This window comes from Flavobacterium zhairuonense, assembly GCF_004352915.1.
In the GTDB taxonomy this organism is placed as follows: Bacteria; Bacteroidota; Bacteroidia; order Flavobacteriales; family Flavobacteriaceae; genus Flavobacterium; species Flavobacterium zhairuonense.
Map to the genome: position 1 here is coordinate 1 of NZ_SJSY01000073.1, position 115,343 is coordinate 115,343.

Below are 115,343 nucleotides of genomic sequence, written 5' to 3' on the forward strand. Positions count from 1 at the left end.
GAGCGGCATCCTTTTGCGGGAACCCGAAACTTCTATTCTCCTTTGAAAGCTCTTCCGCAAAAGATACAGCGGACAGCACGGCCCGAAGGGAAACGCCATAATTATTCTTTGTACTCTATAATTCATTTATATATTATATTGTCATTGCTTTGTTTGATGACATAATTCTGTTAAATTAAAGTCAATTTAAGGTTTTAAATTTAGCTGTATTAGCCTTTTTAAATGTGAATCCCTATTTTTGTTTTAAATATTATAATTTAAGTATGAAAAAAACTATTGTATTGTTGACATTATTTGTTATCGCAAATATGAATGCTCAACAGCGCCCTAAGTTGGTTGTCGGTATTGTTGTTGATCAAATGAAAATGGAATATTTGTATCGGTTTTCAGATGATTTTACTCAAAATGGCTTTAAGAGGTTAATGAATGAAGGATTTACTTTCCAAAATATGCATTATAATTATATGCCAACTTATACTGCTCCAGGTCATGCTTCAATCTATACTGGTACTACGCCAGCTACACACGGAATTGTTGGTAATGAATGGTTTAGTAGGACTTTAGGTAAAGAGACATACTGTACAGATGATGCCAGTGTAAAAACTGTTGGTGATGGAACTGCGGAAGAAGGGGCAATGTCTCCAAAAAATCTTCAAAGCACTACTATTACTGACGAAGTAAGAATGGCTACTAATTTTCAAGGGAAAGTTATTGGAATGAGTCTTAAGGACCGTGGAGCAATTTTACCAGCCGGACATTTTGCAAACTGGGCTTTTTGGTACAGTAAAACAGGTTCTTTTATTTCAAGTACTTTTTATGGTGAAAAATTACCAGAATGGGTAACAGAATTTAATAATGAAAAGAATTATTTAAAATATATTAACAAAGGTTGGGATTTATACAAACCTGCTTCTGTTTATAATGAAAGTCTTCCTGATGATAATCCGTATGAAGGCAAATTATATGGAAGTGCCGCACCAGTTTTTCCGTATGATTTGAAAACAATGTATGAGAAAAATGATGCAGGAGTTTTAAGAGCTACTCCATTTGGGAATGATCTTTTAGCTGAATTTGCTAAAAAGGCTATCGAAAAAGAAAATCTTGGTAAAGATGATATTACTGACTTTCTAACTGTAAGTTTTTCTTCAACTGATTATGTTGGGCATTTATTAGGGCCACGTTCAATGGAACTTCAGGATACTTACTTAAGATTAGATCAAACTATTGCTGATTTTCTTGCTTATTTGGATAAAACAGTTGGAAAAGGAAATTATCTATTATTCTTGACAGCAGATCATGCTGGAGCTGAGAACGTAATTTATTTGAAAGATCGTAAATATAATGTAGATAATTATCCTTCTAAAGATGTTCGCAAAAGTCTTCAGGATTTTTCAGTTAAGACTTTTGGAGTTGATTTGCTTTTGAATTATTCTAACTTCAATATTTTCTTCAATAAGCAAATTATTAAAGATAAAGGTTTGGAATTGGTAAAAGTTAAACAAGCTTTTAAAGAGTTTTTAATTGGACAGCCACAAGTTAAAAAGGTATATACAGAAGAAGAGATTTTAGCAAACGGTGGAAATGATTATTACTTAAACTTTGTTGCTAAAGGTTACGATGTAACACAGGATGGCGATATGATTGTAATTGATAAGCCGGGTTATATTGAATATTCTACAACAGGTACATCTCATGGAACACCTTACAGTTATGATACTCATGTTCCTGCTATATTTTTTGGTTGGCACATTAAAAAAGGAGAGTCCTACGATAAAAAAGCTATCACAGAAATTGCTCCGACAATATCTCAAAAAATAAAAGTTACTTTCCCTAATGGAACTGAAGCAAAAGTTATGCAGGAAGTTTTAGATGAGAAAAAAGAAGCTTCGACTACAAAAAAGTAATTTGGGATAAATACAAAAATAAAAGCCAGTCATTTGACTGGCTTTTATTTTACTAAAAAAGGCTTTTCAATAAAGAAAAGCCTTTTCAGTAGTGTTTAGTAAGCACTTATTATAATGTTAGCCTATGCGTTTGCTAACACTAATTCTTCATTATAAGGAAGATTCCAAGCTTCAGCAACTCCTTTGTAAAGGATTTTTCCATTCGCTACGTTCAATCCTTTTCTTAACTCTTCGTTTTCAGCACATGCTTTTTCCCATCCTTTATTTGCTAATTGTACAGCATATGGTAAAGTTGCATTAGTTAAAGCTAAAGTTGAAGTGTAAGGAACAGCTCCTGGCATATTAGCTACACAATAGTGAACAATATCATCAATAATAAAAGTTGGGTTTTCGTGAGTTGTAGGAGTACAAGTTTCGATACATCCACCTTGGTCAACAGCAACGTCTACAACAACAGCCCCTGGACGCATTAATTTAAGCATGTCGCGAGTAATTAAGTGTGGCGCTTTTGCTCCTGGAATTAAAACAGCACCAACAACTAAATCAGCATCTTTAATGGCTCTTGTAATGTTATAGTGGTTAGACATTTCTGTATTTACGTTTGCAGGCATAATATCGTCTAATTGGCGTAAACGTGGCAAACTTAAGTCCATAATAGTAACTTGAGCCCCTAAACCAGCAGCCATTTTTGCAGCTTGAGTTCCTACGATTCCTCCACCTAAAACTAATACTTTTGCTGGTGGAACACCTGGAACACCACCTAAAAGAATTCCTCTTCCTTTTAATGGTTTTTCAAGATATTTTGCTCCTTGCTGAATAGCCATACGACCTGCAACTTCAGACATTGGAACTAATAATGGTAAACTTCTATCTGTTTTTTCTACAGTTTCGTAAGCTAAACAAACTGCACCTTTTTCAAGCATTGCATGAGTTAATTCTTCAGAAGATGCAAAGTGGAAATAAGTGAATAATAATTGATCTTTTTTGATCAATGGGTATTCAGAAGCAATTGGTTCTTTTACTTTAATGATCATTTCTGCAATAGCGTAAACTTCTTCAATAGTTCCTAAAACTACTGCGCCTGCATTCGTATATTCTTCATCAGCAAATCCACTTCCTAAACCTGCAGTTGATTGTACGTAAACAACATGTCCGTGTTTTTTCATTTCAGAAACACCAGCTGGAGTTAATGCTACACGATTCTCATTATTTTTGATTTCTTTTGGAACACCTATTATCATATTGTTATATTTTTTTGTTTTTCTTGAATTTGTTTTACAAAGTTACTAGTAGAGAATATATTATTGATAAATGCTTTATAAATAAGAAAATATTATTTTATTTTATATTTTTACAGAAATATTTTCTGTTTGAGAGGTTTTTAACTTCAAAAAAGAGAAAAAATGACTAAATTCTAATAATTAAAGAAAACGTTTTCGTTATGATTTTAGATGATATTGACAAAAAAATCTTACGTATTTTACAGGAAAATGCACACTATACACTAAAAGACATTGCAAATAAAATAAATCTGTCTCTTACGCCAGTTCATGATAGGGTTAAACGTCTTGAAAAAGAGGGGGTTATAGAGAAGTATGTTTCAATTTTAAATAAGAAAAAATTAGGAAACAATCTTACGGTTTATTGCCAAGTTACTTTAACAAAACAAACTTATGATACTTCTGAAGGTTTTAATCAAGCTATTTTAGAAATGCCTGAAGTTGTAGAATGCAATTATGTTTCTGGAAATTTTGATTATATGTTGAAGATCATCATTCCTGACATGGAAAGCTATCATCATTTTCATCAAAAAAAGTTATCTGTTTTGCCAGAAGTTTCGCTAATCAATACTGTTTTTGTAATTTCTGAAGTAAAAAGTACAACGGTTCTTCCTATTTGAAAAGAAACAAAAAAGCCACCAAGAAAACTTGATGGCTTTTAGAAATAGTTGGTTTTGGTTTTATTTAATGGTTGGTTTTTTATTAATAGTATGTAAAGCGTCTTACTTTTGCGATGTATTTTGCAAGACGAATTACTTGATGACTGTAGCCATATTCGTTATCGTACCAAATATAAAGTACAATGTTTTTTCCATCTTTTGAGACAATTGTAGCATTGCTGTCATAAATTGAAGGCGCAGAGGTACCTACAATGTCTGATGATACTAATTCATTATTCAGAGAGTATTTTATTTGCTCAACAAGTTCTCCTTCAAGAGCATATTTTTTCATGATTTTGTTAATTCCTGCAATTGATGTTGCTTTTTTAACTTCTAAATTTAAAACTACAAGAGATCCATTAGGAACAGGAACACGAATAGCATTGGAAGTTAATTTTCCTTCTAAAGATGGCAATGCTTTTGCTACAGCACTTCCTGCGCCAGTTTCAGTAATCACCATATTTAGAGCAGCGGCTCTTCCGCGACGGTATTTCCTGTGCATATTGTCAACCAAATTTTGGTCATTGGTATAAGCATGAATAGTCTCTAAATGCCCTTTTGCAACTCCCAGTGTATCCTCAATCGCTTTCAAAACTGGCGTGATTGCATTAGTAGTACAAGATGCCGCAGAAAAAATATCAATTTCGTCTGGATTAAAATCATTATGGTTTACACCATGAACAATATTTGGAATGCCCTTTCCGGGAGCAGTTAACAAAACTTTGCTTGTTCCTTTTGAGGTTAAATGTCTTTTTAAAGCTTCTTCTGTGGTGAAAACACCTGTATTGTCAATAACTAACGCGTCGTTGATTCCGTATTGGGTATAATCTATTTCTTCAGGAGAATTTGCTGTGATGACATGAACTGTAGTTCCGTTGATGATTAAAGCGTTATTTTTCGGATCGGCAGTTACAGATCCTTGAAAATCTCCGTGAATTGAATCATAACGTAATAGAGAAGCTCGTTTCTCTAGACTTGAGATATCATTCTTGTCACGTGTAACAATTGCTCTCAAACGTAATTGATTTCCTTTTCCGGTTTTAGACATTAATTCTCTAGCTAATAAACGTCCAATTCTGCCAAAACCATACAAAACAACATCTTTTGGCTGAATTTCTTCTGAAGATTTAGCTTTCTTTAATTTATCCATTACAAAATATCTTGCGTCTGGATATTTTTCATCTTCTAAACGATATTCGTAAGTTAGTTTTCCTAAATCTATTTTTGCAGGAGGCAAATCTAATGACAAAACAACTTTTGCAATTTCAACCGAATCAAAAATGGTTATTGGTTTTCCAACAAATTCACCAGCATATTGATGTAGGTTGATTATATCGCTGACATTTTTGTCCAATAATTGGTTTTTAAATAAAACCATTTCGATGGATTTGTCATACCATAAATCACTTATAACTTTGATTAATTCGACACCAGCTCTTCTTCGGTCGACTTGTAATGATACCTCTTTTTGGTACAAGGATTTTTTGCTCATAATTGACTAAATTGAAAAAATAAAATGCTCACTATTTTAAAATTTTGCGCAAAAGTATCTATTTCAATCGATTTCGTAAACTATTTTAGCATTTATTTTTGAAATAAAAAAAGCCATCTTAAATTTAAGATGGCTTTGAAATTTTGAAAGTTTAGCTTTTTTTAAATGATAATTCTAAAGATTTCTCCGTTTCTGTTTATCATTTCAATTCGAATACTTTGGCCTTCGTCTTTTTTGCTTAAAAGTTTAGAAACTGTCTCCACGTTTGTTGCTTTTACATTATCAATACTTAGAATAATATTTCCTTGCAACTCATTTTGATACTGCATTAAATTTTCATTTGTGATGTTTTTAATTTTAACGCCATAGTCTATTCTGAATTTTTTCTTATCAACAGCATCAATATTTTCTAATTCGATACCTTTAAATTCTGCGCTATAAAATTCATTTTTGCTTAAAGTTACAGGAACTGTTTTCGTTTTTCCGTCTTTAATATAAGTAACTTTTACAACGTCATTTGGTCTTTTTGTATTGATATATCCCGAAAGATCTGCATAAGTCGAAATATTTTGATCGTCAAGTTTTACGATAATATCGCCTTTAGTTAAGCCAGCTTTTTCGGCTCCAGAATTTTTAGAAACTCGGTTAATATAAAATCCTTGCGTTTCTGTTACTCCTAATTCTTTTGAAGCAGTTGCATTTAATTCGCCTCCTTCAACTCCAAGAATACCTCTTTGAACATTTCCATACTCCATTATATCTTCAATAATTTTTCTGGCAATGTTTGATGGAACTGCAAAAGAATATCCAACATAAGAACCAGTCATCGAAGAAATCATGGTGTTAATTCCGATCAATTCTCCTCTTGCATTTACTAACGCCCCACCACTATTACCAGGGTTTACAGCTGCATCAGTTTGAATGAAAGATTGGATGCCACTTTGGTCTAAATTTCTGGCTTTCGCCGAAACAATTCCTGCAGTTACAGTTGAAGTCAAGTTATAAGGATTTCCAACTGCCAAGACCCACTCGCCGACTTTTACATTGTCAGAATTTGCAAAAGCAGTGTAAGGAAGTTTTTCATCAGCATTGATTTTCAAAAGGGCAATATCCATTTTTGAATCTGTACCGATTAATTTTGCTTTATATGATTTTTTATTATTTAAAGTAATTTCAATTTCTGTAGCGTCTTTAATTACGTGATTGTTTGTAACAATATATCCGTCTTCAGAAATAATTACCCCAGAACCAGTTCCTACTTGTTCTTGTTGCTGTTGTCCGCCGTAACCATAGAAAAACTCAAGCATTGGATTGTTGACAGTTCTTCTAGAAACATTTTTTACGTGAACAACGGTATGAATAGTTTTGTCTGCGGCTTCGGTAAAATCTAGTGTTTCAGCACCTAGGCCAACATTTTTTCCATAAGTGTTAGGGGCAAGAGTTACAACAGAATTTCCTTTCCCAAAAAAAGAATTGTTGCTTTCAAATAATAACTTGTAAGCACCAAGGGTAGTAGCGCCGCTTAGCAGAGAAACTAAAAATAAGGTTGAAAATTTTTTCATATTACAATTTATTTTATAAGTTATTTAGATGTATGTTTTAACATTTGTAACGTAAAATTATACCAAAAAATTATTTGGTAAAATGGTTTAACGCTCTTTAACAATGATTAACATTTCATTAATTAATCTTCGCAGTTTCTTCGTACTTTTGTATTTCTAACAACTAAAAAATGCAAATAGAATTTTATAAATATCAAGGTACAGGGAACGATTTTGTAATGATTGACAATCGTTCGAATTTTTTTCCAAAAGAAGACATTCAATTAATTGAACGTTTGTGTGACAGACGTTTTGGTATTGGTGCAGACGGCCTTATTTTATTAGAAAATGATTCTGAAACTGATTTCAGAATGGTTTATTACAACTCAGACGGAAATGAAAGTTCAATGTGCGGAAATGGCGGGCGTTGTCTTGTAGCTTTTGCAAACCAGCTTGGAGTTATAGAAGACAAAACAACTTTTATCGCTACTGATGGATTGCATCATGCTTCTGTAAATAAGGATTCGATTGTTTCATTGCAAATGATTGATGTCGATGAAATTCAGAAACACGATTCGCATACTTTTTTAAATACGGGTTCTCCACATCATGTTCAAATTGTAGAAAATTTAGAGCAATACAATGTAAAAGAAAATGGAGCAGCGATTCGTTATGGTGCTTTGTACGGAGAAAAAGGAAGCAATATCAATTTCGTTAAAAAAATCGACGAAGATACTTTTTCGCTTCGTACCTATGAAAGAGGTGTTGAAGATGAAACTCTTGCATGTGGAACGGGCGCAACAGCAGTTGCAATCGCAATGAATGCAATTGGGCAAACGGATAAAACGTCAATTAATCTAAATGTTGAAGGAGGAAAGCTAGTTGTTTCATTTGATAAATTAGGAGAACATTTTTCAAATGTTTTCTTGACAGGACCAGCAAAATTTGTTTTTAAAGGAACTATCGAAATCTAAAATCTGCAATCTAAATTCTAAAATTATTTATGATAACACTCAAAGGCGAAAATATTTACTTGCGTGCATTAGAACCAAACGATTTGGAGTTTGTGCATGAAATGGAAAATGATCAAAGCATTTGGGAAGTTAGCAATACAAATACGCCTTATAGCCGTTATTTGATTAGGCAATATCTCGAAAACGCTCAACAAGATATTTATGAAGCAAAGCAATTGCGTTTGGCAATTTGTCAAGACGAGGATTTTCCGGCAATTGGATTGATCGATTTGTTTGAATTTGATCCAAAGAATAATAGAGCCGGAATTGGAATTGTGATTCAGAAAAAAGAAAATAGAGGACAAAATATTGGTTCTGAGGCATTAGAACTTTTAATTAAATATGCTTTTTTTAATTTAAATCTGCATCAGCTTTATGCAAATATTAATGTAGGAAATGTAGCTAGTATAGCTCTTTTTACTAAATTTGGTTTTGAGAAAATAGGAATTAAAAAAGATTGGATTTTGCTGAATAACCACTATCAAGACGAAGCAATTTTTCAATTAATTAACAAACAAATTTAAATTTTAAACTTTGAGCTTAAAAAAAATAATCACCATAACTGCCGTTGCAATAATCTCAGTATTATTAATTTACGGATTCATATTAATCAGCAGAATTTTTAGTTCTAATACTAAATTTGAAGAAAAAGAACTTTATGTTTATGTCCCAAGTGGAGCAAACTACACCGACGTTAAAAAAATACTAGAACCTTATATCAAGAATTTCGATAATTTTGAATTAGTTGCTAGCAAAAGAAGCTATCCAGAAAATGTGAAATCAGGTCGTTTCTTGCTAAAAAATGGTATGAATAATATTGATTTGGTTCGTGCGATGCGTTCGAATGTTCCAGTTAAATTAGCTTTTAATAATCAAGAGCGCTTAGAAAATTTTGCTGGAAGAGTGGGTTCAGAAATCGAAGCAGACAGTTTATCTTTATTAAAAGCGATTAAAGATTCTACTTTCATGGCGCAGAATGGTTTCAATGAAGACAATGTATTTGCCATGTTTATTCCGAATACTTATGAAATTTATTGGAATACTTCAGCGGAAAAATTCCGTGATAAAATGATCAAGGAATACCATAAATTTTGGACTGCGGAAAGAATCGCGAAAGCTAAAAAACAAGGCCTTACTCCAGTTCAAGCTACTATTTTGGCATCAATTGTACATAAAGAGTCTGTGAAGAAAGATGAGAGACCACGTATTGCAGGAGTTTATTTAAACCGTTTGCGTTTAGATATGCCACTTCAGGCAGACCCAACTGTAATTTATGCTTTGAAATTAAGAGATAATAATTTTGACCAAGTAATCAAGAGAGTTTTTTATAACGATTTGGTTATGAGGTCTCCATATAATACTTATGTAAATACAGGACTTCCTCCGGGGCCAATTGCAATGCCTGATATTACAGCTCTTGACGCAGTTTTAAATCCTGAGAAAAACGATTATATTTATTTCTGTGCAAGCGTTGATCGTTTTGGTTATCACGAATTTGCTTCTACTTTAGCAGAACATAATATAAATGCTAAAAAGTACTCTGACTGGATCGCAAGTCAAGGTGTAACAAGATAAAAAATCATTACACAAAAATCAATCAAGACCGATGCAAAAATGCATCGGTTTTTTTATGTTTATTTCTTAAAAGCGTAAAAAAAATGACCTTCAATAATGGTGTTTTTTCGTACAAATAAGCTTTTTTTTCAGAAGTTTTTTGATCTTTGAAAGTAGTTTTGCATTTAAAAAAAGCTTAAAAAACTCTTGTTTGTAGCTTTTATCTTGTAAATTTTATGTTGGTTTTAGAAAGCAAAATTAAATTTAAGCTACTAAATTGTAAAATATCATAAGTTTTATCTTATGAAATTAACGAATTTGATAAAAAATTGATAAAAATGAGGTTTTTTGGATTTTTATTTTGACTGTATTTTCGAGTTTTTTAGTTTTTGCAAAACCTTCCGAAAACTGCATTATCAAAGGGGTTTCGAAAGATTTTAAAATTTGCTAAAACTCGTAAAGTGTTGATTTACTGAGTTTTTTTGTATTGCTTATCTTTGCATCGTAGAAATTTCAAAAAGGTGACAGCGTTTTGAAGAAAAACATTTTATGATAAAGAAGTGGTATTTTTATGCGAGTTTAGTCGTTATTATTACATTTTTAAGTTTGGGTTTTAAACCCTTCAAAGTAAAAACCGAGCCTTGGTTTTTAACGGAAAAAACAGATGGAACTGAATACATGTTTCCATCACAAGAAAAGGATGATTATCCTAATACCAATGTCCCATACACAGGAAATCATTTAATAGGTTTTAAAGAAGCAGTTGCTTTCAAAGAATCTCAAGGAAAATACCGATTGGTAAATTCACTTGGTTATATGGGAAAATACCAATTTGGTTCTGAAGCCCTAAGAGCTATCGGTATAAAAAACAACAAAGCCTTTTTAAAGGATCCTGCACTACAAGAAAAAGCTTTCATTGCATTATTATCCAAAAACAAATGGATTTTGCGTTACGAAATTGCAAAGTACGAAGGAAAAGTAATTAATGGTATTGAAATTACCGAATCCGGAATTTTAGCAGCCGCGCATCTTGGGGGTGCTGGTTCAGTAAAAAACTTTTTTAAGAATAAAGGGAATAGGCATTTTAGAGATGCTTATGGAACTTCGTTAAAAAGTTATATGAAGGATTTCGGCGGTTATGATCTCTCTTATATTGTGGCAGACAGTAATGCAACAATACATAAGATCTAATAAAAGCATATAAAAAATCCCGAATTCAATTTCGGGATTTTTTTATGATTTTTAGTCAATTAAGATTTCTAAGATCTGAATTGCCGCTTCGCTAATTTTGGTTCCTGGACCAAAAATGGCAACAGCACCAGCATCAAACAAATACTGATAGTCCTGCACCGGAATCACGCCGCCTACAATTACCATTATATCTTCGCGTCCATGTTTTTTCAATTCTTCAATTACTTGTGGCACTAAAGTTTTATGTCCGGCTGCCAATGATGAAACTCCTAAAATATGTACATCATTTTCAACGGCTTGTTTCGCAGCTTCGGCAGGAGTTTGAAAAAGTGGACCTATATCAACATCAAAACCAACATCGGCATAGCCTGTTGCAACTACTTTTGCGCCTCGGTCATGTCCGTCTTGCCCCATTTTGGCAATCATTATTCTTGGGCGTCTTCCTTCTTGTTTGGCAAAAGCATCAGCTAATTGCTTTGCTTTTTCAAAATTCTCATCATTTTTTATTGCTGCACTATACACACCGCTAAAGGATTTAATTTGTGCTTTGAATCGGCCAAAAATACTTTCTAGAGCATCGCTAATTTCACCTAAAGTTGCTCTTTCACGAGCTGCTTCAACAGCAATTTCCAGTAAGTTTCCTTGTCCAGTTTTTGCACAATGAATTAATTTTTCCAGTGATTGATTTACTTTTTCAGTATTTCGTTTTGCTTTTATTTCAGTAAGACGCTCAATTTGCTGTTTACGTACCATTTGATTGTCAACATCCAAAATATGAAGCGGATCTTCTTTTTCTAATCTAAACTTGTTAACACCAACAATAATGTCTTGTCCGCTGTCTATTCGGGCTTGTTTTCTTGCTGCAGCTTCTTCAATTCGAAGTTTTGGAATTCCAGCTTCTATGGCTTTTGTCATTCCGCCTAATTCTTCAACTTCTTGAATAAGTTTCCAAGTGTTTTCCAAAATTTCATTCGTCAAACTTTCAACATAATAACTTCCTGCCCATGGATCGACGGTTTTGGTAATTTTAGTTTCTTCTTGTAGAAAGATTTGTGTATTACGAGCAATTCTAGCAGAAAAATCTGTTGGTAAGGCAATTGCTTCATCTAATGCATTTGTATGCAAAGATTGCGTTCCTCCAAAAGCAGCAGCAGTGGCTTCAATACAAGTTCTGGCAACATTATTAAACGGATCTTGTTCAGTCAGACTCCATCCGCTGGTTTGGCAATGAGTTCTAAGCGCCAATGATTTATCGCTTTTTGGATTGAATTGCTGTAATAATTTTGCCCAAATCATTCGGCCAGCTCTCATTTTGGCAATTTCCATAAAGTGATTCATTCCAATAGCCCAAAAGAAAGAAAGGCGAGGTGCAAAATCATCAATTGTCATTCCGGTTGATAATCCAGTTCTAATATATTCTAAACCGTCTGCAAGAGTATATGCTAATTCAATATCAGCAGTTGCGCCAGCTTCCTGCATATGATAACCTGAAATCGAAATCGAATTGAATTTTGGCATTTTTTTGCTCGTAAACTCAAAAATATCAGCAATAATTTTCATCGAAGGCGCTGGCGGATAAATGTAAGTATTACGAACCATAAATTCCTTCAAAATATCATTCTGAATCGTTCCTGATAATTTATTTAGAGAAACTCCTTGTTCTTCGGCTGCAACAATATAAAATGCCATGATAGGCAAAACGGCTCCGTTCATGGTCATCGAAACCGACATTTCATCTAACGGAATCTGATCGAATAATACTTTCATATCTTCAACAGAATCAATTGCAACACCAGCTTTTCCGACATCGCCAACTACACGTTCGTGATCAGAATCGTAACCGCGGTGTGTTGGTAAATCAAAAGCGATTGAAAGTCCTTTTTGACCTGCGGCAAGATTTCTTCGGTAAAAAGCATTACTTTCTTCTGCCGTTGAAAATCCTGCATATTGGCGAATGGTCCAAGGACGACGAACGTACATTGTAGCATATGGTCCGCGTAAATTTGGCGGAAAGCCAGCTCCGAAATCTAGAAACTCTAAATCTTCTATATCTTTTTCAGAATAGTTTTTTTTGAGTTCGATTCCTTCGGCAGTTATAAAATTATCAGTTAAGTTTTCTAGCTTTTGACTTTCGACTTTTGACTTTTGACTTTGAAGATTAATATGTTTAAGGTCTTTTCTTATCATAGACACTTTTTTCTTTTTAAATGTAATTACAATTGAAAATTATTCTAATTCCAATCTTTCTTGTTCTAGCTTTTCAGCTAATCTTTTTTCAATTATTGGTGTAATTAATGTTTTTCTCGGCTTGATTTTTACAAAAGGAAACAATTCTAAATCATGTTTCATCTTGTCTTCTTTGTTAGGATATTTATTTGTTCCAATCAAAACTTCTTTTTTTGAATCAAATAATTCTTGCTCTTTTGTTGCACTTTCCTGAATTTTCTTTTTGATCGTTCCGTCGTTCAAAAGTTTTAAGAAACCACCGTTTGCTTCGATATCTTTAAAAAGTGCCAAACTTTTTTCAGCCAATTGCATCGTTAAACTTTCAATGTAATAACTTCCATCTGTGGGATTGTCAACCTTGTCAAAATAACTTTCGTGTTTTAAAACTAAAAGCTGATTGCGTGCAATTCGATCACCAAATTCGTTGTCTTTATGATATATAGCATCATAAGGCAAATTTGCTACGGCATCCGCGCCACCTAAAATTGCCGACATACATTCGGTCGTTGTGCGAAGCATATTGACATTGTAATCGTAAATAGTTTTGTTGCGTTTGGTTGGTGTAACCAGAAAATGACAATCTAAATCAGGATTGTATTCTGATGCAATTAATTTGAAAAGCATTCGCAAAGCACGAAGTTTTGCAATTTCAAAAAAATAATTTGTGCCAACAGATAATTGAAAAACGATTGGTTTTGCTAAATCTGGAAAACGGTTTAGATATTCATTTGCGTGAGCAAGACTATAGGCAATTTGTTGTGTAATATTTGCTCCCGCATTTTGGTATAAACTAGAATCAATACTTAAAAGTGAAACAGTTGCTGTTTCTTTTGAAATTTTTTCTAGTGTTTCAAAATTATTTTTATCCGAAGTTGAAAACCAATTTCCTTCACGCGCTAATTGGCCAATCGGATCTAAATTACAGAAAAAAACTGCTTTTTTTTCGGTAGCAATTTTGTCTAATTTTTTAACGAAATCGATTGAGAGAAACGTTAAATTGAAGTAAATGATTTTGCTCTCTAAAGGAAGATTTTCCAATAAAGAAACAATATCGATATTTTCGTTTTGAATCGTAAAACGTAGACTTTCGGCACCTCTTTCTAGGGTGTTATTTGCTCGTTTGATTGATTTTTCAATGTCATGAACAAAAATATTTTGGCAGATTTTAAAATCAGAAGCATGAGTTTCAACAGTCGCCGATTTTGTAAATTCATCTATATGATAAAAAGGTTTCACCTGAATATCTTCGGGAGAATTCCAAATTACAGTTTGATTATAATCGGCGCCTTCTAATTCAAACTGAATTTTTTGTTTCCATTGTTTGGATGAAATCGGATTAAAATCTTCGAATAGGTTAGTGGCCATTAGGTATTTTTTCTGATTATTCTTTCTCTTGAATAGTGTCTCCTTCAAAGTGAATGATGTAAATATCTTCGCTGTCTTTTTTCATAAAGTATTTTTCGCGAGCATATTTTTCTATTTGTTCAGGATTTTTAAGCTGTTTGATCTGTTCTTGATCTTTTTTTATTTCGTCCTGATAGTATTTTTTATTATCCTGAAGCTCATTGATTTGCTCGTCAAGAAATCGATGGTCAAAATAAGAGTAATTATCTAAAAATAGCATCCAAACTATGAAAAACAACAAAACCCAAACATATTTGTTTCCAAGATATTTGAACCATTTTTTGTCCTTGTATGGATTCTTGAATTTCATATAAGATATTTTCTTTTGAATTGTATTGCTTTTTTAGAGCTGATTGAGAGCAATCCCGACTTTGGCCGGGATGCTTATAATTTTATGGTTTAAATTTACGATAAAAATTATGAAATTCGCTGATTAATTACTGCACGAACAACATCAATTGCTACCGTGTTGTATTTGTCATTTGGGATGATGATATCTGCAAAAGCTTTTGAAGGCTCTATAAATTGCTCATGCATAGGTTTTAAAGTCGTTTGATAACGGTTTAAAACTTCGTCAATATCGCGTCCTCGCTCTGAAATATCTCTTTTTAAACGACGAATTAATCTTTCGTCAGAATCTGCATGAACAAAGATTTTGATATCGAACATGTCACGAAGTTCAGGATTTGTTAAAATCAAAATTCCTTCAACAATCATTACTTTTCTCGGATGCGTTGAAACTGTATCGTCAGTTCTATTATGTTGAATAAAAGAATATACAGGTTGATCGATTGTTTCGCCAGCTTTTAAAGCTTTTAAATGTTTTACCAACAATTCGAAATCAATTGCACGTGGATGATCAAAATTGATTAATGCTCTTTCGTCAAATGATAAATTATCGGTTTGTTTGTAGTATGAATCCTGAGAAATTACGCCAACTTCTGTGTCTGGTAATTCGTTCATGATTTGGTGTACTACTGTTGTTTTTCCACTTCCTGTTCCTCCTGCAAGTCCAATAATGAGCATAAAATTTTTGTTTGATATTTGTTTGACAAAATTAATAATTTAACTGAATTGTTAAACATGTAATGTAATTTAACCATATAAGTAATGTAAGTAAATTTAAGTTGCAAAATATTTAAGCGGAACAATACTTAACTGAACTTATATCACTTATATGGTTAAATAACTACTAACTAATATGGTAAAAAAAATCCCGAAAGTAAACCTTCGGGATTTGTGCAATCAGTATAGTTTTAATAAAATATTCTGAATTTAGTAAGCACTTGTAATTATTTATTTTTTTTTGCTTTTATCATCATTTCAAGCTGATCCCAAAGTTCTTCGGGAATTGCTTCTAATAAATTGAATTGTCCAGCGCCTTTTAACCATTCGCCTCCGTCAATCGTAATAACGTCTCCGTTTACGTAAGCTGAAAAATCAGAAACTAAATAAGCGGCTAAATTTGCCAATTCTTGGTGATCTCCAACACGTTTCAAAGGCACTTTTTTTGCCATGTCAAACTTCTCTGAAAGATCGCCTGGCAATAATCTGTCCCAAGCTCCTTTTGTTGGGAACGGTCCCGGAGCAATTGCGTTAGAACGAATTCCGTATTTTGCCCATTCTACAGCAAGACTTCGTGTCATGGCCAAAACTCCAGCTTTTGCAGTTGCACTTGGTACCACATAAGCTGATCCTGTCCATGCATAAGTGGTCACGATATTTAGAATAGTTGCTGATGTTTGTTTGGTGTCAATCCAATGTTTCCCAAAAGCGAGTGTACAGTTTTTTGAGCCTTTTAATACGATATCTATAACAGTATCAAATGCATTTGCTGATAGTCTCTCTGTTGGAGAAATAAAATTTCCTGCTGCGTTGTTCAATAGAACATCCACTTTTCCGAAAACTTTTAAAGTTTCCTGAAGCATATTTTCTACTTCTTCATAATGGCGTACGTCACACTGTAGCGGTAAACATTTCCCGCCAGTTTCGCTTTCTAATTCTGAAGCAGTTGTTTTTAATTTTTCTAAATCTCTAGAAGTAATCGCTACCTGAGCGCCTAATTCTAAGAAATATTTTGTCATTGCCTTTCCTAAACCGCTTCCGCCCCCAGTAACTACAATGACTTTGCCTTTTAAGGCATCATCGCGCAACATTTTATCTGTATAGCTCATACTTTTCTTTTTTTACAATATTAATTAAAAAAATAGGATGCACGCATAATATTGTTATAAAATTTTGATAAACTTTATATTTCGCACAGTTTTTTTGCGGCAGATTCAAGGGTGAAATTATCTTTTGCGAAACAAAAACGAATCAATTTTTGGTCTTTATGATCGGAATAAAAAGTTGAAATTGGAATTGCCGCAACACCGTGATTAATGATTAAGTTTTTGCAGAAAGTCACGTCGTCTTCATCAGAAATATTTGCATAAGAAGCCACTTGAAAATAAGTTCCTTCGCATGGTTTCAATTCAAATCGGCTGTTTTGAAGCAGTTTTTGAAAATAATCTCTTTTTTCTTGATAGAATTTTCCGAGCAGATTTACATCAACAACATCTAAATATTCGCTGATAGCAAATTGAGAAATGCTGTTTACACTGAAAACCAAAAACTGATGTACTTTTTTGATTTCTTTCATTAAATATTCCGGTGCAATTGTGTAGCCAATTTTCCAGCCTGTAATATGAAATGATTTTCCGAAAGAAGAAACCATAATGCAACGATCTAAAAGAAAGTTTTTGGTATGTGCTGAAATATGCTTTTCTTCGAAAGTGATGTATTCATATACTTCATCAGATAAAACTAAAAGATCTGGATATTTGGCAAGTATTTTTTCTAGTTGAAGAAAATCATTTTCGTTTAATATTTTCCCAGTCGGATTGTGCGGATTATTGATGATAATCATTCGGCTTTTCTCCGAACAAGCTTTTTCGATAGTTTCCCAATTCGGCGTATAATCATCATTTAATGCAACCCGCACCGGTTTTGCTTTACAAAGTAAAACAGGAGATTCATAAGAATCATAACTCGGATCAAGAATAATTACTTCATCATTTTCTTTTACTAATGCTAAAATTGTGGTAAAAATTCCCTGTGTCGCGCCTGCTGTAACTAAAAGTTCTGTTTCAGGATTAATTGTTCTTTTATAAGAACTCTCAGTCAGTTTTGCAATTTTGTTCATCAATGGCGGATAACCAGCCATTGGTGTATATTGATGTACGTTTTCTTTTGATAACCTTGAAACAATATCCGTCAATCTTTCGTCAACAGGAAAATTTGGAAATCCTTGCGAAAGATTTATTGCATTGTATTCGGCTGCCATTTTAGACATTACCGTAAAAATGCTTGTCGTTATGTTTGGTAGTTTACTCATAATAAAGTTTGATAAATGGAAAACTTAATGACTTTAATCAATTATTTATATTGAAAACTGTCGTGTAAGATGATCGCAAAGGCTCACTATTCTGTCTGCCAGGAATCCATTTTGGAGCCAATTGTAAAACACGAATAATTTCTTCAGCTGTATTGTATCCCAAATCACGATAAATTTTGAAATTGGTTAAAGTTCCATCTTTTTCAACAACAAAATTTACAATAATATGTCCATTAATATTAGGGTTTTCATTAGGACATCTAAAATTTGCACTGATAAATTCATATAGTTTATTAAAACCTCCAGGGAAGTCTGGTTGAATACGTAAAGAATTTACACTGTAAATATGATCATCTTCATTAATAAGAGATTTGTTGTTTTCTGTTTGAGAAAATATGTTCTGTACAAAGCAAATTAAAAAAAATAAGGCATTTCTTGTGATTTTGAAATTCGATGCCATTTTTGACATTACCGTAAAAATGCTTGTGGTTATGTTTGGAAGTTTACTCATGATAAAGTTTGATTTGAGAAAAACTTGTGAGTGTAAAGTGAAAGAATCTAAATTAGATTATTTCATGGTTATTGGTAAAGAATATAAAACTCTTATTTTTTTACCATTGTTTTCTCCAGGATTCCATTTCGGGCAAGTTTTTAAAACACGAATTGCTTCAGTTCCTGTTTCATAACCAGCATCTCTAAGGACTTTTATATCACTTAATGATCCATCTTTTTCAACGATAAATGTTATGTAGATTTTTTTTCCTTTTATGTTTTTAGCTCCTTCAGGAGTTTTAAAATTGCTGTCTACAAATTGATAAAATTTGTCCATTCCCCCAGGGAAGTCTGGTTTAACATCTATGCCAGCCGCGTTATAAACGACATTATCCTCATTGTTTGTAGCTGCTGAATTACCTGCTGGTTGGTCTATTGTTATTACTGTTTCAGTACTTTTTGAGTTCTGTGCAGCGTTTTGTGAAAATGTACTTTGTGCAAAGCAAATCAAAACAAGGATAAGAAATTTTTTCATTATAGTGGTTTTATAGTTAGTTTACATTTTATGAATAATAAAAATAGTTGGTCGTTTATCAATATCGACTTTCAATTTTTTCCAATCTGAAACTTTCATAGTTTTAATGAATTCTGTTGGCAAAGTAATGTCAGTCGCAATACATAAATGTGTTGACGGATTTAAAATCTGCAAAAGATCTTCGATTAATTTATTGTTTCTGTACGGTGTTTCAATAAATAATTGTGATTGATTTTTGTCCTGAGATAATCTCTCAAAATGACGTATTGCTGATTTTTTTTCATCTTTATCAATTGGCAAATAACCATTAAAAGTAAAGCTTTGACCGTTCATTCCGGAAGCCATCATAGCCAATAGGATAGAAGAAGGTCCAACTAACGGAACAACCTGAATCCCTTTTTCATGTGCTAGTTTCACAATTACAGCACCTGGATCAGCAACACCTGGGCAACCCGCTTCACTCATTAAGCCCATATTTTTTCCTTCTAATAAAGGTTTGATGAAATCATTATGTTCGCTGGTTTCTGTTCTTTTGTTTAATGTGAAAAGAACCAGTTCAGATTGTTTTTTTTCTGGATAAACTGCTTTTATAGATTTTCTGGCGGTTTTGTCATTTTCAACAATATAGTGGTCGATAACTTCGATTGTTCTTCTAACGGTTTGTGGTAAAACATCCATCGGATCGCTTTCGCCCATTGTGGTTGGAATTAGATATAATTTTCCGAAAGATTTCATGTGTTTTTGTTTAAAATTAAAAAATTCAATTATCTCTTTTTTAGAAACAATTGAATTGGATTAGGAATGCTTTTTAAGTAGCTGATCTGCAATTAAGTCAGTCACTTCATCCAGCATTTGGTAAACGTTGTCAAAACCGTTTGCAGAACCGTAATAAGGATCTGGAACGTCGACATTTTCATCTGGGAATAATTCGTTTAGAATCAAACGAACTTTATTTTTATGTTCTGGAGTTTTGGCTAAATGGACTACATCGCGAAAATTCGAATTATCCATTACATATATATAGTCGAATTCATCAAAATCAGAAGCTTGAATTTGTCTGCCTTTTTGTGCGCTGATGTTGATTCCGTTTTTTCGGGCAACCTCTATAGAGCGTTTATCAGGACAATGTCCAATATGCCAAGATCCAGTTCCTGCTGAATCTACAATAAATTTGTCTGCGGGTAATTTTGATGCTAAAATTCCTTCAGCTAAAGGTGATCTGCAAATATTTCCCAAACAAACCATTAAAACTTTTACTGGCATGATGCGCGTTTATAGCGTTAATTTTTTGTTGATGTCTTCGACAAATTTTTTGAATTGTTTGTCTGTAGAAACTAAATTGTCAACAGTTTTGCAGGCGTGCAAAACGGTAGCGTGGTCGCGATCTCCAATTTGTGAACCAATGTTTGCCAAAGAAGCTTTTGTGAATTTCTTTGCAAAAAACATGGCCAATTGTCTTGCCTGAACAACATGCCTCTTTCTTGTTTTAGATTGAAGCGTTTCAATGTCAAGTTGGAAATAATCAGAAACAATTTTTTGAATATAATCGATCGAGATTTCTCTCTTTACATTTTTAACAAATTTCTCTACAACGCTTTTCGCTAACTCAATTGTAACTTCTTTTTTGTTGAAAGAAGATTGAGCGATCAACGAAATAATCGCGCCTTCAAGTTCACGAACATTCGTTTTGATATTTCGGGCAACATATTCAAGAATATCTTCCGGCATATCAACACCATCTCGGTATAAAATATTTTTTAATATCGAAATACGAGTTTCGTAATCTGGTTGGTGTAGCTCCGCAGATAATCCCCATTTAAAACGAGATAACAAACGTTGTTCGATATCCTGCATATCAACAGGAGCTTTATCCGAAGTTAGGATTACCTGTTTTCCGTTTTGGTGCAAGTAATTAAAAATGTGGAAAAATACGTCCTGAGTTCCTGATTTTCCAGATAAAAATTGTACATCATCAATAATCAAAACGTCGATTAATTGGTAAAAGTGAATAAAATCATTACGATTATTCTTTTTTACAGAGTCAATATATTGTTGTGTGAAAATTTCGGCAGAAATGTATAAAACCGTTTTTTCAGGATATTTGTCTTTTACTTCAACACCAATAGCGTGCGCCAAGTGTGTTTTTCCTAAACCAACTCCACCAAAAATCAATAACGGATTAAACGACGTTCCACCAGGTTTATTGGCAACAGCCATACCTGCAGAACGAGCCAAACGGTTTGAATCTCCTTCAAGGAAATTGTCAAAACTGTAATTTGGATTTAATTGCGATTCAATTTTTAAGTTTCGGATTCCTGGAATTACAAATGGATTTTTAAGCTCGGGATTTAAGTTTTTAAACGGAGCATCAACCTCTTGCGGTTTCATTGGCACTCTGTTGGAACTTGGCAGCTGTTCGGTAAACGGCTGTTTGTTTCCATAAGTGTTTTCCATTTTAATTTTATAGAGTAACTTTGCGTTTTTTCCCAGTTCTTTGGTAAGCGCAACTTTCAATAATTTAACGTAGTGTTCCTCTAGCCATTCGTAGAAGAATTTACTTGGTACCTGAATGTATAATGCGTTGTCGGTTAGCTCAACTGATTTGATTGGTTCGAACCAAGTTTTATATGCTTGATCTTGAATATTGTCTTTTATAAAGGACAAACAGTTTTCCCATACCGATTGAGCAGTTTTAGTCATAGATTCAGATAAGTTTTATGTTATTGATAAAGATTCTCCTAATAAAAAAGGAGCAATTTTATTCCGTATTTCGGGATAACAAATATGTGAACAAATTTCTGTAAAAAAAAATATTTTGGTGTCTAATTTTACAAAAAAATGTTGTAAGAGGGCTTTAGTAATTTAATATTTAAAGAATGAAAAATCATCAAACGCAAGTGCGTGTTCGTTACTCAGAAACTGACCAAATGGGAGTTGTTTATCACGGAAATTATGTGCCATATTTTGAGATTGGACGCGTGGAATGGCTTAGAAATAAAGGGATTTCGTATGCCAGCATGGAAGAAAGCGGTATTGGGCTCCCGATTGTTTCGATGCAAATAAATTATAAAAAGTCAGCGCGGTATGATGAACTTTTGACAATTCATACAACCTTCAAAAGTCAGTCATCAGTCAAGATTGAATTTGATTGCGCAATCTATAATGAGGCAAATGAGTTATTAACAACGGCAGTGTTTATTTTAGTATTTATTTCGTTAAAAACGGGTCGCCCAACAGCACCTCCAGATTACATTTTAGAATTATTTAAAACATTAGAATAATTGTTAAAATGAGGGGTGTTTTAATGTTAAATTACACAATTTTAATATCGATTTCAAACATTAAATCAAAAATGTCGAATATAGATTCGGCATTTTTTTTGCGCGTTTTTGTAATTATTTTGCCAATTGGTAGTCCGGAATTTTTATCAATTTCCATTTCCTGAGAGATTATTTCCAACTTTTTTTCTTTAATAACTCGCATTACTTTGTTCATGTTTTTATAGTCAAAAGAGATTAAAAAATGAACGTCAATTGTTTTTTCGATAATTTCACAAACTTCAAGCGTCATTTGAGCAGTGGTTCTGTAAGCTGTAATCAAACCGCCGACGCCTAATTTTATTCCGCCAAAAATACGAACAACGACTACAAGAACATTGGTCAAGCCGAAAGACTGAATTTGTCCATAAATTGGTGCGCCTGCTGTATTGCTGGGTTCGCCATCATCATTTGCTCGGTAGGATATTTTTGGAGCCGTCCCTAATTGATAGGCATAGCAATAATGAACAGCGTGCGGATGTTGTTTTTTTAAGTTTTCAATAATTGGTTTTACTTCATCTTCACTTTCAATAGGGAATCCGTAGCCAAAGAATTTGCTTCCTTTTTCTTTCAAAAGAATCTCTTCAGATTCAAATGCAATGGTTTGATAAGTATCGTTGTATTCCAAAATTAAAATTCTAAATTGTTTTGTTTTGCGCCAAAAAAATGATTCATTCGCTATCAATCGAATCGCGGATCTAAATGATGTTTTTAAAGGTTTCACTCAGATTCTGCAGATTTGAGCAGATTTAATTTTTTATAATCTGCGTAGATCGGCTTAAATCTTTTTAAATCTGCGTGAAAAAAAATTATTCGTCCAAAATATTTTTATAATATTCCTTTGCTAAATAAATCTACAACATCTTCTTTGCCTACTTGCAGATTCCATACTTTAATTCCTAAAGTTTCAGCACTGTCTGTATTTTCTGTTTTGTCGTCAACAAACAGCGTTTTTTCTGGAACTAAATTGTGTTTGTCAATTAAAACTTGATAGATTTTTGGATCTGGTTTTCTCAATCTCATTTCAAATGAAAAATAAACTTTTTCAAAACAGCTGTAAAAATCAGTATAAAAAGGAACTCCGACTGTTTTTTCAAAAGTAGCAATGTGAATCGAATCGGTGTTGCTTAAAAGAAACAAACGGTATTTTTTTGAAAGCTCTTTTAAAAACTCTAATCGATACAAAGGGAAATCAGCTAATACGGCATTCCAAGCTTCCAGAATTTCTTCTATTGAAGCATTTGGAAGTTCTTTTTGAAATCCGCCTACAAAATCATCATAGGAAACATCGCCAGTTTCAAATAATAAATTCAAACGATCCATTTCTGAATTCCATTCGGTCATTCCTAAATTTTTCAATCCCGAAATAGTTCCTTGTTTATTCAAATTGATAAAAATATCGCCAAAGTCAAAAATTATCGTATCAATCATGGTTTCTAGTATAAAGTAGTTCGTCGTTTTGAATAATTGTTTTTGAAATATTGCTTTTCTGAATTATTGGTGCTTTTACGCCTTTTTCAAAAGAATTTGTTCCAATAAAAATTCGGGCTTCATCCCAAATATTTAGATCGACAAAAGATTGTAAAGTCTGTCTTCCGCCTTCAATAATTACTGATTGAATTTGATGCTGATATAAAACATCCAAAATCTGAGCAATCAAATTTTCATTAAAATCAATCTTTTCAAAAATGGTATTTTCAGTTGAAGGTTTGTTTTCGTCTTTTGTAAATACAATCGTTTTTACACTTTCGTCAAAAACAAAACTATCTTTTGAAATTCGGTTATTTTGATCTAAAACCACTCTAACAGGATTGTTTCCTGACCAATCTCTCGTATTCAATTTCGGATTATCATCAATAACAGTCTGCGTTCCCACTAAAATAGCTTGTTCTTCGCTTCGCCATTTGTGAACCAATTGTCTTGAATATTGATTAGTAATCCAAACAGGTTTGCGTTCCTGATTAATTTCTTTTTCTGGCGCTAAAAATCCATCTTGACTTTCGGCCCATTTCAAAATAATATAAGGACGCTTTTTTTGGTGAAAAGTAAAAAAGCGTTTGTTGAGTTCGTAACATTCTTTTTCTAAAATGCCAACTGTAACATTTGCGCCAGCTTCGAGTAGTTTTTTAATTCCTCTTCCGGCCACTTTTTCATTTGGATCAACAGTTCCAACGACAACATTCGGGATTTCATTTGCGATAATTAAATCACAACAAGGAGGGGTTTTCCCAAAATGGGAGCAAGGTTCCAAACTAACGTAAATCGTTGCTTTTTTTAGCAAGGATTTATCTTTTACCGATTTTACCGCATTTACTTCGGCGTGTGGTTCGCCTGCTTTTTTATGCCAGCCTTCGCCAATAATTTTGCCATCGTAAACAATTACACTGCCCACCATCGGATTTGGATAAGTTGTTCCAAAACCGTTTTTTGCAAGTTCGATACAGCGTTTTATGTATTTCTCATGTATATTCACACTGCAAAAGTAGTTATTTTTGATTTTAGTCTCAATAGTTCTTGAGATTGTTGAGAAACTATCGAAAAAGTATTTTTACTTTTGTAGATATTACATGAATAAAAGAATTATGAAAAATTGCATAATACGAGCAATTAAAAAAGAAGATAATAAAGCCGTTGCTCAATTAATACGTTCTGTTTTTGATGAAATGGAAATTCCAAAAGTGGGTACAGCTTACGCCGATCCGTATCTTGATTTAATGTTTGAAGAATACAACAAACCAAAATCAATTTATTTTGTTGTTGAAAATGAAGGTGAGATTGTAGGGTGTTGCGGTATCGCGCCTTTGGAAAATGGTGCTCCAGAAATTTGCGAACTGCAAAAGATGTATTTTTTGCCAAAAACTCGCGGACTCGGAATTGGAGGCCAAATGATGGAGAAATGCCTGAATGAAGCAAGAAATTTTGGTTTTGAGAAATGTTATATCGAAACGATGCCTTTTATGCATGATGCTCAAAAATTATATAAAAAATCAGGTTTTGAATATTTAGATGCGCCTTTGGGGTGTACTGGGCATAATTCTTGTCCGGTTTGGATGTTGAAAGTTTTGTAAATCTTGTAACAAATTAGATTTTTCAATACTTATTTGAAAGAAAAGTCAGCTATTGCTGAAAAAAAATACTCATACGCAGAAATGAAAATCAAACAATACCGGACTCAGTTTATAAAAGAATTATCGCCTTTATATGATGCATATGAGGCAGAGAGTTTTTTCTATTTAATTTTAGAAGACAAACATAAATTGCGCCAGATCGATTTGGCTTTGAACCACGAACTGAATTTTTCTGAAAAGGATTTTGTGGTTTGGGATTCGTTGTTGGATGACTTAAAAAACGAAGTTCCTATTCAGTATTTGCTTGGAAAAACCAGTTTTTATGGTTTGGATTTTGAAGTAAATGAAAATGTTTTGATTCCGAGGCCCGAAACTGAAGAGTTAGTGGACTGGATTATTAATGAAAATAAAGGGAAATCTAAAGAAATCAAAATATTGGATATTGGAACAGGTAGCGGTTGTATTGCTATTTCATTGGCTAAAAATCTTCCAAAGGCAAAGGTTTATGCTATTGATGTTTCAAAAAAAGCATTAGATACAGCAAAAAGAAATGCGATAAACAATAATGTTGAGGTTACTTTTATGCTAAAAGATATTCTGGAATTGGAAATATTGAAATCGGATTATGATATCATTGTTTCAAATCCGCCTTATGTTCGAAATCTAGAAAAAGCCGAAATCAAAAAGAATGTTTTGGATTTTGAACCACATTTGGCATTGTTTGTTGATGATAACGATGCGTTGATTTTTTACAGGAAAATTGCTGAGTTGGCGCAAAAAAATCTTTTAGAAAACGGACAATTGTATTTTGAAATCAATCAGTATTTAGGTATAGAAACGAAAGAAATGCTGGAAAAAATGAATTTTATAAATATCGAACTCCGCAAAGATATTTATGATAATGACCGAATGATTTTTTGTAAAGTCCCTAAAAGATCTTGTAGAAAAGATTAGGCGGTATAAAAAGTCCCAAAGGGATGAAATATTTATAGAAATTTAAAGTGTCATTTTGTAAAAAAACCAGAGAGGTGAAATAAAGAAACCGAGAAAATATATCGCTCCGATGGAGCTTCAAAGTTGCACTTTTTTTAATTTTCATAAAGTTTATTCGAAAAAGATTCTCGAAAAAAATGAGACTTCTAATCTAGCCCCGATAGAAGTGAAAATCCTTTTATGCCGGGGTTCGGCATAAAAGATTGAAACGAATAGCGGGACAGGACTTATCTTGAAAGTTTTATTTCTGCTTCAAATAAAAGCTATTCATATCGCAAAGCCTCAATCGGATCTAATTTTGAAGCTTTAATCGCAGGATATAATCCAGAAACTATCGCGACAGTAAAACTAGTTGCAAAAGCGGCAAAAATAGCGCCCCACGGAATAACAAAAGCAAATTTCATTGCTGTTGCAATTGCAAATCCAAGCAAAATTCCAATAATGATTCCGACCAATCCACCAATTTGCCCAATCAACAATGTTTCGATAAAAAACTGAGTAGAAATCGTTGTTTTTGTGGCACCTAAGGCTTTACGAACACCTATTTCACGAGTGCGTTCTGTAACCGAAACAATCATAATATTCATTAAAGCAATTGACGATCCCAGAATTGTTATAATACTGATAATCCATGATGCCCAGCCTAAATATTGAGTAATTCCAAGAATACGATTTATCAAATCATCACTTCGGCCCATTCCAAAATTATTATCACGAACAGGATTTAATTTTCTTACTCTGCGCATTACACTAGTTGCATTGTCGATAGCAGGATCTAAAAGTTCTTTTTTAGAAACCATGACACTAATGGTGTAATTGATGTTTGGTGCTGTAAATAAAGAACGCGCCACTTGAATTGGAATCAAAACACGTAAATCCTGACTATTTCCAAAAGTTGATCCTTTTTCTTTTAAAACGCCAATTACTTTAAAACGCGCGCCTCGAATCGAAATGATTTTGTCAATTGGGTTGACATCTTTCAATAATCCTTTTTCAAAATCAGAACCTACAATGCAGGAATAGGTATTGTTGTCAATATCAAATTGATTGAAAGAACGGCCTAAAGTTGTTTCCAGACCTGAATTTGAAATGAAATGTTCATCTACACCAAGGATTTTTATTTCTGGATCTGTTTTTTCGCCTAGAAATTTAACTTCGGCTTTTGAGGTCGCAGTAAACGAAAGAGAGGTTTCGGTAAATGGGTATTTGTATTTGTTTTTGAAGGCAACGGCTTCGGGATAGGAAATAATCGGGTTTATGATTTCGCGTTCTTTTCCGCCACGGTTTTTAAGATTGTTTTCGTACTGGTTGATGTTGAAAGTATTGGCGCCCATTGAAGCAAAATTGGTCGAAACAGTATTTTCCAATGCAGTGACAACGGTCAAAATTCCAACCAAAGCGGTAATTCCGATAGCAATAATTAATACAGTAAGAATGGTTCGCAGAATTTGTGTTTTGATGGAACCAAAAGCAATTCGGATATTTTCTTTAAATAATTTTAGCATCATGACCAATTTGTCACGAAAATACGGTTTTTGTTACAAGTTTGTTTTCGAAGTGTTATTATTTATTTTAAAAAGTAAGATATTTGCAGACTTAAATTAAGTCGAAAGTTGGAAAGTCATAAAGTTGAAAGTCTGAAGATCCAACAATCTAAAACAAAATCTAGAAATAAATTAATTTTAAAGGTTTTAGATTTTAGGTCACAAAGAAATCTAAAATCTAAAATCTAAAATCAGAAATCTAAAATAAAAAAGATGGCTTCAAAACCAAGCATTCCAAAAGGAACCAGAGATTTTTCACCTGCTGAGGTGTCAAAACGTCAATATATTATTCAGACTATAAAAGCGAATTTCGAGAAATTTGGTTTTCAGCCAATCGAAACGCCTTCGTTTGAAAATTCAGATACTTTGATGGGAAAATATGGCGAAGAAGGAGATCGTCTGATTTTTAAAATCTTAAATTCGGGTAATTTCTTTTACAACAAAAGTAAAATTGAATTGCCAGAATCAATTGAAGAATTGCAACTTAATTCTGCTGAAAAAATCAGTTTAGAGCAAAGAATAGAATTAAATAAATTTACCGGAAAAATTTCTGAGAAAGCGTTGCGTTACGACTTGACAGTTCCGTTTGCAAGATATGTAGTGCAACACCAAAGCGAAATTGAATTCCCTTTTAAAAGATACCAAATTCAACCTGTTTGGAGAGCGGATAATCCGCAAAAAGGTCGTTTTAGAGAATTCTTTCAATGCGATGCTGATGTTGTAGGCTCAAAATCGCTTTGGCAGGAAGTGGAATTGGTTCAATTATACGATACCGTTTTTACGTCTTTAGGTTTGGAAGGTGTGACAATTAAAATCAATAACAGAAAAATTTTATCAGGAATTGCGGAGGTAATTGGCGCTTCAGATAAATTAATTGACTTTACGGTTGCTCTTGATAAATTGGATAAAATTGGAGAAGACGGCGTAAAAAAAGAAATGATCGAAAAAGGAATTTCTGAAGAAGCTTTGGTAAAAGTACAGCCACTTTTTAGTTTCTCAGGAACTTTTGGAGACAAAATTGCGCAGCTTTCAGAATTATTGTCTTCATCTGAAGAAGGAATGAAAGGTGTTGAAGAACTAAAGTTTATTTGCGACAATGTGGCCGATTTAGGTTTGTCAACTGCGATTTTAGATTTAGATGTGACTTTGGCACGTGGATTAAATTATTATACGGGCGCTATTTTTGAAGTTGCAGCACCAAAAACGGTTGCAATGGGGTCTATTGGTGGTGGCGGAAGATACGATGATTTGACTGGTATTTTTGGATTAAAAAATATGAGTGGTGTCGGAATCTCTTTTGGTCTTGATAGGATTTATTTGGTTTTAGAAGAATTGCAATTGTTTCCGGAAACTGTTTCGGCAACATCGAAAGCAATGTTTATCAATTATGGCGATAAAGAAGCTTTATATGCTTCAAAAGCGATTCAGAAATTGAGAAAAGAAAATATAAAAGTAGAATTGTATCCTGATAATGTAAAAGTTGGAAAACAATTTCAATATGCAGACAAGCGTTTGATTCCATTTGCGGTAATTGCTGGCGATCAGGAAATCGCATCGAATACTTTTGCGCTTAAAAATTTAGTGTCAGGAGAACAGGTTTCTGTTGACTTTGAAGGATTGAAAAACGCATTGATCTAAGAATCAGAATTAAAAGATTTTATTTCACACAGATTCGGTAGATTTAATTTGATTTTTATATCGAAGAAATCTGCTTTAATCTGCATAAATCTTTTTAAATCTGCGTGAAATATTAAAAAATACTTTGAGAGGCTAACTGTCTGGAACAAAAGTTTTTGCTTTGCATTCCGCAGATTTAAAGGGGTTTCTTTTGAAATCTCTGCCCGAAATAATTGCAGGAGAAGAAAAAATGCTCTTAATTTGCGACCTCAAGTTACGGGCGTAGTTCAAGGGTAGAATAGCGGTCTCCAAAACCGTTGATGGGGGTTCGAATCCCTCCGCCCGTGCAAAAAAATAAATGGCAACTTTGTCATATATAAAGCTCAAATAAAAAAAAGCTTCGTCTCTATAGGCGAAGCTTTTTTTAATATAAGGTAAATTTGAATTAATAATTATTTATTAGGCCAGAGCCAACCCTTAAATTCAATTTTGATAGATAATAGATTTTGTCTTTATTTACATCTCAAAGATAAAATAAACTATAACGTAATAGTCTTAAAATTATACTAAAATTTTTTAAGGCAAATTTGGTTTTTAAAGTACTCAGTTTTAATAAAGTGACAATTTGACATTTTAGAAATTTTGGCAGTACTTTTGCAATCCAACAGAAAGAAATAAAAATGAAGTTTAAGAATATTTTTAAAAATAAAAGTAATATGACTACGGAAAATACAGAATTCGATCAGGAATTAGACGATGTAACGTTAGAGAACAATGCCAACGGAGAGCAGTTAATTGTTGAAGAATTAAGTGTTGAGGAGCAATTAGCTAAAGACTTGGCTCACGAAAAAGATAAGTTTTTGAGATTATTTGCTGAATTTGAAAATTACAAAAAAAGAACTTCAAAAGAACGTCTTGAATTGTTTAAAACAGCAAACCAAGAAGTTTTGTTGGCTATGCTTCCAGTTTTAGATGATTTTGACAGAGCGGCAGTAGAGATCAACAAGTCAGATGATGAAAATTTGAAAAAAGGTGTTGAGTTGATTCACGATAAACTTAAAAACACTTTAGTTTCTAAAGGTTTAGAGCAAGTTGAAATTCAAGCAGGTGATGCTTTCAACGCTGATATTGCTGAAGCAATTACCCAAATTCCAGCTCCGTCTGACAAATTAAAAGGGAAAATTGTTGATGTTATTGAAAAAGGATACAAATTAGGAGACAAAATTATTCGTTTCCCTAAAGTTGTAGTAGGAAACTAAAAAAAATGCAATAAGAATTTCAAGTGCATTTTTTTGGATTTTGGAATTTTTAAGATTTGGAACCTAATCTAATTATGAAAAAAGATTTTTACGAAATATTAGGCATTTCAAAAAATGCTGATGCTGCCGAAATTAAAAAAGCTTACAGAAAAAGTGCGCTTAAATATCACCCTGATAAAAATCCAGGCGACAAAGAGGCAGAAGAAAACTTCAAATTGGCGGCAGAAGCTTACGAAGTTTTAAGTGATCCACAGAAAAAAGCGAAATACGATCAATACGGACATCAAGCTTTTGATGGTTCTGGCGGATTTGGCGGTCACGGCGGTATGAATATGGATGACATTTTCAGCCAGTTTGGTGATATTTTTGGTGGCGGATTTGGCGGCTTCGGAGGCGGAGGCGGAGGCCCTCGTCGTGCAAAAGGAAGCAATCTTCGAATTAAAGTAAAATTGACTTTAGAAGAAATTGCAAATGGAGTTGAGAAAAAAGTAAAAGTAAAACGTAAAGTTCAGGCTAAAGGTGTAACATATAAAACTTGTACAACTTGTAACGGTCAAGGTCAAGTAATGCGTGTGACCAATACCATTTTAGGAAGAATGCAATCTGCGTCAACTTGTCCTACTTGTGGTGGTTCTGGTCAGATTTTAGATAAAAAGCCTTCTGAAGCTGATGCTCAAGGAATGGTTCAAGAAGATGAAACAGTATCAATCAAAATTCCTGCGGGAGTTGTTGATGGAATGCAGTTAAAAGTTGCTAACAAAGGTAACGATGCTCCAGGAAACAGTATTCCAGGAGATTTAATTGTAGCGATCGAAGAGGTTGAACACGAATTCTTGAAACGTGAAGGTGAAAATGTTCACTTCGATTTGTACATCAGTTTCCCTGAAGCAGTTTTGGGAGCTTCAAAAGATATTGAAGCAATCAACGGAAAAGTTCGTATTAAATTGGAAGAAGGAATTCAGTCTGGAAAAATCTTAAGATTAAAAGGAAAAGGAATTCCAAGTTTAAATGGTTACGGAAGCGGAGATTTGCTAGTTCACGTAAACGTTTGGACTCCAAAAACATTAAATAAAGAGCAGAAACAATTCTTTGAAAATGCTTTAAACGACGAGCACTTTGCTCCAAGTCCAGAGAAATCAGAGAAATCATTTTTTGAGAAAGTAAAAGATATGTTTTCATAATCTAAACTTTTTTAAAAGGTTATAAATTATCAAAAACCCATTCTAAGGTAAATTTAGGATGGGTTTTTTGCTGAATAGTACGCAGATTCGCTACTAATTATTTACTTTTACAGTCGCTTAGCCATAATGGCATTAGCAACGCAGAAAATCTCAAAAACCACATGAGCAACTTACTAGAAGTACATAAAGTCGTAAAGCAATATGGCGATTATGTAGCGCTTAACGAAGTTTCATTAAATGTGCCAAAAGGCACTATTTATGGACTTTTAGGTCCGAATGGAGCAGGAAAAACTTCCCTTATCAGAATCATAAACCAAATTACATTGCCAGACAGCGGCGAGATAATTTTGGATGGAGAAAGATTACAGCCAAAACATGTGCAAACTATCGGTTATCTTCCAGAAGAAAGAGGTTTGTACAGCTCGATGAAAGTAGGCGAGCAATGCTTGTATTTGGCGCAAATGAAAGGTCTTTCTAAAGCTGAAGCGAAAAAACAATTGGATTATTGGTTTGACCGTTTAGGAATTCAAGGTTGGTGGAATAAGAAAATCCAAGAGCTTTCTAAAGGAATGGCACAGAAAATTCAGTTTGTCGTTTGTGTGTTGCATAAACCAAAACTGCTTATTTTAGATGAACCTTTTTCTGGTTTTGACCCTGTAAATGCGAATGTAATTAAAGATGAGATTCTGGCATTAAAAGAGCAAGGTTCAACGATTATTTTTTCGACCCACCGAATGGAAAGCGTAGAAGAACTTTGTGAAAACATAGCTTTAATTCACAAATCAAACAAATTGATAGAAGGAAAAGTTGTAGATGTAAAACGTCAGTTTAGAACGAATAGTTTTGAAGTTGGAATCTTGACCAGCAATGTGGAAGGTTTGATGTATGATATTACACAGAAATTTACAGTTTCGCCTGCAAGCTTTAAATCGTTGAATGATGATTTGAAATTAAATATCCAAATTGGAAATGCTTCGCCAAACGAATTATTAAACATAATCACACAACGCGGACAAGTAACCCATTTTGCGGAAAAAATTCCAAGCATAAACGATATTTTTATTCAGACCGTTACTGAAAATAAAGTTTAGATTTCAGGTTTTATAATAAACATCTAAAATCTAAAATCAACAATCTAAAATCTAAAATTATTTATGAGTATTATCTCGTTGATTATAAAAAGAGAATTTATTGCCAAAGTCCGCAATAAATCTTTTGTTGTTATGACTTTTTTGAGTCCACTTTTATTTGTGGCGATAGCGGTTTTTATTGGCTATTTAAGCTCCATGAAAGCAGAAACCAAAAGAATTGCCATTCATGACGAAACAGGACTTTTTGCTTCAGATTTTTTGAAAAAAAATAAAAAAGGAGCGGAGTTTAAATATCTGAATTTGTCTGAAATTAATGTTGATGCTTTAAAAGTTAGCATTACAAAAGAAAATTTCAGCGGATTGATTGTTATTCCGAAAACAACTAACACAAGAGATTTAGAAAGCAAAATTGAGTTTATTTCAAACAACAGCCCAAGTATTTCTTTTGTAGAAAAGACACAAGATGTTATTGCTTCAAAAATTACAAAACTGAATTTGGAAGAAGCAAAATTAGATACTTTGTCGATTCAAAAAGCACAGTCAAAAGTAAATATTCATTTGGTAAAAGCTTCTGGAGAGGAAAGTCTTAAAGGTTTAAATGAAATTAAAATTGCAATTGGAGGAGCATTCGGGTATCTAATTATGATGTTCATTATCATTTACGGAAATATGGTAATGCGCAGCGTAATCGAAGAAAAAACAAATAGAATTATCGAAATCATTATTTCATCTGTAAAGCCATTTCAGTTAATGATTGGTAAAATTGTTGGAACTTCATTAGCAGGAATTCTGCAATTTATGATTTGGGCTATTATTGGTTTGGGATTAATGTTTGCAGCTTCGGCGTTTTTTGGCGTAAATGTTGGTCCAACATCTAGAATTTCACCAGAAATGATGCAAACGGCGCAGCATCAATTATCAGGATCAGCACAAATGTATATTGCTGAATTATGGAATTTGCCAATTGCAAGCATTATAATCGGATTTGTAATTTATTTTATTGGAGGATATTTTCTGTACAGTTCATTTTATGCAGCAATTGGAGCAGCGGTTGACAATCAAACCGATTCACAACAGTTTTTATTGCCAATTTTGATGCCGCTGATTTTGAGTGTCTATATTGGTTTTTTTACAGTAGTAAACGATCCTCACGGAACTATTGCGGTTGTATTTTCGATGATTCCGTTAACATCGCCAATTGTAATGTTAATGCGTATTCCGTTTGGTGTGCCTTGGTGGCAAATTGTAATTTCGGTATCATTATTGTTTGCTACATTTTTCCTTGTGGTTTGGTTCGCTGCAAAAATTTACCGAGTAGGTATTTTAATGTACGGCAAAAAACCAACTTGGAAGGAATTGTATAAGTGGCTGAAATATTAACTTAGAGATTCTAAGTTTCTAAGTTTCTGAGATGCTAAGATTTTAGCTAAAAACACTCAGAATCTTAGCATCTTAGTATCTTAGTATCTTTAAAAGAATGAGTAAAATACTAATTGTAGAAGACGAAGCAGCGATCAGAAGAGTTTTGGTAAAAATATTATCAGAAGAAAATGATTCGTATCAAGTTGATGAAGCTGAAGATGGAGTTGCGGGACTTGAAAAAATAAAAAACAACGATTACGATTTGGTTTTGTGCGATATCAAAATGCCAAAAATGGACGGCGTTGAGGTTTTAGAAGAAGTAAAAAAAATAAAACCAGAAATTCCGATGGTAATGATTTCAGGCCACGGCGACATGGAAACTGCGATTCAAACAATGCGTTTGGGAGCTTTTGATTATATCTCAAAACCGCCAGATTTGAACCGTTTGTTGAATACAGTTCGTAATGCTTTGGATAAAAAACAATTAGTAGTTGAGAATAAAATCTTAAAGAAAAAAGTCAGTAAAAACTACGAAATGATAGGCGATAGCGAGTCTATTAATCATATTAAAGTTATGATTGACAAAGTGGCGCAAACTGAAGCGAGAGTTTTGATTACAGGGCCAAATGGAACTGGAAAAGAATTAGTAGCGCATCAATTGCATGAAAAAAGTGAGCGTTCAAATTTTCCTTTAATCGAAGTGAACTGCGCTGCAATTCCGAGCGAATTGATTGAAAGTGAATTATTCGGGCACGTAAAAGGCGCCTTTACATCGGCAGTTAAAGATCGTGCTGGAAAGTTTGAAGCAGCAGACAAAGGAACTATTTTCTTGGATGAAATTGGAGATATGAGTCTTTCGGCGCAAGCCAAAGTGTTGCGTGCGCTTCAGGAAAGTATGATTACGAGAGTTGGAGCAGATAAAGATATCAAAGTAGATGTTCGGGTTGTTGCTGCAACGAATAAAGACTTAAAAAAAGAAATTGCCGAAGGTCGTTTCCGTGAGGATTTGTACCATCGTTTGGCCGTAATTTTAATAAAAGTGCCGCCTTTGAATGAGAGACGAGATGATATTCCAGCTTTGATTACACATTTTTCGGAAAAAATTGCTTCAGAACAAGGAAATGCTGTGAAAGGATTTTCGGCGCAAGCCATAAAATTATTGCAAGAATATGATTGGACAGGTAATATTCGTGAACTTCGAAATGTAGTCGAAAGGCTGATTATTTTAGGAGGAAACGAAATTTCTGAAAGTGATGTAAAAATGTTCGCAAGCAAGTAAATGCTTCGCGCTTTAGGCTATAAGCTTTAAGCTTTAAGCTTTTATAGGAACTAAATAATTTTTGCTTATAGCGTATAGCTTAAAGCTTAAAGCATAAAAAAAATGAAACTAAAAAAAATAAACGAGAAATTACAAGATGCCTTAATTGAAAACGGTTTGACAGAAGCAAATGTTTTGCAGATGGAAACTTTTTCGACCATAAAAAGTGGCGCAGACTGTGTAATTGTTTCGCCAGAAGGAAGCGGAAAAACCACGACTATTGTTTTGAATGTGATTCAGCAATTGGCAGGAAAAAATGAAGAATCACCGAGAGCTTTGATTATTGTTGAAGACAAAGAAAAGGTTTTGGCAATGGAAGCGCTTTTTGATAAGTATAATAAATATACAAATCTTGAAGTGTACGGAGTTCACGACAAAGGCGATATGGATTATGATAAAAATTACGTTTCTACTGGAATCGACGTTTTAATTGGAACTCCAACCAAATTAAACGACATGTTCAGTACGGCGGGTTATAATGTAAATCGTCTTAAAATGTTTATTATAGATGATGCAGATCCGATTTTAAAATTGCGCCATGATCCAAAAATTACTCGTATTTCAAACAGTATTGCCAAAACACAACGAATTATTTTTGCTGAGGATTTGACAGAACGCATCGAAATTTTGGCAGATAAAATCATGATTGAGCCCTATTTGTTTGATATGGATGAAGAAGGCGAGGAGGAACTTGACGAAGAGGAAGACGACGTAGAAGAAGAATAAATTCTTGCTGTATAATTTATGGGAATGATAAAAACGTTAAAATTTTTGACAATTGTGCTCGCGGCATTTTTTGTAATTATTTATATCGTTATTGTTTCTTATGTATATTTCAATCAGGTTGGTATGATTTTTCAGAGTTCATCACTTCCTAAGGAATATCAATTTGAATATCAGAGTCCGTTTGAGGAATTAAATATTAAATCTTTTGATGGAGTAAATTTAAACGGACTTTTATTTAAGGCCGAAAAATCTAAAGGCCTTGTCTTTTATCTTCACGGGAATGCCGGCACGCTACAAACCTGGGGCAGTATAGCGAAAAATTATACTAATTTAGGATATGATATTTTTATTCTAGATTACAGAAGTTTTGGAAAAAGCGAAGGTGAAATTGAAAGCGAAGAACAGTTGAATAAAGATATTACAACAGTTTACAAGAAATTAAAGCAAAGATATTCTGAAAATAAAATTATTATTGCGGGTTATTCCATTGGTTCTGGATTAGCAGCAATTTTGGCCTCAGAAAACAAACCTAAAGCGTTGATTCTTCAATCGCCCTATTTTAGTTTTACAGAATTATCTGGAACTAAAGTTCGGTTTTTTCCTGATTTTATGAAGAAGTTTCATTTTGAAACCTATCAATATCTTCCAAAAGTTAAAGCTCCGATTTATATTTTTCATGGATCAGACGATCAGTTGATTCCGGTTGAAAATTCGGTCAAATTAAATAAAATTTTAGGTTCTAAAGGGCATTTGTATGTTTTGAAAGATCAGGGACATATTGGAATGAACGAAAATGAAAATTTCCAAGAGGAGTTAAAAGCAATTTTGAAATAAAGAATAAAAATAAAAATGCCATGGGTTTAATGAAAGTGTTTTCAGGAAGTGAAGTATTAGCGATAGCTTTGCAAGAAAGATTAGAAGAAGCTGGAGTAGAAACAGTAAAAAAAGATAATATTCAGTCAGCTAGATTGGGAGGTTTTGGTGGAACAGATTTGGCTGTTGAGGTTTTTATTCAAGAAACCGAGTTTGCAAAAGCAAATCCAGTGATTGAAAACTTTAGAATGAGCCTTTAATAAGTCACAGTTTGCAGTCGCAGTTTTCAGTATTCAAACTGTAAACTGCGACTGTGACTGAAAACTAAAAAAATATGCAATACAAAATGTTAGTGCTCGACATGGATGATACCTTGTTGACAGACGATCACAGAATTTCAGATTTAAACAAAAAAGTTTTATTAGAAGCTCAAGCAAAAGGAGTTTATGTGGTGTTGGCTTCTGGCCGACCAACTCCGGCAATGACTGCTTATGCTAAAGAATTAGAATTAGATTTGAATGATTCTTATATAATTTCATTTAACGGCGCAATCATAAGCCAAGCAAAAGATGATCTTGTTTTGTTTGAACAGAAATTAACAGTTCAACAAATTCACGATTTGTATGATTACAGCGTAAAAATGAATACACATATCATCACGTATTTAGATGATGAAATCATAAGTGAAACGGATTCTGAATTTATAGAAATTGAAAAAGAAATTACAGGAATGCCTCATTTGATGGTTTCTAGTTTCAAAGATTATGTTGACAGGCCTGCTGTAAAATGTATCCTGTTGAAAGATCCAGCTGAATTAAAAGAATTAGAAGAAGATTTGAAAGCTAAAATGCCTCATTTAAGCGTTTCAATGTCAAAACCTTTTTTCCTCGAAGCAGCACAGCAAGGAATCGATAAGGCGGCAAGCTTGAGATTTTTAGCTGAAAAATTAAATATCCGTCAGGAAGAAATTATCGCAGTAGGAAACGCTGGAAACGATTTAACGATGATTGAATATGCCGGACTTGGTGTTTGGGTTGATAATGTTACACCTGAATTGCGCCACAAAGCCGATTTAATTGTAGCCTCAAATAATGATGATGGAGTGGCTGAAGTAGTGCAGAAATATATCTTAAATTAAATTTTGATGAAAAATCCAATTGAGACAGAGCGTTTGCTATTAAGAGAATTTCTTCTTTCTGATGCTGATGGAATGTTTGAATTGGATTCAAATCCAAAGGTGCATCTTTTCTTGGGCAATAATCCGGTAAAAAAACTCGAAGAGAGTATCGAATATATTCATTTTGTTCAAAAACAATATAAAGATTTCGGAATAGGGCGTTGGGCTGTTATTCTTAAAGAAACAAATGAATTTTTGGGTTGGTCCGGAATTAAGTTCATCACAGATGAAATTAACGGGCATAAAGATTTTTATGAAATTGGTTATCGCTTCATAGAAAAGCATTGGGGAAAAGGATATGCAACAGAAGCCGGGAAAGCTTTTGTAAAATATGCTTTTAATGAAATGAAAGTAGATGCGCTTTATGCGTATGCAGATGCAGGGAATGAAAACTCAAGAAAAATTCTCGAAAAACTAGGCTTGCAATACGTAAACTCTTTTGAGTATGAAGGAGAAACAGAAGTCTGGTATGAAATGAAAAATCCAAACTTATAATTAAGAAATGCGCTCCAAATCTTTGTAGGCTAATAAAAACCTGCAAAGATTTGGAAAACGTAATTTCTTAATTGATTATTTTTTAGCTACAGAAACAAAATATTTGTTTCCATCACCCATTGTTAATTTTACACGCTCGTCGCAAAGATCGATTGCAAAAGCGGCACTTTCGTAGCAACTGCAAGTTGTGTTTTTGTCTTTAGACATTTCAGTTTTGCAATTGTTGTTTTTGAAAGTTGCTAATTGCGGTGTGTACAAGCTCACTAAATCTGTAGAAGCTGTAACCAAAGAAATAATACTTGCAGAATTATTATTTGTAATTCTGTAAACAATTCTGTCTGTGTAGTTTACGTCGTTTACAGTTACTTTACGAATATAAGTGTAAGCAGTAGATTCTGCACCTGGTTCTTTAACTTCAAATTTAAAACCAACGGCACGAATTGCAACATCAAATTGTTGTTGAGAGTTTAAACTTGCCCAAGTCGTTAAAGTACTAATAGATGGAAATGGATTTGCGGCTGGGGCATTAGTTTGCGCTTGCGAACTAAAAACGGTTAAGAACATCAAGCAGATTGTGGGTAAAAATGCTTTCATAAAGTGTGGTATTTGTAATTTTATTTTTGCCTACTCTCTTTGGTTTTCGGCTTTCCCATTTCATTTTGTTACACAAAACAACAACATAACGATTGAAAATCAAAATTGTTATGTCCGATTTATTATTAAATTAATTAATACTTGCGATAATTTTAAAATCGGAATAAATTCTACAAGAGAATTTAGCTCTAGTAAATGTAAGATTTTTTCAATTTAAATCGTGAAAAAATGTATTTAATCGATGAAATTTGCACTTAATCGATATTTTTGTCATTTAATTCTTATTGAATTGTATAACGTAAAGTTCGAAAAAAATATTGTTTTTCAAAATTTTTGCAATCATTAAGTGTATTTTATTTTTAATAAAACCCTAATTTACGCAAATTGTTGAAACGAAGTTAATTATTGATTTTCTTTTACAAATATTGTTTGTAAATTTGCAGCCTTAAATTTTTTGACAACGATTTCATTAATTTAAGAGAATTATGGAAAATAGAAAGAAAGTTGCCTTTTATACGCTGGGTTGTAAACTGAATTTTTCAGAAACTTCTACAATCGCCAGAAATTTCAATGACGAAGGTTTTGACCGCGTCGATTTTGAAGAAATAGCAGATATTTATGTAATCAATACTTGCTCTGTTACAGAAAATGCTGATAAGCAGTTTAAGCAAGTGGTCAAAAAAGCAATGAAGCTGAATGATAAAGCCTTTGTTGCCGCTGTTGGCTGTTATGCACAATTAAAACCAGAAGAGTTAGCTGCAGTTGATGGTGTTGATTTGGTTTTGGGGGCTACTGAAAAGTTTAAAATTACCGATTATATTCACGATTTAAGCAAAAATGATATGGGTGAAGTGCACTCATGTGAAATTGCTGAAGCTGATTTCTACGTTGGTAGTTATTCGATTGGAGATCGCACGCGCGCTTTCTTGAAAGTGCAGGATGGCTGTGATTATAAATGTACTTATTGCACGATTCCGTTGGCACGCGGGATTTCGAGAAGTGATGCTTTAGAAAATGTTCTAAAAAATGCTAAAGAAATTTCGGCACAGAATATTCGCGAAATTGTCTTAACGGGTGTAAATATCGGAGATTACGGAAAAGGGGAGTTTGGAAACAAAAAACACGAACATACGTTTCTGGATTTAGTTCAGGCTTTAGATCAAGTTGAAGGAATTGAACGTCTGAGAATTTCGTCAATTGAACCGAATTTGTTGAAAAATGAAACGATAGAATTCGTTTCTAAAAGTCGCACTTTTGTACCGCATTTTCACATTCCGCTGCAATCAGGAAGCAATGATATTTTGAAATTAATGAAACGCCGTTATTTGCGAGAAGTTTATATTGATCGTGTAAATAAAATTCGCGAAGTAATGCCGCACGCCTGCATTGGTGTTGACGTAATTGTTGGTTTTCCTGGTGAAACAGACGAGCATTTTTTAGAAACCTATCATTTCTTGAATGAATTGGAGATTTCATATCTGCATGTATTTACTTATTCAGAAAGAGATAATACAGAAGCTGCAGAAATGGATGGCGTTGTTCCGGCAAATGTTCGTGCAAAACGCAGCAAAATGTTACGCGGATTATCAGTGAAAAAGCGTCGTGCTTTTTATGAAAGCCAATTAGGAACCAAAAGAACGGTTCTTTTTGAAGGTGAAAACAAAGAAGGCTACATTCACGGATTTACTGAAAACTACGTAAAAGTGAAAACGCCTTGGAATCCTGAATTGGTGAATACTTTGCAAGAAATCAATTTGACCAAAATTGATGAAGATGGAAGTGTACGAATGGAGTTTGTAAATAAATTAGCAGAAGCTTAATTTTTTTAAATAATCAAAAGTTATCACATATTCTGTCATTTTTGATAAAAAGCAAGAGGCTGTCCTTATTTTTCGGACAGCCTCTTTGTTTTTTATTTTTAAGCCCCAGCGGGGCAGAATATTTATAGAAATTCAAAATTACAGATGACAAAGTAGCTCCAGAGGAGCGAAATACACCAGCATTAAAAAAAATGTCGCTCCGCTGGAGCTTTGTCATCAATAATAAATATAATTTCTATAAATATTTCGCTTCTACGAAGCTGATGTCTGATCATCAAATACTTTTTGGACAGCTTTTTGCTTTTTTAAAGAATCATTTATTATCCTGAACAACCAATTTCAACGAATTAATATAATCTGTATCAAACTCTATAACACGAATCTTTTCAGGAATAAAATTTAATTCTCCGCCAAATTGACCTCTTGTGTCCAGAAAGTCAATCAAAAGTTCATCATCAGTAAGGGAAAGCAATTTTCCTAAATAAGCTGATTTGGCTGATTTTTTTGCAATTTGAAAAATGCCGTATTTATTGCTTATATATTTTAAAATCGAATCCAAATCTCTAATTGGGATTATATCTTCAGAATTGATTTTTAAGCCTTTTAACCGAATTACTTTTTCTGTAAAAGCTAAATCATGATCTCTGTTGACTGCTAAGATGTTTTTGTTTCTTAAAATCACAAACCCATCCAAAATAAAATCAACAGGATTATTTCGAAGCAAAATCCAGTCATCAGAATAATCAATAAGAAATCCGGTGAAAATCTGCTTTTTATCTACAAATTCTATTTCGACTAATTGTCTTAAATATTGTTCCATTTGATGTCTTTTTGCGATTTGAACTTTGTCAAAGTTTGAAACTTTGACAAAGTTCACAAGATTAGTTTTAAGGATTAGTTGACCAAATACTGCTGTTTTTTACAAAAACTCTTCGGTTCAATTTTAATTGCGAAATAATCAATTCGGCCATATCTTCAGACTGCATTACCTTTTCAGGATTTCCGTCAGTTAAGTTTAAATCCTTTGCCATATCAGTTGCAACTGTACTTGGCGTTAAAGCAGTGACGCGAATATTGTGTTTTCTCATTTCCTGCATCAAAGAATCGGTCAAGCCTAAAACAGCAAATTTTGAAGCACTATATGCACTTGTTAGTGCGTTTCCGTTTAAACCGGCAGTTGATGAAATATTGATAATGTCACCAGTTTGTCTTTCAATCATATTCGGGATAATGGCGCGGGTTGTGTAGTACGTTCCCATTAAATTTACCTGAATAATTCTTTCCCAAGCTTCTGGTTCTAATTCCAAGAATTTTCCAAAAGAAGCAATTCCAGCGCTATTGATCAAAATGTCAATGTGTTTGAATTCGGCCAAAGCTTTTTCTGCAGCAGCATTAATAGAATTCATGTCTGAAACATCAGCAGTTACTGCCAAAGCTTTTACGCCCAAATTTGAGGCTTCATCAGCTAATTGTTCTACATCTTTTTGTGTTCTTGAAACTAAAATCAGGTTTACGCCCTCTTTTGCTAAAGCAATGGCAACGGCTTTTCCTATTCCTTTTCCTGCACCTGTAATAAAGGCAGTTTTATTTTTTAAGTCGGTCATGATTGTATTTTTAGAAATGCAAAAAGCATCATTTTAAGTCTTACAAAAATAAGCTTTTGCAAACTAAAATGATGCTTTAAGATGTTTTCTTAATCTAAGTTTAACAAGTTTTTGTTATTCCTTCAAAACCATATCTATGCACATTACTGCCCCTAAAATTAGTTGTCTTAACGGACTTTCGGCAGCAATATTATCTTCAATTTGAAGCATATAATTGTCCGCAGTTGTAAAAAACTCTTTTCCAATTCCAGCCCATTTTTTGCTTACTTGAGCTAATTGTTTGTTTTCGTGAGAAAATTTAAAATCCCAACCCGTCCATTTTCCTTGAAGTGTTGCAACTGGTCTTTCGTTTTTGTCCAAAATTTCAAATCTTCCTCCAATTGAAAAGAATTTTTGTTTGAATGTGCCAACCAAACGATCTTTTTCATCCAAAACTTCAACAGTTGATCTGAATATTGCAATTCCTCTTCTTACAGTAATTAACTTTTCGCCAGACGCAGTTGAGATTTCAATATTAAAAGGTGTTGCTCTTTTGAAATCTGTAAAACGTAGCATTTTAGTGAAAAAACTTAAATTTTTCTCACGGCAGTTCATAATTATTTGATTGCTTTCAGGATTATAAATATCGTAATTGTTTGAAGCTTTGAACATTCCGACATGTTCTTTTACTAAAAATAGATTTTGGCTTAAAATTGGGTTCATATGCGTGTAAAATTGATTTTTTTAATGAAAGCCAAATGTAATATAATTTTTATTAATTATACTGTTTTGAAGTTTCAACCAAACGAATAAATTCAGCTTTATAACCCTCGCCATCGTTAGAATTTCCCTGTTTTGCGAGTTTCACGATTTCTTCATTAGATTTATCAGCAATCAATTTAGAATCTCTTAATTTCAACCCAAACCAAGCTACTGCTGAACTGAATTTCATATCATCACTTGCTTTATCCAAAACAACCGATTTGTTCTCGATTACCTGAACCATTTCAATGCTTTTATCGCCATCCGGTTTTTTATAACGGAATTTTATGGTTGCCAATTCGTTGCTGTAATTATTTGAATTTGGTTCAGTTTTAGTGTATTTTAAATCATCTGGCTGTTCAGCTAAATAATTGCTTTTTACACCAGTCGGAATAATTTCATAAAGAGCGGTAACGGTATGATTGCTTCCTAATTCGCCAGCATCAATTGCGTCATTTTTAAAATCTTCTGGACGAAGTTTTCTGTTTTCATAGCCTATCAAACGATACGCCTGAACTTGTTTCGGATTAAATTCGATCTGGATTTTTACATCTTTGGCAATGGCAAACATCGAACCTTTGAATTCTTTTCCTAAAAAACGATTCGCTTCTTGAATATTATCGATATAAGCGTAATTTCCGTTTCCTTTATCCGCTAAAATTTCCATTTTACTGTCTTTGTAATTCCCCATTCCGTAACCCAGACAAGTCAAGAAAACACCTGTTTTTCTTTTTTCTTCAATCAATTTTTCCATATCAGAATTTGAAGCACTTCCAACATTAAAATCACCGTCTGTTGCCAGAATTACACGATTGTTTCCGCCTTTAATGAAGTTTTCGGTTGCGGTTTTATAAGCCAGTTCAATTCCTGCGCCTCCGGCCGTACTTCCACCAGATTGTAATTTGTCTAGGGCTTCAATAATTGTTTTTTTCTCATCTCCAGAAGTTGGAGGTAAAACCATTCCTGCAGCACCTGCATAAACTACAATCGCAACTTTGTCCTTGGCTCTTAATTCGTTTACCAATATTTTTAAAGATTGTTTCAATAAAGGCAATTTATTCATATCACTCATTGAACCCGAAACGTCAATCAAGAAAACCAGATTTGATGCTGGCAAATCACTTGTCGGAATGTTTTTTCCTTGTAAACCAATTTTCAAAATTTTAGTATTTGAATTCCAAGGTGAATCGCTTACTTCTGTATTGATTGAAAACGGATGCTCATTTTTTGGCTGTGGATAAGTATATTTAAAGAAATTGACCATTTCTTCAACGCGTACGGCATCTTTTGGAACTTGTTGTCCATTGTTTAAAAAACGTCTGATATTGGTATAAGAAGCATTATCAACATCTATCGAAAAAGTAGAAAGCGGAGCAGTTTTTGGACTTTCGAATGCATTTTCTACAAAGGCATCATAATCTTCTTGAGTTGGCTGAGTAGGAATCGGAATAATATTTAATTTTTTGTCTAATTCTTTTTCAGTTAGGTTTTTATAAATTTCATTTTTAGTAGAAATTACGACAACGCCATTTGAAGCTTTGCTGCCATAAACTGAAGTTGCTGCATCATCTTTAAGTACTTTTAAATCTTGGATATCATTCGGATTAATTTTTGCCATTTGATTGGCTTTTGCTGGAACTCCGTCAATAATATACAAAGGTTCGTTTTTTGGAGATAGAGACGGTGATTCTCTTGGCGATTTAAAACCCTGGCTAGGTGCGACAGAATAATTCATGTTGCTTTGAACCTGAAGTCCTGCAATTTTTCCTTGTAACGCAACCGCTTGAGAAGCTTGCTTAGCTTCTTTTTTTTCTCTTCTTCTTTCCGCTCGCTCATAACTTCTTGCACTGTAATCTGATGTGCTCTCACTTGTGCCATAACCCACAACAACTACTTCATTCAATGATTGACTGTATTCATTAAGTCGTATATTAATTGTATTTGAGTTTTGAACTTTTTGTTTCTGTGTTTCGTATCCAATAAAACTGAAAACTAACATATCTCCTGTTTTAGCTTGGATACTGTATTTTCCATCAAAATCAGTTGTGGCAGATATTTTTGTATTTTGAATGTAAATCGATACTCCAGGAAGAGGCTGTTGGTGTTTATCAGAAACAATTCCCGTAATAGTTCTTTCTTGTGCCATGGTTACGAAACATATAAGCATAGCAATGGCTGATGAAATAAGTTTTAGACTTTTCATGATAATGAGTTTTAAGAATTAATGTTTTGATTTTGCTTTGTCAAAGCTGCAGACTTTGACAAAGCATAAGATTATTTTTTCGGAGTTGGTTTTCCTGTTTTTGTAGTAATGATTACAACTCCCTTTTTGCCTTTTTCGCCATATTTTTCAGTAGCTTCAAGGTCTTGTAAAATGGTTATTGTTTTAATGTCTTGCTGATTTAATGGCGCATAAGGACTCGTCGGGTTTTTGCCAAATAAATCTTCTTCAGAATAATATATGCCATCAATAATGTAAAGCGGTTCGTCAAGAATTACTAATGATTCTACATTTTCAGGTTGCACATTAGGAAGTTCCGTCTGCATCATTTTGTCTCTTTTTGTATCATCGCTGTGAGCGATTGCATTGCCGTTCATAATGATTAAAGGAGCACTTTTTTTAGCTTTTGCTGCTTGTTTGTCAGCAAAAGCAACTTTTGCTGCTTCTCTTTCAGGATAACTTGAGTAACCCATTTGGGGCGTAACTTCTTTTTTTGAAACTATGTTATCACTTTCTTCGTCGGCGTTTTCTTCATTTGCTGCTACAATTACCTCTTGGGTTCCAGCGCTTATTGGCAATGCTAATTCTTGTGGACTGCCTGAGCCTATTGTTTCTTGAATTGCAACGCTTTCTTTATGTTTTATTTTGTTTTCTAATATTGCGTTAGCTTCTTCATTTGGAATGAATTGTGAATCTGATGAAACTGGCGCACTACTTTTTTCTGCCGAATTGTTTTTAGTCGTTTTATTTTGTGTATCATTGGTTACAACTTGATTGGCATTTTCTAAAGTTGGTTTTTCATCTGTTTTCAGAAATTGATAACCTAATGAGATTACTAATAAAAGTGAAGCGGCAACTGCAATTTTTTTCCAAAGAGAAATAGTCTTTTTATCTTCTTTTTTGTCGAGTTTTTGCTCAACACGCGACCAGACTTTTTCCATTCCCGGGAAATCTTTTACGGGAGCATTTTCAGCTGCCTCTTTAAATTTGTCGAATATTTTATCTTGATTGTCCATGACTATTTTGCTTTTTGATAATACAATTTATTTACCAAGTCTTTCAGTTTGGTTTTGGCGGCATTCAATTGTGATTTTGAAGTGCCTTCAGAAATGTTGAGCATTGCTGCGATTTCCTTGTGTCCGAAACCTTCAATAACAAAAAGGTTAAAAACGGTTTTACAGCCATCTGGAATATGGTTCAATAAATTGAGTAGATCTTCTTCTTCTAATGCGCTCATTTCTTCGGTAAAAGGCTGTGAAAGCACTTTTACATCATCAAGATACATATTGAAATTGGTGTTTTTCTTGATGGTAGCCAAACAGTAATTAACAGCAATTTTTCTGGCCCAGGCTTCAAAGGCTTTTTCTTCTTTGAGCTGGTCTAATTTGGTGAAAATAGTGTAGAAAGCATCGGCGAGTGCTTCTTCAATTTCTTCTTCTTTCTTGAGGTATCGTTTGCAAACGCGATACAATTTGGGAGCCATGTGCTCATAAACCTGACGCTGAGCGTCTCGGTTCATTTTTTTGCAGCCAGAAATTAGAGTTTCGTTTATCACAAGTATGGTCTTTAAGTATAAAGAGAACTAAAAAGATAAAAAGGTTGGGACGGTTATAAATTTTTTTTAGATTCAGAGTTACAAAGAAACAAAGTTACAAAGGTTTTGTTGTAGAGACGCACTGTAGTGCGTCTAACGTCATGTAAATCTGTAATTTATTATTAATAATTTTATATTCTTTGCGGAGACGCACTGCAGTGTGCCTCTACTTTAATATTGTTATAGAAAGATTTTCTACAATTTTGCCATCAACAACAATAAATCCCACAAAAAATGGCAAATAATAAGAATTTTAATGTTTCGATATTTTTCATACTGAATTGCAAATACCAGTCCGATAACAATTGGCCCAATTACATTCAGCAATGTTCCGTAGCCAATGTGCAGTAATCCAAATAAAATACTTGAAATAATTATTGCGGGAATTTTGTTTTTAAAAAGCAGTTCTAATCTTGGCAATAAATAGCCTCTGAAAATTAATTCTTCGGTAATTCCAGCAGTGACGCAGGTGAAAAAAAGTAAAAAATAACTCTTTTTAAAAAGGGCTAAAGCTTTTTGTAATACTGCACTTTCGGCTGTTATTTTGAACAACATAATCAAAAGACCAGTAATATAAACGGCTATAAATAATTTTACGAATGTTATGAATATTGCTTTCGCGAATTCAGAAAATGTATAATCTGTTTCTTTCCAAAGCAAAAAAGGCTGTTTTTCTATTTTTAATGAATATAAAAATAAGAGCAGTAGTGAAATCCAGATGGCAAATCTCGAAATGTAGAATTGAATTTCCTTACTGATTCCAAGATCTTTGAATAATAAAGAAGAATAAATCGCCAGAACCGGAAGAAGTACAGAAAGTATAATGCTGATAATTAAAGCTGGTTTCTTGACAGAATTTGAAATGTTGAGCATTTATTTTGATTGTAGGTTTTGAGGTTGGTTTTATCTCTTGTATTTATAGCATTTCTCAATCTTGCCATTTCGACGAAGGAGAAATCACACTGTTTGATCGTCAAAGATTGGCGACTTTAAATGCGGAATTTCTAGTGTGATTTCTCCTTCGTCGAAATGACATAAAATGCGGTTAAAAAATCATTTAACCGGCAAAGTCAATTTATAAATCTTAGTTTCTAAAACTTCAGTATCATTATCTTCGCAAAGCAAAAACTCAATTTTGTTGTTTTCTTTTTTGTAGAAAGTCAAACCTTCAAATTTATTTGTTGAAGTTATTTTTTGAGTAAAATCGATTTTCATGGTTTTAACATCAATTCTTCCAATGAAGCTTCCCAGGATTTCGCCATCATCATAAGTAGATTTTGTGTCTTCGGCAGTAGAAAGAAAATAGATTTTATCTTCGACCAAAATGGCGTCAGTAAAACTAGAACGCACGCCTTTTATTTTTGGAAGTTTATAGTTGACAGCAATTAGAGCAAATTCTTGATCTAGCTTTTTTGCATGAATCGTAAAAATTGTGTTTTTGTTGGTAACGCCGTTTCCTCGGTTGAATAAATACCAGTTTTCGCCATCAAAAATAGCGCCTTCCAAATTGAAATCTTCTGGTTTTATTTCGCCAAAACTTTGCATTAAACCATACAAATCAACTAAATTGTTTTTCTGCAAAACGGTTTTTGATTTGATATCAAATTCAATCATTTTATTTCGGTTTTCGGTTGAGCCGGAGCCAAAAACATAAAGTGTATCGTTATGATGCGTTATCGATTCAAAATCTGGTTTTACATTTTTTGGAATATTTTGCGTTGGATTGTCAATTAAAGCATGTTGATTTAATTGCTGATTCTGCATATTGTATTCGTACAGAAATCCGCTGTTGTCGCCAATAATATAAAGTGCGTCATTGTTATAAAATAATCCTGATGCCGAACCGATTCCGATGATTTGAAATAATATTTCTAAGGTGAATTTTTCCATGAATGTTGTTTTGTAAGCGTAAGCTATTCTATTTTTTGTTTTTTATTGATTTAGCGTTATTAATTAACTCCATTGTTGTTTTATTAATTACACCACTTATTTTTACTTGTGATTGTGATACAACGCATTCTGCAATACTGATATAAACTAAATTATCGTCATCAGTCAAAATTTCGTTGTCCGAATCAGCTTGACTTGAACTGTTCATCCCGTAAATTAAATATATAGGAGTTCCTTCATTATAAAGTCTAACAGTTATTTCAACAGCTCTTTTTAAAATTGCATTTTCAATTTCTTTTTTGTTTTCTGTATATTCAATTGCTCTAGCACATTGGTATAATGAACAGAATTTTACATTTTTCTTTTCGGGAATTAAATTTATTGTTCCTTCAATTGGATTTAAATCTTTGTAACATTTTCCAAATGCCTCAATAAAGGCTTTTTCTGGATTTGTAAATTTTTTGTCCTGACAAAAAGCTTGATTTACAAAAAATAGCAATAAAAATAGAATTCCTTTGGCCATTGTGAATTTTAAAATTTAAAACAAGTTCTTTTGAAAACCAATGCCTAGCCCTGATAGCAATAGAAATACTTTGAAAAGAAATTGCATTTTTTCCTGACAGAACAAAGCGACAAGAGGAAGCTCTTGTTATGGCTTTGGAAAAAAGCAATTTATTGAAAAGTATTGCAATGAATAACAGTTCCGATAGCTATCGGAATTCGTAAAATTAGACTATTTATTAGGATAAAAAAATGAAAATAACAGAGATGCGATAAGAATTGCAGAATCGAGTCTTAAAATTCGGTTCTTTTTTTGACAGTAATGTTAATAGAAGTTTATGTGTATTTTGTATTACTAATTTATTGTTAAATTTTTGTTCGATAGAGGTTGTTTGTGGTAAAAGTCTTGTTTTTTTGATAATATGGAAGTCATTTTAAGTTAAAATGCTCGGATTTACTTTGTAAAAAAAATAAAACCAATTTTAGCTTATGAAACGAATTATTCTACCTCTAATGATTTTAGGGTCGGTATTTACATCTTGTAACAACGATTCTAAAGATGACACGCCGGCCACAAGCGTTGTTTTAAAAGACCAATCTGTAACGCCAAGTTTATTGAAAGCGCAAGCAGGTTTCGAAAATTTAAAAATCTACTCTCTTTTTAGTTCAGATGATGTTTTTCCAGATAGCCCAAGCTTTGTTTTTGGAGGTTCTGCAGATGGTTCTGGTTTATTGAAAAACACTGACGGAACATTTACATTTTTGGTAAACAACGAAGATAACTTTGCAGTTTCAAGAATTACTTTAGACAAAACATTCAAACCTACAAAAGGGGAATATTTATTGAATTCAAGCGGAGGAACTTGGAGATTGTGTGGCGCGACAATGGCTACTCAAACAGAACATGGTTTTGGGCCAGTTTATTTGACTTGTGGGGAATCTGGTGAAGAATCTCGCACACACGCTTTGGATCCTTACGGAAGTGCCGGAAATGCATCAGTTTCAAAAGAATTATCAGGATTTGGCCGTTTAAGTGCTGAAAATGCGTTGCCATTGCGTTCTACTGCATACAAAGGAAAAACAGTTGTGGTAATTGGCGATGACGATTCTGGAACTTATGGAGGTCAAGTTTTCATGTATGTATCAAATACTGTTGGTGATTTGACTGGAGGATCTTTATATATGTTAAAAAGAAATGATGACAATCAAAGAGAAAAAGATATGGAAGTAAGCAAAACATATCCTGTTTCTTTTGTGAAAATCGACAATCATACAACAATGACAGGTGCACAGATTAATGCTGCTGTTAATACTTTGAAAGCAATCAAATTTGGTCGTGTTGAAGATTTAGATTACCGTAAAGGTGGAAATACTGCAGATCGTGAATTGTATTTCAACGTAACGGGACAAGCAACAACTGGAACAAATGCTGATGGTTCAAGAACGAAATACGGAAGAGTTTACAGATTAAATCTTGATGCAGCAGATCCGTTAAAAGGAACTTTGGAAGTAATCCTTGATGGAGATAACAGAAGCGGAATTGCTGGAAAATTCCAAAATCCAGATAATATCTGTGTGACTAAAAACTACGTTTACGTTCAAGAAGATGCTAACGGTTACGGAGACGAAACGCACGATGCTTATATCTATCAATACAATATCGCTACAAAAGATTTAAAAGTTGTAGTTGAATTAGACCACCGTCGTACTGCTACAGATGCGGCAAAATATAACGTAGGCGGAACTTCTAAATTTGGTGACTGGGAATACGGTGCTTTGATCGATGTTTCGGAGCAAGTTGGTATCAATGACACTTTTATGTTAAGTGTTCAGCCACATACTTGGACAGGTACAAAATACAAAGGTGTTGACGGCGGAACAAATCGTCCGAATGAGCAACAAGCAAGTCAAATTTTGGTACTACAAGGTTTAGCGAGATAAATTTTTAAGTCCTTATAAAACAGTATCCACTATTTCAATTTTGAGGTAGTGGTTTCTGTTTTTCTGAATATACCTTTTTTTAATTGTCATAAAATCATGAAAAAAATATATTGTTTGTTGTTCTTGGCGGCATTAATTGGATGTCAGAAAAAAAACAGACATCAGGAAGTAAATGAATTGTTTCAGAAGGATATTACTTCACTTATTGAAAAAGTTGCCAAACTGAAATATTCTGTTGAAGAAGATTCAACTGAAGCTCAAATTCAGAGGCAATTTCTGGAAGCACATCAAAACTACAAGAAAGTCGAATTGCTAAGTGAATATTATTCGCCTTCAGTTTCTAAAGCCATCAACGGCCCGGCAATACCTGAGTTCGAAGAAAATGATAAAGTGACTGTTTCACCCGAAGGTTTTCAGGTTATTGAAGAATTGGTTTTTCCGAAATACAGCAAGGCAAACAAACAAGAATTGATTCAAGAATTAGGAGTTTTGGAAGCAAACTTAACTCGCTTGGAAAAAGTTTCAAGTTCCAATGAATTGACTGATGCTCATGTTTTTGATGCTATGCGATTAGAAGTCTATCGAATTATTACACTCGGAATAACGGGTTTTGATTCGCCTGTTGTTCTGAATTCACTTCCGGAGGCATTAGTATCCTTAGAAACGATTGAAAAATATTATCGTGTTTATCTTCAGAATCAATCCGTTTCAAATTCGAAACAAGTACTTCAAACTTTTGAAAAAGGGAAAAAATATCTGAAAGCGAATACCAATTTTAATGCTTTTGATCGCGCTTATTTTATCAAAGAAATTTTGAATCCGCTAAGCAAAGGACTTTTTAAAACGCAATCTGAATTGGGAATTTCTCTAATGAAAGAACAGCGTGGCTTAAAAGTTACAGCTCAGACTTTATTTGATAAAGACGCTTTTGATCCAGAAGCTTTCTCTGGTTTTCCAGATTATAAAACGACACCAGAAAAAATTGCATTAGGCAAAAAGTTATTCAATGATCCAATTTTATCAGGAAACAACACACGTTCTTGCGCATCATGTCATCACACGGAAAAAGCATTTACAGATGGATTAGAAAGAGCAGTTTCATTGGATGGAAAATCGATGATTCAGCGCAATACACCAACACTTTCAAACATTGCTTTTCAACGCGTTTTTTTTGCTGATTCTAGAGTGAGTTATCTCGAAGATCAGGCCATTGCAGTTATCAAAAATGAAAATGAAATGCACGGTTCTTTGCAGAAATCGGCTTTGGCAATTCAAAAAAATGCTGAATATGTAAAGTCTTTTAAGAAAGCTTTTCCGAAGGGAGAAATAAATGAATTTGCAATCAAAAATGCATTAGCTTCCTATATACGTTCGTTGAGTCAGTACGATTCTAAATTTGATCGTTTTATGCAAAACAAAACGACTTTTACTGCTAATGAAAAAGCGGGATTTAATTTATTTGCCGGAAAAGCAAAATGCGCTACTTGCCATTTTATTCCGCTTACAAACGGAACGGTTCCACCAAATTTTGATCGATCAGAAAGTGAAATTCTAGGAGTTCCAAATAAAGATAAAAAGCTTGATGGCGACTTAGGCAAATTTGTGATTACGCAAGCCGCAATCCATAAAAATTCGTTTAAAACGCCAACAATTAGAAATATCGAACTTACAGCACCATATATGCATAATGGAGTGTATAAAACGCTCGAAGAAGTGATTGATTTTTATAACGAAGGTGGAGGTTTAGGAAAAGGATTTGACGTTCCAAATCAGACTTTGCCAGAAGATAAATTGAATTTATCTGATCAAGAGAAAAAACAATTAATTGCCTTTATGAAAACATTGACAGATAAAAAATATTCTAGTAATTAGATAATGTGGCAATTTGATAATTAGATAATTTTTCGGCAAGGCTATCTTTGTCAAAGTTTTAAACTTTGACAAAGATTTCTCAATTAACATTTTATCACAATATGAACCCGACAGGTTTTAAAAACCTGTCGGGTTTACTTTTGTACACAAATCGAAACTTTTATAAAATTTCAAGCCTAAAGCTTTGCGAACTTTTTGACTTTCTAAATTTATGACTTGCGTTCTTTGCGGTTAATTTTTGCCCAAAGCTGATGATATAAAACACCAAACCCGGCAGACTGTGCAATCTGCCGGGTTCATACCAAAAACAAAAAAATAAATTAAACCTTAACTTTTATAAGTCAAAACCATAAGCAACACGCAATGCTACTTGATTGGTTCTGAAATCATGATAATCTTCGTAACGTACGCTCAAATCAATGTATTTGTTTGCGTATCCTATTCCTGGCGCCCATAAAAAAGTGGTTTTGTCATAACCGTTTGTTACAGCAAAACCGGCACCCACTTCGCCTAAAACATAAAATTGATCTTCCCACACAAAGGCTTTAAACCCTGCTTTTGCCGGAATGAATCCAAGATCTTTAATGTCATTTCCTAAATCATCTTTACCCATAAATAAATTGGTAAATCCTGTTGTTAGTGTCAACGATGTTCTTTTTGACAAATCATATTGTAAACGAACGTCTCCGCCAAGTGACCAGTCATAATCGTTATCTGTTGGAATTCCTCCATTGATCCCGAATCCTAATCTAAATCCCTGATCGTAATTTTTTGCTTCACTTTCTTGAGCAAAAGCGGTGTTGGCGAATAAAAATGCAAAAGCGGCTAGGCATATCATTTGTACTTTTCTCATGGCTTATATATTTGAATTATTAATATTGTAAAAGTATAATCAAGGGCTTTGGAGCTTGTTATATAATTTTTAAAAATCGTTACATAATATTAGGGTGTGCTTAATTTTGCCTTAAAAATGGGATATCTTTTTATTGATAGGACAGAATTCGGAGCTTCTGACTATCTTTGCCGACAAAATAAATGAGAAGTGAATTTAAAGCAGTACACGAAGGAGTTTTCGTATAATTTGAAACTGGCATATCCTGTAATTTTAGGAATGGTCGGACATACTTTAATTGGTATCGTCGATAATATTATGGTTGGAAAATTAGGAAGCACTGAACTGGCTGCCGTTTCATTAGGAAATAGCATGATTTTTATCGCTATGTCTTTAGGAATTGGATTTTCTACAGCAATTACTCCAATTGTAGCCGAAGGTGATGCAGAGAAAAACGATGCAAAAATTCGTTCTGCTTTTCATCATGGATTATTTTTATGTGCCATTTTAGGATTATCTCTTTTTGGCATCATTGTTTTGGCAAAGCCAATAATGGAAATGTTGGAACAACCGGCAGAAGTAATTGAACTGGCAAAGCCTTATTTAGACTGGGTTGCGTTTTCATTAATTCCTTTAATTGTATATCAAGGTTACAAGCAATTTGCGGACGGAATGTCGTTTACAAAATATTCAATGTATGCCATGGTTATGGCAAATGTACTGCATGTAGGTATGAATTATGTACTGATTTACGGAATTTGGATTTTTCCAAAAATGGGAATTATCGGTGCGGCACTTGGAACTGTAATTTCTAGAATATTTTTAGTAATGTTCATGCACATTATGCTTTCAAGACGTGATGATTTGAAACGCTTTTTCAAGAATTTCAGTTTTTCCGAAATAAAAAAAGAAACCATCAAAAAAATAGTAAGCATCGGATTTCCATCAGCAATGCAAATGCTTTTTGAAGTCGTTTTGTTTACAGCCTCAATTTGGCTTTGTGGAAATATCGGAAAAACAAGTCAGGCTGCAAATCAAATTGCATTAAGTTTGGCATCAATGACTTTTATGTTTGCAATGGGATTAAGCGTAACGTCAATGATCAGAGTCAGCAATCAAAGAGGTTTGATGGATTATAAAAAACTGGTTGTCGTGGCACGTTCGATTTTTCTTCTCGCCATCATACTAGAAACGGTTTTTGCGATTTTCTTTATTGCTTTCCATGACTATTTGCCGTACATTTTCTTAAATATGGAAAACGGCGGGCAGGTTTTGGATAATACTGAAGTAATAAGTATTGCATCAAAATTGCTTTTAATTGCAGCTGTTTTTCAAATTTCAGACGGAATTCAGGTTGTCGTTCTTGGTGCTTTACGAGGCTTGCAGGACGTAAAAATCCCAATGTACATTACTTTTGTAGCGTATTGGGTTATTGGTTTCCCGATTTCATATTATTTGGGCGAACATACCGAATTAAAAGCTGAAGGAGTATGGATAGGATTATTGGCAGGACTAACAGCTGCAGCACTATTTTTGTATATTAGGTTTGCTTCTTTAACAAGAAAATTAGTTTTGGAGCATTCTCAAGAATAAAACAGTTGTACTTTTGTATTTAACTGTTTATTTAAACAATGATAGGGTTAAACAATTAGCTGAAAATAAACGATTACAGAATTCAACAAATAAACGATTAAACATAAAAAAAATGGAATTACCTAAATTTTTACTTGGAGACAATACTGATTTTCCGGATGATATTTTCATCATTCATCTTGATTATCCTCGATTTATTATCAATTTAAAAGATGATGAGGTTGAATTTTTAGAAGAAGCAGAAGATCTTGATGAAGCAGAATTAAATGCTGAAATGGAGAGCTTGATCGAAAAAGCAAATGATTTTTACGACAGAGAAATAAACCGTTACGAAGAATAAGGACACATCGCATAAGTCTGATTTTTTCTACTAGATTAATATTTCACGCAAAGTCGCGAAGTCGCAAAGCTTTTTATTTTAAATCTTTGAAATAGGACTTTGCGACTTCGCGACTTTGCGAGATTAAATAGACTTTGTGAGTTTAGATCTTTAACATTTCAACCAAAAAAAATAATGCAAGTCATTCAATGAAAAAATTAAGTTACCTAAAACCCATTTTTAATTTTATACTAATTGGGTTGCTGATTACAACTTTAAGCCGTTTGTTTTTGTTTTTCCTCTTTAAGGAAAGAGTAGTCGAAACGCCAAATTTCTGGTATATTTTTCCAATTGGTCTTCGAATGGATATGATTTTGCTTTGCTATTTGTCATTTCTGCCAGCAGTCTTGATTACTTTTTTGCCAAACAAATCAATCAAATTCACCAATAAATTTTTAGTAATTTATAGTTTTCTATTTCTGTTTTTGATTCTTTTTGTAGAAATCGCATCACCAGATTTTGTGAAGCAATATGATACACGCCCAAACAAGATTTTCTTGGATTATCTTATTTATCCAAAAGAAGTTGTGGGAATGCTTTTAAAAAGTTACCTAGTTTCAATTATTGTGGCGTTTCTAATTTTGGGAACTGTTCTTTATTTGGCTTTAAAAAAAGGAAAAAAATATTTTCATACCGCAACGGCAGACTACAAATTTAAATTGATGGTTTTTCCGTTATTGGCCTTTTTATTGTTTTTTGGTGCGCGTTCAAGTTTGACTTCAAAGCGACCAATCAACGCTAGTAATGCTGTTTTTTCGACAGATCAATTAACAAATACGTTAGGTTTGAATTCCTTTTATACGGTTGCGTTTGCTGCTTATTCGATCAAGAATGAAGCAAATACAAAAATGTACGGAAAAATGGATGAAGCCGAAGCAATTGCTCGTGTAAAAAAATACATGATTGCGGGTCCAAACGATTTTACAGATGCTGAAATTCCATTTCTTCACGTGCAACAGCCAGATTCAGCGAGACAAAAACCTTATAATTTGGTGATTTTCCTTCAGGAAAGTTTAGGAGCCGAATACGTTGGAATTTTAGGAGGAAAACCGTTGACTCCGGAATTTGACAAGTTATCAAAAGAAGGAACATTATTCACTAATTTGTATTGTACTGGAACTCGAAGCGTTCGAGGTATTGAAGCTGTTGTAACAGGATTTTTGCCTTCTCCGTCAGAGAGTGTTGTAAGGCTTGGAAATTCTCAACAAGGTTTTTTCACGCTTGCCGATGCCTTAAAACAAAAAGGTTACGACACGAGTTTTATTTATGGTGGAATGGCCAATTTTGATAATATGGCTTCGTTTTTCAACGGAAATGGTTTCAGTGATATTGTAGATCAAACTGATTTTGAATCAGACGGAAATAAATATGCTTTCAAAGGAACTTGGGGCTATTCAGACGAAGATTTGGTTACTAAAGCTAATCAGTATTTCAAGTCAAAAGGAGACAAGCCATTTTTCTCTTTAATGTTTTCGACTTCAAATCACGAACCTTTTGAATATCCTGCAGGAAGAATAAAACCGTATGACAAAAAGCCTGCAACAGTAAATAATGCTATGAAATATGCCGATTTTTCAATTGGAAAATTCTTTGAAATGGCTAAAAAAGAAGCGTATTTTAAAAACACGATTTTTATTGTAATCGCCGATCATAATACGAGAACGTATGGTAAAAATCTTGTTCCGATTAATAAATTCCATATTCCGGCATTTATTATGGGACCTGGAGTTGCAAAAGGTGCAGTTTACGACAGATTGGCAAGTCAGATAGATATTCCGCCAACATTATTGGGTTATTTAGGACTTCCATTTGAAACGCCAATGGTTGGAAGAAATTTGACAAAATTAGATCCAAAAGTACAAGGAAGATCAATTATGCAGTTTAATGATATCAATGCATTTCGAGTTGAAAATCAGGTTGTCATTATGCAACCGAATTTGAAACCGCTTCAATTTGAAATCAAAAACGATACGACTTTAATTCCTGTAAAATTAAATGAAGATTTAGCAAAAGATGCTTTAGCACACGTTATTACAGCAGGGAATTTATATAGGGAGAGTAAATATAAGCTTAGGAAGAAATAGTTTCAAAGTGACAAAGTAACAAAGGTTCAAAGCAGAGAAAAAACTTTGACACTTTGAACCTTTGTCACTTTGTATCATTATTAAAATATAATTTTAATAACTCAGAAGCAGCTGCAAAAGGTGAAATTTCATCATTTTGTACTGCTTTTTTATTTTGTTCTAATAGTGTAATAATTTCAGGTTGGTTGTAAAAGTTTTGTTTTAACTGCTCATTGATCGTTTCCATCATCCAAAACTGATTTTGTTCGTGTCGTTTTTCCTGGAAAAATCCGGTTTCTTTTGTCATTTCGAAGTAATCAGAAATTGTATTCCAGATTTCTGAAATTCCATCTTTTGTAATGGCACTGCAAGTGGTAACTTTTGGTTGCCAATTTGATTTTTTTGGAGGAAATAAATGCAAGGCTCTGTTAAACTCTAATTTTGCTTGATTGGCTTTTTTGATATTATCACCATCCGCTTTATTTATGACAATTGAATCTGCCATTTCCATAATACCGCGCTTGATGCCTTGAAGTTCATCGCCTGCGCCTGAAATTTTCAGTAAAAGAAAAAAATCAACCATGCTATGAACAGCAGTTTCGCTTTGACCAACGCCAACCGTTTCAATAATAATCGTATCAAAACCTGCGGCTTCACAAAGTATAATCGATTCACGTGTTTTGCGTGCAACGCCGCCTAAATTTTCTCCAGAAGCGCTTGGTCTTATAAAAGCATTTTCATCTTTCACCAATTCTTCCATTCGGGTTTTATCTCCTAAAATACTCCCATGCGAAATAGAACTGCTTGGATCAACTGCCAAAACAGCGACTTTTTTGCCAATACTAGTAAGAAAGGTTCCAAAAGCTTCAATAAAAGTACTTTTTCCAACTCCCGGAACCCCAGTAATTCCTACGCGAACCGATTTATTGGCATGTTGCAAACAGCCATTTATAATTTCATTCGCTTTTTCTGCATGTTCAGGATTGGTGCTTTCGATAAGAGTAATGGCACGGCTTAACGAAGTCCTGTTTCCAGAAAGAATCCCCAAAACCAATTCTTCAGCTGAAGGGTGTTGTCTTCGCTTGTCCTTAATTTGATTTATAGCCGAAACATTGGTGATTTCAGGAGATGAAATTCCAGCTTTTTCAGTTAAACTGCTCGATGGTTTCTTTAAACTTGACAAAATACTTTTTTTGTATTGTAAAAGTACTGAAAACAAAAACAGTTTCAAAAAGTTAGTTTGCCACGAATTGCACTAATTTCCACTAATTTGTTACTACATTTTTGTCATCCTGAGCGAAGCCGAAGGACACGTAAGTAGCTCGACAAAGATTGTATCAGTGCAAAAAGACCCGACAGGTTTTTAAAACCTGTCGGGTCTGACTTTAATTGTGTATTTACGTTGCGTGTCCTTCGACTTCGCTCACGATGACATACGAAACGTATAAAAATAACTCGTAAAAATTTGTAACTCGAACGATAACGAAGAGACGAAGTAAATTCGTTACAAAACTTAGCAACTTAGTATCTTAGTACCTTAGCATCTTTAAAAAATTAATATCCAGCAGTAAAACGAACTTGGTGGTGTTTTGGATTTTCTGTTTCATCAGCAATAGCGACTGCCAAATCCTCTACAGATAAAATACTTCTTTGTTCGTCATTGAAAACAGGATTTTCTAATCCTAAACGGTATTTTCCTGTTCTTCCTGTTGTAATTCCTTGGTGCATTTCCAGCGCAGGACTAAAAAATGCCCAATCTAATTCTTTTTCCTCTTTAATAACATTTAAATAATCTCTTGCAGCAGAAGCAGCTGTGTAATATTCTTTCGGAAACTCTGCAGTATCAACTGCTTGCAGGCCTGGCGCTACATATAAGCTTCCAGCGCCGCCAATTGTGATGAAGCGTTTTACACCTGATTTTTTTGCAGCTTCCTGAATTGATTTTGATCCGTTTTCGAAATCAGAAGTGTAATTTGCGTTTGTCCAACCCGGATTATAGGCGTTAATAATAACATCATGTCCTTTTAATATTTCTGCTAAAACACCTGCATTAAAAATATCTGCAGCAACCCATTTTGCATTGTCAGTATCTTTTGGAGTTCTTGCTATTGCTGTAATTTCGTGTTTTCTACCTGCTAATTCGTTTAAAATTGCTGAGCCTACAAATCCTGTAGCTCCAATAAGTGCGATTTTCATAATATATAAATTTATTTAGTAATAAAAAATGTTACAGTTTAAGTCAAAAAAATAGTTTCAAAATTGGTTCGAAAAATCTTCAAGAGAAATATTCTCTAATTGAGCGCTGACTTTTTGATTCATTTCTGCATACAAAGCATCCAGATTCTGATTGATTTTTTTTCCAACAGGACAATCAGGATTTGGTTGATTTTTTGCATATCCTAAGCCAATTGTTTCAAAAGTCATTTCGAATATTTCTTTCAAAGTCAGTTTTGCAGCATCGACAGCCAATTTTGTACCGCCATTTTTTCCTTCTTTACTTTCTACAATATGATGCGCTTTTAGGTTTGCAATCTCTTTTCTAACCAAAACGGGGTTGAGGTTCATACTTCCTGCAATATATTCCGACGACAAATAATCGTTTGGAAATTTATGTAGCAAAGTAAGAATGTGAATCGTTATGGCAAATTTACCTGAAAGCATACTGTAATAAAATATATTACAAATGTAGTGGGTTTTATAATACAAAAACTAATTTTAACGTTTTTTTTGTGATTAGCATTTATTTGTAAAAGCTAATAAGAAGCCAAAAATGTGGCTTTAGGCACATAATATCGGTAGAAAAATATATTGGAAATAAATCAAGCGTGCCGTAGGTACGCAAAAAAAAACATTGCATACCTACGGCATGCTAATGAATTGAAAACCCAATTGGCTAGCAATATTATGTGCCTATCGGCACATTTCAATTTCTTAATTTACAATTATAAGTAAGGAAGTAATTACTGGGAGCTAATTACTAAAATATAAATAACTATTTTTGTCCCGAAGCCTCGATATGAACAACTTTATTATAATATTCTTCTTTTTGTTTTTAGGATTGCTTTTACAGAATGTAAAGCGATTTCCTACTCATATTTATAAAACACTCAATAAGATTGTTATCTATTTTTGTCTTCCCGCAATTACTTTATATCATATTCCGAAGATAAAATGGAGCAGTGAATTGCTTTTTCCAATAGGTGCGGGGTGGATTACTTATATCTTAGCTTTTATCTTTTTTCATTTTTTAGGAAGAAGAAATGGCTGGTCTAACAAATTAATCGGCTGTTTGATTTTAACTGCAGGATTAAGCAACAGTTCTTTTCTGGGATATCCAATTATTGAGGCTTTATTTGGGAAAAAAGGCTTGGAAACTGCCGTTTTGGTAGATCAACCGGGAACTTTTGTAGTGGTTTCAACGCTTGGTGTTTTTACAGCGGCTTTTTATTCAAAAGGAAGCCCAAATGCTTTGGGGATTTTCAAAAAGATTATTTTGTTTCCGCCCTTTTTAATGTTTGTTTTAGCCTGTCTCATGAATATTTTTGATTATAATTTAAATGAAAATATTGAGTTTGTATTGCTGAAAATCGGAAGTTTGGTTACACCTTTGGCTTTGCTTTCTGTTGGTTTGCAATTGACTTTTGATCGAAAAAGCCAGCATTGGAAATTTTTACGACTTGGACTTTTCTTTAAATTGCTTTTAGTTCCTTTTATCATTTTTGTGCTGTATGTATTTATTTTTAATCAGCATTCTGAGGTCATAAAAATTACCTTGATGGAAACTGCAATGGCGCCAATGATTACTGGTGCGATTTTAGCCTCAACTTACGGATTAAAACCAAAGTTAAGCAGTATGATGATTGGTTTTGGAATCCCAATTTCCTTCGTAACCCTTGCTTTTTGGTACTTTATTCTTAGTTTTATTTGATAGTAAAATAGTAGTTATATCGACAAAGTAGAATTTTAACTTTTTTTTACCTTTTAGATGTTTTCTTAATGTATTTTTTGGTTAATTTTATTGGAACTAAAAAATATAAATTATGTCAACATTAAGATTAGGCGATATAGCTCCAGATTTTCATGCAGAAACCACACAAGGACCTATCAATTTTTATGAATATTTAGGAGATTCTTGGGGCGTTTTATTTTCGCATCCAGCAGATTTTACTCCAGTTTGTACAACTGAGTTGGGAACTGTGGCGAATTATCTTCCAGAATTTACAAAAAGAAATACCAAGGTTATTGCTTTGAGCGTAGATGGATTAGAGTCTCATAAAGAGTGGATTAAAGACATCAACGAAACTCAAAATACAGAAGTAAATTTCCCAATTATAGCTGATGAAGATAAAAAAGTAGCAACTTTATACGATATGCTCCACCCAAATGCAAGCGATAAATTTACAGTTCGTTCTGTTTTTGTGATTGGTGCAGATAAAAAAATCAAATTGACTTTAACATATCCAGCTTCAACAGGAAGAAATTTTGACGAATTGCTTCGTGTAATTGACAGTTTGCAATTAACTGCAAATTACAGTGTAGCTACTCCAGCAAACTGGAAAGACGGTGAAGATGTTGTAATTGCGCCAGCAATTCCAGACAGCGATATTCCGGCAAAATTCCCAAAAGGTCACACGCCAATCAAACCTTATTTAAGATTGACACCACAACCGAATAAATAATTAAAGATACTAAGATGCTGAGTTTCTAAGTTTTATTCTCAGCACTCTTTGGCTTCTGTAAAACAAAAAGCGCTAAGATTTCAATTATGAAATCTTAGCGCTTTTTATATAAAAAAAACTTAGAATCTTAGCGACTTAGAAACTTAGTATCTTAGAATCTTAGCTTCTTTTTTTAGTCAACTCATTCATTTTTTTCTTGTCTCCAACAACCCAGATAATGTCATTTTTCTGTAAAATAATAGGAGATTCTGGATTCAAGATTCGGTTTCCGTTTCGCTCGATTCCAACGACTAAACCACCGGTTTTTCCTCTAAACTGACCAATACTTTTTTGAATAAATTCTTCTTGAGAAACCTCTAATTGTCGTAATACAATTTCGGATTCTTGAACTTCTGTTGGAGGTTCAATTTCATTTTGATTTAAATATTTAGCAAACTCGGTTACTTGAGCATCGGTGCCAATTACACAAATTTCGTCGCCAGGAAACAAACGCTCATTTTTAGTCGGAATAGGGATCGTGATATCGCCTCGTTTTATTTCGGCAATATTGATTCCAAGTTGTTCCCTAATTTTTAGTTCTTCTAGAGTTTTTCCAGCCAAGTTTGATTCTTTCCCAATGTCAAAAAATGACATGTGACCATCCCAAGGCATTAAATTGGCATAACGTCTGTCGATTTTTTTGTTTTCACGATCGTTGAGATTTTTCAAAAAGTGGTTTTCAATTTTATGATATTGCTCGTTTAATTTTTTAGGGAAAATCTGGTAAGCGCAAATGGCAATAATCAACGCCACAAAAGCAACTAAAGGCGAGAAGAAAATATTCAATAAGAAGCCCACAAAAAATAAACCAAGACTCATTCTAATTAGAATCAGCATTAAAAGTGCGCCACGGTATTTTCGCTCTTCCCATAAAGTTTCAACTTCATCAACTTTTACTCTTCGCAAAGAAAGCGCCCATAAAAAAGGGGCAATAATAACCAAAGTAATTAAGGCGGCAAGCGTATTTCCAAAGCGTGTATCAGCCACTAACGGAGCCACAAATTTTGAGGATAATAATATAATTGCCGTAATGATTATGGTATGAAGGATAATTTGTGTCACAGAAGCTCTCAAAACAATTTGCCAAGTGCTAACCGATTTAATCGCTTGTGCATTCATACTATAACGGTTGATGTTTTTAACCCATCTTTTTGGCATTTTTGATTCCAAAAACAAAGCAAATTGTTCCGAATATTTAATCAAAAATGGCGTTGTAAATGTAGTAACAGCTGAAACCGCAACAATTATCGGATACAAAAAGTCACTTGTAACTTTTAATGACATTCCGAGTGTGGCAATAATAAAAGAGAATTCGCCAATTTGAGCCAAACTCATTCCGGTTTGTACCGATTGTTTTAATGGTTGGCCTGAAAGCAAAGCTCCAAAAGCAGAACTTAACGCTTTTCCAAAAACAGTTACCAAAGTGATAATCAAAACTGGAAGCGCAAAATCAACCAAAGTTACCGGATTAATCAACATTCCCACTGATACAAAGAAAACAGCTCCAAATAAGTCTTTTACAGGTTGAATTAAATGTTCAATTTTTTCGGCCTGAGTCGTTTCTGCAATAATAGAACCCATTATAAAAGCGCCTAATGCAGGTGAAAATCCAACATTAGCGGCAAACATTACCATCATCAAACATAATGCAAGTGAAATAATAAGCAACATTTCGTCGCTCAATAAATGTTTTGCTTTTTTTAGGATCGTCGGAATAATAAAAATCCCGCCTAAAAACCAAATGATCAAAAAGAAAATTAATTTAAAAACAGACTGCAATAAAGCAGTTCCAGAAACCTGATCACTCACCGCAATTGTAGATAATAAAACGAGCATCAAAATCGCGACAATATCTTCGACAATCAATGCGCCAAATACAATCCCAACGAACTTTTTTCCTTTAACTCCCAATTCATCAAACGCTCGAATAATAATTGTTGTAGAAGAAATAGAAAGTGTTGCTCCAAGAAAAATACTGTCCATTTTGCCCCAGCCCATCCATTGACCAACTAGATAACCAATCAAAGTCATGAACATAATCTGGGTTATGGCGGTGATAGAAGAAGTGCCTCCCACTTTCATCAGTTTTTTAAAACTAAATTCGAGTCCTAAGCTAAAAAGCAAAAAGATGACACCAATTTCAGCCCATACTTCGACACTTTTCATATCGGTAATTGAAGGGAAAAAGTCAAAATGATTTCCAGCCAAAAAACCTGCAATCAAATATCCTAAAACTAATGGCTGTTTCATTTTTTTAAATAAAAGCACAGCAATTCCTGCGGTCATTAGGATCAATCCTAAGTCGCTGATTAAAGGTTGTAAATGGTGGGTAGTTTCGGCGTTTAATGCAATCATATAAAATGTGGTATTTTTTTCAGGAGCTAATCCAGCTTTCCATTTCAAGCTTTTGTTCAAAACGCCTATTTTTTAAGCAGTTCCAGGAGCTTCCTGCGGTCGCTCTGTACCTGCAAAAAAATATGGCTTTTTTCACAAAAGGCTTTTCATTTCAATCTGGGCTAAAAAGATCTGAGTTAAATAAAAAAAGCTATCTCGATAAAGATAGCTTTTTTTTGGGAAAATATTTTAGGTTTTCTTTAAATACCAGTGTAATTGCTTGGTGTTATAGCTAATAATTCTGCTCTAACGCTGTCAGAAACTTCTAAAGTTGCAATAAAATTATGAATCGCGTTCTTATCAATTGCTTCATTAGTTCTTGTCAAGCCTTTCAAAGCTTCATACGGATTTGGATATGCTTCACGACGTAAAATTGTCTGAATAGCCTCAGCAACAACTGCCCAATTTTTCTCTAAATCTTCAGCAAATTTGCTTTCGTTTAAAAGCAATTTGTTCAAACCTTTTAAAGTCGCTTCAAAAGCAATAATGGTATGTCCAACTGGAACACCAACATTTCTTAAAACAGTACTATCAGTTAAGTCACGCTGTAATCTTGAAATAGGCAATTTAGCAGCCAAATGTTCGAAAATAGCATTTGCAATTCCTAAGTTTCCTTCAGAATTTTCAAAATCAATTGGGTTTACTTTATGAGGCATCGCAGATGAACCAATTTCGCCCGCTTTGATTTTTTGTTTGAAATAATCCATTGAAACATATGTCCAGATATCACGATCTAAATCGATTATGATATTGTTGATTCTTTTTAAACCATCAAAAAAGGCAGCAAAATGATCGTAATGCTCGATTTGAGTTGTCGGGAATGAATGTTGCAAGCCTAAGCTAGTTTCAACAAATTTAGTTCCGAATTGTTTCCAATCAATTTGAGGATAAGCAACATGATGCGCATTGAAGTTTCCAGTTGCACCTCCAAATTTAGCCGCAAACGGAACATTGAATAACAAACGCATTTGCTCTTCTAAACGCTCCACAAAAACCAAAATCTCTTTTCCTAAACGAGTAGGAGAAGCCGGTTGTCCGTGCGTACGTGCCAACATTGGAATGTCTTTCCATTCAACACTTAATTCTTTTAATTTTGAAATTAAGGCAATTAATGAAGGCATATAAACCTGCTCAAAAGCTTCTTTTGTAGAAAGCGGAATCGCAGTATTGTTGATATCTTGAGAAGTTAATCCGAAGTGAATGAACTCTTTGTATTGAGATAAACCTAATTTTTCAAAAGCATCTTTAATAAAATATTCAACCGCTTTTACGTCGTGGTTGGTTACTTTTTCAGTTTCTTTAATCCAAAGCGCATCTTCTGTTGAGAAATTTTTGTAGATGTTTCTCAAACTTTCAAATAAACTTGAATCAATGCCTTTTAGCTGTGGCAACGGAATCTCGCATAAAGAAATAAAGTATTCCACTTCAACTAAAACGCGATATTTTATTAAAGCTTCTTCAGAGAAAAAAGGTGTTAAATTTTGAGTTTTATTTCTATATCTTCCATCAATTGGCGATATAGCATTCAATTCGTTTAGAGTAGTCATTGTTATGTTGTTTTTCGAAAGGTGCAAATATAAACAGAATTTGCGGATTTAAAGTAATCAGAAAGTCAATTGAAGGCATTTTAAAAGAGAAAAAAGAAGGCAAAACACAAATTTCACGAATTAGCACTAATTTTCTCTGCTCAATTTACAGACAAGACAAACATTCGTGTTAATTCGTGACTCGAGCGATAGCGAACAGACGAAGTAAATTCGTGTTTAATAATTATGCTTTTAAATCGATTTTAATTTTTCTCTTAAATCGGCAACACCTTCTGATGCAAATTTGGCAATTGTTTCTACTTTATTTCTAATATTCGGAATTGAAATTGGTTTTGGATCAATATAAAAAACAGGAGTTGTACTTGGTGCGTAAGAAATCAAGCCTGCAGCAGGATAAACCTGTAACGAAGTTCCAATTACTGCAAAATAATCTGCTGTTTCAGTTATGTCGATTGCTTCTTCAAGAGCTGGAACTTCTTCGCCAAACCAAACAATATGCGGTCTTAATTGATGTCCATTAGCATCAAAATCGCCTGTATGCAAATCTTCTGTCCAATCTAAAATTAGGTTTTTATTTTGCACGCTTCTTACTTTCAATAATTCCCCATGCAAATGCAAAACGTTTGTGCTTCCGGCACGTTCATGCAAATCGTCAACATTTTGCGTAATAACATGAACGTCGAAATCTTTTTCCAATTCGGCTAAAATAATATGACCTAAATTTGGTTTTACTTCTTTCAGTTGCTGACGTCTTTTGTTATAAAAATCCAAAACTAATTCCTGATTTTTGTGCCAGCCTTCGGGAGTTGCGACTTCCATAACGTCATGACCTTCCCATAAACCATCACTGTCTCGGAAAGTTTTGATACCGCTTTCAGCGCTAATTCCGGCTCCAGTTAAAACGACTAATTTCTTTTTCATTTTTCTTAATTATAATATGTTGGGATAATTTTTAACACATAGAAACATAGTTTTAGAAGCTTTTAAAAGGCGTTTCACTAACTTAAATTCGCATAGTTTAGCTATGTGTGGAAACTTGTTTCTTTTGGATTCTTTTTTTCGATATAAAAACTATTTCTCTATCGTGTTAAAGTTTTTTTATAGCCAACAAATTGATTATGTTATTTCGGCAACTGATTTACTTCCAAAACCTTTACCATAGTTGGTTCAGATTTTGCCAATCCTTCGCCATCAACTTGATTTACATTTTGAAGAAAGATATGAAGTTTTTTTTGTTTTTCCCAAAGCGAAATATCATAATTCGGTTCCCATTCGCCAATAGATGTTGAGGTCAAGTCGGTTACTTTCCATGGAGTATTTTGGCTTAAATTGATGTACGCCATTGAAACTTTATTTTCTCTTTCGCTATCTCTAAAAAGAAGATACAAATAGCGGTTTTTCCCTTCTTCTTTAATTAGTAAATCTGGTCTTGAAATTGGAATTTTTTTGGTGCCTCCGCCTCCAAGAGAAAAAGGAGTTTTTCTAAACCCTGTATTTGATTTTTTCCAAACGCCATTTTCTAAATAAACAATCTGAAATTGTGGAATAGTATTTTCGTTCCAATAATTGGCGATATAAGGATTTCCATTTTCATCAGTCGTCATTGAAGTTTGGTTAATCAAGCTCGATTTTTCTGGAATTTTCCAAGCAATTTCTGCCGATGCTATAGTTATTGGCAAGTTGTATTTTTCCCCGTTTGATTTTTCCCAAGTCAAACCGCCATCAAAAGAACGAGCATAACAAATATCGTGATTCGTCGAAACATCCCAGCTTTCCCTCCAAACCCATGAAAGATGGATTGTGCCTTTTTGATCTACTTTTGCTTGCCAGTAAGCGCTTCTTTGCTCTTCGCCGTTTAATAAATTGCTTTGCAGTTGCGACCATTTTTTATCTTTTACGGAATATAAATTAAGAATCATATTTCCTCGCCCTGAAGCGCCTGAGCGATAAAAGAATGCTAAATTTCCGTTTGGCAGATTGTGAAATTCGGGATAAGTAACTTTTTGTTCCGCAATTCCGGTCATTGACTCTTCTTCGCCCAAATCTAAACTCAATGGGAATTTACTTTTTGCATATCGAAGTTTTGTGTCATGATGATCCCAGCTGATATGCAAATAGCCGTCGCCATCAGTGGCAATGCTGATGGTATTATGTGCGTCTTTGACATTTCCGCTGTAAGGCGTTTTTACAATTTCCCAATTAGCAGAATTCAGTTTTCTTTTGCCTAAAATTACATAGCCGTCATTATCATAATAAGCTATAAACTGAAAATTTTTAAAAGTCGTCAAAGCGTTTTTTCTAAATTTTACGGTATTGACAGAATTACTGCTCCAGCCTTTTCCTACCGGAATTTCTACATTTTGTTGTGCGACGCAGGAAAATAGAGTGAAAAAAAGAAAAAAAAGGATTTTGTGAAAATGTGGTTTCATTAAAAAGTTGCTGTTTGGTTGTAGTTAGTGAGAAATGAAAATGGGTTAAATTTTTCGAATTAGTAAAAATAACCGATTTAAGTATAATGAGGAGTTGAACCATACCAGTTTAGGTTGTTTTTATAATAAATTTTAATTGAGTTGGAAATAGAATATTGAGCTAAATACTTATTTTAGCCAATATTAAATCGTATCTATTTGGGAACAGAACTACAATTAAAAATCAAAAGAAGCTTATTAGACAATTATGAGCGAGATCTACATCTTCATCCTGATTTCATCAAATTTGAAGATAAAGATTTAGCGAAGAATGGCTCTACGTCTTTTAAAACAGATGAAATAAAAGAATTTTGTTTTGGTGTGACTTTTTATCAATACCGTTTTGTCTTTGGAAGGGAATACGAAATATTGATTAAGAATTTTAATGATGAAATTCTAAAGATTAAAATCAAAAGTTATTGAGGTATAAAAAAGCATCAGACACATAAGCTTTATGCAAAAATAATTAATTCAATTTGGGACTTATATTTTGCAAAACAAGTTGATTCTTTTATAAAGGAATTTGAAGCTGGTAAATCTTTTAATATTGGAGAAGTAAATATTAATCCTGAAGGAGTTATCATATCAATTTCAAAACTTTTGAAACAAGAAAAAAAACTAATTCTTTGGAATGATGTTGGGCTTAGAAAATATACTACATACATTTCTATTTATTCGTTAGAAAATGCATTAGACTTTAATCGCGGCTATTCCTATAAAAAAGATTGGAATACTTTCGTTCTACGAGAAGTAATAAAAAATATAATAGACATGAAAAAGAAGTAATGAAAGTAAGGCTTATTTGCTCTGTTTTTTTTAATCTTTTTTTAGTGCAATAATCCGTAGTTATACGTATTGTTCAGGCTCTTAAGATTATTTAGTTTTATAGTGTGATTTAAAAACAAAAGAAATTCTAAATGATTTTAATACAATTTACAGGATTATCTGGTTCGGGAAAAACAACGTTGGCTGAAAGTGTTCGGTATTTATTACTTCAAAACAATTATAAGGCTGAAATAGTTGATGGCGATGTTTTCCGAAAAACGATTTGTAAAGATTTAGGATTTTCGAAAGAAGATCGTTGCGAAAATGTACGACGTATTTTTAATGTGGGACGAAATTTTATCCATGAAAATACAATTGTTTTGATGTCAGTTATCAATCCGTATGAAAGTATTCGAAGCGAATTAAGAAATTATGAATTTGTGAGAACTGTTTTTCTAGATTGTTCAATACCTAATCTGATCGACAGAGATCCGAAAGGCTTATATAGAAAAGCATTATTGCCAGATAATGATGATGATAAAATAAGAAATTTTACTGGAATAAGTGATGTTTATGAAATACCGGAGAACGCAGATTTAATTTTAAAAACAGATGCTGAAACCGTTTTAACTTCGACGAATAAACTCTACAATTTTATCATTGATAACCTGAATAAATCGGCCTAATTTTTAAAGTTTATGAATCCTTCCTTTAGTCAGCTTCCCATAATTTTTTCAATTGAAAAATTACAAAATGACCTCGCTATATGCGAAAATGAGTTATGGACGCCTCACTTTAATACCTATCGTTACGAAGGAAACTGGACAAGTGTTTCGCTAAGATCTCAATCAGGACAGGTCAATGATATTACTTCTTTTCCAAACAAGGAATATATAAATACAGATCTTCTGGAATGTTGTCATTATTTTAAAGAAATTATGGACTGGTTTCAATGTGAGAAAGAAGCTGTTAGATTGCTTCGATTAGGACCAAATAGCGAAATAAAAGAACATGTAGATAATGACACATCCTATGAAGACGGATTTTTTAGAATTCATGTTCCCATTTTAACTAATTCAGAAGTTTTCTTTTATGTTGATAAAAAATTAGTTCCTATGAAAATGGGGGAGTGCTGGTACGCCAATTTTCAGTTGCCACATAGCGTGGAAAATAAAAGCTCAGAACCTAGAATTCATCTTACGCTTGATTGTATAAGAAATGAATGGTCTGACAAATTATTTGCACAAATGGGTTTTGATGTTAGTTATTCTCTGGAGAAAGAATCATATTCAGAAGAGATAAAACAACAAATTATAGCTGAACTTTCCAGAAATCCCTCAGAAGTAAACGATAAAATTATTACTGATTTACTTTCAAAATAAATTTAGAAAATGAAAAAACAAGAACATCCCCTTTTTAATTGGATTCCATACAAATTAGTTGAAAAAGAGAATGAAGTTTATTTTGAGTGGATTTATCTGGGAGAAATAAAATTTGAAGATCCTTTTTTTGATGAAACCATTTTAAGATGTAAAAGTCATAAATCTAATTCAAAAATGGTAAAGGTTTTAAGCACTGCCGAAAATCTTATAGAGTGGTCTAACGAAATTGAATCGCTACCATTAAAATCTTTAGTTTTTCATGTTTCGCGATGTGGTTCTACTCTGTTGAGTCAGTGTCTGTCGACTTCTTCAGAAAATATTATGATTTCTGAAGGACCAATTATCGATGAGATTTTAAGAACCAATTATTTTGATTGGGATAAAAAAGTAGTTCTTTTAAAATCGGTTTTGAAATTTTTGGGGCAAAAAAGATTTCCGGAGCAAAAGTATTTAATTCTGAAAATGGATGCCTGGCATATATTTAAGGCAGCGTTTTTTAGATCTGTTTTTCCGAAATTGCCTTTTGCGTTACTGTACAGAAATCCGAATGAAGTTTTGAAATCGCATCAGAAGCTACCAGGAATGCATATGGTTCCAAATATAATTCCGCCAGATGTTTTTGGAATTACGGCTAAAGAAGTTGAAGAAAGAAGTTTTCAGCAATATGGCGCTTTGGTTTTGGAGAAATATTTTCAAGCATTTCTTGATTTTCATGAAAGTGATCATAATGTTACGATTCTGAATTATAACGAAGGAATGAAAAATGCAATTAAGAAATTTATATCCTTTATTCATATTCATTATATTGATAATGAACACGAAAAAATGTTGGAACGTTTAAAAAAACATTCTAAAAATGAAAGTGTAGTATTTACTGGAGATATATTCAAAGAGGAATCTTTAGAAGTTGATTTTTCGAGGCTTACTGTTTTATATGAAAAATTAAATAACTTGTCTCTGACTTATTTAGAACATTGAAAACAGGAATGAATTTTCTTTATGTTTTTTTATATGTATTTTTGCGCCAAATACAAACAAAATGATTGATTTAGATTACCTAGCTTTTCTTGAAAATATATTAACAGACAACCGTAAAGAAAGGTTTTTAGAAGTACTAGGAAACCGTACTAAACATTTTACAGTAGCTGTAGAAGATGTTTTTCAGATGCATAACACAAGTGCGGTAATGCGAAGCTGTGAAGTTTTTGGAATTCAGGAACTGAATGTAATTGAACAACGTTTTGGCAAGAGAATCGATAAAGAAATTGCACTTGGAGCTCAAAAATGGGTAGATATCAATCGATTTGATTCTGTTTCTGGATGTCTTTCTGATTTAAAAAGCAAAGGATACCAAATCATTGCAACGACGCCACACGAAAAAGATTCGATGTTGGAAGATTTCGATATTTCAAAACCAAGTGCCTTATTTTTTGGAACAGAAAAAGAAGGTTTGTCACAAGAAATCATGGACAACGCCGATGGTTTCTTAAAAATACCAATGGTTGGTTTTACGGAGAGTTTGAATATTTCCGTTTCTGCCGCAATTGTTATTCAAAATTTGACCAACAGGCTTAGAAGATCTGATGTTAAATGGCAATTATCAGAAGAAGAAATTTTGGTAAAGCGCTTAGATTGGGCAAAAAATTCAATTCGAGACATTAAAAGAATCGAAGCAAGATATTATCAAGATAATCCGAGATAGTTTTTTTTTAAGTTTCTAAGGTACTAAGATTCTAAGATGCTAAGTTTTTTCAAACACTGTTTCATAAAAAAAAACTCAGCAAGACACACTTCAATGTGTTTAGCTGAGTTTTTTTTCAAGAAACTAAGCCTCAAAAAACTTAGCATCTTAGAATCTTAGAATCTTAGTAACTTAGTAACTTAGCACCTTTTTCAAACTATCTTCCAAAAGTATCATAATTATCTGTGGCGTATTTTTCAAAGCCCCTTAATAATTCGATATTTTGTTTTTCAGTTTCGGTTAATTGATTGTTGACATTTTCTGAAATAGGAACATACCACGGAACATAATCGAAAAATTGACGAATTGTGTTCGATTTGAAAGCATAACCATGTCGGGCAAAAATGGTATTTCTCAGGATTTCTAAGTCCAGTTTCTTTAAATTCTTTAATTGACTTTCTTTTAATTTGGTTGTTGAAGAATTGATCGTTAAGATAGCGCTTGATGCAGCTCTGAAAAGCTCAGAACTGGACTCATATTCCTCATCTTCATTTATCGAATCTTTTTCAATTTCATCCTGTGATTGTTCTTCCGTTTGCTCTTGTTCTTCCACTTTTTTAGGATTTACATAATCGACATAGATATCGTCTTCAGGAAGCATCAAATTCGGGTCATATTTAAATTCTTTTTTAGTAAGTGTAAATTTCCTTTTAGTTACTTCTCTTGTTGGATCATTGGCTGTCCAAGTTCCTACCAGTAAAGTATCTTTTTGAATTTCAAAATTGAAGACACCATCGTTTTTAGGATCTCCATATTCTTTAAGCGTAAAATAAAACGTATTCCCCGTTTTGGTCATTTGACCTTTTATAGTTTTGCTTTTTCCGTCAATAATTCTTTGTCCAGTAACTTCAGATTCCGTAATTTTTTTGAGTAAAATATTAATTCTCGTGTTTTCTTCAGTTATTGGTTTTGCAGTATCTCTTTCTTCGACGCTAAAAGTGCCAACAAAAGAACCATATAAATAAGTTCTAATTTCTTTGTTTTCAGCTAAAAGATGAGGTTTTTTAGTGTCTTTTTTTTCTTTAGAATTACATGAAAATAATAAAACGGCAACAAATAAATAAAGAAGGTTTTTCATTTTTTGAATTGGTTATAAAGATAATATTCAGCGATTAATAAATTAGGAACCCAGCCAAGCCAGGCTATTATTTGATAAACATCCATTGGTGAAGGCTGAAACAAATATGCAAGAATAACCTTCCAAAAACGTAAAGTTATCGCTGAAAATGTTAATGCAAAACTTCGAAGCATAAAAGCTTTGTGAAGTTTAATGTTATTGTTTTTAATGGTTAAAAAACCTTTCAGCGTAAAGTAAAACCATAAGATTGATAAGGTCACAAAAGATATTTTGGAATAAAAACCACCATTAGCAAAAACGCCAATAAACAACCCCGAAGGGGCACTTAAAAGGAGAATAGTGAAAACATATAATTTCCCGATGTTTCGATGAATAACCGGACGATTTTTTAATAAACTCGAATTGAATTGCGTAAATCCGGCAAGCAAAACAAAAATCGCGGAATATACATGCGCGTAAAAGAAAAATATGTAAGATGGGATTTCTGAAACCTCAGTTTGTTTTATTTGAAGAAAAGCAACATCATCCTTAAACGGAATATATTGCCAAGTAATTTGAATCATCAATATGAAAAAATAACTAAAGCACAATGTCATTAAGAATGGGAACGAAAGCTTTAAGTACTTTTTCAATTTTATTTTCAAGAGGTTATGTAATAATCAAATTTAGAAAAAGATTCTAAGAAAATAAAACTTAGCGTCTTAGAATCTTAGAACCTTAGTATCTTTTCAACTATTTTTTAAGAAAAAGAATAAAACCTAAAACACTCACAATTAAGATTGAAAGCGCGGCCAAAACAGTTGCTAAATCCCGAATGTTTTTTCCAGCCCAATCCATAAATAAAAATTTATGTAAAATGGCAAAAGAATAACCTTCTATTTTATCTGAATTATTGACAACTGCTGCTAATCTTGATGTTGAGGTTTCAATAAAATAAGTTGTTTTTTCGGGTGTGTCATACGCCAATTTTACAACCGGAAGCCTTTTGTTTACAAAACCATATTCTCTACTGTCAAAATCGGTTAAAACTTTGGATTCAAGCAATTTTATATTTTCGAATGAGGGCTGAGAATCATCTTCTGATGTATCGATCATTTCGCAACACGAAGCTTTTGGTGCTCCATCGGTAAAGTAATAGGCTAGAAATTCGGCATATTCTAAATCTAAATTTGGTGCAATTTTATTTGTTGCGGCATTGATGTAAATAACTTCAGATTTTGGATCTTCTTTTTTATTCCATTTCGAATCTGATTTTGGCATTTTGAATCTTTTCGTATCTTTTTCAAGCAATTGGCATCTGTAATACGTAGAGTCGTTCAGTGTAATTAAACTGATGTTTTGAAAACGGTTCCAATCTAAATTTAGATTGTTATTTGCGCCAGGGATTTCTTTGGTTATAAAAGTGGGTTCATAAACCATTTGTGACAATGTGTAAGGCGCCCATTTTGTAGTCGCGTGATAAGCACCGCTGAAAGCAAAAGTCAAAGTGAAAAGTGAAATCCAAATTCCAATTTGACGATGGTATTTTCGTAAACCTTTTTTTGGAGTTAGACTATCTGTTTTTTTGAATTGTTTCCAAAGCAAACCATAAATTAAAATCCCGCTCAAGGCAGAAAATCCAATAATTGACAACAAAAAAATCATCGTAATAATTCGAACACTGTTGTTGCTGATAGCATCAATAAACGACCAATTATGAAAAATGTCGAAAAACCAGATAAAAAATTGTCGCGATGTTGGATTATAAGTTGCCAATTTGCTTGACGAAGTTTCTACATATACCTGCATGGCATCTGGGCGGTCAAAGCTTACTTTATAAACCGGCAAATAACGATTTACATATTTGTATTGCGATGTGAATTCTGTTAAAATTTCACTGTTTTTTACAGCGCTTTTTTGGTCATCTAAAAAATAACGCGAAAGCCATTCGGCGTATTTTTGATCTCCGTTTTCTAATTTTTTGGCCGTTGAAGCATCATAATACCAAAGTTGGCCAAGAATTGTTTTTACCTGATAATAGGTTTTATTATTAAAAGATACAATTCTGAAGTTTTTGAATTGCGATATTTCATCTTTCAATAAAACTTCTTGAATAGAGTAATGCAACTGGTTTTTGTCGATAATTGATTGTTCGATTTTGTCATGTGCAATTTCTGGCTTAAAAAAATGCGCCATAAATGGATGCATCAAACCAGAAAAAGTCCAGAAGATCACCGGAACAATTGTAATCAACCCAATAACACGATGCCATTTGTACATGTGCTGTTTGATTTTTTTAATGAATTTAGAATCTTTCTTTTTATAAGTTTTTTTACTCATAATTATTTTTTTAATGAAAAATTATATTGAATTCCGAACACAAAAGTTCTTGGCGCTGCAGCTGTATAAGTAGGCTGGGCATTGGCAACATTTGTTCTTGAGACATTATATGCATATAGTTTATCGGTAAGATTTAGTACGTTTCCGTAAACCTCAATTTTTCTCCATTGATAACCAATTCTGGCATTGAAAATATTGTAGCCGTCATATTTTACGGTATTAATCTGATCTTGATAATAACTGCCTACAAGTTGCCATTCTAACGAAGTTCTCAAATTTGGAAGCCAATTTGGATAATAACTCACTTCTGAATTTCCTGACCATTTTGGTGCTGACGGCATTTCTTTTCCGTTTAAATCCTGAATCGGATCTGATGGTTTGTCCGAAAGTTTAAAGTCAATATAAGTGTGTTGTGCATAAGTACCGCCAAGACGAATATTGAATTGTCTTGAAGGTTTGTATGAAGCGCCAAACTCAATTCCTTTATGACGTGTTTCCCCAGCAGAACGATAATCAGTTGAATTGTCTGGAAGTTTGATGTTCAGCAACTCATTTTTACCTTCCATATAATAGAAAGCATAATCAAAGTTTAATTTGTTTTGGAAGAAAGAAAGCCATCCGCCAACTTCATAATTGTCGAAATCTGCAGGTTTTAAGTTGTAATAAAATTCGGCAGGAATACCTGTAGTACCGCCAGTTCCCGGTTTAGCTCTAAAAATTGAGGTAATTCCCGGAGGCGCAAAACCTTGTGAATAATTGCCATAAAAACCAGCAAACTCAAACGGATTGTAATTGGCTCCAGCCTTAAAAGTAAATTTGTCATATATTTTGCTTCCTGTCGAAAGATCAATGGCATTGTCATAATTCACTTTCATGTTGTCATAACGTCCACCAACTGTAACAACTAATTTTTCGATTGGGTTAAAACTGATTTGTGCATATCCTGCTGTGTTGAAAATATCAGCCGTATAATCTGAAAGTTTAGAATCTGGATGTTCGGCAATGATTTCATACGAATTTACGGTTTGTTTTCCCGGATCTCCTGGATTTAAGTTCGCTTTTAAATCAATTACGTACGACCAATATGTTACTGGCGAATAATCATATAAAGCTCCTGCAACAATTTTAGTATTTAAGAAATCGAACTTTTGAGTGTGCTGTCCGATTGCGCCATAACTTTTAAAGTTGTTCGAATTTACTTCGCCTTTGGCTGTAGTCGGATTTACGGTAGGACTCCATTTGATGCCGTATGAAGGATTTTGTCCCAATTTATTGTCACGCAAATATGCTGTAATGTAACTGCTCGAATTTTCGTTCCAATCGTGCTCAAGTGTTAAACGAGTTCGCAAAGCATCCGATTTTCTATAAGTAAAATCAGAAGTGCTTTTGTAAGTTCTGTTGTTGAAGTCGTCTTCATTGACAGTGCCGCTCATGTCTGAATAATACTTTCCGTACATGGTATTGCTGATCAAACGGGTAGAAGGTGAAATGTTGTAATCAATTCTCGCATTCAGATTATCTTTATTGTAATCAGAATACGTCATCCAGCCATTTTCCTGTAAGCTTGAAATTCCAGCAATATGAAAACCAACTTTTCCAATTGTGGCGCCGCCTGCCGCCTGAAATCTTCGATAGCCATAATTGTCCGCTTGGATTCCAAACTTAAATTCAGGATCAACAGGAGGTTTTATTGAAATTAAATTAATAGTCCCACCAACAGCTTCAGGCCCGTATAAAGAAGAAACCGGACCTTTAACAACTTCAATACTTTGTAGATTATATTGGTTTATTTCTAATAATGCATTGTGATTGAAGATTCCCATCGGACGAATTGGCAATCCATCTTCCAAATATAAATAATAGGCATTCGTAGTCATAGGCTGGCGAATAGACATCATATGTTGTTCGTTGCCTAAATTTACCATCAAGACGCCAGGAGTTTTGTTTATGATTTCGTAAACCGCTGTAGCCTTGCTTTCGTTGATCGTTTTTGCTGTTAATTTGCTGATTGCAACTGGAGTTTCTTTTCTTAAAGTTGCGGTGCGATTAGCGGTTACAAAAACATTTTCAAGTTCGTGCGATTTTGTTGTGTCTTGCTCTGTTTTGTTTTGCGCAATAACACATTGCCCTATGATCAATAGGGTAAAGTATATTTTTTTCATTTTGAATTATATAAATTAAAGCTGTAAGCCATAGGCTTTAGGCCATAGGCTAAACTGTAAGTCTTAAATTTTGACTTTTAAAATTTATATAAAATAGGATGGAGGGTGAAAAATTGAATTTGCGATTGCAATAGGTTTTTTTTCGAATGAAGCATAGATTTTTGCTTTTGATTCGATAACCCCTGTAAATTTGAAGTTATTTAAAATGGAAGATTGAATGTAAACTACTTCTGCTTTTTCTTTCAGATTGTTTTGCATTCTTTTTTCGTTGTCTGCGTATTTTTTTAAGCTTTTTTGAAGTTCACAACGACCGTTACAAGTATTAAAAACCAGTTTGCGCTGTACACAGATTGTTTTTGAAATTTCTTCCTGATTTAACTTAAATGAGGTATAAACAAAGAAACTGCCAAAAGAAGGAACTAATAGCATGCAAGAAAGAAATATGACGAAAAGTCTTTTCAAAGTGTGTTTCGTTGTTTTCGAAGGCAAAAATACATTATAAATATTATTTACAAGAATGATTTTTGTCATTTAATGTTAAAAAACAATAACACGAGATTTTTAGATATGAAAAACCCGACAGGTTTTTAAAACCTGTCGGGTTTGCTATATAATTATAATTTGAAATATAATTTATTATTTAACTAAAACCCAAGCTCCAGAAGCTAAAAGTGTTTCTGCTTTTTTGAATTTCATTTCTTCAGTTTTGCCTGTTGCAACTTCCTGAACTGTTACAGTATCATTTCTGTTGATTTTTGGCATGTCTCTTACAATCGTTTCAGTAACTTGACGTTGCTGTGTTTCCCCAGCTTCGCGATTGATGCTTTCGCTGTTTGGAATTTCGTCTTTGCTCAACTGCAAGTTTTCTTGTTGACGAACTTCTCTAGCTTCGTGAATTTCAGGAGCGTTTTGAGCAGGTAAATCACCTTTGAACAAGAATGAAATAACCTCTTTGTTAACGTTATCCAACATTCCTCTAAACAAGTTGAAAGCTTCTAATTTGTAGATAAGCAATGGATCTTTTTGCTCGTGAACAGCCAATTGAACAGATTGTTTCAATTCGTCCATTTTGCGTAAGTGTTTTTTCCAAGCTTCATCAACAATTGACAATGTGATGTTTTTCTCGAAATCAGCGATTAATTGAGCACCTTGGCTTTCGTATGCTTTTTTCAAATCAGTAACTACATTCAAAGTTTTGATTCCATCTGTAAAAGGAACTACAATTCTTTCGAAATGATTATTTGGTTCTTCAAAAACTCCTTTAATAATTGGGAAAGCTTCTCTTGCGCTTCTTTCTGTTTTTTCTGTATAGAAAGCTAAAGCTTCTTTATATACTTTTCCTGTAACTTCAATATCTGATAATTTTGCAAAATCAGCTTCAGAAATTGGAGATGTGATTCCGAAATAACGAATTAAATCAAACTCGTATCCTTTGAAATCATTTGTTACTTTATTGTTGCTTACGATTAATTCGCAAGTATCATAAAGCATGTTAGCAATATCCAGTTTCAAACGCTCTCCGAACAATGCGTGACGACGACGTTTGTAAACTACTTCACGTTGCGAGTTCATTACGTCATCATATTCTAATAAACGTTTACGAACACCAAAGTTGTTTTCTTCTACTTTTTTCTGAGCACGCTCGATAGATTTAGTCATCATAGAATGCTGAATAACTTCACCTTCTTTCAATCCCATTCTATCCATTACTTTCGCCACTCTTTCAGAACCGAACAAACGCATTAAGTTGTCTTCAAGAGAAACGTAGAACTGAGAACTTCCTGGATCTCCCTGACGACCAGAACGACCACGCAACTGTCTGTCTACACGACGAGAATCATGACGTTCTGTACCAACGATTGCTAAACCTCCCGCAGCTTTAACTTCTGGAGATAATTTGATATCGGTACCACGACCAGCCATGTTTGTTGCAATAGTTACAACCCCAGCTTTACCAGCTTCTTCAACGATTTGCGCCTCTTGCTTGTGCATTTTAGCGTTCAATACGTTGTGTTGGATTCCTCTCATTTTAAGCATACGGCTTAATAATTCTGAAATCTCTACAGAAGTTGTTCCAATCAATACTGGTCTTCCAGCGTTTGATAATTCAGTTACATCTTCGATTACTGCGTTGAATTTCTCACGAGTTGTTTTGTAGATGTAATCTTCTTTGTCAATTCTTGCAATTCCTTTATTTGTTGGAATTTCAACAACATCCAATTTGTAAATCTGCCATAATTCGCCAGCTTCTGTAACAGCAGTACCAGTCATACCGCCTAATTTGCTGTACATTCTGAAATAGTTCTGTAATGTTACAGTCGCAAAAGTTTGCGTTGCTGCTTCGATTTTTACGTTTTCTTTTGCTTCGATCGCTTGGTGAAGACCGTCAGAATAACGACGTCCATCCATGATACGACCTGTTTGTTCATCGACAATTAAAATTTTGTTGTCCATGATAACATACTCAACATCTTTTTCAAATAAAGCATATGCTTTTAAAAGTTGCGTTAAAGTATGAATACGCTCGCTTTTTACTCCAAAATCTTGAAATAATCTTTCTTTAGCTTCAGCTTCAGCGTCTTTGTCTAATTTTTGTTTTTCAATCGCAGCGATTTCTGTTCCGATGTCCGGTAAAACGAAGAAATCTGCATCAGTATCTCCAGAAAGGTATTTAATACCATTATCCGTTAATTCTACTTGATTGTTTTTTTCTTCAATCACAAAGTATAAAGCCTCATCAACTTTATGCATTTCGCGATTGTTGTCTTGCATGTATTGATTTTCAGTTTTTTGAAGCAATTGTTTAATTCCTTCTTCACTCAAAAATTTAATTAATGCTTTATTTTTAGGTAAACTTCTGTAAGCTCTCAATAATTGGAAACCTCCATCTTTAGTATTACCTTCTTTGATTAATTTTTTAGCTTCAGCTAAGAAACCATTCGCTAACTGACGCTGTTGAGCAACTAAGTTTTCGATTTTTGGTTTCAATTCGTTGAATTCGTGACGATCTCCCTGAGGAACTGGTCCAGAAATAATAAGTGGCGTTCTAGCATCATCAATTAATACAGAGTCAACCTCGTCGACAATTGCAAAATTGTGTTTTCTTTGAACTAAATCGCTAGGAGAGTGTGCCATGTTATCTCTTAAGTAATCGAAACCAAATTCGTTATTAGTTCCGTAAGTGATATCAGCGTCGTATGCTTTTTTTCTTTGTTCTGTACTTGGCTGGTGATTGTCAATACAGTCAACAGATAAACCGTGAAATTCAAATAAAGGTGCTTTCCATGTACTATCACGTTTTGCTAAGTAGTCATTCACCGTTACTAAGTGAACTCCATTTCCTGTCAAAGCGTTTAAGTAAAGTGGAAGAGTAGCAACCAAAGTTTTACCTTCTCCCGTTTGCATTTCGGCAACTTTACCTTCGTGCAATACCATACCACCAATCAACTGAACATCATAGTGAATCATGTCCCAAGTGATATCTTTTCCTGCAGCATTCCATTTGTTAGCCCAAATTGCTTTGTCACCTTCAATAGTGATATAAGGTTTTGCTGCTGAAAATTCGCGATCTTTTGGAGTTGCAGTAACTTCAATATGAGAGTTTTCTTTAAAACGACGAGCCGTTTCTTTAACTACAGAAAACGCTTCTGGAAGAATTTCCAATAAAGTTTTTTCAGAGATTTCATAAGCTTCTTTTTCAAGAGCATCTATTGCATCATAAATGTCTTCTCTTTTATCGATGTCTTCGATGTTTTCTACTTCAGCTTTTAGTGAAGCGATTTTAGCATCTTTATCAGCTCTAGCTTCTTTAATTCTGTCTTTAAAATAAACGGTTCTTTCTCTTAATTCGTCGTTTGACAGACTCATTAATGGAGCTTCGAATGTTTTGATTTTATTTAAATAAGGTTGTAAAGCTTTGACATCTTTTTGTGATTTATCACCTACAAAGACTTTAATAATACTGTTTATGAAACTCATGATTTATTGTATTTCTTTTATTATATAATATGTATTTGAACCAAAAAAAAAGTCTCTATGATGAGAGACTTTTTCATTTGGTTTATTTTTTTAATATTCATCCTCATTCCAAAGATAATCTTCGTCTGTTGGATAATCTGGCCAAATTTCTTCCATTGATTCATATATCTCGCCTTCATCTTCGATTGATTGAAGGTTTTCTACTACTTCTAATGGAGCACCAGCTCTAATAGCGTAGTCAATAAGTTCATCTTTGTTAGCAGGCCATGGCGCATCACTTAAATAAGATGCTAATTCTAATGTCCAATACATCTGTTATCTGTTTAGTTTGTGCAAAAATAAATTTTTTACTGAAAAAGACAAGTAAATTTTGATTTATTTTAATAAAATTTAAGAACGTCCCTATAATTGCAGATTTTAGATTGTTGATTTTAGATTTTTAGACCTGTTAAATCTAAAATCTTAACTCTAATCTAAAATTTTATTTCCTCGGAATCCATTTTACTTCCTCCGCTTTTAAGTCAAACGACAACTTCCGTGCCAAGACAAAAAGATAGTCAGAAAGTCGGTTTAAGTACTTGATTGCTATTTCCGGAACATGTTCATTATGGCTTAAATGAACTGCCAAACGCTCTGCTCTACGACAAATACAGCGTGCTATATGACAATGTGACACAGTTGGATGACCGCCTGGCAAGACAAAGTGAGTCATTGGCGGAAGGCTTTCTTCCATTGTATCTATTTCGTTTTCGAGCAATTCAATATCTGAATCAATAATTCCAAGATTTTCTAAGCGAAGTTTGCCATTTTTTAAAACTTCTTTTTCCTGTGGAGTTGCCAAAATGGCACCAACGGTAAAAAGACGATCCTGAATTTCGATTAAAATGGTTTTGTAATGAGGATTCATTTCCTGATCACGAATCAATCCTATATAAGAATTCAGTTCATCAACAGTTCCGTAACTGTCAATTCTGATATGATCTTTAGGAACGCGCGTGCCTCCAAAAAGCGCTGTTGTTCCTTTATCGCCTGTTTTTGTATATACTTTCATTTTTTTTAAGATGCTAAGGTTCTAAGGTGCTGAGATGCTAAGTTTTTTAGTTTTCTGTGAAACTGAGTTCATCATGCAGTTGAGTTAATTTTTCTTGAGCTTGATTGTTGAAGTTTCCATCTACTCCATCAACAAAATGAGCAGTTGATTGAAGTTGGTAACAGCTTAGACAAACTTGAGTTTGGCAAATTACCGCATTATTTTTAAAATATATAAATGCAAGTCTTGGTTCATAACAGCCCGCTATGTTTGGATTTTTATATGTTTTTTTATTTCCAATAATCGAATTTAATCTTAAAATCTGACTTTGATTAAGTTTTTTCCTTTGACTAATTGTATTTATATATTTTCCTTTTTCATTAATAGGATTAAAGAAATGTTCACCAGAGAAACCAATATAATTTACTCCGATCACAGAGTCACATTTTATATTTTCAGAATAGGATAGAGCGGGGTCTATTTTTAAGTTGACGATTTTATCGTTTAGCCAAAATATTTTTGTACTTGGTGTTTTTAGTGGTAATTCAGGATATTGATTTTCATTTTTTGACACATTTTTGCATGATGTCAAAACCAAAAACGCGAGTAAAAAATATTTTATGATTCGCATTTATTATTTAAATCTTATTAGTTTGAAATTCTTTGGAAGTATCACTTTCAATTAATCCGTCTCTCAAACGAATAACTCTGTGGGCATAAGCCGCAATATCTTCTTCGTGAGTTACCAGAATTACCGTATTTCCTTGAGCATGAATATCTCCAAAAAGTTTCATGATTTCTACAGAAGTTTTACTGTCTAAGTTTCCTGTTGGCTCATCGGCTAAGATTATTGAAGGTTTGTTGACCAATGCGCGAGCAACAGCAACACGTTGGCGTTGTCCTCCAGAAAGCTGATTCGGCTGGTGATCCATTCTGTCTGCAAGATTAACTTGTGCTAGTACTTCTGTAGCGCGAGCGATTCTTTCGGATTTTCCGTAACCAGCATAAATCATTGGCAACGCAACATTATCAAGAGCAGTTGTTCTTGGCAAAAGATTAAAAGTCTGGAAAACAAAACCAATTTCTTTGTTTCTGATTTCGGCTAATTCATCATCTCGCATTTGGCTGACATCTTTTTCATTCAAAATATATCGTCCAGAAGTTGGAGTATCTAAACAACCTAATAAATTCATCAATGTTGATTTTCCAGATCCCGAAGGCCCCATCAAAGCAACATATTCGCCTTTATTTATTTCGAGATCAATTCCTTTTAAAACATAAACAATTTCATTTCCAAGTGTAAAATTTCGTTTTATGTCGGTTATTTTAATTAATGGATTTGCCATTTTGGTTTATAATTTTGGATTTAAAAGTACAAAACACTTTTCAATAAAATGATAAGTAGTAGAGAATTGGATTTTGTTACAAAAGCCTTTTTATAAATTAAGGGCTAAAAAGAATATGTTTTTAAAGTGTAAACCTGTTATATCTTTTTGCATTGTTTTTATATAATCATCATTATTTGTTGTGTTTTATAGTTTTAAAACGTTTTTAGTTTTTAAAATGTGATAATAATGTAATTTTTTTTGAATTAAGTAGTGGTAAATTTGGTTATCTATTAATTAAATAATCAAGATTATGAAAAGTATAAAAATAGCGGCAGGAATTACATTACTAGTATTGGGGTTGGCATCTTGTAAAGATGAAAAACAAGAAAAAGCTCAAAAGACCATTGAATCGTATGTTGTGTATGTTGATTCAGTAAAAAATATCAAGTCAGATGAGTTGAAAGCAAACTGGGAAAGTGTAGATGCTGAGTATAACAGAAGAGCTGAAAATGCACAATTAGCTTTGGCCGATTTAAAAGATAATACTGCCGAAACAGCAAAAATAAATGCGAGCAAAGTCAAATATGAAGAATTTAAAAATGAAATGACTGTTGCTCTTGCACCGCCACCGGCTCCAAGTCCAAAACAGCAATTGCGAAATGCTTTGTTTGGAGAAGGAAGAATTGGAGATGATATGAGTTTTGCTTGGGTAAATGCTCAAAATATTCACAGTGTATATCAGCAATTTGTTCATACGGTTGAAGACAATAAAGACCGTTATTCTAGAGAAGATTGGGATGAAATTAAAGTATTGTATGAAGCGCTAGACAGCCGAAAAAATACAGTTGAAAAAGAAGGCTTGACAGCTGAAGACAATAGAAAAATTGCAGGTTTAAAAATTAAATTTGCGCCTATGTATAAAATAAACAGAATGGGAGCAAAAGCAGAAGAAAATAGAGATGCAAAAAAATAAATTTTAATTATTTTGAATTAGTAAAAAAGACGATCATTTCTGATCGTCTTTTTTTATGCTCGTATTATAAAATGTTCTTTTGGCTGTTCATATCTGAAGAAAACAAATCCCCATTGAAAAGTATCAATCGTGACTTTTACTTTTGGATGATTTTTTATAATCTCCCAAGCTTCTTCCATGTCTGGAGACCAATGAATATCATCGAAAATCCAAACCGAATCGTTGTTGATTGTTGGAAGTAAAAGTTCAAAATATTCTAAAGTTGCTTTTTTAGAGTGGTTTCCATCAAAATAGATTAAATCGTAAATTGAAGATTGAAGATTTTCTGAAATTAAAAAAGATTCAAATTCCGAAATTACACTTTCGACATTATTACAATCGAATTCATTCAATTGGTTTTGGGCGATATTTGCCGTATTTGGACAGCCTTCAATCGTAATTACTTTCCCTTTTGGATTTGCTAGAGCCAAAGCTGCAGTTGCTAATCCTAAAGAAGTTCCAATTTCAAGAACATTTTGTGGCTGAAAATAATTCGCAACACGGAAAAGTAATTCAGCGCGCTTTGAAGAAATTCCTGCTGTTTTGGCAATTTTAGAAATTTGTCTTCGATTTGATTTGAAAACTCTCGAGCCCGCACCAAAATCGGTTACTTCAATGAAGTTTTGATTTTCTAAATGCGATTTTCTATACTTTTCAAGTATGCTGTATTCTGGCTTTGGTTTTTTATCATAAAAACACTTTGTCAATAAATTAAAAACAAACGGAGAATGTACCGCATGTTCGTTTTTAGAATGCCACAGAAATTTTATATATGATTTGATCTGGAAAAGCACTTCGAAATTTTAGGGATAAATACTGAAATTAGTTTACTGAAATCAATTTTACATCAAAAATCAGGACTGAACCTGCAGGTATCGTACCAACGTTTTTGTCTTCATATGCTAGATGCGCCGGAATCAAAAGTACACCACTTCCGCCTTCTTTAAATAAAGGAATTCCTTCTGTCCATCCAGCAATAACTCTATTTAAAGGAAAAGTAGCTCCATTAACACTTTGGTCAAATACTTTTTCATTCGTCAAATAGCCTTTGTAAGCAACAGTAACCGAAGATGTTGCTGTTGGTTGTTTTCCAGTTCCTGGTTCAGTTATAATGTAGTACAATCCTGAATCTGATCTTTGGGCTGTTAAATTTTTCTTTGCTAAATAATCGGTAATTTGTTTTTCGTTTTCAGCTGAATAATCTTTTGGAGTTGTATTCAAATCTTTATCAGAGCTAGAGCATGAAATAAAAAGTGTTAATGTAAATAATGTGGCTAATAATTTTTTCATGTGGTATTTATTTTAAACTTCGTAAATATAGGAAAATTGCTTTTTTAGTCGCAGTCACAGTCACAGTTTTCAGTTTTATCCGCATCCAAACTTGTTAGGATTCTGGATCATATAATTTATTAATCGCCCAATTTCAAGACTTTTAGTGTTTAGTTTATCAAATGTTTCTTTTGTAATATATTGGCATTCTAATGAAAATTCGAGCCATGTACTTGTTTCTGAGTTTTCAGCGTCACTATCAGTTAATTTGCTTATAAAGTGATTAGTATATCTTCTTTTTCTGTATGATTCAGCAATATTTGCACTAACACTTCTTGAAGATCGGCGTATTTGATCAGTTAAGGAAAATCTTTCTTCTTTAGGGAACGTTTTTGACAATTCAAAAATTTCCATTGCAAGTTCAAATGACTTTTTATAAGCTAATAATTCTTTGAAATCCATTTTTTATTTTTCTACAAGAATAATAAAAAAAAGAAAGAAAAATCCCAAAATAAGTATAAAAACTGAAAACTGCCACTGAGACTGAAAACTTATGATCTATCCTTCCAATTTAGCAGAAAGTTCAAACCAACGCTCTTCTTTTGCATCGATTTTATTGATTATGTTTTGAAGTTCGTTTGCTTTTTTCTCGATATCGTCATCGGAAACTTTTCCGTCAGAGAATAATTGTTCTATTTTGGCTTTTTCAGCTTCAAGATCTTTAATTTCTCTTTCGATTTTTTGATATTCTTTTTGCTCGTTGAAGCTCAAATTTCCGGTTGGATTATTTTGTTTCCAATCTTTCTTTTCAGCTTTGTTTTCTTCTTTTTGAGCAACATCAGCACTGTCTTCATAAGCTCTGAAATCAGAATAGTTTCCTGGGAAATTTTCGATTTCGCCCTGACCTCTGAAAACAAATAGATGATCAACAATTTTATCCATGAAATATCGGTCGTGCGAAACTACTAAAAGGCATCCAGGGTAATCTAAAAGGAAGCTTTCTAAAACATTCAAAGTCACAATATCCAAATCGTTTGTTGGCTCATCCAGAATCAAAAAGTTTGGATTCTGGATCAAAACGGTACACAAATACAAGCGTTTTAATTCTCCACCACTTAATTTTTCGACATAATCGTATTGTTTTTTGGCATCAAAAAGAAAACGTTCTAACAATTGCGAAGCCGAAATAATTTTTCCTTTCGCAAGAGGAATATATTCTCCATATTCTTTTATAATATCGATAACACGTTGTCCCGGCTTTGGATTAATTCCTGATTGCGTGTAATAGCCCACTTTTATAGTGTCACCTTTCACAACGCGTCCGCTGTCTGGCGGAATTGTCCCTGTTAAAAGATTCAAGAAAGTCGATTTTCCAGTTCCGTTTTTACCAATAATCCCAATACGTTCTCCACGTTGAAAATCAAAACTGAAGTTGTCCAGAATAACGCGATCTTTGAATTTTTTAGAAAGTTTGTGAAGCTCAATAATTTTGCTTCCCATTCTTTCCATATTGATTTCAAGCTCAACTTTATTTTCTTTGCGTCGGCTTTGCGCTTTTTCTTTAATGATGTAAAAATCATCTTGACGTGACTTAGATTTGGTTGTTCTCGCTTTTGGTTGGCGGCGCATCCATTCTAATTCTTTTACAAATAAGTTTTTAGCTTTATCGATACTTGCATTTTCAGAAGTAATTCTTTCTTCTTTTTTCTGTAAGTAATAAGAGTAGTTTCCTTTGTATTGATATAATTTTCCATTATCAAGCTCAAGAATTTCATTACAGACGCGTTCCAAAAAGAAACGATCGTGCGTAACCATAAACAAAGTGATGTTTTCTTTAGCAAAATAACTTTCAAGCCATTCGATCATTTCAAGATCCAAATGATTGGTTGGCTCATCCAAAATCAATAAATCAGGACGATTGATTAAGATTATGGCTAGTGAAAGACGTTTTTTTTGTCCTCCAGAAAGGTTTTTAACTTTAAGTTTAAAATCTTCCAGTTTTAGTTTGAAGAGAATTTGTTTGTACTGTGTTTCAAAATCCCATGCATTATGCTGATCCATAGCATCGAAGGCTTTTTGGTACGCTTCTTCGTCAGAAGGATTTTCTAACGCCTTTTCGTATGCTTCAATGACCTTAAGTGTTTCGTTGTCTGAAGCGAAAATGCTTTCTTCAATTGTCAATTCATCTTGCAGATTATTATCTTGAGAAAGAAACGCCATTCTGATTCCTTTTCTTAAAACAACTTGTCCAGTATCGGGTTCGTCCAAACCATTAATGATACTCATGATAGTGGTTTTTCCAGAACCGTTTTTTGCTATAAAAGCAATTTTTTGATCTTTGTTGATTCCAAAAGAAATGTTGTCAAAAAGGACTCTTTCGCCAAATGACTTTGATATATTTTCTACAGATAAGTAATTCACAAGAATAAAATTTTTTGCAAAAGTAAACTATTATCTCCCGATTTGCGAATTATTTGTGAATGTAGGAATTCAGAATTGAGCTCAAATCAAAATAATGAATTTTCGCCGGAACATTAATGATTGGTTTGCGCGTCAATGTTTCATTTGTTAGGTAATAATGAAGTCCGTCTGTAGTCGCAATTCCTTCGATTTGATGAAAAGAAAGCTGAAGGTCAATTCGACGTTTGTTTCCCGAATCGAATTCATGGTTTTTGAAATCATATAGCAAATATAAAAAAGGTTTTCCGAGTTTGGAATAGCCACAAAGTACAACCAGTTTTTTGGATTCCAAATAAGTGGCACCAGTTACCAAGCCTTTGGTGTCAATTGTTTGTTTTAACTGTGCAATATGATTTCCAAGTTGATTAGGCAAAACATAAATGTTTGTTTTAGATGATTTCCATTGTTTGGTAAACAGGTAAATGCTGTCTTTGGTCGCAATAAAGGCTTCGCAATCAAAATTAGTTGTATTGGGTTTTTGTAGAGAAAAGTCAGTTTGATCAGAATATTTGAAAGAAATAGTCTCAATAGTAGGCTTGCCATTCAGAAAATCTGTTTTACTGATTTTTAAAATGTTTAAATCAACTCTGTTTCCAGAAAGGTTATTTCCAAAATCACCAATATAAACACTAGAGCTGTCTTGTGAAATCTCTTCCCAATCGTGATTGATGACTTTGTCGAGAATGATTTTTTTTTGGATTTTCCCTAGAGTGTCTAGTCCATAAATAGTTTTGTCATGATCGTCATTATGCGTCCAAAGTAAATCTCCAAAAGAAATTAATCCAGAAGTTTCTCCAATAGTGTCATTTAGCTTTACGGAATATTTAGGCTTTAGTTTTAAATTTTCGTAATGGCAACTGCCGTTATTTTCAACAGCATTTGGATCGTAATTTTTAGCTAGTAAATCAGTACAGCCAAATGATTGTGAATAAGCCGAATTAAATATTAAGAATAAAAAGAAAGCTAAATTTTTCATGTATAAACTTTTCTCTCAATGAGATAGGCAAAAGTAATTTTAAATATTGAGAATTTTATCGAAAATTACTCGATAAAAATATTTTTAGAGATACAATTTTTTAAAAATTAAGGTGTTATTCCTGAAGATGAAAATACGTTTAAGATGTATTAAATTAAGACATTTCTTTCTTTGTGTGTTTTAGTATTCATTTTAGAAATGTATTTTTGCAAAAATATTAGAGGGCTATTCTTACGGTTGTGTGTTTATGTTGTTGGTAAACAGTGCTTTGTGGTTAATAGTCGTTATTCTGACATCTTTTTTAAAGTATTATTTAATAAAAAAAACTTAAAATTTGTCAATATATTTGCCGCTAATGCAAATTTTTCTGCTTTCAAATTTTGGGAGTTGGAAGGGCGAAGCCGTGTGTTGAAAACAACAATAAAATTTCAAAAAAAACACTTAAAAAAAATATGAAAATAGGCATTACATTTAGTGCATTTGATTTGTTGCACGCTGGACATATCAAAATGCTAGAAGAAGCAAAACGTCAATGCGATTATTTGATCGTTGGTTTGCAAACAGATCCAACTTTAGATCGTCCAGAAAAAAACAGCCCAACTCAGACAGTAGTTGAACGTTATATACAACTAAAAGGGTGCAAATTTGTTGATGAAATCGTTCCTTATGCAACAGAGCAAGATTTAGATGATATATTACGCGCTTTTAAAATTGATGTTCGAATACTTGGCGATGAGTATAAGGATAAACAATTTTCTGGAAGAGCATATTGTGAGGAGAAAGGAATTGAATTGTATTTTAATACTAGAGATCACCGTTTTTCAAGTAGTGGATTGAGAAAAGAGGTTGCGGTAAAGGAACTTTCTAAAGTTAGCTAAGTTTTTAACTATTAAAGTTCTATTTTTATCATTTAAGATAATGGTTATATGTTTTGCATCATTATAAAACAAAATTATAATTAATAAAATTATCAAATTTTTAGTTTTAAAAAAAAACATGGGTTAATTCAAATATTATTGGATTGAAAGCGATTCTCTTAGAATGAATAAGTTAAATTTGTGTAAAATTATCAAAATAAAGTTGCTTATGAGAAAAAAAATACTTACCAGTAGTAAATGGCTATTGTTGTTAGCGCTATTATTCATTAATTGTACTGCGGATCCTGATGAACCCCAACTTCCTCAAAATGTAAACAAAAAAGACAAAATAACTGTAGTTATTATAGGATCTTCGATTGCAAGTGGTCAGGGAGCTAGTGATTATTCAAATTCGTGGGCAGGTCTTTTAAAAGCAGCTACAAAAGATAGTATTATTAACAATGCTAAAGGCGGATATACTACTTTTCATTTTTTGCCTGAGACCATTTCTAATAATTTGGGTATCGAGACGGATGTTAAGCGAAATATTACGACAAGTTTGAAATTAAATCCCGATATGATTATTTTCTCCATTACAACAAATGATATTGCAAATGGTTTTACAGCCAATCAATATATTGCTAATATGAAAACAATGACTGATTTGTGTGAACTAAATCACGTTTCTTTTTTAGTTGGTTCAACAACCCCGAGATTGCTTGACGAAAAAAAATCTCAAGGCTTAATTGAGGTTAATAACCAATTGAAAAGCATATATAAAGATAAATTTGTAGATTACTATCATGATCTTGTTAATTCAGGATCTCCTACCCTTAAAAGCATTTACGATTCAGGTGATAATACACATCCTAATAATGCAGGCCATGGAGTTATTTATAATGCTTTTTATCCGGTTTATTTAAAAACGAAGAAAAATATATAGAATAATTAATTAAAAATTCTATGATGTCTTAATTATATGAAATAATTAACATCAAATTAAATTGTAATAAGCAGCGCTCTTTATGGCTATTTTAAAAAAAATCTGGAACAAAAGGTCTATATTAAGATCTTTACCTTATACTATTTATTTCAACTTTCATTATTTGCCTTTAAAACAAGCTTGGAAACTACCAATATTATTATATAAGCCAGAGCTTTTGGATATGAAGGGCAAGGTTATTTTAGATTTTCCAAATATCAAAACTGGTATAGTTAAAATGGGTTTTCGCTCAGTGTCTTTATATCCAAATGGTGGTATTATGTGGGAAAATCATGGAGGCACTGTCATATTTAAAGGAAAATGTGAAATAGGAAATGCTTCTGCTATTTCAGTAGGTGACACTGGGAATGTTGAATTTGGGGATAATTATTTAAGTACGACAAGTGTGAAAATTGTTTCTTACTGTTCAATTAAATTCGGAAAAAATGTACGTGTTGCGTGGGAGGCTCTTATCATGGATACTTCATTTCATAAGCTAAAAGCAATGGATGGCACCAAAAAAGGAGAGACATTAGCTCCTATTGTAATTGGGGATAATAACTGGATTCCAATTCGATGTACAATTTTAAAAGGAACAAAAACACCTGACTATTGTATTTTCGGAGCAGGTTCTTTATTAAATAAGGACTATACTGATCATCCTACTCATAGTCTGTTGGCAGGTAATCCGCCAACAGTTAAGGTGACAAATATATGGCGTGATGTTAATGATGATAGCATGGTTTAAAATTAAAATCTAATAATTTTAAGGACGCTATTTTAACACAATATTTTCGTATTTTAATGGGGATAAAAAAAAATTTTGCATATAATGCTATTCTTACAGGAGCTAATTTTATTTTTCCAATACTGGTTTTTCCATATGTATCTCGAGTACTAGGAGTTTCTAATGTGGGATTATTTAACTTTATCGATAATATAATAAATTATTTTATACTTTTCTCAATGTTAGGTATTAGTGCTACTGGCATTAGAGAAATAGCAAAAAATAAAAATAACATTGATGAACTTCGAAACACGTTTTCAAGTATTTTTTTATTAAATGCAATTTGTACTGCCATTGTTTTAGTGGTTTTAGTATTGGCAGTTGTTTTTGTTCCAAAATTGCATCAAAATTGGGATTTAATGTTTTTAGGCGGAGTTAAATTAATCTTTAATTTGTTTCTGGTAGAATGGTTCTTCAAGGGAATGGAGAATTTTAAATATATTACGATAAGATCCGTAATTGTAAAATTTATTTTTGTGCTATCTGTTTTCATCTTTGTGAAGAATCAATCGGATGTCAAAATCTATTATGGTTTAATGGTTTGCACAGTGGCATTAAATGCAATTTTTAATTTTGTATATCTTAGGAAATTTACATCGTTTAGTTTCAAAAATATATCTTTTTCTCCTTTTATTAAATCCTTTTTTACGATAGGGGTATATATGATTTTAACGTCAATGTATACTTCGTTTAATATTGCCTATTTAGGTTTTATTTCGGGAGATATTGAGGTCGGTTATTATACGACTGCTACCAAGTTATATGGAATTTTATTGTCTGTATTTTCGGCTTTAACAACGGTTATGTTGCCTAGAATGAGTGCCCTCGTTGCAGAAGGGGATATTGATGAAGTTAAAAGATTGACCTCAAAGTCATATGACGCCTTAATTGCTTTTTGTCTTCCATTAATTATTATATCCACGGTATTTGCACGTGAAATTATTATGTTAATAGCAGGACCGGGATATGAAGGAGCCATATTGCCAATGCGCATCATTATGCCTTTAATGTTGATAATTGGAATGGAAGAGATAATGGTCCTTCAATTATTAATGCCTTTAAAAAAAGATAAAGTGATATTAATCAATTCTATTATTGGTGCAAGTGTAGGCTTAATATTAAACGTTTTTTTGGTGCCTACTTTTAAAAGTCTTGGTTCTTCAATAGTGTGGATCTGTTCAGAGATAAGTGTATTATTAGTTGCTCAATATTTTGTGAAAAAGTTTTTAAATATTCAATTTCCTAGCAAAAAAGTTTTCAAAAATATCGTTTATGCACTTCCAATATTAGTGTTAAACCTGTATTTTCAAACTTTTAAAATTTCAGAAATATTTATGCTAATTATAGCTTGTAGTGTAACTTTTGTTTATTTTGCATGCATTCAGATTTTTATAATTAAAAATGAATTGTTGGTTGTTTATTGTAAAAAACTCAAATTTTTGCCAAAATCTCATTCCATATAGATAAAAGGAGTTGTGGACAAGCTTTTTAATTAACAATCAATTTGAAAACGGCGTTAATGATAATAATTGTTTTAAGGACAAAAAGTATATGAAAAACTTTTTTTTAGATTTTATTTTCCAGAACTTTTGTCCTAATGCCCAGATCTAAAATGTCATTTCAACAATTTATATTGGTTCTTATTTTTTTTGTATACAACTTAAAAGTTTTGATAGAGATTAAATGTATTAAACATGATGTAAAACGATTTTATGGAACTTCTTATAATTAATTCTTGTCTCTATTTTTTTGCAATCTTTTTTTATTACAAAAAGAAATGTTCCTTAGATTTAGGTTTTTTTTTACTTGCCGCTTTTTTTTTATCAAGTGTTGGATCTTGTTGGTATTATACTTACTATGTTGCCAGCCATTCATATACAAATCTTACTTTATTAGCATTTATATATCTGTTTGGATTAACTATAGTTTGTTTATTGCCTATTTTAAGGCAAGATATGTCAAATATAAGATATGTTAGAACTTATCAAGTGTCTGAGTTTTTAACTATTTGTTCTTTTATATTCGCAATTGCCAGTGTTATTCCTTTCTTTCAGTTAATTTCGAAAATTTCCTTTGGAAGCGTTGGTCTTTCTTTAGGGAAAATGTACGAATCTAATGAAGATAATGCAAGCTTGTTGTTCTCTGGTGTGGGTAAAATTTCTTTTTCAGTTATCCGACATTTTGGAGATGTTGTTTTAGTTCTTTGGGGCTATCAGCTTACATTGCAGAAGAAAAATGTTTTTTTATTGCTTGGACTGTCTATTTCGTTATTGACATTTCTATTATTTGGGTTTTTATCAGGAAGCCGAGGAGGTATACTTTTTAATATTGTTGGTATTTTCAGTGTCTTTCTTATTTTAAAAAATGTACTTGACAAAAAAATTGTTAGACTCATTACTCGATGGGGACTAATAAGTATAATTGTTATTGCCTTTTTGTTTCTTTTAATTAGCATCTCTAGATTTGATTATGCTGTTTCTGAAAGTGATGATGCTGAAAATTCATTTTTAAGGTGGATTAGTCAATATATCGGGGAAGGAATGATGAGGTTTAATCACACAATTTGGAATTTGAATACATACATGGATGGAGCACAAAATTTTAATTACTTCTTGGATTTATTTGGGTTCATATCTTTTTCAAATTATGAGAGTTTGGTTAATTATTATGGAATGAAATTGCAAACACCTGTGGACGTTTTTTATACTTTCATTGGCGATTTTGTAATTGATTTTGGAATATTAGGAGCTCCTGTTTTTTGCTTTATTTTATATTGGTTATTAAAAAAAACAATGCATTTTAGGAAAGGTGGTATTGAAATTTGGCAATTGATAATACTAATACAATTTTGTCATTTGTTTTTCTTTGGATTTGCAAGTAATGTATATAGAGGCTACTATATTCAAGAAAGCTTAATTTATTCCTGGGTTTTTGCGCTTATTACTTATTTAATTCCTAGATTAAAAAGAGTTTAAATTGATGATGGAGAATAATTTAGCGATAATAATCCCGGCCTATAAGGCTGATTTTTTAGATGATGCATTGCAATCCATAGCTAATCAGACATGCAAGCGTTTTACCCTTTATATTGGTGACGATTGTAGTCCAAATAATTTATATGCTATAGTTTGCAAATATGAAGGTCTTATTGATATTGTATATAAAAAGTTCGCAAAAAACATTGGAGGCTATGATTTGGTTGGTCAATGGGAACGATGTATAGACATGGTTCAGGAAGAGGAATGGTTATGGCTATTCTCAGATGATGATATTATGACAAATAATTGTGTCGAAGAATTTTATAAGTATTTAGATTCAGATAAAGAAGCACAGCTTTTACATTTTAATGTTGATATTATAAATGAAAAAGGAAAATGCGAAAAACAAGGGAATTTATTTCCTTCGAGGCTGTCGTCTCTTGATTTTTTCAGAAGAAGAATGGAGGGAGAAATTTTTAGTTTTGCCGTTGAATATGTTTTTACTCGAAAATTATATTTTCAAAACGGAAAATTTCAAAAATTTGATTTAGCTTGGTGCTCTGATGATGCAACTTGGGTAAAATTTGCCAGAGATTTTGATATTTTGACTATAAATTCATCTGCAAAAGTTTATTGGCGCTATAGTGGTCAAAATATTTCATCTTTAAATGTTGACGAATCTATTTTATTGAGAAAATTGAATTCTAAATTAGAATATTTGAAGTGGGCTATTAATTTTTTCAAGGACAATAGGATCGCTTTGACTTATAATAGAGTTAGTAAGATCAAATGGGTATTATTGGATTTAAAAGAATTTTATTATTTACCCCTCTTAAAACGTCTAAATATTGCCTATAGGTATGGAGCAAAAACAGGATTTTTTGTAGATGGATTGTTAGGTGTTTTATATGTGATCTATATTGAATTTAAAAAGCGAATATGAAAATACTTTATGTTTGTTCTGAATTTTATGCTGGAATGATGCCTTTTGGTGCTACCATAGTGAATACTATGCAAAAAAGCGAGCATGAAATTTTTGGTGTTTTTGTGTGCTCGCCTCAATGCAATTATAGAAATTCGGTAATAGACAACTATAATGCCAATTTCATATTTATAGATACTCCAATGGATAAGATCCGCCGAGGATATTTTAGATTATTCGGTTTTCCGATAATTAAAGCTATAAAGAAAATTTGTAGAGAGAATGAAATTGATGCTATTCATTTGTTGACAGAAGATAGTTCTCTGGCTTATTTTATTAAATCAATGAATTATAAATTAAGAATTTATTATACTGTTCATGATTTAAAGCAACATGAAAGCAAACCTAAAAATTTTATAAAAAAAGCAGTAAATTATTTATTAGTAGAAAGAAGATCAAAATTCTTAATTAAGAATATTGACCATCTTGTTACATGTAGTAAAGATCAATATAAAGAATTAATCAATACCTATAAGCAAAAAAAAGTGTATTACCATAATTTTCCCTCATTGGTAACTACATCTATTATAAATGGAAAGAAGCTTGTACCCGAACTAAAAAATATTAATAATTATATTCTTTTTTTTGGACGAATAGAATTATATAAAGGTATTGATATTTTATATGATGAATATTGTAAGAATAATTTATTGAGTACTAGGTCATTGGTGATAGCCGGTAGCGGAGGTGTTTATTTTAAAAGGGATGAAAATAAAGAAAATAATATCACGTTTATTAACCGTTATATTGACGACGAGGAATTGAACGACTTATTTAATGGTGCTCATAGTGTAATTTATCCTTATATCTCTGCAACACAGTCTGGTGTTTTGTCTTTAGCATATCATTTTAATAAACCTGTCATTGTATCCAATGTACCATTCTTCAGAGAATGCCTAACTGAGGGACAAACAGGTTACTCATTCGATATTAATAATCCTGCAACAATGGGAGAAATGTTTTCTAAGTTAGAAAATTTTGAATATCAGCAATCCGATTATTATAATATTGATAAATTACGCGAGCAATTAGATAAAATCTATAAATATGAATGATTTAAGAAACAAATCAATTGCGTTAATAATTCCAGATTTTGATTTTGGAGGAGAAGAGAAACGTACAGTTTTCTTTGCTAATAATTATTTAAATTATTTTAAAGCTGTTTATCTTTTTGCTCCCGATGGGTTAAGTGTTCAATTATTGGACCCTAAAGTAAATTATATAGTTACTAATGTTCGCAATTACAGAAACCTGTTTTCAGTCTTAAAAAAAATTAAAAAAGAGAAGATAGATTTTCTTCAGGGACACAAAAGAGCAACTATGCCTTATTTATTAGCTTCTGAAAAGATTCTTAATACGGCAAGTATATTTAATTTTGATAATATTTATCTGAAATATAATAACATCTGTAAATTCGTTACACCAAAACATGTAGTTTACCTTTCGGAAATTGTTAAAGATTATTATGCTTCCTATTATAAAAAGAATAGAAACACAACAATCAATATGGGTGGGGATTTTTATGAATGTATCCCTATGGATAAAATTCAAGACCTAAAAAAAGAGCTTGGAATTGAAAATCAGTTTATTTTGTTGAGTTTAGGACGTTTATCAGAGCAAAAGAACCATCAAAATTTAATTCAAGCACTGAGTGAATTAAAAAATGAAAATTTTATTTGTTTAATTGTGGGAGATGGTCCTTTGGAGGGAAAAATAAAATTTCTAATTGAAAAATATAATATAGAAGATAAGGTAGTTCTTTTAGGTCATAGAACGGATGTTCAAAATTTGCTATCTATTTCAGATGTTTTGGTTCAGTCATCTATATTTGAAGGTTTTCCCAATGTGTTTATTGAAGCGACTTCAGTGGGATTGCCAATCATAGCAACCAATGTTGGATCTTCCAGGACTCTAGTTGAAAATAATGGCATTATTGTAATGCCTAATGATTATAAGGGACTTTCTGCTGCAATTCTTAATATGATTAATGAATATTCGTACTACAAAGAGAAATCTGTAACATTAAAAGAGAGTAGTTTTTTTAAACAGTTTCACAAAGTTAATATGTTAGAAAATTACATTTCTTATTACAAATCTTTTAAATAGAATAACGGAGAAATATTTTTTTGAAGTTGTATAACATAATAAATCATGGAATATAAAAGCTGGAACGTAATAATAAAAAAGATTGCTAATTTCGAAATAAAAAAGGGGCTTACAACATTTGTTAATCCCTACTCCATGCTTTTATTGAAAGAAAGAAAAGATATTGCTGAAAAAATAGATTTTTGGCATATTGATGGCATTTCGTTAGTAAATAAACTAAACAGATATTATAAGCTAAAAAATAGTAGATTTAGTTTTGATGATACTTCTCTTGCTCCCATTGTGTTTAATCATTCAAAAGTTAATAATCTTTCAATCGCAATAATAGGAACAGAAGAAGAGTATATCACTAAAGCAGTGCATGCAATTGAAAATAGATATAATGTAAAAATAGGATATTTTCGTAATGGATATTTTAAAGACCAGGAAAGAGAGGATTGTATTGAATTAATTGTAAGAGAAAGATTTGATGTAGTTGTTTGTGGAATGGGGACTCCTAATCAGGAAATGTTTTTAATTGATCTTAAAAATGCTGGTTGGGATGGCTATGGATATACTTGTGGTGGATATTTGCATCAGATTGCAAAAAAGAAAGATTATTACCCGGTTTTTTTTGATAAATTAAACATTCGCTGGATATATAGAATTATTGATCAACCTGAACTCTTTCAAAGATATCTAATTGACTATCCTAATTTTTTTTTAGAATTAAATAAATTCAAAAAAAAATATAAAACAATTAAATCTTTATAATACACAATTTTATTTAACACAGCCGTTAATTCTTTTATGAAAATTTTACAAGAACTCTCAGAATATCGCTTTTCTCGTTATTTCAAAGTTATATTTTTGTTATGGGATGTAGTATTATTGAATACAGCAATCGTTCTTTCGGCATTATTGCGATTTGGAACTTTAGATAAGCTATTTTTAAAGGAAGTACAGACTATTTCTTTGTTAGGTAATCTAATATGGATTGGACTTTTGCTGTACAAAGATTCTTTTAGGATTGTTAGGGTTGAACCTATTGAATCGATATTAAAAAGAACTATTAAGAAGGTAATTATTCATATAGCTATAACAGCCTTTTTTGTTGTTGTTTTAAAGTATAGTGATATTTCTAGATTGCGTTTGACTTATTTTTATTGCATTTTCTTTGGATTGTTGCTGATATCTAGATATTTATCTATGAAACTTCTGAAGTATATCAGGACTAAAGGGTATAATTTTAGAAGTTTTATTATTATTGGTGCAAATGACACAGGTGAACGCATGCGCAGAATTTTAGCTAAGGATTTAACTTTTGGTTACCGTTTTCTAGGTTTTTTTGATGAAAAAGTAGATCCATTTGCCTTTATTTCACATCCTATCCTAGGTGGGTTTGATCAGATTGAAGAATTTATTATAAGTGAAGAGGTCGATGAAATGTATGTAGCACTACACATTGATAATATTGCGGTAATAAATCAATTAGTGAAAATTTGCGAACAGCATATGGTTCGAATCAAATTTATACCAGACTTTCAATTGTATACAAAGTCTAATAAGGTAGAGATGACTTTTTATGAGAACACTCCGGTCTTGATGTTTCGTAGAGAGCCTTTAGAAGCAGCCGTGAATCGTTTTTTAAAGAAAGTCTTTGATATTTGTTTTTCTTTGTTTGTTTTAGTATTTATATTTCCTTGGTTGTTTCCTATAATCATGCTTATTATAAAATTTGAATCCCCAGGGCCTGTCTTTTTTAAACAGGAACGATCTGGTAGAGATAATAGATCTTTTACGTGCTTAAAATTTAGAAGTATGCGTCTAAATGTAGCTGCAGACAGTAAGCAAGCTGTGAAAGGTGATAGTCGAGTTACTAGATTTGGCGCTTTTATGAGAAAAACAAGCATTGATGAACTTCCTCAGTTTTTTAATGTATTTTTTGGGGATATGTCAGTTGTTGGACCACGACCTCATATGGTTAATCATACTAAGCAATACAGCGAGTTAATTAATAATTATTTGGTTCGTCAGTATGCAAAACCTGGTATAACCGGATGGGCGCAGGTTAATGGATTCCGAGGCGAAACCAGACAACTTGTAGATATGGAGAATAGAGTTGAATATGATATTTGGTATATCGAAAATTGGAGTTTGCTTCTCGACATTAAAATAATAATAAAAACTGTATTTAATGTGTTTAAAGGTGAGGAAAATGCCTTTTAAGCTTTTCCTCTGAATTTTTCATATTTTAAAATTATCTCAAACTTGTATTTTATAAGCTTAGTGCTTTTTTTTTAATCCTTATATTTGCCCCGTAAATTGTAGACCTAATGAAATTGAATTCTTCCTTTTTTATGAAAGTAGTTGGTTTTTTATTGCTTTTATTTTTGTGTTTTTCCTGTGGATCTAAAAAAGATGTAGTGTATTATCAAAATATTGATGGAATGACTGCACAACAAAATCCAATTTCTTATGAGATTAAACTTCAGCCAGATGATTTACTGATGATTCTGGTGTCTGCTGATGATCCCGAAGTTGCAATTCCTTTTAATCTTAGAACGTATAGTACAACAAACAATAGTAGGCTTGATATTACTAGAGGACAAGAAACAGTACAATTATATTTAGTTGATCAAAATGGTTATATTGAATTTCCTGTTTTGGGAAAACTAAAAGTTAGCGGATTAACTCGTACAGAGGTTCTTAAATTGTTGCAAGATAAAATTAGTGCCTACATAAAGAATCCAATCATTAACCTCCGAATTATGAATTTTAAAATTTCTTTGCAAGGAGAGGTTAACCTACCAGGTACATATCCAATTGCTTCAGAAAGGGTGACTTTGATTGAGGCCTTGAGTATGGCAAAAGATTTGACAATTTATGGGCGTAGGAATAACATATTGGTGATCAGAGAAATTAATGGTGTGAAATCATACAATAGAGTAGATATTACAAAATCTGATTTTATAAATTCACCATTTTACTATTTGGCCCAAAATGACGTTGTGTATGTCGAGCCAAATAGTACTAGAGTAAATTCTTCTGCTGTTGGTCCAAATACTTCTGTAATTATATCAGCGATTTCTATCTTAGTGTCGCTATCTGTCCTAATCTTTAAATAAAATAGAAATAGAAAATGCAAAAGCAAAATTTTTATAATGATGTAATTGATGATGAAATCGAGGATATTAATTTAAGAGATCAGTTAGATAAATATTTAATTCATTGGCGTTGGTTTTTAGTGAGTGTTGTAATTGGTCTAATTTTAGCGTTTATTTACTTACGTTATACTACGCCAAGTTATGAAGCTACAACTTCTATCTTGGTGAAGGACGAAAAAAAAGGAGGGATGCTTTCAGAATTATCTGCTTTTGCTGACCTAGGTTTAGGTGGAAGCATGATGAAGAATAATGTTGACAATGAAGTAGAAATTTTAAAGTCTAGAACTTTAGTTGAAAGTACAATCAAAAAACTAAATCTTAACGTTGGGCTTTTTGTAGAAGGAAAAGTGGTAGATCGTGACATTTATTTAGAGAGTCCAATCAGCGCTCATTTTATTAATAAAACAGTTTTGTTTGATGAAGCAAAAATTATTTTGAATTGTAAGCTATTAAATGCAAATACTTTTTCGCTCGAGAATGAAGTCGATGATAAAGAGGTGTTTATTTTGTCTCCAAAAAGAGAATTTGTATTTGGAGAAAAAATTGCTACAAAAATAGGTACTTTGATTGTTCTCAAAACTGTATTTTATGGTAAAAATCATACTGGTAGATTCAAATCTATACGCATTGTTATTGATCCATTGGATGAATTAACAGAAAGTTTTAGAGAAAAATTAAAAGTTGAGTCTATTAGTAAAACGAGTAGCGTCGTAAATGTTTCGATTTCAGATCCTGTTGCTAAAAAAGCAGAAGATTTTTTAGATAGTATGATTGAGATCTACAATGAAGATGCCGCAGAAGATAAAAATTTCATTTCAGAAAATACTTCAAAGTTTATTGCCAGTAGATTGGCATTAATTGCCCAAGAATTAGATGGAGTAGAGCAGGATGTAGAAGTATTCAAAAAAACAAATAAACTTACAGATATCGAATCTGAAGCAAAGCTTTTTATTGAAGGTTCAACGGAATATGATAAAAAAGGAGTGGAAACTGAAATTCAATTGAATGTTGTTTCTTCACTTTTGGATTTCATGAAAAAAAGCACAAATTCAGATTTGTTGCCTTCTAACATGATTTCTGATAATAATGATGCAAGTGGTTTGATTTCATCATATAACCAGTTAGTTTTAGATCGTAATAGAATTTTAAAATCGGCTACGGAAGAAAATCCATCTGTTGTGAAGTTGGATCAGCAAATTACTTCATTAAAGTCAAATGTTGCTGCTAGTTTAAGACGTATGCAGGCTAATTTGCAGATTCAAAATCGTGATATCAAAAGTCAGGAAAGTCTTTTGAATAATAAAATTGGTAAAATTCCAGTTCAGGAACGTCAATTTAGAGTAATCGCGAGACAGCAAAAAGTTAAGGAGGAATTATATTTATATTTACTTCAAAAGCGTGAAGAAACTGCAATTTCATTATCAGCAACAGAGCCTAATGCTCGTGTAATTGATGCGGGAAAAGCAGAGAAAAAACCAATCAGCCCAAAGAAAAAAATTATTTATTTGGCAGGAATGCTTTTAGGGTTATTAGTTCCATTTGGTTTTATTTATGGAAATGACCTTCTTGATACAAAAATCAAAAGTAAATTGGATCTTGAAGGAAAAACTCAAATTCCATTTATTGGAGACGTGCCAACTTCAGATGATATTGCTGAATTGATTAAATCAGAAAGTAGAACAAGTTCTGCTGAAGCGATTCGTATTGTAAGGACTAACTTGGAGTTCATGTTGACAAAGGTTCCGGACGGAATCGCAAAAACTATTTTTGTGACTTCTACTTTTCCTTCTGAAGGTAAAACTTTTATATCTGTAAACTTGGCAGCAACTTTTGCTTTGTCTGGAAGAAGAGTTTTGTTAATTGGTTCGGATATTAGAAATCCTAAATTTGGTGAATACATAAATGTGCCAGGTGTAGGTTTGACTAATTATTTGTCTTCAACAGATAAAGATGTACGAGATTATATCATCAAACATGAAGGATACAAGAATTTCTTTATTCTGCCTTCTGGTGTAATTCCGCCAAATCCGGCTGAGTTGTTGATGAGTAATAAAGTGGATCAGCTTTTTGAAGAACTTAAAAAAGAGTACGATTATATTATTGTAGATACCGCTCCGGTTAGTTTGGTTACAGATACGTTATTAATCGCTAAAAATGCTGATACATTTGTATATGTAATGCGTGCTAATGTTTTAGAGAAACGTATGCTGAATATTGCCAATACATTCTATAAAGAAAAGAAATTACCTAATATGTGTATTGTACTTAATGATACCGACTCTACAAAAGGTTATGGCTATGGTTATGGCTATGGTGTTAGAGTAGAGAAAAAACCATGGTACAAAAGAATAATCTCTAAAAAATAAAAAGAGATTTTCATAAAGAAAAACGGCTCAAGTAATTGAGCCGTTTTTCTTTATGCAATATTTTAGATTAGATTAAAACTTGAAGAACTGGTTATTTGCAATAATGTCCTTTAGAGCTTTAATGTTATTATTGTCAATTTTTAGTTTTTGACCGAAAGATGCGATATGATTATTATGGTGGACATCTGTTCCAACAAAATCATACATTCCTTTTTTAAGAAGCTCGTCTGCTACTTTCGTGATTTCAGCACCATAATATCCAACTGTCGCCAATAAATTAAGTTGAAACATACAGCCGGCTTTTTTTAATTTATCATACTCATTAAAATTTTTATGATAAAATAAATAGCGTTCTGGATGCGCGAGAACTGGAATATAGCCTGCAACTTGAAGATCAAAAAGAATCTTGTACAATTGGACAGGTGCATTCATATATGACATTTCAACTAAAACATAATTGTCTTTCAATGTCAAAAGTTTTTCGTTCTGAAAATGACTTTCAAACCAATCATCCATGAAATATTCTGCGGCAGCTTTAAAAGATGTTTTAATATTCTCAGCTTCTAACAAAATTTGAGTTTCTTGCTGTTTGGCAATAATTTCTTCGGGCGAATTATTCCAAATATAGTGGCTAATATGTGGCGTTGCAATAAATTGAACAACACCCATTTCCTGAAAAGACTTGGCAAGTTTGCTAGTGTCTGCTATTGTTTTGGCACCATCATCAATTCCGGGTAATAGATGTGAATGAATATCAACATAATTTCCGGCTAGAAGGTCCTTTAAATACGGTTTTGATTTTAAGAATGATAACATGCTGCAAAAGTAAGTAAACTACTGTATATTTTACATGATAAAAGGTGAACTTTTTAGTACAGATGAATTTTGAATGGTAATCTAATTTTTCTATCTCAACTATTAGTTTATATTTGTTTCTGATAATAATTTAATGATTTATGAGAATTAAAGAGAATTTATATAACCAAAGAATTATTTCTATAGATGCTTTGCGGGGAATTACAATTTTTGTAATGATTTTTGTAAATGAGTTGGCAAGCATAAAAGATGTACCACAATGGATGAAACATATGCCAGCTGATGCCGATGCAATGACTTTTGTAGATGTTGTTTTTCCGGCTTTTTTGTTCATTGTAGGAATGTCTATACCATTTGCTTTTAATGCTAGGTTGATAAAAGGAGATAACCCAAAGACGATTTGGACGCATACTTTGAAAAGAGCGGTGGCTTTGATTGTCATTGGCGTTTTTATGGTAAATGCCGAATATGGCTATGATGCTTCAAAAATGCTCATTTCTCCTGCCTTTTGGGGACTTTTGGCTTACGCAATGCCAATTCCAATTTGGAATAAATATTCTAAAGATTTTCCGGTTTGGCTGAAAAATATACTTCAGTATGGTGGAATACTGGTCTTGATAGCTCTTTATTTTCTTTATATTCAAGAAACAGGCGAAAGAGGAATGACTCCAAAATGGTGGGGAATTCTTGGCTTGATTGGTTGGGCTTATCTTTTTACTGTTGTTTATTATTGGCTAGTTTGCGGTAGATTGTTTGCTATGATCGCTTTTCTAGTTTTATGTGTTATTTGTAATTCAATCAATCTGACAGAAGGATTAGCTTTGCAACACCTGTCTTGGTTTACCTTTATTGCGGGACATTTAACGCATGCTTCCTTAGTAACTGCTGGGGTGATAATTTCCCTTTTATTTTTTGATCGAAAAACACAAATCAAGATTAATTGGCCAGTTATTGGTTTTGCCATTTTGTTTTTTACGGTTGCATGTTTGTTGAGACCTTATTATGGAATTTCAAAAATTAAAGGAACACCATCTTGGACTATGTTTTCAGCAACTATTTGTACGGTTTTGTTTTATTTTCTTTATTGGCTTATGGAAGTTAAAAAACAGACCAAATGGAGCGAATTTTTTATGCCCGCAGCTGCAAATCCGTTGCTGATTTATATTTTGCCAGGCGTTATCTATTATTTCTGTAAAGTTCTTGATTTACATATTATTCCGGAATATTTTCTTGTTGGAGTTCCCGGCATTATTTGGTCGTTAATTTTCTCGACCATTATGTTGTTTGTGATGAAAATTTGCAACAAATATAAAATTCAACTGCATTTGTAAAAAAAAAGTTTCAAGTTTCAGGTTTCAAGTTGGTCGTTATGAAAAACCTGAAACCTGAAACTTGAAACTTGAAACCTGAAACTTGAAACTTGAAACCTGAAACAAATTTCATCGAACTCTTTTAAAAGCAATTGAACCTGTTCGGTTTTTATTGTCTTTAAAAGTGCCTTCAAGTTTGTTTCCGTCTTCAGACAAGACTAAAGTGTGAGTTCCTGCTGTAGCCCAACCTTCAATTGGCAAAGTCACATTGACATTGTATGTAATTGAATTTCCAATCCTTTTTCCTGTACCACTTTCTACAAATTTTTGGCCTTTCCATTCTAAATAATGAGTGAAAATAATTTTTCCGTTTTGTTCCGATATAATAGCAACAGCATTCTGGACTCCGGAATTAATATCTTCCCAAACTCCATTAATATCAATCTTTGAAACAGATTTTTGTTGGCTGTAGCCAAGATTAAAGAAAAGGACAGCAATAAAAAGTAAAAGTTTTGTTTTCATATTTTAATTTTGAATTAGAACGGATTTGATTTCTAAAGAGGCGCCTGGTACCGGATTGTAATTCACAAAATTGAATTTGCAAAGATTGTGTATATTCAAAAGTTTTCCATCAGGAAGACCGTTTTGTCTAAAGTTTGTCCACGGAATTTTTAAAGTAACAAATTTTTTGGGTGACGGACTCAGGTCAACTCTTGGATGTGAGCCACCATGCACACAACCTGTTCCGTTTTCATTTCCTTCTCGAGCTTGGAGTTTTATCAGATGAGAAGATTTATAGGTAATGCTGACAAATTTTGAATCTTCTGGTAAATTTGTAGGTTTTCCGTCGTTTGAATCAGAAGGCGTAATCATTACATTCAATTCAATTTCTCCTTTCGGATTTTCATTTGCAGTAACTTTCACAATGCCATTTTCTAGTCTGACCTTATTTATTGTTTCTTGATTTTCAACTGCAGGCCCGGCAATGTACCAAGTAGAATTTTTGACAAGATCTAAAGCAGATTCTTCTTTTTTTTCTTTTGATGAAAAAGCTAAAAGAAAACAACAAGATATTAGCAACAAAAAAAATAAAGGAATCAGAGCTTGTTTTTGAGCTTTCATAGAAATGAATTATTTCAAGATAAAATCAAAAATATCATTTTTTATGATAAGTAGCTCTTTTCTTGATTTTTATTATTTCTAAAATCAACTTCTGTTCCGAATAAAATTTTAAATTTGTAAGAAGTTGTTTCTGAAAGCCTTATATGATGAAAAATACGAAATGTCTGATTGTCTTGTTTTTCTTTTTTTTAATGCCGTTTTGTTATTCGCAAACTGATTCAATTCCGAATAATAAAAGAGATATTCTTGATGTTTTGTATAAACTTTTTCATAAAAATGATTCTGTTAGAACTGGGTTGGACAAAAAGATTGCTTTCTCGTTATTGCCTGTGCCTGTTAATGCTGATAAAAGTGCAGGATTAGTGGTTTCCTTTTTAACGTCTTTTTATCTGGGAGATGAAAAAACAACCAATATGTCTCAAGTTACATTTTCGCCTTATTTCAGTTTTACGAATCAATATGTCTTTCCTATTCAGTCCTATATTTATACAAGAGATAACCATTGGAATTTTATTGGGGATTACCGTTTTATGATTTATCCGCAAGATACCTATGGTTTGGGCGGAAATAATACAGATGATAAAATGTCGACTCTTGATTACCAACAATGGCGCTTTTATCAATTTGCAACACGAAAGATAGTTGGAAATTTCAGGGCTGGTCTTGGTTTGTTGTACGACAATTACCAGAATATTTCTGAAGAATCTTATATCGACGGCGAAACCGATTATTATAAATATATGAACGGAGATTTTTCTAACGAAACTTCTTTTGGAGTTGCACTTCAAGGACTGTATGATTCTCGTGAAAACAACGTAAATCCCGAACAAGGTTTGTATGTTGAAGCCGATTATAGAATAAATACAAGCGGTGTCGAAGGGAAAAAATGGAATTCAATTTATATTGACGCGAGAAAGTATCATTCTTTTAGCAAAAAAAGACACAAAGTTTTAGCTTATCGAGCTTTTTATTGGTCAACTTTTGGAGGGAAACCTCATTATTTAGATCTTCCAAGTATTGGCTGGGATCGTGAAGGGAAAACGGGAAGAGGTTTTACCCGAAATAGATTTCGAAGCAATGCGCTTTTATATTTTGAAGGAGAATACAGAATGGATATTTCAAGAAATGGATTTTGGGGAGCTGTTTTTTTTACTAATATTTCTTCGGTTTCAAAGTTTGAAACTTATGATTTCTCAAAATGGAATCCCGCTGTAGGTACAGGATTGCGCATTAAATGGAACAAAAAAAACAACAGTAATTTAGTGTTGGATTACGGAATCAGTAAAAACGATTGGTCATTGCGACTAGGTTTGTCTGAAAATTTCTAACTTCCCCCAAAATAAATTTCCTGTTTTTTTATGCAGCTTTCCGTTATTATTTTAAATTACAATGTGCGTTATTTCCTCGAACAGTGCGTTTTGAGTGTTCAAGAAGCTATTTCGGCAATGGATGCTGAAATCATTGTAGTGGATAATAATTCTTCTGATGACTCTTGTTTGATGTTGCAAGAGCGATTTCCAAAGGTAAAACTCATTCAAAACAAAGAAAATTTCGGGTTTCCAAAAGGAAATAATATAGGTGTGCAGGAAGCGCAAGGAAAGTATCTGTGTATTTTAAATCCTGATACAATTGTTGCCGAAGATACTTTTATTAAAACTTTGGCTTTCGCCGAAGCGCAACAGGACTTAGGAATAATTGGATGCAAATTAATTGACGGCAAAGGAAATTTTTTGCCCGAAAGCAAACGCGGAATTCCGACACCTTGGGTTGCTTTTACAAAAGTTTTAGGCTTGTATAAATTCTTCCCGAAATGGAAAATTTTTAATCAATATTATGCCCAACATATAAATGAAAATGAGAACGGAAAAGTTGAAATTCTTGTTGGCGCATTTATGTTTATGACGCGAGAGCTTTATAATGATTTGAATGGTTTTGATGAAAATTGTTTTATGTATGCTGATGATATTGATTTATCGTATAGAGTATTGCAAAAACAAAAGACAAATTATTATTTTGCCGAAACGACAGTTTTGCATTATAAAGGTGAAAGCACTATAAAAGATGAGAAATACATGAAGCGTTTTCAAGAAGCAATGAACTTCTTTTATAACAAGCATTTCAAGAAATCATTGTTTTTCAGTTCATTTATTCAAATCGGAATTTGGTTTTTTTCTTTTGTAAAAATGTTTCAAGGAAAACCGAAGAGAAAACCGAAACCTGAAAAGTATATTTTTTATTCTTCAAATAGTATTTTGTCTGAAAAATTACCCTCAATTCTAAAAAATAAAGTTCAGTTTTTGGATTTCAAAAAAGAAAAAATGGTAAATTCGTCCCACGTTTTTAAGGGTAAAAGAGTTGAGATTATTTTAGATAATCAGTACGTTTCATTCAAAAAATGTATCAAAATCATAGAAACTCTTAAAGATAAGGAGGTTACTTTTAAGATTTTCCCCAAAAAAACAAATTTTATTATTGGAAGCAATTCGCGAAATGACAGAGGGCAAATTGTAAAAATTGAGTAAAAAATTATATTAAATGTAATTTATGTTTAAAATATTCAGTAATTTCGCAATCTGAAAATCAAAATCACCCTTGAGGTTAACAATATGGCAAGATTTGAATTAAAACTTCCTAAAATGGGAGAAAGTGTCGCTGAAGCAACTATTACAAACTGGTTGAAAGAAGTTGGAGACAGAATTGAAGCTGATGAAGCTGTACTGGAAATTGCAACTGACAAAGTTGACAGCGAAGTACCAAGCGAGGTATCAGGAGTTTTAGTTGAACAGTTATTTGGTAAAGATGATTTAGTTCAGGTAGGGCAGACTATTGCGATTATTGAAACAGAAGGTGATGCTCCAGCTGAAGCAAAAGATGAAGAAACTGCAATCCCTGCAGCAGTTGCAGAAATTGAAAAAATAATTGAAGCAGTTCAAGAAACAGTAAGCACTCCGCAGGATTTTGCTTCATCGGATAAATTCTTTTCTCCATTGGTTAAAAATATTGCCAAAGAAGAAGGGGTTTCTATTGCTGAACTTGATAGTATTCAAGGTTCAGGAAAAGATGGACGCGTAACTAAAGAAGATATTTTAAAATACGTTGAAGACCGCAAATCTGGAGTGGTAGCTCTTGTTGCAGCAACGGAACCTGCAAAAGTAGCAGCTGAACCAGTAAAAGTGGCTGAGCCAGTAAAAGCGGTAGAACCTGTTGCTCAAAAAAGTCATCAAGCGGTTCCGGTTTCTGTAAATGGAGGTGATGAAATCATCGAAATGGACAGAATGCGTAAGCTGATCTCAGGATACATGGTGGCTTCTGTGCAGACTTCGGCTCACGTTCAGTCGTTCATTGAGGTCGATGTAACAAACATTGTAAAATGGAGAGATAAAGTTAAAACAGCTTTCGAGAAAAGAGAAGGCGAGAAGTTGACTTTTACGCCTATTATGATGGAAGCGGTTGCGAAAGCTTTGAAAGATTTTCCAGGAATGAATATTTCTGTTGATGGCGAATATATTATCAAAAAGAAAAATATAAATTTAGGAATGGCGGCGGCTTTGCCAAATGGAAATTTAATTGTTCCTGTAATTAAAAATGCAGATCAGTTAAATCTTGTTGGAATGGCAAAAGCAGTTAATGATTTAGGGAACCGTGCAAAAGCTGGAAAATTAAAACCTGACGATACGCAAGGTGGAACTTATACGGTTACAAACGTAGGGACTTTTGGAAGTGTTTTTGGAACGCCAATTATCAATCAGCCGCAAGTTGGAATTCTAGCTCTTGGAGCAATTCGTAAAGTGCCTGCGGTTATTGAAACTCCTGAAGGTGATTTTATCGGAATTCGTCAAAAAATGTTCTTGTCGCACTCTTATGATCATAGAGTTGTAGATGGAGCTTTAGGCGGTAGCTTCGTAAAAAGAGTAGCCGAATATTTAGAGGCTTTTGATGTAGATCGCGATTTTTAGTCGATTCAATAAATAAATTTAGAACCCGGAAAATCAATTCGTTTTCCGGGTTTTTTATTAACAAGAAAATTAGAAATTAAAGTTTTAAGACCATCATATGGGGCTCTTTTTTAAAGTTAAAATCTAATAAATAGCCTTTTTTTAGGCAAAAAAAATGGAAATAGGGGCGGAAAATTCGGCTTTAAAATTTACATTTGTAATCTTATAAAAATTAAAATGGAATTAAAACTTAACAAACCAATTTGCTTTTTTGATCTTGAAACAACAGGAATAGATATCGGTAAAGATCGAATCGTAGAAATTTCAATATTCAAAGTTTTCCCAAACGGAAATAAGGAGAGTAAAACATGGTTGGTGAATCCTACAATTCCAATTCCTCCTCAAACAACGGCTGTGCATGGTATTACTGATGAAAAAGTAGCAAACGAACCTACTTTTGCAGAACTTGCTCCTCATATTTATAATATGATAAAAGATAGTGATTTGGGAGGTTTTAACTCAGATCGTTTTGATATTCCATTGCTTGCTGAAGAGTTGCTTCGTGCGGGAGTAGATTTTGATATGAAAAACAAAGTTTCTGTAGATGTCCAGACTATTTTCCATAAAATGGAAGAACGTACATTGAGTGCCGCCTTGAAGTTTTATTGTGGAAAAACATTGGATAATGCGCACTCAGCAGAAGCAGATACAATGGCGACTTACGAAATTTTAAAAGCGCAGTTGGACCGTTATCCTGAATTGGAAAACGATATGAAAGCATTGTCGGAGTTTACAACACGCAAAAAAATCGCTGATTTTGCAGGAATGATTGCTTTTGATAAAGATGACGAGGAGATTTTTACTTTTGGAAAACACAAAGGAGCCAAAGTTGAGAAAATTCTTGAAACTGAACCAGGATATTTCAGCTGGATTCAAAACGCAGATTTTCCTTTGTATACCAAGAAAGTTTTGACAGGAATTAAATTAAGAAAATTAAATACGAAATAAGTTTCTAAGTTGCTAAGATTCTAAGATGCTAAATTCTTAGGGTCTTAGTGTCTTAGAATCTTAGCAACTTAAGAGAAATGAAGATTATTTGTATCGGTAGAAATTATACCAATCATATTGAGGAATTAAAAAACGAACGCCCTGATGAACCGGTTATTTTTATGAAGCCTGATTCGGCGGTTTTGTTGAAGCAACATCCTTTTGTAATTCCAGAATTTTCTGAGGAGATTCATCACGAAATTGAGATAATTGTTAAAATAAATAAAGTAGGAAAGTATATCGAGCCTAAATTTGCCAATAAGTATTATGACGAAATTAGTGTAGGTATCGATTTTACTGCCAGAGATTTACAAGATAAACTAAAAGCTAAAGGATTGCCTTGGGAGAAAGCAAAAGCATTTGATGGTTCTGCTGTAATTGGAGATTTTTTGCCAAAAAGTGATTTCGTTTCTATGGAAAATCTTACTTTTGAACTGAAAAACAATTCTAATACAGTTCAGAAAGGCAATACAAGTTTGATGCTTTGGAAAATTGATGAGCTTATTGCGTATGTTTCGCAATTTTTTACATTAAAAATTGGAGACATAATTTTTACAGGAACGCCTGCGGGTGTTGCGCCTGTAAAACCAAATGATGTTTTAGAAGGCTTTTTGGAAGATAAAAAATTATTCAGAATACAAGTAAAATAATGGCTTTAAAGTACAACCTTTCGAAAGTATATACGCTTTCAGACAATGATCCGGAATTCGTAAACGAAATTCTTAAATTATTTGTTACTGAAGTTCCTGAAGATTTAAAGCAAATCAAGGAAGGAATCAAGAAAAAGGATCATAAATATGCTTATTCGTATGCGCACAAAATAAAGCCTACGCTGGATTTAATGGGCTTGAATGTCGCTTTTGAAGAAATTCTTCAGGTTGAAGCATGGACAAAGGCTGAAGGCAAGAAAAAAGATATTATTGAGACTTTTAAAAGTATCAGAGTACAAGTAAAAGAAGCGATAAAAGAAATCAAAAAAGACTTTGATCTTTAAAATTTAAACCTGGCTTATTCCTAAATCTACTTAAATATATTAGGAATAAGTCATTTTTCTTATTTTTTAAATTTTGTGAAAGTGGCTTTTAGTTAGCAAAAGCCCTTTAATACCTCTTCAAAAAAACAAAATTTAATATTCTATAAATTTTAGGCTTACTTATGTAAGAAATAATAAAGTATTTTGGTGTTATGAAAGCAACTATTATAACTATTGGGGATGAAATATTAATAGGTCAGATTATTGATACGAATTCAGGTTTTATTGCAAAAGCATTAGACCGAATTGGGGTTGAGGTTGCAGAAATGATCTCCATAAGTGACGATAAAAAGCAGATTTTGGATACGTTTGCTCAGCTTCAAAATAAAGTTGATATTGTTATTGTAACTGGAGGTTTAGGCCCTACAAAAGATGATGTCACTAAAAAAACATTCTGTGAATATTTTGATGATGAGCTTGTTGTAAATCCTGAAGTTCTGGCGCATGTAACGCAGTTAATTGAAGGTTTTTATAAAAGACCGATTTCGCAATTAAATAAAGATCAAGCTTTAGTTCCTTCGAAATGTACGGTTTTGCATAACCAAGTAGGGACCGCGCCAGGAATGTGGATGAAGAAAGAAAATACGGTTTTTGTTTCGCTTCCAGGAGTTCCGTATGAGATGAAATATTTGGTTGAAGAAGAAATAATTCCAAAAATAGTTCGCGAATACAAACGTCCATACATTATTCATAAAACCATTTTAACTTATGGACAAGGTGAAAGTTTGGTTGCAGAGCGTATTGAGAATTGGGAAAATAATTTGCCGGAATTTATCAAATTGGCTTATTTGCCAAATCCAGGAAGAGTTCGTTTGCGTATGACTGCCCGAGGAACTGATAAAGAAGAATTAGAAAAAGCGATTGAGGAAAATGTTCGATCTTTGGATGCTATAATTCATGATATAATAGTGGGCTATGAAGAAAACGAAACTATCGAAACCGTAATTGCAAAGTTTCTGACAAAGCAAAACAAAAC

General features: G+C 33.0%; 108 protein-coding genes and 1 tRNA gene (1 of these 109 running past the window's edge). 55 read left to right on the forward strand and 54 right to left on the reverse strand.

What is annotated here, in order from left to right; translation table 11 throughout:
• The first annotated feature begins 263 nt into the window (after nucleotides 1-263).
• On the forward strand, nucleotides 264-1,904 hold the full coding sequence (gene pafA, locus EYY60_RS12145; protein ID WP_132989598.1) for an alkaline phosphatase PafA: 1,641 nt from the start codon (nucleotides 264-266) through the stop codon (nucleotides 1,902-1,904).
• A 122-nt stretch (nucleotides 1,905-2,026) separates the two neighbouring features.
• On the opposite strand, the gene ald is transcribed toward pafA, so the two are convergent.
• Nucleotides 2,027-3,145: an alanine dehydrogenase gene (gene ald, locus EYY60_RS12150; protein ID WP_035648040.1), complete on the reverse strand. Its 1,119-nt coding sequence runs from the start codon at nucleotides 3,143-3,145 to the stop codon at nucleotides 2,027-2,029.
• A 200-nt stretch (nucleotides 3,146-3,345) separates the two neighbouring features.
• On the opposite strand from ald, the gene EYY60_RS12155 reads away from it, so the two are divergent.
• On the forward strand, nucleotides 3,346-3,804 hold the full coding sequence (locus tag EYY60_RS12155) for an Lrp/AsnC family transcriptional regulator (RefSeq protein WP_132989599.1): 459 nt from the start codon (nucleotides 3,346-3,348) through the stop codon (nucleotides 3,802-3,804).
• An 82-nt stretch (nucleotides 3,805-3,886) separates the two neighbouring features.
• Here the strand turns inward: EYY60_RS12155 and EYY60_RS12160 are convergent, their stop codons facing one another.
• Nucleotides 3,887-5,335, reverse strand: coding sequence for a glyceraldehyde-3-phosphate dehydrogenase (locus EYY60_RS12160; protein ID WP_132989600.1), 1,449 nt, complete (start codon nucleotides 5,333-5,335; stop codon nucleotides 3,887-3,889).
• Between the two features lie 161 nt (nucleotides 5,336-5,496).
• Nucleotides 5,497-6,897: a trypsin-like peptidase domain-containing protein gene (locus tag EYY60_RS12165; protein ID WP_132989601.1), complete on the reverse strand. Its 1,401-nt coding sequence runs from the start codon at nucleotides 6,895-6,897 to the stop codon at nucleotides 5,497-5,499.
• A gap of 170 nt (nucleotides 6,898-7,067) precedes the next feature.
• Between EYY60_RS12165 and dapF the strand changes: the two genes are divergently transcribed.
• The 4 genes from dapF (at nucleotide 7,068) to EYY60_RS12185 (ending at nucleotide 10,634) form a co-directional block, all read left to right on the forward strand.
• The gene (gene dapF, locus EYY60_RS12170; protein WP_132989602.1) at nucleotides 7,068-7,850 is read left to right on the forward strand and encodes a diaminopimelate epimerase; all 783 of its coding nucleotides are present in this window, start codon (nucleotides 7,068-7,070) and stop codon (nucleotides 7,848-7,850) included.
• A 29-nt stretch (nucleotides 7,851-7,879) separates the two neighbouring features.
• Entirely contained in the window at nucleotides 7,880-8,413 is a 534-nt protein-coding gene (locus EYY60_RS12175; protein ID WP_132989603.1) for a GNAT family N-acetyltransferase, read from the forward strand.
• Between the two features lie 10 nt (nucleotides 8,414-8,423).
• Nucleotides 8,424-9,464: an endolytic transglycosylase MltG gene (gene mltG / locus EYY60_RS12180; protein ID WP_132989604.1), complete on the forward strand. Its 1,041-nt coding sequence runs from the start codon at nucleotides 8,424-8,426 to the stop codon at nucleotides 9,462-9,464.
• 528 nt (nucleotides 9,465-9,992) lie between these two features.
• A complete protein-coding gene (locus tag EYY60_RS12185) occupies nucleotides 9,993-10,634 on the forward strand; it encodes a peptidoglycan-binding protein LysM (protein WP_132989605.1) in 642 nt (213 codons plus the stop codon).
• A 51-nt stretch (nucleotides 10,635-10,685) separates the two neighbouring features.
• Here the strand turns inward: EYY60_RS12185 and scpA are convergent, their stop codons facing one another.
• From scpA to dnaA, 11 genes are all read right to left on the reverse strand, one after another.
• Complete coding sequence (gene scpA, locus EYY60_RS12190; protein ID WP_162847880.1) at nucleotides 10,686-12,821, reverse strand: methylmalonyl-CoA mutase; 2,136 nt, start codon at nucleotides 12,819-12,821, stop codon at nucleotides 10,686-10,688.
• 39 nt (nucleotides 12,822-12,860) lie between these two features.
• Nucleotides 12,861-14,225 (reverse strand): methylmalonyl-CoA mutase subunit beta, encoded by a 1,365-nt coding sequence (locus tag EYY60_RS12195; RefSeq protein WP_132989606.1) that lies wholly within the window; start codon nucleotides 14,223-14,225, stop codon nucleotides 12,861-12,863.
• Nucleotides 14,226-14,241: 16 nt separating this feature from the next.
• Nucleotides 14,242-14,574 carry an FtsB family cell division protein gene (locus EYY60_RS12200; protein WP_132989607.1) on the reverse strand — a complete coding sequence of 111 codons (333 nt, stop codon included), beginning with the start codon at nucleotides 14,572-14,574 and terminating at the stop codon, nucleotides 14,242-14,244.
• A 107-nt stretch (nucleotides 14,575-14,681) separates the two neighbouring features.
• Entirely contained in the window at nucleotides 14,682-15,290 is a 609-nt protein-coding gene (gene udk / locus EYY60_RS12205; RefSeq protein ID WP_008467967.1) for a uridine kinase, read from the reverse strand.
• A gap of 266 nt (nucleotides 15,291-15,556) precedes the next feature.
• Complete coding sequence (locus tag EYY60_RS12210; RefSeq protein WP_026727944.1) at nucleotides 15,557-16,438, reverse strand: SDR family oxidoreductase; 882 nt, start codon at nucleotides 16,436-16,438, stop codon at nucleotides 15,557-15,559.
• A gap of 74 nt (nucleotides 16,439-16,512) precedes the next feature.
• A complete protein-coding gene (locus EYY60_RS12215) occupies nucleotides 16,513-17,640 on the reverse strand; it encodes a methionine aminotransferase (protein WP_132989608.1) in 1,128 nt (375 codons plus the stop codon).
• A gap of 37 nt (nucleotides 17,641-17,677) precedes the next feature.
• Complete coding sequence (locus EYY60_RS12220; protein ID WP_132989609.1) at nucleotides 17,678-18,151, reverse strand: energy transducer TonB; 474 nt, start codon at nucleotides 18,149-18,151, stop codon at nucleotides 17,678-17,680.
• Nucleotides 18,152-18,208: 57 nt separating this feature from the next.
• Nucleotides 18,209-18,667, reverse strand: a complete 459-nt coding sequence (locus tag EYY60_RS12225; protein WP_132989610.1) for an energy transducer TonB — start codon at nucleotides 18,665-18,667, stop codon at nucleotides 18,209-18,211.
• A gap of 21 nt (nucleotides 18,668-18,688) precedes the next feature.
• On the reverse strand, nucleotides 18,689-19,402 hold the full coding sequence (locus EYY60_RS12230; RefSeq protein WP_132989611.1) for an SAM-dependent methyltransferase: 714 nt from the start codon (nucleotides 19,400-19,402) through the stop codon (nucleotides 18,689-18,691).
• Between the two features lie 60 nt (nucleotides 19,403-19,462).
• Nucleotides 19,463-19,930 (reverse strand): low molecular weight protein-tyrosine-phosphatase, encoded by a 468-nt coding sequence (locus EYY60_RS12235; protein WP_132989612.1) that lies wholly within the window; start codon nucleotides 19,928-19,930, stop codon nucleotides 19,463-19,465.
• 9 nt (nucleotides 19,931-19,939) lie between these two features.
• Nucleotides 19,940-21,367: a chromosomal replication initiator protein DnaA gene (gene dnaA / locus EYY60_RS12240; protein WP_026727948.1), complete on the reverse strand. Its 1,428-nt coding sequence runs from the start codon at nucleotides 21,365-21,367 to the stop codon at nucleotides 19,940-19,942.
• A gap of 176 nt (nucleotides 21,368-21,543) precedes the next feature.
• Between dnaA and EYY60_RS12245 the strand changes: the two genes are divergently transcribed.
• Nucleotides 21,544-21,948: an acyl-CoA thioesterase gene (locus EYY60_RS12245; RefSeq protein WP_026727949.1), complete on the forward strand. Its 405-nt coding sequence runs from the start codon at nucleotides 21,544-21,546 to the stop codon at nucleotides 21,946-21,948.
• Nucleotides 21,949-21,979: 31 nt separating this feature from the next.
• On the opposite strand, the gene EYY60_RS12250 is transcribed toward EYY60_RS12245, so the two are convergent.
• The 3 genes from EYY60_RS12250 to ribD form a co-directional block, all read right to left on the reverse strand.
• The gene (locus tag EYY60_RS12250) at nucleotides 21,980-22,612 is read right to left on the reverse strand and encodes an IMPACT family protein (RefSeq protein ID WP_132989613.1); all 633 of its coding nucleotides are present in this window, start codon (nucleotides 22,610-22,612) and stop codon (nucleotides 21,980-21,982) included.
• Between the two features lie 200 nt (nucleotides 22,613-22,812).
• Nucleotides 22,813-23,415, reverse strand: coding sequence for an HAD family hydrolase (locus EYY60_RS12255; protein WP_132989614.1), 603 nt, complete (start codon nucleotides 23,413-23,415; stop codon nucleotides 22,813-22,815).
• Nucleotides 23,408-24,457, reverse strand: coding sequence for a bifunctional diaminohydroxyphosphoribosylaminopyrimidine deaminase/5-amino-6-(5-phosphoribosylamino)uracil reductase RibD (ribD, locus tag EYY60_RS12260; RefSeq protein WP_132989615.1), 1,050 nt, complete (start codon nucleotides 24,455-24,457; stop codon nucleotides 23,408-23,410). Before ribD ends, EYY60_RS12255 begins: the two co-directional genes overlap by 8 nt.
• A gap of 109 nt (nucleotides 24,458-24,566) precedes the next feature.
• Between ribD and EYY60_RS12265 the strand changes: the two genes are divergently transcribed.
• A complete protein-coding gene (locus tag EYY60_RS12265; protein WP_132989616.1) occupies nucleotides 24,567-25,052 on the forward strand; it encodes a GNAT family N-acetyltransferase in 486 nt (161 codons plus the stop codon).
• An 81-nt stretch (nucleotides 25,053-25,133) separates the two neighbouring features.
• A complete protein-coding gene (prmC, locus tag EYY60_RS12270; protein WP_132990000.1) occupies nucleotides 25,134-26,006 on the forward strand; it encodes a peptide chain release factor N(5)-glutamine methyltransferase in 873 nt (290 codons plus the stop codon).
• A gap of 302 nt (nucleotides 26,007-26,308) precedes the next feature.
• Here prmC and EYY60_RS12275 read toward each other — a convergent pair whose 3' ends face one another.
• The gene (locus tag EYY60_RS12275) at nucleotides 26,309-27,553 is read right to left on the reverse strand and encodes an ABC transporter permease (RefSeq protein ID WP_162847881.1); all 1,245 of its coding nucleotides are present in this window, start codon (nucleotides 27,551-27,553) and stop codon (nucleotides 26,309-26,311) included.
• 249 nt (nucleotides 27,554-27,802) lie between these two features.
• Between EYY60_RS12275 and hisS the strand changes: the two genes are divergently transcribed.
• From hisS to EYY60_RS12335, 12 genes are all read left to right on the forward strand, one after another.
• The gene (hisS, locus tag EYY60_RS12280) at nucleotides 27,803-29,227 is read left to right on the forward strand and encodes a histidine--tRNA ligase (RefSeq protein ID WP_132989617.1); all 1,425 of its coding nucleotides are present in this window, start codon (nucleotides 27,803-27,805) and stop codon (nucleotides 29,225-29,227) included.
• A gap of 255 nt (nucleotides 29,228-29,482) precedes the next feature.
• Nucleotides 29,483-29,553, forward strand: a tRNA-Trp gene (locus EYY60_RS12285).
• Between the two features lie 333 nt (nucleotides 29,554-29,886).
• A complete protein-coding gene (locus tag EYY60_RS12290) occupies nucleotides 29,887-30,465 on the forward strand; it encodes a nucleotide exchange factor GrpE (RefSeq protein ID WP_026727957.1) in 579 nt (192 codons plus the stop codon).
• 74 nt (nucleotides 30,466-30,539) lie between these two features.
• Nucleotides 30,540-31,646, forward strand: coding sequence for a molecular chaperone DnaJ (gene dnaJ, locus EYY60_RS12295; protein ID WP_132989618.1), 1,107 nt, complete (start codon nucleotides 30,540-30,542; stop codon nucleotides 31,644-31,646).
• Nucleotides 31,647-31,807: 161 nt separating this feature from the next.
• Nucleotides 31,808-32,737, forward strand: coding sequence for an ABC transporter ATP-binding protein (locus tag EYY60_RS12300; RefSeq protein WP_132989619.1), 930 nt, complete (start codon nucleotides 31,808-31,810; stop codon nucleotides 32,735-32,737).
• A gap of 63 nt (nucleotides 32,738-32,800) precedes the next feature.
• Nucleotides 32,801-34,117, forward strand: coding sequence for an ABC transporter permease (locus tag EYY60_RS12305; RefSeq protein WP_132989620.1), 1,317 nt, complete (start codon nucleotides 32,801-32,803; stop codon nucleotides 34,115-34,117).
• 97 nt (nucleotides 34,118-34,214) lie between these two features.
• Entirely contained in the window at nucleotides 34,215-35,378 is a 1,164-nt protein-coding gene (locus EYY60_RS12310) for a sigma-54-dependent transcriptional regulator (protein WP_132989621.1), read from the forward strand.
• A gap of 102 nt (nucleotides 35,379-35,480) precedes the next feature.
• Entirely contained in the window at nucleotides 35,481-36,143 is a 663-nt protein-coding gene (locus EYY60_RS12315) for a DEAD/DEAH box helicase (protein WP_132989622.1), read from the forward strand.
• Between the two features lie 24 nt (nucleotides 36,144-36,167).
• Complete coding sequence (locus EYY60_RS12320) at nucleotides 36,168-36,977, forward strand: alpha/beta hydrolase (RefSeq protein ID WP_235832324.1); 810 nt, start codon at nucleotides 36,168-36,170, stop codon at nucleotides 36,975-36,977.
• 20 nt (nucleotides 36,978-36,997) lie between these two features.
• Nucleotides 36,998-37,216: a putative signal transducing protein gene (locus tag EYY60_RS12325; protein WP_132989624.1), complete on the forward strand. Its 219-nt coding sequence runs from the start codon at nucleotides 36,998-37,000 to the stop codon at nucleotides 37,214-37,216.
• 74 nt (nucleotides 37,217-37,290) lie between these two features.
• On the forward strand, nucleotides 37,291-38,094 hold the full coding sequence (locus EYY60_RS12330; RefSeq protein WP_132989625.1) for a Cof-type HAD-IIB family hydrolase: 804 nt from the start codon (nucleotides 37,291-37,293) through the stop codon (nucleotides 38,092-38,094).
• Nucleotides 38,095-38,100: 6 nt separating this feature from the next.
• A complete protein-coding gene (locus tag EYY60_RS12335; protein WP_132989626.1) occupies nucleotides 38,101-38,628 on the forward strand; it encodes a GNAT family N-acetyltransferase in 528 nt (175 codons plus the stop codon).
• Between the two features lie 75 nt (nucleotides 38,629-38,703).
• On the opposite strand, the gene EYY60_RS12340 is transcribed toward EYY60_RS12335, so the two are convergent.
• Nucleotides 38,704-39,222, reverse strand: coding sequence for a hypothetical protein (locus EYY60_RS12340; protein ID WP_132989627.1), 519 nt, complete (start codon nucleotides 39,220-39,222; stop codon nucleotides 38,704-38,706).
• 485 nt (nucleotides 39,223-39,707) lie between these two features.
• Here EYY60_RS12340 and mtaB point away from each other — a divergent pair, with 485 nt between their 5' ends.
• Entirely contained in the window at nucleotides 39,708-41,042 is a 1,335-nt protein-coding gene (gene mtaB, locus EYY60_RS12345) for a tRNA (N(6)-L-threonylcarbamoyladenosine(37)-C(2))-methylthiotransferase MtaB (protein WP_132989628.1), read from the forward strand.
• Nucleotides 41,043-41,355: 313 nt separating this feature from the next.
• On the opposite strand, the gene EYY60_RS12350 is transcribed toward mtaB, so the two are convergent.
• The 9 genes from EYY60_RS12350 to EYY60_RS12390 form a co-directional block, all read right to left on the reverse strand.
• On the reverse strand, nucleotides 41,356-41,862 hold the full coding sequence (locus tag EYY60_RS12350; RefSeq protein ID WP_132989629.1) for a hypothetical protein: 507 nt from the start codon (nucleotides 41,860-41,862) through the stop codon (nucleotides 41,356-41,358).
• A 67-nt stretch (nucleotides 41,863-41,929) separates the two neighbouring features.
• On the reverse strand, nucleotides 41,930-42,646 hold the full coding sequence (locus EYY60_RS12355; protein WP_132989630.1) for a 3-ketoacyl-ACP reductase: 717 nt from the start codon (nucleotides 42,644-42,646) through the stop codon (nucleotides 41,930-41,932).
• A gap of 114 nt (nucleotides 42,647-42,760) precedes the next feature.
• Entirely contained in the window at nucleotides 42,761-43,348 is a 588-nt protein-coding gene (locus EYY60_RS12360) for an LURP-one-related/scramblase family protein (protein ID WP_132989631.1), read from the reverse strand.
• A gap of 52 nt (nucleotides 43,349-43,400) precedes the next feature.
• Nucleotides 43,401-45,590 carry a VWA domain-containing protein gene (locus EYY60_RS12365; RefSeq protein WP_132989632.1) on the reverse strand — a complete coding sequence of 730 codons (2,190 nt, stop codon included), beginning with the start codon at nucleotides 45,588-45,590 and terminating at the stop codon, nucleotides 43,401-43,403.
• Nucleotides 45,591-45,661: 71 nt separating this feature from the next.
• Nucleotides 45,662-46,624 (reverse strand): hypothetical protein, encoded by a 963-nt coding sequence (locus tag EYY60_RS12370; RefSeq protein WP_132989633.1) that lies wholly within the window; start codon nucleotides 46,622-46,624, stop codon nucleotides 45,662-45,664.
• Between the two features lie 2 nt (nucleotides 46,625-46,626).
• Nucleotides 46,627-47,127 (reverse strand): RNA polymerase sigma factor, encoded by a 501-nt coding sequence (locus EYY60_RS12375; RefSeq protein WP_132989634.1) that lies wholly within the window; start codon nucleotides 47,125-47,127, stop codon nucleotides 46,627-46,629.
• Between the two features lie 270 nt (nucleotides 47,128-47,397).
• Entirely contained in the window at nucleotides 47,398-48,075 is a 678-nt protein-coding gene (locus EYY60_RS12380) for a CPBP family intramembrane glutamic endopeptidase (protein WP_132989635.1), read from the reverse strand.
• A 180-nt stretch (nucleotides 48,076-48,255) separates the two neighbouring features.
• Nucleotides 48,256-49,092, reverse strand: a complete 837-nt coding sequence (locus EYY60_RS12385) for a DUF6929 family protein (RefSeq protein WP_132989636.1) — start codon at nucleotides 49,090-49,092, stop codon at nucleotides 48,256-48,258.
• A gap of 28 nt (nucleotides 49,093-49,120) precedes the next feature.
• Entirely contained in the window at nucleotides 49,121-49,615 is a 495-nt protein-coding gene (locus EYY60_RS12390; protein ID WP_132989637.1) for a hypothetical protein, read from the reverse strand.
• A gap of 467 nt (nucleotides 49,616-50,082) precedes the next feature.
• Here EYY60_RS12390 and EYY60_RS12395 point away from each other — a divergent pair, with 467 nt between their 5' ends.
• A complete protein-coding gene (locus tag EYY60_RS12395) occupies nucleotides 50,083-51,534 on the forward strand; it encodes a PhoX family protein (RefSeq protein ID WP_132989638.1) in 1,452 nt (483 codons plus the stop codon).
• Nucleotides 51,535-51,630: 96 nt separating this feature from the next.
• Nucleotides 51,631-53,406, forward strand: coding sequence for a cytochrome-c peroxidase (locus tag EYY60_RS12400; RefSeq protein ID WP_132989639.1), 1,776 nt, complete (start codon nucleotides 51,631-51,633; stop codon nucleotides 53,404-53,406).
• A gap of 334 nt (nucleotides 53,407-53,740) precedes the next feature.
• Here the strand turns inward: EYY60_RS12400 and EYY60_RS12405 are convergent, their stop codons facing one another.
• Nucleotides 53,741-54,259 (reverse strand): outer membrane beta-barrel protein, encoded by a 519-nt coding sequence (locus tag EYY60_RS12405; protein ID WP_132989640.1) that lies wholly within the window; start codon nucleotides 54,257-54,259, stop codon nucleotides 53,741-53,743.
• A 189-nt stretch (nucleotides 54,260-54,448) separates the two neighbouring features.
• Here EYY60_RS12405 and EYY60_RS12410 point away from each other — a divergent pair, with 189 nt between their 5' ends.
• The 3 genes from EYY60_RS12410 to EYY60_RS12420 all read left to right on the forward strand — a co-directional run bounded on the left by EYY60_RS12410 (nucleotide 54,449) and on the right by EYY60_RS12420 (nucleotide 58,294).
• Nucleotides 54,449-55,831, forward strand: coding sequence for an MATE family efflux transporter (locus EYY60_RS12410; protein ID WP_132989641.1), 1,383 nt, complete (start codon nucleotides 54,449-54,451; stop codon nucleotides 55,829-55,831).
• Between the two features lie 112 nt (nucleotides 55,832-55,943).
• A complete protein-coding gene (locus tag EYY60_RS12415) occupies nucleotides 55,944-56,171 on the forward strand; it encodes a hypothetical protein (RefSeq protein WP_026727980.1) in 228 nt (75 codons plus the stop codon).
• A 188-nt stretch (nucleotides 56,172-56,359) separates the two neighbouring features.
• Nucleotides 56,360-58,294, forward strand: a complete 1,935-nt coding sequence (locus EYY60_RS12420) for an LTA synthase family protein (protein WP_132989642.1) — start codon at nucleotides 56,360-56,362, stop codon at nucleotides 58,292-58,294.
• A 64-nt stretch (nucleotides 58,295-58,358) separates the two neighbouring features.
• On the opposite strand, the gene meaB is transcribed toward EYY60_RS12420, so the two are convergent.
• From meaB to EYY60_RS12435, 3 genes are all read right to left on the reverse strand, one after another.
• On the reverse strand, nucleotides 58,359-59,456 hold the full coding sequence (gene meaB, locus EYY60_RS12425) for a methylmalonyl Co-A mutase-associated GTPase MeaB (protein ID WP_132989643.1): 1,098 nt from the start codon (nucleotides 59,454-59,456) through the stop codon (nucleotides 58,359-58,361).
• 371 nt (nucleotides 59,457-59,827) lie between these two features.
• On the reverse strand, nucleotides 59,828-60,469 hold the full coding sequence (locus EYY60_RS12430) for an NAD(P)-dependent oxidoreductase (RefSeq protein ID WP_132989644.1): 642 nt from the start codon (nucleotides 60,467-60,469) through the stop codon (nucleotides 59,828-59,830).
• 57 nt (nucleotides 60,470-60,526) lie between these two features.
• A complete protein-coding gene (locus EYY60_RS12435) occupies nucleotides 60,527-60,934 on the reverse strand; it encodes an RrF2 family transcriptional regulator (RefSeq protein WP_132989645.1) in 408 nt (135 codons plus the stop codon).
• A 355-nt stretch (nucleotides 60,935-61,289) separates the two neighbouring features.
• Between EYY60_RS12435 and EYY60_RS12440 the strand changes: the two genes are divergently transcribed.
• Nucleotides 61,290-62,201: an AEC family transporter gene (locus EYY60_RS12440; protein ID WP_132989646.1), complete on the forward strand. Its 912-nt coding sequence runs from the start codon at nucleotides 61,290-61,292 to the stop codon at nucleotides 62,199-62,201.
• Between the two features lie 112 nt (nucleotides 62,202-62,313).
• A complete protein-coding gene (locus tag EYY60_RS12445) occupies nucleotides 62,314-62,952 on the forward strand; it encodes a peroxiredoxin (protein ID WP_132989647.1) in 639 nt (212 codons plus the stop codon).
• Between the two features lie 159 nt (nucleotides 62,953-63,111).
• Here the strand turns inward: EYY60_RS12445 and EYY60_RS12450 are convergent, their stop codons facing one another.
• The 4 genes from EYY60_RS12450 to EYY60_RS12465 all read right to left on the reverse strand — a co-directional run bounded on the left by EYY60_RS12450 (nucleotide 63,112) and on the right by EYY60_RS12465 (nucleotide 69,361).
• Complete coding sequence (locus EYY60_RS12450; RefSeq protein WP_132990002.1) at nucleotides 63,112-65,346, reverse strand: cation:proton antiporter domain-containing protein; 2,235 nt, start codon at nucleotides 65,344-65,346, stop codon at nucleotides 63,112-63,114.
• Between the two features lie 239 nt (nucleotides 65,347-65,585).
• Complete coding sequence (gene purB, locus EYY60_RS12455) at nucleotides 65,586-66,932, reverse strand: adenylosuccinate lyase (RefSeq protein WP_132989648.1); 1,347 nt, start codon at nucleotides 66,930-66,932, stop codon at nucleotides 65,586-65,588.
• A gap of 231 nt (nucleotides 66,933-67,163) precedes the next feature.
• Complete coding sequence (locus EYY60_RS12460; RefSeq protein ID WP_132989649.1) at nucleotides 67,164-67,853, reverse strand: SIR2 family NAD-dependent protein deacylase; 690 nt, start codon at nucleotides 67,851-67,853, stop codon at nucleotides 67,164-67,166.
• Nucleotides 67,854-68,053: 200 nt separating this feature from the next.
• Entirely contained in the window at nucleotides 68,054-69,361 is a 1,308-nt protein-coding gene (locus tag EYY60_RS12465) for a BNR repeat-containing protein (protein WP_132989650.1), read from the reverse strand.
• A 198-nt stretch (nucleotides 69,362-69,559) separates the two neighbouring features.
• On the opposite strand from EYY60_RS12465, the gene EYY60_RS12470 reads away from it, so the two are divergent.
• The 5 genes from EYY60_RS12470 (at nucleotide 69,560) to EYY60_RS12490 (ending at nucleotide 73,249) form a co-directional block, all read left to right on the forward strand.
• Nucleotides 69,560-69,823, forward strand: coding sequence for a hypothetical protein (locus EYY60_RS12470; protein ID WP_132989651.1), 264 nt, complete (start codon nucleotides 69,560-69,562; stop codon nucleotides 69,821-69,823).
• Nucleotides 69,824-70,317: 494 nt separating this feature from the next.
• Nucleotides 70,318-70,851, forward strand: a complete 534-nt coding sequence (cysC, locus tag EYY60_RS12475) for an adenylyl-sulfate kinase (protein ID WP_132989652.1) — start codon at nucleotides 70,318-70,320, stop codon at nucleotides 70,849-70,851.
• A gap of 12 nt (nucleotides 70,852-70,863) precedes the next feature.
• Nucleotides 70,864-71,547 carry an aspartyl/asparaginyl beta-hydroxylase domain-containing protein gene (locus EYY60_RS12480; protein ID WP_132989653.1) on the forward strand — a complete coding sequence of 228 codons (684 nt, stop codon included), beginning with the start codon at nucleotides 70,864-70,866 and terminating at the stop codon, nucleotides 71,545-71,547.
• Nucleotides 71,548-71,556: 9 nt separating this feature from the next.
• A complete protein-coding gene (locus tag EYY60_RS12485) occupies nucleotides 71,557-72,525 on the forward strand; it encodes a sulfotransferase family protein (protein ID WP_132989654.1) in 969 nt (322 codons plus the stop codon).
• Between the two features lie 61 nt (nucleotides 72,526-72,586).
• The gene (locus EYY60_RS12490; RefSeq protein WP_132989655.1) at nucleotides 72,587-73,249 is read left to right on the forward strand and encodes a TrmH family RNA methyltransferase; all 663 of its coding nucleotides are present in this window, start codon (nucleotides 72,587-72,589) and stop codon (nucleotides 73,247-73,249) included.
• Between the two features lie 196 nt (nucleotides 73,250-73,445).
• Here EYY60_RS12490 and EYY60_RS12495 read toward each other — a convergent pair whose 3' ends face one another.
• From EYY60_RS12495 to EYY60_RS12540, 10 genes are all read right to left on the reverse strand, one after another.
• Complete coding sequence (locus EYY60_RS12495) at nucleotides 73,446-74,366, reverse strand: YARHG domain-containing protein (protein ID WP_132989656.1); 921 nt, start codon at nucleotides 74,364-74,366, stop codon at nucleotides 73,446-73,448.
• Nucleotides 74,363-74,998 (reverse strand): DUF2306 domain-containing protein, encoded by a 636-nt coding sequence (locus tag EYY60_RS12500; RefSeq protein ID WP_235832325.1) that lies wholly within the window; start codon nucleotides 74,996-74,998, stop codon nucleotides 74,363-74,365. The genes EYY60_RS12495 and EYY60_RS12500 overlap by 4 nt, the downstream gene beginning before the upstream one ends.
• Before the next feature lie 100 nt (nucleotides 74,999-75,098).
• The gene (locus EYY60_RS12505; RefSeq protein ID WP_132989657.1) at nucleotides 75,099-76,685 is read right to left on the reverse strand and encodes a PepSY-associated TM helix domain-containing protein; all 1,587 of its coding nucleotides are present in this window, start codon (nucleotides 76,683-76,685) and stop codon (nucleotides 75,099-75,101) included.
• Between the two features lie 2 nt (nucleotides 76,686-76,687).
• On the reverse strand, nucleotides 76,688-78,847 hold the full coding sequence (locus tag EYY60_RS12510) for a TonB-dependent receptor (protein WP_132989658.1): 2,160 nt from the start codon (nucleotides 78,845-78,847) through the stop codon (nucleotides 76,688-76,690).
• Between the two features lie 84 nt (nucleotides 78,848-78,931).
• Nucleotides 78,932-79,378: a hypothetical protein gene (locus EYY60_RS12515; RefSeq protein WP_235832326.1), complete on the reverse strand. Its 447-nt coding sequence runs from the start codon at nucleotides 79,376-79,378 to the stop codon at nucleotides 78,932-78,934.
• A 105-nt stretch (nucleotides 79,379-79,483) separates the two neighbouring features.
• Nucleotides 79,484-82,825 carry a preprotein translocase subunit SecA gene (gene secA / locus EYY60_RS12520; RefSeq protein ID WP_132989659.1) on the reverse strand — a complete coding sequence of 1,114 codons (3,342 nt, stop codon included), beginning with the start codon at nucleotides 82,823-82,825 and terminating at the stop codon, nucleotides 79,484-79,486.
• 90 nt (nucleotides 82,826-82,915) lie between these two features.
• Nucleotides 82,916-83,137: a DUF2795 domain-containing protein gene (locus EYY60_RS12525; RefSeq protein WP_007138072.1), complete on the reverse strand. Its 222-nt coding sequence runs from the start codon at nucleotides 83,135-83,137 to the stop codon at nucleotides 82,916-82,918.
• A gap of 169 nt (nucleotides 83,138-83,306) precedes the next feature.
• Entirely contained in the window at nucleotides 83,307-83,876 is a 570-nt protein-coding gene (locus tag EYY60_RS12530) for a cob(I)yrinic acid a,c-diamide adenosyltransferase (protein WP_132989660.1), read from the reverse strand.
• Between the two features lie 46 nt (nucleotides 83,877-83,922).
• Nucleotides 83,923-84,429: a hypothetical protein gene (locus EYY60_RS12535; RefSeq protein ID WP_132989661.1), complete on the reverse strand. Its 507-nt coding sequence runs from the start codon at nucleotides 84,427-84,429 to the stop codon at nucleotides 83,923-83,925.
• 64 nt (nucleotides 84,430-84,493) lie between these two features.
• The gene (locus tag EYY60_RS12540) at nucleotides 84,494-85,201 is read right to left on the reverse strand and encodes an ABC transporter ATP-binding protein (protein WP_132989662.1); all 708 of its coding nucleotides are present in this window, start codon (nucleotides 85,199-85,201) and stop codon (nucleotides 84,494-84,496) included.
• A 292-nt stretch (nucleotides 85,202-85,493) separates the two neighbouring features.
• Between EYY60_RS12540 and EYY60_RS12545 the strand changes: the two genes are divergently transcribed.
• Complete coding sequence (locus tag EYY60_RS12545; protein WP_132989663.1) at nucleotides 85,494-86,156, forward strand: DUF6565 domain-containing protein; 663 nt, start codon at nucleotides 85,494-85,496, stop codon at nucleotides 86,154-86,156.
• 53 nt (nucleotides 86,157-86,209) lie between these two features.
• Here the strand turns inward: EYY60_RS12545 and EYY60_RS12550 are convergent, their stop codons facing one another.
• From EYY60_RS12550 to EYY60_RS12570, 5 genes are all read right to left on the reverse strand, one after another.
• On the reverse strand, nucleotides 86,210-86,989 hold the full coding sequence (locus EYY60_RS12550) for an O-methyltransferase (RefSeq protein ID WP_132989664.1): 780 nt from the start codon (nucleotides 86,987-86,989) through the stop codon (nucleotides 86,210-86,212).
• Nucleotides 86,990-87,017: 28 nt separating this feature from the next.
• Nucleotides 87,018-87,485: an FKBP-type peptidyl-prolyl cis-trans isomerase gene (locus EYY60_RS12555; RefSeq protein WP_132989665.1), complete on the reverse strand. Its 468-nt coding sequence runs from the start codon at nucleotides 87,483-87,485 to the stop codon at nucleotides 87,018-87,020.
• Nucleotides 87,486-87,560: 75 nt separating this feature from the next.
• On the reverse strand, nucleotides 87,561-87,926 hold the full coding sequence (locus tag EYY60_RS12560; RefSeq protein ID WP_132989666.1) for a four helix bundle protein: 366 nt from the start codon (nucleotides 87,924-87,926) through the stop codon (nucleotides 87,561-87,563).
• A 96-nt stretch (nucleotides 87,927-88,022) separates the two neighbouring features.
• The gene (locus EYY60_RS12565; RefSeq protein ID WP_132989667.1) at nucleotides 88,023-89,885 is read right to left on the reverse strand and encodes an ABC-F family ATP-binding cassette domain-containing protein; all 1,863 of its coding nucleotides are present in this window, start codon (nucleotides 89,883-89,885) and stop codon (nucleotides 88,023-88,025) included.
• 49 nt (nucleotides 89,886-89,934) lie between these two features.
• Nucleotides 89,935-90,900 carry a T9SS C-terminal target domain-containing protein gene (locus EYY60_RS12570; RefSeq protein WP_132989668.1) on the reverse strand — a complete coding sequence of 322 codons (966 nt, stop codon included), beginning with the start codon at nucleotides 90,898-90,900 and terminating at the stop codon, nucleotides 89,935-89,937.
• A 452-nt stretch (nucleotides 90,901-91,352) separates the two neighbouring features.
• Here EYY60_RS12570 and EYY60_RS12575 point away from each other — a divergent pair, with 452 nt between their 5' ends.
• The 12 genes from EYY60_RS12575 (at nucleotide 91,353) to EYY60_RS12630 (ending at nucleotide 105,104) form a co-directional block, all read left to right on the forward strand.
• Nucleotides 91,353-91,778: an adenylyltransferase/cytidyltransferase family protein gene (locus tag EYY60_RS12575; RefSeq protein WP_132989669.1), complete on the forward strand. Its 426-nt coding sequence runs from the start codon at nucleotides 91,353-91,355 to the stop codon at nucleotides 91,776-91,778.
• Between the two features lie 208 nt (nucleotides 91,779-91,986).
• Nucleotides 91,987-92,700 carry an SGNH/GDSL hydrolase family protein gene (locus EYY60_RS12580; protein ID WP_162847882.1) on the forward strand — a complete coding sequence of 238 codons (714 nt, stop codon included), beginning with the start codon at nucleotides 91,987-91,989 and terminating at the stop codon, nucleotides 92,698-92,700.
• An 82-nt stretch (nucleotides 92,701-92,782) separates the two neighbouring features.
• Nucleotides 92,783-93,487, forward strand: a complete 705-nt coding sequence (locus EYY60_RS12585) for an LbetaH domain-containing protein (protein ID WP_132989671.1) — start codon at nucleotides 92,783-92,785, stop codon at nucleotides 93,485-93,487.
• Between the two features lie 56 nt (nucleotides 93,488-93,543).
• The gene (locus tag EYY60_RS12590; protein WP_132989672.1) at nucleotides 93,544-94,989 is read left to right on the forward strand and encodes a flippase; all 1,446 of its coding nucleotides are present in this window, start codon (nucleotides 93,544-93,546) and stop codon (nucleotides 94,987-94,989) included.
• Nucleotides 94,990-95,238: 249 nt separating this feature from the next.
• Nucleotides 95,239-96,501, forward strand: a complete 1,263-nt coding sequence (locus tag EYY60_RS12595; protein WP_132989673.1) for an O-antigen polymerase — start codon at nucleotides 95,239-95,241, stop codon at nucleotides 96,499-96,501.
• A gap of 4 nt (nucleotides 96,502-96,505) precedes the next feature.
• A complete protein-coding gene (locus tag EYY60_RS12600) occupies nucleotides 96,506-97,447 on the forward strand; it encodes a glycosyltransferase family 2 protein (protein WP_132989674.1) in 942 nt (313 codons plus the stop codon).
• Nucleotides 97,444-98,541 (forward strand): glycosyltransferase family 4 protein, encoded by a 1,098-nt coding sequence (locus tag EYY60_RS12605; RefSeq protein ID WP_132989675.1) that lies wholly within the window; start codon nucleotides 97,444-97,446, stop codon nucleotides 98,539-98,541. The genes EYY60_RS12600 and EYY60_RS12605 overlap by 4 nt, the downstream gene beginning before the upstream one ends.
• On the forward strand, nucleotides 98,534-99,592 hold the full coding sequence (locus EYY60_RS12610) for a glycosyltransferase (RefSeq protein ID WP_132989676.1): 1,059 nt from the start codon (nucleotides 98,534-98,536) through the stop codon (nucleotides 99,590-99,592). The genes EYY60_RS12605 and EYY60_RS12610 overlap by 8 nt, the downstream gene beginning before the upstream one ends.
• Nucleotides 99,593-99,637: 45 nt before the next feature.
• A complete protein-coding gene (locus EYY60_RS12615) occupies nucleotides 99,638-100,345 on the forward strand; it encodes a WecB/TagA/CpsF family glycosyltransferase (RefSeq protein ID WP_132989677.1) in 708 nt (235 codons plus the stop codon).
• A gap of 36 nt (nucleotides 100,346-100,381) precedes the next feature.
• Entirely contained in the window at nucleotides 100,382-101,800 is a 1,419-nt protein-coding gene (locus tag EYY60_RS12620) for an undecaprenyl-phosphate glucose phosphotransferase (protein ID WP_132989678.1), read from the forward strand.
• A 107-nt stretch (nucleotides 101,801-101,907) separates the two neighbouring features.
• On the forward strand, nucleotides 101,908-102,699 hold the full coding sequence (locus tag EYY60_RS12625) for a polysaccharide biosynthesis/export family protein (RefSeq protein WP_132989679.1): 792 nt from the start codon (nucleotides 101,908-101,910) through the stop codon (nucleotides 102,697-102,699).
• A 14-nt stretch (nucleotides 102,700-102,713) separates the two neighbouring features.
• Nucleotides 102,714-105,104, forward strand: coding sequence for a GumC family protein (locus tag EYY60_RS12630; protein ID WP_132989680.1), 2,391 nt, complete (start codon nucleotides 102,714-102,716; stop codon nucleotides 105,102-105,104).
• A 72-nt stretch (nucleotides 105,105-105,176) separates the two neighbouring features.
• Here EYY60_RS12630 and EYY60_RS12635 read toward each other — a convergent pair whose 3' ends face one another.
• Complete coding sequence (locus tag EYY60_RS12635; RefSeq protein ID WP_132989681.1) at nucleotides 105,177-105,920, reverse strand: tyrosine-protein phosphatase; 744 nt, start codon at nucleotides 105,918-105,920, stop codon at nucleotides 105,177-105,179.
• 140 nt (nucleotides 105,921-106,060) lie between these two features.
• Between EYY60_RS12635 and EYY60_RS12640 the strand changes: the two genes are divergently transcribed.
• On the forward strand, nucleotides 106,061-107,251 hold the full coding sequence (locus tag EYY60_RS12640; protein WP_132989682.1) for a DUF5009 domain-containing protein: 1,191 nt from the start codon (nucleotides 106,061-106,063) through the stop codon (nucleotides 107,249-107,251).
• A gap of 108 nt (nucleotides 107,252-107,359) precedes the next feature.
• Here the strand turns inward: EYY60_RS12640 and EYY60_RS12645 are convergent, their stop codons facing one another.
• Together EYY60_RS12645 and EYY60_RS12650 are read right to left on the reverse strand one after the other, a co-directional pair.
• Nucleotides 107,360-107,752, reverse strand: a complete 393-nt coding sequence (locus EYY60_RS12645) for a hypothetical protein (RefSeq protein ID WP_132989683.1) — start codon at nucleotides 107,750-107,752, stop codon at nucleotides 107,360-107,362.
• Between the two features lie 3 nt (nucleotides 107,753-107,755).
• Nucleotides 107,756-108,352 (reverse strand): hypothetical protein, encoded by a 597-nt coding sequence (locus EYY60_RS12650; protein ID WP_132989684.1) that lies wholly within the window; start codon nucleotides 108,350-108,352, stop codon nucleotides 107,756-107,758.
• Between the two features lie 146 nt (nucleotides 108,353-108,498).
• On the opposite strand from EYY60_RS12650, the gene EYY60_RS12655 reads away from it, so the two are divergent.
• The 7 genes from EYY60_RS12655 to EYY60_RS12685 form a co-directional block, all read left to right on the forward strand.
• A complete protein-coding gene (locus EYY60_RS12655; RefSeq protein ID WP_235832327.1) occupies nucleotides 108,499-109,680 on the forward strand; it encodes a BamA/TamA family outer membrane protein in 1,182 nt (393 codons plus the stop codon).
• Between the two features lie 30 nt (nucleotides 109,681-109,710).
• Entirely contained in the window at nucleotides 109,711-110,874 is a 1,164-nt protein-coding gene (locus EYY60_RS12660) for a glycosyltransferase family 2 protein (RefSeq protein WP_132989685.1), read from the forward strand.
• Between the two features lie 84 nt (nucleotides 110,875-110,958).
• The gene (locus EYY60_RS12665) at nucleotides 110,959-112,308 is read left to right on the forward strand and encodes a dihydrolipoamide acetyltransferase family protein (RefSeq protein WP_132989686.1); all 1,350 of its coding nucleotides are present in this window, start codon (nucleotides 110,959-110,961) and stop codon (nucleotides 112,306-112,308) included.
• Between the two features lie 216 nt (nucleotides 112,309-112,524).
• Nucleotides 112,525-113,295, forward strand: a complete 771-nt coding sequence (locus EYY60_RS12670; RefSeq protein ID WP_132989687.1) for a 3'-5' exonuclease — start codon at nucleotides 112,525-112,527, stop codon at nucleotides 113,293-113,295.
• Nucleotides 113,296-113,372: 77 nt separating this feature from the next.
• A complete protein-coding gene (locus tag EYY60_RS12675; protein ID WP_132989688.1) occupies nucleotides 113,373-113,984 on the forward strand; it encodes a fumarylacetoacetate hydrolase family protein in 612 nt (203 codons plus the stop codon).
• A complete protein-coding gene (locus EYY60_RS12680) occupies nucleotides 113,984-114,328 on the forward strand; it encodes an Hpt domain-containing protein (RefSeq protein ID WP_132989689.1) in 345 nt (114 codons plus the stop codon). Before EYY60_RS12675 ends, EYY60_RS12680 begins: the two co-directional genes overlap by 1 nt.
• A 191-nt stretch (nucleotides 114,329-114,519) precedes the next feature.
• Nucleotides 114,520-115,343, forward strand: the 5' portion of a protein-coding gene (locus tag EYY60_RS12685; RefSeq protein ID WP_132989690.1) for a CinA family nicotinamide mononucleotide deamidase-related protein. It continues 430 nt past the right edge of the window; only the first 824 of its 1,254 coding nucleotides appear in the window; its start codon is at nucleotides 114,520-114,522; its stop codon lies beyond the right edge, outside the window.

Bases quoted from the DNA above. Each gene is read 5' to 3' on its own strand.
- pafA (WP_132989598.1), top strand. From the start codon at position 264: ATGAAAAAAACTATTGTATTGTTGACATTATTTGTTATCGCAAATATG.
- ald (WP_035648040.1), bottom strand. From the start codon at position 3,145: ATGATAATAGGTGTTCCAAAAGAAATCAAAAATAATGAGAATCGTGTA.
- EYY60_RS12155 (WP_132989599.1), top strand. From the start codon at position 3,346: ATGATTTTAGATGATATTGACAAAAAAATCTTACGTATTTTACAGGAA.
- EYY60_RS12160 (WP_132989600.1), bottom strand. From the start codon at position 5,335: ATGAGCAAAAAATCCTTGTACCAAAAAGAGGTATCATTACAAGTCGAC.
- EYY60_RS12165 (WP_132989601.1), bottom strand. From the start codon at position 6,897: ATGAAAAAATTTTCAACCTTATTTTTAGTTTCTCTGCTAAGCGGCGCT.
- dapF (WP_132989602.1), top strand. From the start codon at position 7,068: ATGCAAATAGAATTTTATAAATATCAAGGTACAGGGAACGATTTTGTA.
- EYY60_RS12175 (WP_132989603.1), top strand. From the start codon at position 7,880: ATGATAACACTCAAAGGCGAAAATATTTACTTGCGTGCATTAGAACCA.
- EYY60_RS12185 (WP_132989605.1), top strand. From the start codon at position 9,993: ATGATAAAGAAGTGGTATTTTTATGCGAGTTTAGTCGTTATTATTACA.
- scpA (WP_162847880.1), bottom strand. From the start codon at position 12,821: ATGATAAGAAAAGACCTTAAACATATTAATCTTCAAAGTCAAAAGTCA.
- EYY60_RS12195 (WP_132989606.1), bottom strand. From the start codon at position 14,225: ATGGCCACTAACCTATTCGAAGATTTTAATCCGATTTCATCCAAACAA.
- EYY60_RS12200 (WP_132989607.1), bottom strand. From the start codon at position 14,574: ATGAAATTCAAGAATCCATACAAGGACAAAAAATGGTTCAAATATCTT.
- udk (WP_008467967.1), bottom strand. From the start codon at position 15,290: ATGCTCATTATTGGACTTGCAGGAGGAACAGGAAGTGGAAAAACAACA.
- EYY60_RS12210 (WP_026727944.1), bottom strand. From the start codon at position 16,438: ATGAGCTATACAGATAAAATGTTGCGCGATGATGCCTTAAAAGGCAAA.
- EYY60_RS12215 (WP_132989608.1), bottom strand. From the start codon at position 17,640: ATGAGTAAACTACCAAACATAACGACAAGCATTTTTACGGTAATGTCT.
- EYY60_RS12220 (WP_132989609.1), bottom strand. From the start codon at position 18,151: ATGAGTAAACTTCCAAACATAACCACAAGCATTTTTACGGTAATGTCA.
- EYY60_RS12225 (WP_132989610.1), bottom strand. From the start codon at position 18,667: ATGAAAAAATTTCTTATCCTTGTTTTGATTTGCTTTGCACAAAGTACA.
- EYY60_RS12230 (WP_132989611.1), bottom strand. From the start codon at position 19,402: ATGAAATCTTTCGGAAAATTATATCTAATTCCAACCACAATGGGCGAA.
- EYY60_RS12235 (WP_132989612.1), bottom strand. From the start codon at position 19,930: ATGCCAGTAAAAGTTTTAATGGTTTGTTTGGGAAATATTTGCAGATCA.
- dnaA (WP_026727948.1), bottom strand. From the start codon at position 21,367: ATGACTAAAACTGCTCAATCGGTATGGGAAAACTGTTTGTCCTTTATA.
- EYY60_RS12245 (WP_026727949.1), top strand. From the start codon at position 21,544: ATGAAAAATCATCAAACGCAAGTGCGTGTTCGTTACTCAGAAACTGAC.
- EYY60_RS12255 (WP_132989614.1), bottom strand. From the start codon at position 23,415: ATGATTGATACGATAATTTTTGACTTTGGCGATATTTTTATCAATTTG.
- EYY60_RS12265 (WP_132989616.1), top strand. From the start codon at position 24,567: ATGAAAAATTGCATAATACGAGCAATTAAAAAAGAAGATAATAAAGCC.
- prmC (WP_132990000.1), top strand. From the start codon at position 25,134: ATGAAAATCAAACAATACCGGACTCAGTTTATAAAAGAATTATCGCCT.
- EYY60_RS12275 (WP_162847881.1), bottom strand. From the start codon at position 27,553: ATGATGCTAAAATTATTTAAAGAAAATATCCGAATTGCTTTTGGTTCC.
- hisS (WP_132989617.1), top strand. From the start codon at position 27,803: ATGGCTTCAAAACCAAGCATTCCAAAAGGAACCAGAGATTTTTCACCT.
- EYY60_RS12290 (WP_026727957.1), top strand. From the start codon at position 29,887: ATGAAGTTTAAGAATATTTTTAAAAATAAAAGTAATATGACTACGGAA.
- dnaJ (WP_132989618.1), top strand. From the start codon at position 30,540: ATGAAAAAAGATTTTTACGAAATATTAGGCATTTCAAAAAATGCTGAT.
- EYY60_RS12300 (WP_132989619.1), top strand. From the start codon at position 31,808: ATGAGCAACTTACTAGAAGTACATAAAGTCGTAAAGCAATATGGCGAT.
- EYY60_RS12305 (WP_132989620.1), top strand. From the start codon at position 32,801: ATGAGTATTATCTCGTTGATTATAAAAAGAGAATTTATTGCCAAAGTC.
- EYY60_RS12310 (WP_132989621.1), top strand. From the start codon at position 34,215: ATGAGTAAAATACTAATTGTAGAAGACGAAGCAGCGATCAGAAGAGTT.
- EYY60_RS12315 (WP_132989622.1), top strand. From the start codon at position 35,481: ATGAAACTAAAAAAAATAAACGAGAAATTACAAGATGCCTTAATTGAA.
- EYY60_RS12320 (WP_235832324.1), top strand. From the start codon at position 36,168: ATGATAAAAACGTTAAAATTTTTGACAATTGTGCTCGCGGCATTTTTT.
- EYY60_RS12325 (WP_132989624.1), top strand. From the start codon at position 36,998: ATGGGTTTAATGAAAGTGTTTTCAGGAAGTGAAGTATTAGCGATAGCT.
- EYY60_RS12330 (WP_132989625.1), top strand. From the start codon at position 37,291: ATGCAATACAAAATGTTAGTGCTCGACATGGATGATACCTTGTTGACA.
- EYY60_RS12335 (WP_132989626.1), top strand. From the start codon at position 38,101: ATGAAAAATCCAATTGAGACAGAGCGTTTGCTATTAAGAGAATTTCTT.
- EYY60_RS12340 (WP_132989627.1), bottom strand. From the start codon at position 39,222: ATGAAAGCATTTTTACCCACAATCTGCTTGATGTTCTTAACCGTTTTT.
- mtaB (WP_132989628.1), top strand. From the start codon at position 39,708: ATGGAAAATAGAAAGAAAGTTGCCTTTTATACGCTGGGTTGTAAACTG.
- EYY60_RS12350 (WP_132989629.1), bottom strand. From the start codon at position 41,862: ATGGAACAATATTTAAGACAATTAGTCGAAATAGAATTTGTAGATAAA.
- EYY60_RS12355 (WP_132989630.1), bottom strand. From the start codon at position 42,646: ATGACCGACTTAAAAAATAAAACTGCCTTTATTACAGGTGCAGGAAAA.
- EYY60_RS12360 (WP_132989631.1), bottom strand. From the start codon at position 43,348: ATGAACCCAATTTTAAGCCAAAATCTATTTTTAGTAAAAGAACATGTC.
- EYY60_RS12365 (WP_132989632.1), bottom strand. From the start codon at position 45,590: ATGAAAAGTCTAAAACTTATTTCATCAGCCATTGCTATGCTTATATGT.
- EYY60_RS12370 (WP_132989633.1), bottom strand. From the start codon at position 46,624: ATGGACAATCAAGATAAAATATTCGACAAATTTAAAGAGGCAGCTGAA.
- EYY60_RS12375 (WP_132989634.1), bottom strand. From the start codon at position 47,127: ATGAACCGAGACGCTCAGCGTCAGGTTTATGAGCACATGGCTCCCAAA.
- EYY60_RS12380 (WP_132989635.1), bottom strand. From the start codon at position 48,075: ATGCTCAACATTTCAAATTCTGTCAAGAAACCAGCTTTAATTATCAGC.
- EYY60_RS12385 (WP_132989636.1), bottom strand. From the start codon at position 49,092: ATGGAAAAATTCACCTTAGAAATATTATTTCAAATCATCGGAATCGGT.
- EYY60_RS12390 (WP_132989637.1), bottom strand. From the start codon at position 49,615: ATGGCCAAAGGAATTCTATTTTTATTGCTATTTTTTGTAAATCAAGCT.
- EYY60_RS12395 (WP_132989638.1), top strand. From the start codon at position 50,083: ATGAAACGAATTATTCTACCTCTAATGATTTTAGGGTCGGTATTTACA.
- EYY60_RS12400 (WP_132989639.1), top strand. From the start codon at position 51,631: ATGAAAAAAATATATTGTTTGTTGTTCTTGGCGGCATTAATTGGATGT.
- EYY60_RS12405 (WP_132989640.1), bottom strand. From the start codon at position 54,259: ATGAGAAAAGTACAAATGATATGCCTAGCCGCTTTTGCATTTTTATTC.
- EYY60_RS12415 (WP_026727980.1), top strand. From the start codon at position 55,944: ATGGAATTACCTAAATTTTTACTTGGAGACAATACTGATTTTCCGGAT.
- EYY60_RS12420 (WP_132989642.1), top strand. From the start codon at position 56,360: ATGAAAAAATTAAGTTACCTAAAACCCATTTTTAATTTTATACTAATT.
- EYY60_RS12430 (WP_132989644.1), bottom strand. From the start codon at position 60,469: ATGAAAATCGCACTTATTGGAGCTACAGGATTTGTAGGCTCAGCAATT.
- EYY60_RS12435 (WP_132989645.1), bottom strand. From the start codon at position 60,934: ATGCTTTCAGGTAAATTTGCCATAACGATTCACATTCTTACTTTGCTA.
- EYY60_RS12440 (WP_132989646.1), top strand. From the start codon at position 61,290: ATGAACAACTTTATTATAATATTCTTCTTTTTGTTTTTAGGATTGCTT.
- EYY60_RS12445 (WP_132989647.1), top strand. From the start codon at position 62,314: ATGTCAACATTAAGATTAGGCGATATAGCTCCAGATTTTCATGCAGAA.
- EYY60_RS12450 (WP_132990002.1), bottom strand. From the start codon at position 65,346: ATGATTGCATTAAACGCCGAAACTACCCACCATTTACAACCTTTAATC.
- purB (WP_132989648.1), bottom strand. From the start codon at position 66,932: ATGACTACTCTAAACGAATTGAATGCTATATCGCCAATTGATGGAAGA.
- EYY60_RS12460 (WP_132989649.1), bottom strand. From the start codon at position 67,853: ATGAAAAAGAAATTAGTCGTTTTAACTGGAGCCGGAATTAGCGCTGAA.
- EYY60_RS12465 (WP_132989650.1), bottom strand. From the start codon at position 69,361: ATGAAACCACATTTTCACAAAATCCTTTTTTTTCTTTTTTTCACTCTA.
- cysC (WP_132989652.1), top strand. From the start codon at position 70,318: ATGATTTTAATACAATTTACAGGATTATCTGGTTCGGGAAAAACAACG.
- EYY60_RS12480 (WP_132989653.1), top strand. From the start codon at position 70,864: ATGAATCCTTCCTTTAGTCAGCTTCCCATAATTTTTTCAATTGAAAAA.
- EYY60_RS12485 (WP_132989654.1), top strand. From the start codon at position 71,557: ATGAAAAAACAAGAACATCCCCTTTTTAATTGGATTCCATACAAATTA.
- EYY60_RS12490 (WP_132989655.1), top strand. From the start codon at position 72,587: ATGATTGATTTAGATTACCTAGCTTTTCTTGAAAATATATTAACAGAC.
- EYY60_RS12495 (WP_132989656.1), bottom strand. From the start codon at position 74,366: ATGAAAAACCTTCTTTATTTATTTGTTGCCGTTTTATTATTTTCATGT.
- EYY60_RS12505 (WP_132989657.1), bottom strand. From the start codon at position 76,685: ATGAGTAAAAAAACTTATAAAAAGAAAGATTCTAAATTCATTAAAAAA.
- EYY60_RS12510 (WP_132989658.1), bottom strand. From the start codon at position 78,847: ATGAAAAAAATATACTTTACCCTATTGATCATAGGGCAATGTGTTATT.
- EYY60_RS12515 (WP_235832326.1), bottom strand. From the start codon at position 79,378: ATGACAAAAATCATTCTTGTAAATAATATTTATAATGTATTTTTGCCT.
- secA (WP_132989659.1), bottom strand. From the start codon at position 82,825: ATGAGTTTCATAAACAGTATTATTAAAGTCTTTGTAGGTGATAAATCA.
- EYY60_RS12525 (WP_007138072.1), bottom strand. From the start codon at position 83,137: ATGTATTGGACATTAGAATTAGCATCTTATTTAAGTGATGCGCCATGG.
- EYY60_RS12530 (WP_132989660.1), bottom strand. From the start codon at position 83,876: ATGAAAGTATATACAAAAACAGGCGATAAAGGAACAACAGCGCTTTTT.
- EYY60_RS12540 (WP_132989662.1), bottom strand. From the start codon at position 85,201: ATGGCAAATCCATTAATTAAAATAACCGACATAAAACGAAATTTTACA.
- EYY60_RS12545 (WP_132989663.1), top strand. From the start codon at position 85,494: ATGAAAAGTATAAAAATAGCGGCAGGAATTACATTACTAGTATTGGGG.
- EYY60_RS12555 (WP_132989665.1), bottom strand. From the start codon at position 87,485: ATGAAAAAATTATTAGCCACATTATTTACATTAACACTTTTTATTTCA.
- EYY60_RS12560 (WP_132989666.1), bottom strand. From the start codon at position 87,926: ATGGATTTCAAAGAATTATTAGCTTATAAAAAGTCATTTGAACTTGCA.
- EYY60_RS12570 (WP_132989668.1), bottom strand. From the start codon at position 90,900: ATGAAAAATTTAGCTTTCTTTTTATTCTTAATATTTAATTCGGCTTAT.
- EYY60_RS12575 (WP_132989669.1), top strand. From the start codon at position 91,353: ATGAAAATAGGCATTACATTTAGTGCATTTGATTTGTTGCACGCTGGA.
- EYY60_RS12580 (WP_162847882.1), top strand. From the start codon at position 91,987: ATGAGAAAAAAAATACTTACCAGTAGTAAATGGCTATTGTTGTTAGCG.
- EYY60_RS12585 (WP_132989671.1), top strand. From the start codon at position 92,783: ATGGCTATTTTAAAAAAAATCTGGAACAAAAGGTCTATATTAAGATCT.
- EYY60_RS12590 (WP_132989672.1), top strand. From the start codon at position 93,544: ATGGGGATAAAAAAAAATTTTGCATATAATGCTATTCTTACAGGAGCT.
- EYY60_RS12595 (WP_132989673.1), top strand. From the start codon at position 95,239: ATGGAACTTCTTATAATTAATTCTTGTCTCTATTTTTTTGCAATCTTT.
- EYY60_RS12600 (WP_132989674.1), top strand. From the start codon at position 96,506: ATGATGGAGAATAATTTAGCGATAATAATCCCGGCCTATAAGGCTGAT.
- EYY60_RS12605 (WP_132989675.1), top strand. From the start codon at position 97,444: ATGAAAATACTTTATGTTTGTTCTGAATTTTATGCTGGAATGATGCCT.
- EYY60_RS12610 (WP_132989676.1), top strand. From the start codon at position 98,534: ATGAATGATTTAAGAAACAAATCAATTGCGTTAATAATTCCAGATTTT.
- EYY60_RS12615 (WP_132989677.1), top strand. From the start codon at position 99,638: ATGGAATATAAAAGCTGGAACGTAATAATAAAAAAGATTGCTAATTTC.
- EYY60_RS12620 (WP_132989678.1), top strand. From the start codon at position 100,382: ATGAAAATTTTACAAGAACTCTCAGAATATCGCTTTTCTCGTTATTTC.
- EYY60_RS12625 (WP_132989679.1), top strand. From the start codon at position 101,908: ATGAAATTGAATTCTTCCTTTTTTATGAAAGTAGTTGGTTTTTTATTG.
- EYY60_RS12630 (WP_132989680.1), top strand. From the start codon at position 102,714: ATGCAAAAGCAAAATTTTTATAATGATGTAATTGATGATGAAATCGAG.
- EYY60_RS12635 (WP_132989681.1), bottom strand. From the start codon at position 105,920: ATGTTATCATTCTTAAAATCAAAACCGTATTTAAAGGACCTTCTAGCC.
- EYY60_RS12640 (WP_132989682.1), top strand. From the start codon at position 106,061: ATGAGAATTAAAGAGAATTTATATAACCAAAGAATTATTTCTATAGAT.
- EYY60_RS12645 (WP_132989683.1), bottom strand. From the start codon at position 107,752: ATGAAAACAAAACTTTTACTTTTTATTGCTGTCCTTTTCTTTAATCTT.
- EYY60_RS12650 (WP_132989684.1), bottom strand. From the start codon at position 108,352: ATGAAAGCTCAAAAACAAGCTCTGATTCCTTTATTTTTTTTGTTGCTA.
- EYY60_RS12655 (WP_235832327.1), top strand. From the start codon at position 108,499: ATGAAAAATACGAAATGTCTGATTGTCTTGTTTTTCTTTTTTTTAATG.
- EYY60_RS12660 (WP_132989685.1), top strand. From the start codon at position 109,711: ATGCAGCTTTCCGTTATTATTTTAAATTACAATGTGCGTTATTTCCTC.
- EYY60_RS12665 (WP_132989686.1), top strand. From the start codon at position 110,959: ATGGCAAGATTTGAATTAAAACTTCCTAAAATGGGAGAAAGTGTCGCT.
- EYY60_RS12670 (WP_132989687.1), top strand. From the start codon at position 112,525: ATGGAATTAAAACTTAACAAACCAATTTGCTTTTTTGATCTTGAAACA.
- EYY60_RS12675 (WP_132989688.1), top strand. From the start codon at position 113,373: ATGAAGATTATTTGTATCGGTAGAAATTATACCAATCATATTGAGGAA.
- EYY60_RS12680 (WP_132989689.1), top strand. From the start codon at position 113,984: ATGGCTTTAAAGTACAACCTTTCGAAAGTATATACGCTTTCAGACAAT.